The sequence below is a fragment of the bacterium genome (assembly GCA_035307765.1).
Lineage (GTDB): Bacteria > Sysuimicrobiota > Sysuimicrobiia > Sysuimicrobiales > Segetimicrobiaceae > Segetimicrobium.
Genome location: DATGHU010000044.1, coordinates 1 through 115,343 on the forward strand (window position 1 = coordinate 1; position 115,343 = coordinate 115,343).

The window sequence follows — 115,343 nt, forward strand, 5'->3', positions numbered from 1 at the left end:
CTGCTGCCAGCGTTCCTTCAACCGCACGATCGAGGTCGGGCTCAGGGGCGCGGCCTCTCCGAGGAGGCCGCGCAGGGCCGGCTCAAAGTCGCCGGTGGCCAGCCCTTGCAGATACAGCTCCGGCAGCAGGGCGCGGATGGCTGTTAGCGATTGCGGTAAACTGACCCTGATCGATGATTGAAAACTGACCCACCCCCCCAGAGCAGAGGAGGTGGGAGATGTCGAAGGAACCGGTCTCTCCAGTCACCATCACCGACTGGAGAGGTGCCACCGTGCTCCCCTATGCCACTTGGACGCAGATCCGATCCTTGCAGCATCAGGGACAGAGTATCCGGCAGATCGCCCGCGGTCTTGACCTATCCCGGAACACCGTTCGCCAGGCCTTGCGGAGCCCCACCCCGCCGCAGTATGGGCCCCGCGCGCCGCGTCCTTCTTTAGTAGATGCGTATCGAGCGTACCTGGCCGAGCGCGCCCCGGTCGTGGGCTACAATGCCTGGCGGCTGTACCTTGAGTTATGGGATCGCGGCTACGCTGGCCAGTACGAGATGGTGAAGCGCGCCGTCCGTCCCTTACGCACCACCTGGCAGCAGGCGGCGCTGGCCACCGTGCGGTTCGAGACCGCCCCCGGGGTGCAGTGGCAAGCAGATTGGAGCAGCACCCGCGACGTTGTGGCCTCTGGGCCGCCGCGTCTCCAGCTGTTTACGATGGTCTCCAGCTATTCCCGTCGCCTGTATGCCGAGCTCACCCTCGATCAGACTCTCGCTACGCTGTTGATGTGTCATGAACATGCCTTCGACTGGTTCAGCGGCCTCCCGACCGAGATTCTGTACGATAATCCGAAGACCATTGTGCTGCGGCGGGACGCGGCCGGGACCCACATCGAGTGGAATCCGCGCTTCTGGGACTTCGCCCGCTACTACGGCCTCCGGCCGCAGCTCTGCCGGCGTATCGGGCGCGCACGAAAGGCAAAGTGGAAGCCGCCATCAAGTACATCAAACACAGCTTCCTCCTCGGCCGCACGTTTCCGTCGCTCGCGGCCGCCAATGACGCCCTGTGGACCTGGCTGGAGACCGTCGCCAATCAGCGGGTGCCTGGGACGCTTCACGAGCGGCCCTGTGATCGCTGGCCAGCCGATGGGGCGGCCTTGCGGCCCTGGGGGACGCAGCCGCGCTACCTCCTCCCGGCCGCGTGGCGCCGGCGCGTGGCCCTCGATGGCCTGGTCACGGTGGACACGAATCGATACTCGGTCCCGGCCCAGTACATCGGTCAGGAGGTCGATGTCCTCCCGGGGCCCGCCGCCACCGTGCGCATCTATCGGGACGGGCAGCTCATCGCGGCCCATGCCCAGCAGGCTGGCCGACATCAGGTGCGCGTCGACGACGCGCACACGCATGGCCCTGGCCCTCCTCAGCGGCTTGAGCACGCCCGCAGCCTGGCGGCTGGCGCCGCTCCCGGATGTCGAGGTCCGGGATCTGGCCGTGTATGCGCAGCTCGAGGAGGAGGTCCATGCCTGATATCGAGCTCGCCCGGATCGCCGACTCGCTGCGCCGCCTGCGGCTCACGAAGCTCCAGGAGCGCGTCGACACGCTCCTGCAGGAGGCCAGCCAGCAGGATCTCACCTATGCGGCCTTCCTCGACCGCTGCCTGGCGGAAGAAGTCGCCAGCAAGGTCGAGCGCCAAGTGGCGATGCACACGGCGATGGCCCGGTTCCCCTATGTGAAGACGCTCGAGGCCTTCGATTTCAGCTTCCAGCCGTCCATCGACAAGAAAAAGATCCACGAACTCGCGACGGGACGGTTCATCGAGCATGCGGAGAATCTCATCCTGCTCGGCCCCCCGGGCACCGGCAAGACCCACCTGGCCGTGGCCTTGGCGCTCAAAGCCGTCCACCGGGGGATCCGGACCTACTTCGCGGCGGCCACGACCCTCCTCACGGCCCTGACCAAGGCCTATGCGGAGAATCGGCTGGAGGACAAGCTGAAATTCTATGTCATCCCGCGGCTCCTCGTCATTGACGAGATTGGCTATGTCCCCATCGACCGGCATGCCGCCCATCTGTTCTTCCAGCTCATCTCCCGTCGGTACGAACGCGGGGCGATGATTCTCACCAGTAACCGCGGGTTTGGGCAGTGGGGCGAGATCTTCGGCGACCCGATCATCGCCACTGCGAGCCTCGATCGCCTCCTGCACCACAGCATGACGATCAACATCAAGGGTGAATCGTATCGCCTGAAGGAGAAGCAGAAGGCGGGCGTGCTCAAGCAGCCGGTCGCCCCGGCGTAGACAGTACCAAGGGGGGTGGGTCAATTTTCGATCATCGGAGGAGGGTCAGATTTCAGGCATCGTTGACAGATGGCGTCGCTGGACCGCTGGTAGCGTGGTGGTACCCTGGCATCGGCGTACTCCTTTCCCCTCCCCGGTCAGGGAGGTTCCGGTGTGTGATCCCTTGGAAAGGGTACGCCGCTTGAATTTACACACCTTTTGATCCTAGCTCGATGCGAAATCCGGATGACTCAGTTGGGTAGTTGGAAGAGCTCGACGGTGATTCCATCGGGGTCTAACGCGTACACGCTGCAACCACCTCTATTCGGCCCAGCGAAAATCTTGACTGGGGCTGAACGGAAATGAACACCCTTCGAGGCTAGCTCTTTGTACAATGCTGGCAAATCCTTTACCGAAAGAGCAATATGTGCACTACCAGGATTGTTTGTACGCATATCAGCTGATGCACCTCTCGGGGTAACGTATTCGAAGAGCTCCAAGATGTGAGTCGAACCGGGAATGTGTAAGTGAACTGCGATGACTTTGCACTGCGGAAAGCCCACGATGTCACGGAAGTACTCCTCAGTGATCTCCCTACGCCAAAGAACCTCGCACCCCAGGAGCCTTTCATAGAAATCAAGAGAGCGCTCGATATTAGATACAGTGAAGCTCGTGTGGTGGATACCAGTGACTCTCACGGAATTTCCCCCTCGTTGAAGCACCGCAACGTAGCAACGCTCAAATCAGACCATCCGTCGTTTGACCAGATAAGTCAATTGCCTGAGTGCATTCGCTCCCCCCGTCCTGGGAACGAGCCCAATGAGCAACGCTACCACTCTAAGTTGCCCATCAGCCGCCAGAGTCGTCTGGCAGCGATCTCAGCGGACCATTCCGTGCAACCCCTCTAGCGGCCAGGCCCGCTCGATTCCGCCACCTCCGAGCATAGATACGTCTCATTGCATGGGTCTCGCGCGCCCGTTGCCTGAGGGTCATCGCATATCCAATCGGATTACACTGTGTCCCGCGTGGCATCTCCAGCCGTGGGAAGGGGATCCACGTCAACTCTTGGAACGGCAGCAAGCAGGGCTTGAGTGTATGGGTGAAAGGGGGGTGAGAATACTTCCTCCGTCTGTCCAACATCACACAATTCGCCATGGTACAGTACCGCGATGCGGTGGGCTAAGGAACGCACGACTGCCATATCGTGAGAGATGAATAGATACGAAATCCCTCGTTCAGCCTGTAGAGTTCGAAGCAGATCAAGGATGTCCGCTTGCACGGACACATCAAGTGCAGAAAGGACCTCATCGCACAAGAGAACTGTCGGTTCAGCCGCTAGTGCTCTGGCGATAGCCACACGCTGGCGCTCCCCGCCCGATAATTCATCCGGGAACCGTCTCGCGTAGGACGTCGGCAGGCGAACGTCTTCCAGTAAACGCGCTACCCTTTTCCGGTAGGAGCCGCCACGCGATTTAAAATATAACGTTAAGGGGCGGCCAATGATATCCTCTATGCAGCGGCGTGGATTAAGAGATGCATCCGGATTCTGTAGCACTAACTGCATTTTACGGAGTAGCGCCAGAGACCTCCCCGCAACTGTTGCAGGTAACCTCTTCCCTTCGAACTTCAGAATGCCACTCAAGGGGGGGACTAAACCAACGCAAGCGCGGGCTATCGTTGACTTACCACTCCCGGATTCGCCCACCAAGGCCAGCGTCTCACCAGCCCGCAACTCGAAAGACACGTTTCGGACCACAAGACTCATCTCCCGCTGCGCCAACGAGATGATTGGATGCCGGCCATAGCTGCAGTTCAGCCCTGTCACCTCAAGCACCGGATCTGCTTTAGAAACAGTCGACACACACGCGTCAGTATCAACGGTCTTAGGCACACTTACACTGCTGGTTATTACCTTCCAACGACAACACGCGACCCGATGCTCACTGGTGATTCCATCCAAAGCTTGAGCGTCGCTGTAACAGCGTCCTTCGGCATACTCGCAGCGAGGAGCGAACCGGCAACCAACTGGCAACGACTCGCGTTGGAGAATACCACGCAACAGGATTCTTTTCTGCGGTCGAGCACCGTCGATAAGTGGCAGAGAGGCGATCAGGCCTTGTGTATAAGGATGACGAGGATGGCGGAATAGCTCGTCAGTCGATGATTCTTCCACGAGTTCTCCTGCATACATAACGCCCACCCGGTCACAGATCATAGAAAGAACGGCGAGGTTATGGGTGACGTATACCATTGATAACTGATGCTCAGACCGAAGACGGATCAGTAGCTCCACTATCTGTGCTTGCGTGGTTACATCGAGCCCTGTAGTCGGCTCATCAAGCACGACTAGTTGAGGATCACAAGCCAAGGCCATCGCAATCATCACGCGTTGCTGTTGTCCACCGCTAAGTTCGTGTGGAAAGCGTTGCGCAATGCTCTTGGGTTGGGGGAGTCTAGTCTGCGCAAATAGCTCAAGCGCTCGCTCATGCCTCTCTTTCCGGGAAGCCCCACGAGCATGGGCTTTCATGAGCTCGCATATCTGATCGCCCACTCGCAGTCCTGGGCTTAGCGCCGTTGCCGGGTTTTGTGGAACTATGCTAATATCCTTACCTCGTATCCGCTGTAACGCTCGGTCTTGAAGCGACAGGATGTCACGCCCGAGAAATTGCACCTTACCTGCCCGGACTCGGCTACTCGGCCGATGATACCCCAGTAGGCAATAGGCGGTAGTGGACTTCCCGCAACCTGATTCACCTACCAAGCCATAGGCTTCCCCCCGACGCACTACGAACGAGACGTGATTGACGACATTCCACCATACCCTGTCCCGTAGGAAATCTACGGTCAACCCCTCGACGGCTAGAAGTGTCTGCGATCCGTGGGTCGAAATCGCTCCCCCCCTTGACGCCTCAAAGAGGCCCACGTGAGGTATTCCTCCCCAAGATTCGGGCTAGGCCATCAGCTAATGAATTTAGTCCAATCACAAGGAGTGCCAGCGCACACGCTGGAGCCAGCACTACCTCAGGTGCGGCGGCAAACCCTATGCGGTTCTCACTAATCATCAATCCCCATTCTGGGGATGGCGGTTTGGCACCGAATCCAAGGAACCCCAAAGAGCCGATCAAAATCGGTGCATAGCCAGCTCTCACTCCAAATTCGACGAGCAGAATTCCGGACACGTTCGGCGCAAGTTCACGAACGATGATCGACCAAATTGATTCACCACGTGCTCGTGCGACGATCACAAAGTCACGCGTGGCCAAGTCCAGGGCCGACGCACGTATCACTCGCGTCATCCGGGGTACATAGACGAGAACGACGACCCCGACTAGTAGGAGCCCGCTCCCGCCCAGTTCCGGACCCGCGGCAGTTATAATCAGGAGTGCAAATATCAGAACTGGTATACTAATAAGGACGTCAAAGATCCGCATCAACGCTTCGTCGAACCACCCCCCCACGTAGCCACAGAAGAGACCGAGAGGACCGGCAATCAAGACGCTGAAAAGCGTGCTGATTAAAGCAAGGGCTAGATCTACTCGAGCGCCGTACACAACCCGGCTGAGTACATCCCGGCCCAGCAAGTCAGTGCCGAACAGATGCTGGGGTGTGGGATGCGAGAAGGGCGGGTTCAAGCCCGTGAGTGTCGGACTGTACGGAGCCCAAAAAGGACCTGTGAGTGCACCAACCAGGAAAAGCAAGAGGATTGCCACGCCGACCCACAGACTAGATAACAGACGTTGCCGAGTTGTCGCTCGTTCATGAATTGAAGGAGATACAACCAGAGCCGACCTGGACTTTGACACTACAACGCCCCTATTCGCGGGTTTGACAACACAGCGCCGAGATCAGCCACTAAGTTGCCCAGAATGTACACGAGCGACACTAGTAGGATAGCAGCTTCGACCACCGGGACATCGCGCAGCGAAATCGAATCAACAAGCAGGCTCCCGATGCCAGGGATCGCGAAAAGATTTTCTACCACCACGACCCCACCAATGACATAGGCCATATTGAGCGCTGTGATGTTAAGCGCAGGGCCGAGCGCATTGGGTAAGATGTGCCTAAGTAGGATCTTTTGCGCCGGGAGACCATTCAAAACCGCCATACGAACGTACTCTGAGTCCAGTACCTCGATTAAATTATCGCGCAACATTCGGATCGGGTATGCTGCCATTCGCACAGTTAAGGTTATCGCGGGGAGTGCGGCAATCCACAGGAATTCGATCGGGTTCTTAGCTTGGTCGATCAGCGACATGGCGGGAAACCAAGGCACATGGAGGACAAAAATAACAATGAGAAGAGTACCAAACACGAACTCGGGAAGAGAAAAGGCAAGTAAGGTGGCAGTGGACACAAGCAAGTCAATGGTTTGCCCATGGAACACCGCGCCGAGAACTGCGAAGACAATTGTTACGGGCAAATAGAGTGTGAAAGCATAAATAGAGAGCAGCAGAGTTATCCGAAGCCGAGGCATAATGACGCTAGCAACGTCGCGCTGATTTACGAAAGAGCGGCCAAAGTCTCCATGAACCGCACGTTCGAGCCATTCAACATAGCGGATAGGGGCAGGTACGTCGAGGTGAAGACGGTCTCGAAATACCCTACGTTGCTCAGGAGAGCTCATTTGTCCCAAAACACGCACGGCAACGTCTCCGGGTAGGACTTCTACGGTGGCAAAAATCACCGCTGAAACCGCTAGCAACGTTAACGCTGCGGTTCCTACTCGTGTCAAAATTAATTTGAGAATCATAGGTTTTCCAATAGTCGTAGGAATTGGCTAATGCCACAACTACGAGCAAAACACAGGAAGTAGGGGCAACTGCTACCCCGCAATCCGATTTCCCGAACTGTGCATATCAATTGCAATGAATCTTTCGCAAATCCACTCGAATTGCCTGGGCATGGGGGACATAGCCGTCGCACGCCGCGCGCGTCGCCGCGACGACATTGACGAAGACGGGCATGATGACTCCTCCATCTTCAGTGAGCATCCTTGCAGCTTTGCCGTATAATGCGAGCCGCTGGGTGGGATCAGCCGTCTTACTAGCTTGATCAAGGATGGTATCGTACTCTGGTCGCTTCCAATGAGTCTCATTGATCGGCGAAGTAGAACGGTAGGCAAGAGCAAGGGCGTCACCCGGAGGACGAGAGGCCCAGGTGGAGGTAATAAATGGTTGCTTGAGCCATACAGTATCAGCCCACTCGCTAGACGGTCCAACTATAACGTTTACCTCGACCCCCGCCTGCAACGCCATCTCCTTAAACAACTGTGCAAACGCGACGACACCTGGTCGAATCTCCGCAGCAAAGAGATCGATCTTCAACGGCTTCGATGGTCCGTAACCCGCTTCATTTAGCAACTGCTTAGCTCCGTCTATATCCGCTCCAGGTTGTTTCTTCCGCCATGCGGCGGTAGACGTGGGAGGGATCGGATTATCGTCTCCAATGATGCCGTGCCCCAACACGATAGTGTCCAGGATCTTCTTCCGGTTCACGATCATTTTCAAAGCTCGCCGAACACGCACATCGTTGAAGGGTGGAGTGTCTACCCACATCGATAGCGACATCACGTAAGCTGGACCTGAGGACTCCACCAGCTTAATCCGCTTATCGGCTACCAATGCCCCGATAGCGCTGAAGACGACACCTTCTGATACATCGATCTGGCCAGACAGAAGCGCCGCATCCCGAGTAGTGGGATCAGGAATTTCATAGATCTCCAGGCACTGTGCCATTGGTAAGCCGTGCTCCCAATAATTGGGGTTCCTGATCAAGCGGTGAATTTGCTGGCCGGGTGCGAAACCCTCGGGAATGAAGGGACCCGTCCCAACTCCCTTGAGCTTGATGGTCTCTGTCGTCGCGCCCTTCTCAACGATCCACGTATTCTTTGTCGTGATGGCACTGGGAAATTCTACTGCTGGCTGGTCCAATTTAAATCTTACTGTATACTTATCCAGAGCAGTTATGCTGCTATTCTTGAGAAAAGCTAAGCTTGGCGTAGCTTCGGACCCAGTTGCCGGATCTAGGAGGCGCTCGAATGTCCAAACTACGTCGTCGGCAACCAATTCCTTCCCATCGCTAAACTTCACGCCTCTGCGGAGATTGAACGTCCACTCTTTGGCATCGGCGGTTGATCGCCAAGATTCTGCTAACTCAGGGTGAACTCGAAGGCTCGAGTCCATGTCTAAAAGTCGGTTGTAGATCGCATCTACCAAGACAACATTCTCACCACTAAGTTGGTTGGCCGGGTCGAGTGTAACCTTTTCACCTCCCGGGAAGTTGCCGCCAAATTTCACACAGGAAACGGGAGGGCTGGCAGGAGCTGACGAGGAAAAGATCGGAAGGACCAAGAGGGGAACTAGCAGTAACGTCAGGGCGCGCCTCAAAATTGTCATGAATCTCCCTCCCTCTCTCTAATCGCCTACATCAACCGCCTACGTCTTCCGCAATCCATTCAGCAACAACACCGATTAACAGAGCCGTGTTTACTTGGAAAGCCCCTATGTTCGGCTTGTCCCGCCCTCATCGCGCACCAAAGGCCCTACTTGAGTAAATGAAATTCGTTGAGGGTGTGGGAAGCTCTGGCATTATTTCGAAGCTTCGGGTGTGCGCGGTACCAGAAGAAGCGGGGAGACGGAGCTCGATATTAAGTAACGTCGCGCCAACCCGCAGTACCTTAAACATGGGAATGGCCTCCTTCGCACGGCGTTTGCCACTAACTCATCAACCAATAGGGCCGAGTTCGAATGTTGAGTGTACTCCAGAAATCTCCGCGTAGCCCGACCGTAGGTGCGCCAAGGGCAGCGGATCCTCAGTCTGAATAAGTAGATTCGCCAGTTTCTCGATCAGGGCGCTTCGTCGGCGTTCATAATCCGGATGGTCATACAGGTTGTTCAACTCAAGGGGATCGACAGCAATGTGATACAGCTCTCCGTATGACCTCCCCGGATAGAAGATCAGCTTCCAGTGGAAATCGCGCACCATCTTGAGATCCATTACCTCGCTAAAAACAGCGTCCCGCCACGGGACTGCTTCTTGTTTCAGAATAGATCTCAAGCTCCTGCCTTGAACCCCCGTTGGAATTACGATACCTGCGAAATCGAGAAACGTAGGCATAACGTCAGTCACCTGGCACAGGTGCGAAACAACCTTGCCACTTGCTAATTCTTTCGGATAGCGAACTATCATCGGGACGCGGATCAAGTGATCATACAGCATGCGTCCCTTCCAAAGCATCCCTCTGTGGCCGAGAAGATCTCCATGATCGCTAGCGAACACAATCACGGTCTCGTCTAGAAGACCCCGATCCTTGAGAGAATCCATGATCCGGCCAACTTCGCGATCGACTAAGCTGATTGTGCCGTAGTAATAGGCAATGATTTTTCGCATGTGGTCTTCGGTAAGCTGATGGAAAGATCGGCTAGCCGACGCGACACGTTGCTCGGGTATTCGTGAGGTCTGGTTGAAATGAAAATCTTGGGGCAACGGCATCATCTTTGGATCATACATAGTGGCAAATGGCTGAGGCGGATCAAATGGAAAATGCGGGTTCACGAACGAGACCCATACAAAAAATGGCGCGGTTACCTGACTTAGGACGCGTACGGCATTCTGTCCAATGTACGTGTCTATGTAATCATCATCAGACAGCGGGGAAACAGCGGCCCCAAAATCATCGTCGTTGTTCCAACGCTTGACATGCTGGTAGTAGAGTTGACGCTTCCCAATGCGGGAAAGGTGCTGTCGGTATTCATCGTCACCGGTGAAAAGCTTCCCTTCAACAAACACCCTATTCTGAAACCCGTGTGATTCCGTGGTGGGTTCGAAGTGCATCTTCCCGACCGCCCACGTACTATATTCAGACTGACTCAGTAGCGTTTGTAGGGTGACCTCTCGGGCGTCGAGATCATACCAATTCCATCTCACCCCATGAACATGCGGGTATCGTCCAGTGGCTAATGTGGCCCTCGACGGTTGGCAAACGGGACTCTGCGAGAAGTAGTGCTCGAGCAATACCCCCTCAGCTGCCAATCGGTCGATGTTAGGCGTCTTAATGACGGGATTGCCGTAGCAACCCAGTGCGTCAAAACGAAGCTCATCGCACATGATAAGGAGCAAGTTCGGTCGGTCCTGACCCATGAGACCTCCTCTTCGTGCTATTCCTCCCCACTAAAGACTGCGCCTAAAGAGCTCCAAGAGAGTCTTCCGTCCGGCGTGGGGATGTGAGGTGTGTTGGCCGATCGTCGGCATTACACATCGATTTCACTACTACGCCAAACGCTGCATTCAAATCCATTCCGAGCCTTCTTTCCCCGCGCCCCTTCATTTTGAGCAACACCTTACCCCTTGGACAAATGCCCAACTGTCGCTAGCACCCGGTCGACGAACTCTCCAGAGAGACCGCTGTAGGTTGATGGGTCGAGTGCGATTCGGATCCGCTCCAGGGACAGGTGAGCTCTCACTTCCTGATCGTCTCCTAGGATCATCTCGAGGGAACGACCAGACTCTACAGCAGTCATTGCGGCACGGTAGATAATGCCGTGCGCTCGCTGTCGCCCCACAGTAGGCGCAAGGGCCATCAGAACTGCTTCCGAACCGATAAGGCCTTTAGTAAGATTTAGGTTGAGGATCATGCGATCGGACCGCACGATGAGGTTGCGCAGTAGTGCAATCGCTTGATGCAATGCCCCACCAGCAAGGATACAAGCCTCCGGAATAACCTCCCACTCCACATGCCAAGGTCCCGTTGCACGTTCGTGATCGGGGTGCATTGCAGTGTACATGAGCGCTGCATCGTGTGCTACAATCGCACCTAACGCCATCAACACTTCACAGGTAATGGGATTGCGCTTTTGTGGCATGGTGGATGATCCACCTCTGCCTTCCACGTACCCCTCTTCTACTTCACTGACCTCAGTCTTCTGCAGGAGGGCAATTTCCTGACCAATCTTTGCTATCGTCCCGGAGATTAGCGCCAGCAGAGTTACGAACTCCACGAATACGTCTCGTGCTACATGCCAAGCGATACTCGGCACTCCAAGACCGAGTTCCCTCATCATTTCTCTCTGCACTACCAAGCCCTGGGCGCCCAGCGACGCAAGCGTGCCTGCTGCGCCAGCAAATTGCCCGACAAACAGGCGGGCCGCAATTGATTGCAACCGCTCCCGATGCCGAGCCAGTTCTGCGATCCATACCGCGACCTTAAAGCCAAAGGTGATGGGTAACGCGTGCTGCCCATGGGTGCGGCCGGCCATGAGGGTATCTCGGTATCGCTTTGCAAGGTCCGCCGCTATATCGATTAGGAACTGAAGATCGCGGGTAAGAATGCCATGGACACGTCGCAACTGCAACACCACTGCTGTATCCATAATATCTTGCGTGGTGGCCCCCCAATGTACATACTCGCCAGCCCCCTTCTCACACTGCGCGGCGAGAATCCGGATCAGGGGGAGAATCGGATATCCGACCACTTCAGTTTGCCGTCCTAGCGCCTCGAAGTCGATACTCTCGATCCGGGCCTTGCAGGCGATCTCTTCTGCTGCCCACAAGGGGATGACGTCTGCGACAGCTCCCGCGCGCGCCAATGCGACTTCAACGTCAAGCCACGTCTGAACGAGTGACCGGTCCGTAAAGATGTCGCGCATCTCGGTGGTCCCAAACATGTCCCGGTAGATACGCGAATCTAGCAAGTGACTCATCTGATCGCCAGTCAATTCATTACGGCGCGAAGGGCCGCCGCGATGGTAGTAGCGGAGGGGAGCGCTGCGACCTCTAGAGGTCGGCTGAAGGGGAGAGGTACATCGAGACCCGCCACCCGACGGATCGGAGCGTCTAGGTCGAAGAAGGCATGCTCACCGATAAGCGCGGCCAATTCGGACCCAAATCCGCCAGTACGCACCGCCTCGTGAGCAATCACAACGCGCCCAGTTTTCCTCACACTCGCTAGAAGCGTGTCTAGGTCGAGTGGGTTCAGCGTGCGTAGTTCGATTACCTCGGTCTCGATGCCATCTGCCGCAACTTGTTCGGCGGCTTCCAGAGCCGGAATGAAGGTCCGCGAGTAGGTGACCAGGGTTACGTGCCCACCGCCACGAAGGATTCGAGCGTAGCCGAATGGGACGGTATAAACCCCTGCGGAGACCGGGCCCTTAGTAAAATATAGTGCCTTGTGTTCGAGGAACACAACCGGGTCTGCTTCCTGCGCGGCCTGCAATAACAACCCCTTGGCATCGGCTGGAGTCGCGGGCACCACGACCCGCCAGCCAGGCGTGTGGCAGAAAAATGTTTCCAAACATTGCGAATGCTGCGAGCCTTTCCCGCCTCCACTCCCCTGTTGCGTCCGGACGATAATTGGGATATTTGTACGATTACCAGATATATATCGTAGTTTAGGGATTTGATTGAAGAGCATATCGGCCGCGACAAATGCAAAATCGACGAACATCAGTTCCACGATAGGGCGAAAGCCACACTGGGCAAGGCCCAGCGCCGCGCCCAGGAATCCAGCTTCTGATATCGGCGTGTCGCGCACACGCTCTACACCAAACTCTTCAAGAAGCCCTCGGGTTACGGTGTAGACGCCACCGTGGTGGCCTATGTCTTCACCGAGGAGGACGATCATAGGATCGCGGCGCATTGCTTCCCGCAAACCTTCGTTTATGGCTTCGGCGTATGTTATTGTTCGAACCGCCGTATCCGGGGGGTGCGGAGCGCGCGCGCTAGGCGTAGACACCGACCATAACCTCCTCCGGCGCTGGTTCGGGACTCTGTCGTGCGAACATAACGGCATCATCGATTTCCACTTCCACTGCCGCCTCTATAGCATAGATCTCAATCTCCGGCGCGCCTTGCGATAACAGCCGCTGTCGGGCGATCACGAGGGGATCACGTTTCCGCCAGATTTCGAGCTCCCCGATCGGTCGATAGGATCCAGTATCCCCGTACATGTGCCCGCAAAATCGGTAGGTTTGCGCCTCGATAAGGATCGGCCCACCTCCCTGCCGCGTACGAGTTACGGCCTCAGCGGTCACCAGATACACGGCCTCGACGTCATTGCCGTCGACGACGACACCAGGAACGCCGTGGGAGGCGCCCCGCTGCGCAACAGGCACGCGGGTCGTCTTCGTGAACGGCGTCATCTCAGCGTATTGGTTGTTCTCACAGAAGAAGATGCAGGGAACATTCCACACCGTGGCGAGGTTTAGGGCCTCGTGGAAAACGCCCTGATTTGTGGCTCCCTCTCCAAAGAATGTGAGCACAACATGCTTACTCCCCTCGAGGCGGGCCGCGAGAGCTGCGCCCACTGCAATTGGTGGCCCTGCCGCGACGATCGACTTGGCCCCAAGATGGCCCACGCCGACGTCTGTGAAGTGCATCGAGCCTCCGCGGCCTCGACAACAACCTGCTTGCCGACCGTAAAGTTCTGCCATGCACGCCCGGGTTGACACGCCCTTCGCGAGAGCGGCCCCGTGTCCACGGTAGGTGCACACAATGCGATCATCCGCCAGGAGCGCGGCGCAGGCGCCGGCCGCGGTGCCCTCCTGCCCGATGCAAAGATGCAACGACCCGTAGATTTCCCCGCGCGCATACAGCGTCTCGCAGCGTTCCTCGAAGCGACGGACGAGAACCATTGTACGGTACAAGTCGGTCAAAGTTGGTTTGGGCGGCATTCGAACATCCTCGACAAACGTTTGCGTACTTGAATTCCGCATGCTAGCGAAACTTCCTCCTGCCAATCCGCTGGGTGATAAGGAAATTTGAGAAACTAAAGGAGTATGCGAAGTGTAGACCAAATATATAATGATGATGACGACTGTGCAGAACAAGCGTTTGCGTAAATCTACGCTTCGGGACGTTGCCCGATTAGCCCGAGTGGATCCATCGGTTGTATCCCGTGTTTTGAATCAGGACCCAAGGTTGTCAGTCCGGGCTGCGACTCGTACGCGCATCCTTGATGCAGCTCGAGGACTTGACTACCAACCGAACGGGCTGGCTCGCGGGCTCCGCCTGCAACGGACTAAGACCCTTGCCATGCTCATTCCAGATATCACGAATCCCATTTACGCGACGATAATCAGAGGGGCTGAACAAGCAACCCTGGCATATGGGTACAATCTTTTCATCTGCAATACGGGCGATGTCACCGAACGCGAGATCGACGCGATTCGATCTGTGGCGGAAAAACGGGTAGACGGAGTGCTGATAGCCACCGCCCGGCACGAAGACGATCTCACGACCACACTGAAAACACTCAACCTCCCGTGCGTGCTAGTCAATCGTCGAACGCAGGACGCCGCCTTCTCGGTCACAACAGACGACGCCACTGGAGCCCAATTGGGAGTAGAATATCTCATTGCTCTGGGCCATAGGCGGATCGCACATATCACTGGAGCACTCAGGACAGACACAGCACAACGACGCTTAGAAGGTTATCGCCGTGCACTCCACACCACCAGCCAAAACGAGGAGATGGTCGTCGAAGGAGGTTTTCGGTACAATTCCGGTTTCGCGGCCATGCAGCGACTGCTCTGTTCCGACCCCCACCCCACCGCCGTTTTTGTCGCCAACATCGTTGCTGCGTTGGGTGCGCTACGTGCCGTAAAGGGCGCCGGCTTGGCAGTGCCAGCGGATATCTCGATTGTGGGATTCCATGAGATCCTAGCTGCTGAACAGGTGGGTCCGACAATCACAACAGTGCGTATGCCTCTCGAAGCCATGGGCCGGCAGGCAGCTGACCTTCTAATCGGAGTCCTAACAGGCCACGCCCCCCCAACCCGACACATAGTTCTCCAGGGAGCGGAACTACTTGTAGGAGAGTCCACGGCTGCGCTTCCGGTCCCAGAGCCGCAAGTCGCGCATGCCCAATTGGACGGGGGAGGCGGGCGAGACAGACGCGATGCTAGGGACAATAACTATGACTAAAGTGAGCCCAGGTCGCTGGAGCAAGATATGAAGATAACGAAGATCGAAGTTTTTGTACTTGGTGACCCTCCCCCAATCGCAGGCGAGGAGGTCTTTTCCATGCCATCCCCCGGGGCATGGGGAGTCCGAATTCAAGGACTGCCGTTTGTCCGCATCCATACGGACGAAGGCATCACGGGTATCTCAGAAATTTTTTCCGTGCCGCCCGGTGTTGCCAAGTCTGTCCTCGATGGACCGAATTCGTTCCTCGGCCGCCATCTCATGGGTGAGGATCCCATACCCCCCGAGCGTCTCTGGGCTCACTTGTACAACACCGTCTTACACAGCAATCGTCGGGGATGGGAACTCATTTGTATCGGTGCAATCGACGTTGCCATTTGGGATATCTTCGGTAAGGTGCTCAAACGACCGGTGTACCAGTTGTTGGGTGGGGCAGAGCGTGCCAGCCATCAGGTGTTGCGGGATGTGGAAGAAAAGCGTGAAGTTGTTCCGTACTGCACAATCATCTCGCGCGATTGGGACAGAGATAGCGTCTTGACACAGCAGATTGATAAATTGGTTTATCTGCGCGACTTGGGCTTCAGAGGGATAAAGATCGAGCCCATGCGATCGACGCCCGAGACCATTATAGAACTGACCCGCAGAGCGCGCGAAGCATTAGGGCCTCAGGGAATTCTGTGTGTTGATGTTGGATGCCTCTGGAACGATGTCGGCATGGCCCTTGAGGTTATCGATCGTCTCGGGGAGTTCGGGTTGTTTTTCTTTGAAACCCCCTTTCCTCCCGAGTCCCTGAATGCCTACGCACGGCTCACTTCTAAATGCCGAGTTCGAATTGCCGCAGGCGAGCATACAGTCTCTCGTTGGGAGTTCCTCGCGCTAATGGATGTTGGTGGCATTCAGGTGGTTCAACCCTATATCACAACTGTCGGTGGATTCACCGAAGCCAGGCGGGTGCTTGAAATGGCGCTACCGCGAGGAGTGCTCGTTATCCCTGGCGGGTGGGGCACCCAAGTATTGGGCGCTGCAACAGTGCATTTTTCTGCCATGTCTCCCATCACACCTATTTTTGAGTACACGCCTGCTGAGATCTACAGCTCGCCTCTTCGCAAGGCGATTCAGGATTGCGGCTTTACCGTCGTCAACGGCGCCATCGGCTTCCCCACCGCACCAGGTCTGGGCATAGACCTTCCGGAGGATCTCGTTCAACATTTTCGTGTTGCTTGACCTGAGGCATCACGATTCCATCCGGGAAGGCGTCGGGGCCACGAAGCCTTCGCCCCCCGGGCGAAAGCCCTCAAAAATATGAAAACACCTCATAAAGGGACGTCTCGATGGAGGGCGTACTGTACCCGCCCACAAGAGCGACAAGAACGCATGCACAACCGCATAAAGGTGGAGACATCCCATAGAGATCCCCCGGGTCTATGCCCGCTGATACTGGGAGGAATTAAGAACCACGGTGGGGATAGGGGGGAATAGCTACGAGATACGGATCAGGCAAATATACCCCCATAGTACTCTTATGGCAAGGGGACCCAGGTTCAGCGCAAGAACTGCTTCCCCTGACACCCGCGTTGGAGCGGTGGCTGGGAAGGCCGTGAAGGAGCATGGAGGGGTCATCCTCAGGGCGTTGGGCATGGTCGGTCCTGCCGCACCTTGGAGGGTTCTCGACAGAAGGGGACCAGCTTTTGTTGACATCGTGGCCACAGAAACACGGTGGGAGGCATTTTGGCGACTAACCCGGACGCGAGCGTCACGGGCGTCACGCCTGACGCCGAAAACGACGGGCCCTATGCTGCCGATGACGATCAGCAACAAGTCGTGACGATCGGATGACGCCCGGCGCAGTGGTGACGCCCGGGTTCCTACCCCGTTAGCCACCTCGAGCAACTGGGCGCGGTGCGGTTCTGCACCGGCGTCCCAAACGGACTGGAAACGAACACCGGGTCGCCGCCGACCCAAGGAACCAGTTGGAGTTCTTGACAGCAGTCCGTCGAATTAGTCCAGCGGGGGAACGAATTGACTGGCATGTTGCTGTCGAAACGGTCTCTATCTCTCGCTCTAGCCAGTGTGCCGTTTCAAGAATCCCAAAGTCTTCTGATTGAATTCATCCCTCCCTCCCAGGTGAGAAGTCACCTCCGGACTCACGGTTGCGGGAGCATAGGAAGATGACGCAGGCAGCCTTCGAGACGACAAGGGCCGACTGTTGGAGAGTCAGACCCCGGAGCGAGTTCAGCAACGGAAGGACCGCGCGTTTGCAGGCGTTTGCAGAACGGGGATCCGGGAGGGCACCCTCTCGAGACAGTCTCTTCTGTGAGCCGTGTCCTGTGCGGTTTTCCGTGGTGGACCGTGCAGGACTCGAACCCGCGACGCCCGGGTTAAAAGCCCGCACATATGATTGTCGCTCAGTACCGTCATGTGTCGCCGAATACGATCCTGTGCGGCTCTTGACCGTACGGATTGCCACCGAGTGACATTCCGTGATGCCCCGTGTCAAACCGCGCGTTTGCAAGACGTTAGCAAGTGCCGCGCGATCTGTTGCGACCCAGTGGTCGCCCTCATGACTACCCAAAGCCTGCTTTGGTCGCTGAAATATCAGTGCCACTGCCAGCCACCCGAAGCGGGGTCTGTTTGAATATGGCCGCAACATGGTCCGGATCTCTCGACAAAGCCTTCAAATCACCGGACGGTGCCACAATCTCCAGCAATCGGCTGACTCCGCTTCCCTTGGTGTGAAAGGTATGGACACTGCCCTTTGGGATGCAGACGAAGTGCCCCGCCGGTAGCCGCTGGCTCCGATTCCACGAATAGGTTCGGCCTTACCCATCAGCGCCTCGAGTCTAGGTCCGCTCGCGCGGACGATCAACGCGAGAGGAAACCGAAGCAAGTTCGGAGCGGCCCACGCCGTCCGATCGGGCGAGGCAGGACAACGACTCTCGTCATCGAACCGCCCTGCGGCGACACCATGAACGAGGGACGTGGGGATGGCGATGAAGACCACTCGCGTGGCGCCGTGAGCATGAACGGGTGACGCCACCGCGATGATCTTCAGGGGAACAGAGGCAAATCTACTAAGGGAGTTCTAGTGTCTCATTCGGCCTCGGAGGCGCTCCGAGCAGAAATCGTTGCTCAATATCACTGGTTTTCAAAATCTCTTCTCTTATCGAGTGAAGTATTTCGGCTTTCGATGTTACAAACTCCGCTGACGTAATGAGGGACAAACTACGAGGGCGGGGAAGATTTACTTGATAGTCTGCCTTGATTCGGCCCGGGCGAGCGGTCATTAAAACAACCCTGTCGGAGAGGAGCAAAGCCTCGTCAACATCGTGCGTAATGAAGAGGACCGTGGACCTGTCTGCCTCCCATATATGGAGTAAGAGTTCCTGCATAATCAAACGCGTTTGAGCATCGAGAGCCCCAAATGGCTCGTCCATCAAGAGAAGTGTCGGGCGATTTATCAACACACGAGCCAACGCGACTCTGTGCTGCATACCGCCTGACAGCTCGTATACCTTATGGTGCTCGAATCCTTGCAAACCCACAGCCTCTAGGTAGGCTTTCGCAAGTCTTTGGGTCTCGCGTCTGTCTCGACGTTGCATCCTCGGACCGAACGTAACGTTGCCAGTGACATCAAACCATGGGAACAACGCCGGACGTTGAAACACCACTCCGCATGTCTGGCTCGGACCGACCACCGGTATGTCATTTACCCTGATCTGTCCGGACGATGGGGAGTCAAGCCCAGCGACCAGGCGGAGCAACGTTGACTTCCCACAACCGGAAGGGCCTACTAAACTAACAAATTGGCCAGGTCTAATGGACATGGAGACATCGATCAGTGCAGGAAGTTCTTGACCGCGAACACGAAACTGCTTCGCGACAGACTCGATCTCAACAGGAATGCCTTGCCTCAGGCTATTGGTCACCACTGTCCTCTCACATGAGCGCGCCAGCCCCCTGTTAACGCCTCTGACCCTAAAACAATACAGTAATCCATCAGGGCTGCGATGACGGCGATCATGATGACGCCAACAAACACGACATCCGTCCTACTATGTTTGAGTGCGCTCCATATCATCCAACCGAGGCCACTCTCGGCAGCAACTAGTTCTGCGCCCATCATCGCGGTCCACGACACTGCCAGCAGGACACGAGACCCCGCTAGCAGATCAGGAAGCGCCGCGGGAAAACGCACATGGACAAATAGCCCGGCCCCACGAGACCCCAGCATACGCGCAGATTCCTCCAGTTCAATAGGTAGCGCGTTCATCGCAGCGTCAGTGTAGATCGTCATAGCCGGGAAGACCGCGATGAAGAGGAGAGCGATCTTTGATCCCTCGCCCACGCCAAGGGTCAGGAGTAGCAGCGTAATGAATGCAAATGCAGGAATGGGTCGGAGAAAAGAAAACAGAGGATCAACAAGCACATGAACCCGCGGTAGAAATTTCAAGAGAATCCCAAAAAGCAGTCCACACGCTACTCCTAGTCCAAATCCTGCTAAGACACGAAAACATGTGATCGAAGCGTGGCCCAGTAACGTATCCGGGCCATACGGTTGCCCAAGTAACGTGAAGGCGGTGTAGTATACAAGACCAGGAGACGGAAGAGTCTCAGGCGGTACGAGTCCTCGCGAGGTTAAAAACCACCACACCCCCAGGAGAGCAAGCAAGCTTGAGAGCGTTGGTCCAAGAGTAGTGACAAGACGTCTCAGAGTTTGTTCCAAAGTTGTCAGGTGCCTTCGGGTTTGAGCCTTCTGGTCAAAGGAATCAGAAAATTGATCCCCCATTATCGAATTCTCCATGCTGCTACGGGATGTTGCGCAATGGCAAGAAGCCTATCAGTAACACCGCCTATGATTCCTAGCAATATTAATCCCGCCACCGTCTGATCGGTTCTCATGTAGTCTGCAGATTGGAGAACTATGACTCCGATGCCCGCAGACGCCGCGACAAATTCGGCCGCTATTACGCAAGTCCAGGATTGCGCCAATGCGACCCGGGCTCCGTCAAGAATCTGGGGTAGAGCGGCGGGTAGCGTGATGTTGATCAATACTTGCATCCAATTAGCTCCAAGTGCCCGACCGGCGTCGCGATACACAGGAGGTACTCGTAGTACTCCATCCGTTGTGCTGAGCGCTAGAATTGTTGAGGCGCCCACAAACACGATTAGAACTTTCGCGATTTCGCCTATCCCAAACCAAACTATGAGGACTGCGACGTATGCAAACGCAGGCAGCGGTCTCATGAGAGCGATGAAAGGCGTAATTGCGCGTTGCATGACGGGAGAGTAGCCCATGAGGAACCCGAAGGGGACTCCTACTACGAAACCCAAGAGATACCCACTCAATATACGGACCATACTCACCAGTATGTGAGTAGAAAGTGGAGTATTGCTGAAGCCCACAGCGGCTAACTGTACGAGAGCAATCCAAACAGCATAGGGCGATGGGAAAAGAGCTGTGGGCAGTTTCAAAGTCGCGACCAGTATCTGCCACACAGCGATGAAGCCAACAATGATGAGGGAATTGGAAGCAACTCTCGGCCATATTGTCGAGAGCCGGATGCTCCCGCTCACACCAAATTACCTCCTCGGTAGCTCTCGGGCCTGCATGTGTGAAACAGGCGGCTCACTCACCCGTCCCTTTCGTAGCGATGCCAAACGGGCACAGCGAAGAAATCGCACATTCTACTCATGTCGCAAAGGCAAGAGGTCGTGCGAGACTCGGGGTTTGACTAGAACGGCTACGTGAGAGGTGTAAGATCATGACTGAGCGCGGCGGGGTTGGGGTCTTTTAACAATAGGCAAGTTAGCTTGAACACGAGCAAGCACCTTCAAAGTCCGCGATCGGGGGAAAGTCATTTCGCAAAACCACGAATTAGGCTGGCAACCCACTCCCCAGGCACACCTGAAGATCAGCCCAATCCTCCGACACACAATCCTCGTGCCCTCGCCTTCGCTTTTCTTATCATTCTAAACCGGAAGGAGATGGGCTCACCCTATTGCGATCCACCACAAAAAAGTGATGTGGATCGCTGACACATTCGGGCTTTTCTAATCATCGCACCCCTGCAACTTCATTTACAAAAGTAGGGTCACCAACAGCAGCTGGATTCCAATTGGGTGCCAATTGAGCTTTGCTCAGCCTTCCCAATTCCACAGCAAAATCTACTGTTAGTTTCATTGCAGATGTCACGCCAGACTTCCCCACAGTGGATGGGGTACCCAACCAAGCTGCTTTTGACTGTTGCGCTGCTGTTGGATGTGAGCCCAGGGTTGCCTGTATCTTCGCCTGCTCTACAGAAATATTGAGTGCCTTTGCTAAGGCCGCATACGCCGGCTGCGGTTGATCATACAAAAAGTGAGTGGCACGATCCATGCCCTGCACAAATTTCATAGCTGCGTCCTTATGAGTCTTTAGCCAGGAATCTGCGCCAACGCACGAATCAAATGTGCCTAAATGGTAACGCTCAGCTACTTGATCGCTAGTTATTAGAATTTTCGCCCCAGAGTCCTGAACCTGAGTCAGCCAAGGGTTGGAAAGGTAGACACCATCAAGGTCCCCCCGCTTATATGCCGCAGCGATATCCTGTTGGGGACCATCGAGAACTTGAACATCCTTGAGCGCGATCTTGTTGGCTCTGAGGGCGGCCACTAGTGAGAAATACATCGTAGACCCCACTATGGTCCCAATTTTCTTGCCTGGGAGATCCGCGAATGCTTTGATGCGTTGTGGATTTACAGCCAGGGCCTCTGCAGCATTCTCGTTTATCCAGATGATTCTAATGGGAATCCCTTGGGCCGCTGAAAGCGCCGCGGGAGGAGATCCCACTTCACAGGCGAGATCTATGGAATGCGATGCTATGGCCGTAATCATATCGTGACCTGAGGCCATCGGCTTCCAGGTCACCGGCACTTTGCCGAATGCCTGCTCAAGCCAGCCTTCCTCTTTGAGAATTGCAGTGGGGTTAGGATTCTCACCCCAGGCGACCACTAATCGGTTTACGGAGAGTTGGGCGAGAGCGTTGTTTGTCTGTCCCATCATCATGCTAATGGCAAGCGTCGGCATCATGATAAACCATAGCGCAAGAGCTAAAATTCGTGACTTCATCTACCGCCCCCCCCCTTTGTTCCAAGCGACAGTACCCCTGCCGATTCGGAAGACCATCTTTACGGTGCGAGGATTCGTTTCGTGGGAGTTGAGTTCCTCCTAGTCTGCTAACCGTTCAAATCCCAATTTGGATGCTTATGATACCCATGGAACGCCTGCGCTGGGATGCCCTTAGTTCGAGGCACCTTCCCTGATTCTACACATCTGGTAGGCGTTATATTTGGAACTCGGGCATTTACTGAATAGGAGAGAAGCGTCTCCGGCCAAGGGAGATACTGTGATTTTTCAACACTGGTGGAACGCCGGCGCGGTTCGCTTACCACGAAGAACTGCATACTCATTTTGCTGCGGCTCATTGAAAGTCCTCAAAACCTGGTCGAACTTTTCGAGCGATCTCTGCAGCACTTAGACGACCGCTTATATCAAGACTAGCCAAGACCAGGCCTGGCCTTCGGTAGCGTCCACGTGTGCGGGTGCGTTCATTGTTCTCATAAATGATGACGCCAAGCCTGAGGGCGAGTTCGCCCTTCTTCCCGAACGATTTCCCCTCTTGTCTCAAACTCATGCAAGTGTCCAAGAACTGAACGTGCAAATCCAGGAAGGCAGCTTGGAGGCCACGGTCCTAGGGACTCGCGCAGTTCTTCAGAAATACTTAGGAGAGTCCATGGCCCGGACTTCCGCATTATGGCAGTCGCGACGGCTTCCTCCACACGGAGGACGAAGCCTCGGCTGACAGCAAGTAATTCTGCAATTGCTTCTCCCGACAGGATCGGGAGGTGACCGGTTAGAACAACTCGCGGGGACAGTTTTTCAAGTTTGGCTAGAGTCTGTAGGTATTGTGAGGGGGCATAATAGGACGGGGGAATTACGACCCGCCCATCGCGGTTACGCAAACCGTCACCAAGCGCAGCGTCTCCTATCAGTGCAACACCCGACACCGTGTCGTATAGCCCCAAATGGCCGAGCGTATGTCCCGGGAGATGCAAGACATGTAACTGTCGATCTGGTCCCACTCCCAGGGAACAGCCCTCCCCGAGCCACAAAGAAACAGGCACCCGGGCGCCCAATTGTCCACGCAAACGTTGCTCGGTTAGCGAGTCGTAAGAAATATTGTGCGATGGCTTGAGTTGCCCATAGCGCTCTGTAAGTACCCGCTGGGGATCTGAGACCCATGCGGCATCTGGTTCGTGCGCTGCTACTAGCGCGGAGGTTCGCTCGAGTACAGCACTCGTACCACCAAAGTGATCCGTATCAGCATGTGTGATAAATATCAAGCGTATCGTATTAAGGTCAATCCCGCGGGAAGCAAGATAGGGCCAGATTGCCTCCACTGGCGTTCTTGCTTCACCAGCGTCGACTAATACGCAGATATCACCGGATATGAGATAGCAACATAGCAATCGCCCATCTGAGGTAGTGGTTTCGATTCGGTGAATTCCCGCTACCACTTCCACAAGAAACTACTCCTTTCTTGATGGACGAGTGAAATCGCTTTATATGACGTGCATTGGTCTAGAGCTCGCTGATTTGGTTCATCCACCCGCTCGCCCGCCGACCTGCGCGTGGATTCGTAATGTTGGTTATTGGTACTATTCTTACTGCTTTCACTCAAGGTCGACCTGTTGGACATATCGCTTCAAAGGGATATAGTGCTTCGAGGAGCAATCTCACAAATCGCTCGTGGGACGGGAGCCATCTTTAACTTGTCTAGCAGTCATAACGGGGGGTTCTGGATTTCCCTGTCGCGAACGCTGGACCAGCACATGGATGGTCCGATAAAACGCCCTCCTATAGCTTCGTAGTGAATTCGAATGAACTCCTAATCTGCGCTCGCATCGCGAGGAGGGATTTTCCAGGAGGCCTGCCCTAGTGAATTGGGTCGTCACCTTGATCATGTTACATCGAGTGTCAAAGAATTAGTCGGGTATGATTTTATTCCAATCGCGCTGTTCGCGTCAAATAAATGAGGTTTAGGATTCATCTGTGACAACTAAGCTGAAGGAGTTCCGCGCAGCCATTCGGATGGTGTTTACCCGTTGAGCCCCCCGTGCAGCCGAAGGCGCTCAAGGTGACTTCAAGCCTAGTTTCGGATTTCGATTGGGCCGAAAAGAATTGAGCTTGGTCGTTAGGATGGGCAAGCGATTGAATGCTCCAATACTCGTAGCAACTGCAAAAATATTCGATTGTAGCGGCCGCAGGATACTGAGAGAAAGGTGCAGGAATTAATACTTGGAGCGCAAAGCCGAGTTCATAGGCCTGAATATGCGGCGAACCGATTAGGGAGGGAGGTGCATTCAGAAATGCGATTGACAGGAAAGATAGCCGCGCTTACAGGAGCGGCCAGTAATGGTATTGGCCGAGCGATAGCGGTGGCATTCGCTAGAGAGGGGGCGGATGTGGCGGTCCTCGATATCAAACCTGCCAATGAGACTTTGGCCCTCGTTGATGCGGGGGGCCGCCGATCTTTGGGGATACAAGTGGATATTGGTCAGCCGGACCGGGTTGAGGCCGCGTTTGAAAAGGTAACTGCGACACTTGGCCCGATCGATGTGTTAGTTAACGCAGCCGCCATTATCCATCGCAAGCCATTTTTCGGTCTGACGCTTGAAGATTGGGACAGCGTGCACGCCATTAACCTAAGAGCCTACTTCGTAACATGTCAGTGGGTCGCAAAAGACATGGCACGGCGAGGTAAAGGTGGTAGCATCATCAACATCGCCTCTATCGGTGGTTTGATCGCTACTCGTGAGCAGACTCATTACTGCGCTGCGAAGGGCGGCGTGATTATGCTGACACGCTGTATGGCTATTGAGCTGGCCTCATTAGGGATTCGCGTAAATGCCATTTCCCCTGGCACTATAGAAACCGACATAAATCGAAACTTACTTGCTAACATGGAGTTCCGGGCTATGCGAACCGACCCTATTCCCCTGGGTCGGGTGGGACAGCCCAATGAGGTAGCGGGGGCGGCGGTGCTGCTGGCTTCGGAAGAGGGCAGCTTCATGACGGGCACAAATGTAATTGTCGACGGAGGGAAGACAGCATTCTGAGAATCCATCCATAATTTGCTAGGTTCCTTGATCTCCCGCCGAGATCGTTAAATGTGCACTTGAATACACGGTCAGAACGCGATAACGAAGAATCGGGGTTATTCTGAAGGGGGCAACATGCTGTGCCAACCTATTCAGTTGACGTGCTCTGCTTGGGGCGCAGCCACTATCCTACTCGGTCACGACCCTGAGGTTTTGGACCGCTTCCCCTGACGGTCACGCCCTACTGCACAAGGAGCAATAAGTGTCGACCCAGATTTCGTCGGCTGAAGCAATCATCCTGAAAGTCGGTCAGCGTGGCGATTGGCTCATAGTACTGTTACATACGGCGAATGGAATGGTGGGCCTTGGCGAGGCTTCTCAGAGCACCAATGATCAGGCGACGTCTGCTTGCGTCTATGAGTTTGGCCGAGTACTCCAAAATCGCAAAATCGAAAATATCCCCTCAATCGTCGAGGAATTGCGGGCTTCGGCGCACGATCATTTTGCTGCTGTAGCTTTGAGTGGTATCGAGCAAGCCTTATGGGACGTCGCTGGGCAAGTTGCAGGGCTCCCATTGGCGGAGCTCTTGGGCGGTAGCCATCATCCCGAAGTAAGTGTGTATGCTAACATCAACCGTGGGACGGTTGATCGTAGTCCGGACGGATTCGCTGCAAGCGCCAAGCGGGCGGTACATGCGGGCTTTCGGGCAATCAAGTGTAGCCCTTTTGATGGCGTTGAATTCACCAGCTGTCGGGAGCCAGGAGCTTGGGCAAAGATAGCTCTGGGGATTGAACGCGCAAGTGCTGTTCGTGATGCGATCGGAACCGAAGTGGAACTAATGGTAGACTGCCTCTATAGATTTGACGGACTTTTAGCGTTGCAAGTTGCGACTGCTCTGAAACCATTGCGCTTAGCTTGGCTTGAGGATCCCGTCATGTGTGATGACCTCGATGGACTTCGGCTTGTTCGAACTCGTGCGGATATCCCCCTCGCCACAGGCGAGCAATTGCACCAAGCACGCTCATATTGGCCATTGTTGCGCGAACACCTTGTCGATTATTTGTTGCCTGATGTTAAACATTGTGGCGGTGTAGGGTCCATGCTTGAAATTGGACATGCAGCGAGCATAGCGGGGATAGGCATAGCTCCGCACAATCCTAGCGGCCCCATTAGTACGTTAGTAAGCGCGCATATCTTAGCGACAATGTCAAATGCCGTCTGGCTGGAATTTGCTACAGCGGAAGTGTCGTGGCGCGCCGAGCTCCTCGAACCGCAAGAGCGGACAAGTAAGGAAGGTGCCATGCGGATTCCCCATACGCCTGGACTGGGGGCGCGATTGAATGCTGCCGTCGTGGAAGCCCACCGCAAATGAAATCTACACCTATGCGTGGGGAAATCATGGTCCGGCTTGTGGGTTGGTTTCCCTAGTTGGGTATTTTCCCGGGATTCAACACTCGCTCGGGGCAGGGTGGATGCCGGAGGAGACAAGCCCAGACGCGGCATCTCACGCCTAATCTCCGACACACCACATGAAGGTGGAGACATCCCATAAAGATCCCCGGGATCCATGCCCGTCGCGTAGTAGAACCTGACGGCGGGCGTCACGCCGCCAAGGACGCCCGAAGTCGTCTCTTGCCGGTGACGATCGAGCCATACGATGACGATCAAATGACGCCCGGCGCAGAAGGTGACGCCCGGGTTGCCACCCCGTGGATCAATCGAGGGACCGCGCTGGATGCAGGTCCGCGTCGGCATTGCAAACGGGATGCAAACGGACGAGGAAACAGGAGATGGGGGGAGCAGACATGAGACACGATCACGAAAATATACGCCATATAGTACCCCTAATTCTGGGTCCCCTGCCAGGGCGACAAAACGTTCCGGGGTCACCGGGCATATTCTTCCGCGAAGCAGCAGGCGGAATTCTCCAACGGAAGGTGCTGAGGACCCCATGGGGGAATTTCCCGCTGGTCGCCTCACGAACGAACCGCCCGCCGAGGCCGATCGCGGGTTCCTTTGGGGGATCGAACCGTGAGCCCTAACGAGAATCCAATCAAGCACCTCGTTGTCCTGATGATGGAAAATCGGTCGTTTGACCATTATCTTGGTAGCCTCACGCTCGAAGGCCGAACGGATATTGAGGGACTGCCTAACCCCCTGCCGGTCGTAAAGAACCGAGCTGGGCAAGAAGTCCAAAGCTGGCAGATGGATGCGGGGTCCCCTCCAGTGCTCGAAGTTCCCGACCCGCCGCATGGATGGAAGAACGCCCACGCGGATTGGAATGACGGTAAGAATGACGGATTTGTGCTGCAGTACGAGTCACAGTACGAGGGCCACATCCCCGCTGTCGACATCCGAATCCCGATGGGCTTCTATACGAGAAAGACCCTGCCTGTGCTCTACGCGCTGGCGGATCAGTTCACCATCTGTGATCATTGGTTCGGATCCGTCCTGAGCTCCACGTGGCCAAATCGCAAATACCTCCATTCCGGGAAACGTGATCAGGACAACGACACCCAAACAGTCCCGCCGTTTCCAGGCTTCGAGACGGTCCCAGTGTACAATGTGCTGGAGGATCGCCCCAATCCCGATGTACCCGGCGGTCGGCTCACGTGGAAGTGCTACTTTACCGACCTTCCCTTCCTGGCATTCTGGTACAAGTTTGCCGCATACCATGCCGTCACAAACTTCACCCACGTCGCCGAATTCGTGACCGACTGCCGTGAAGACCGCCTCCCCACGGTCAGCATCATCGATCCTGCGTTCAGCCTGGCCGACGATCATCCCGCTCACAACCCCCGGCTTGGGGAAAAATTCATCGGGCTGATCGTGGATGCGCTCACACACAGCGAGAGCTGGCGCACAAGCGCACTCGTCATCCTCTATGATGAAAATGGAGGGTTCTATGACCATATCGCGCCGCCGGCGGCCTTCGAACCGCCACCCACCGACGACACGCCACTGGGCTTCCGTGTCCCTGCCCTCGTCATCAGTCCTTACCCGAAAGGGCCATCGTGCCACACCGTATTTGATCACACGGCCATTATAAAGAGCATTAACACACGCTGGAACGTCCCGTTGGGTGCCGACTTCGGACCGCGATGGAAACTGATGCCGGATATCTGGAGCGAGTGCTTCAACTTTGCGAAGAATCCGCTGCCGATGGGGACCTACACAGGAGACCCGATCACCGATCTGACATGGGGGACCGGCATTCACGATCGGATCACCAAACCGGCTGATATCCTCGAGGGATTCTTCGAGCGAATCTTCGTCCTTCCCGAGCTCAAAGCGCTCGACCGTCGTGCCCAGGTCTTCGATACGCTCACTGCCCTTGAGCAGTCCGTGATCAGCCTCAAGCGAATCATCACAGGCTAGCATTCCCTCGGACAGTCCCTTCTCGACAAGAACCTCAGGGCGCATTGGTGGAGTTGGTGGCGACCTACGCGTTCGATCTCCGCGGGCGCATCAAAGTGGAGCCCAAAGAGAAGTTCAAGGAGAGGCTGCGCCGGTCGCCAGACCGTGCCGATGCCCTCGCGCCCGTCGGCCCAGTGCTACCGGGAGGGGAGTTGCGCATCTCGTGGTTCTGAGGGTAGCAGTAGGAGGCCGCGTTGGGGATCATCCATGGCTTGGATGCAGTGCCTGGAGAGGGGATGGGGAAGTAGACATGAGCTACGAATCAGGCAAATATACCCCTATATTCCTGGGGACCCAACGGGCGATAAAAACGCCATCTAGCGACCGCACTGGAGCGATTTCGCGTCGGCCTTGCAAGCGGGCCACAAACGGACGAGGAAACTGGGAGGTAGGGGGATAGACATGAGATACGAATCGGGCAAATACACCCCATATGGCACCCCTATACTCCTAGGGACCCACGGGGCGACGAAAACGCGGATGTCAAGACAACGACATCATTGCTGACCCGGTTTCGGGACGAGAAGGCGAGTTACCTTCGGACCCTTGGGACTTGTCGAAGGGTTGCACCTTGTCAGGCCCCGAGCGGCTTTTGATGGCTCCGTGATCACAAGTTCTCCGCTCAATGCTGCAGGAGGCGGGTTCTCGCGATGGGTGTTAAGGGCTAGTTTGCAACACATACCCGAGATTCTTAGCGCGTGACCAAATCGGGGTAGCCATGCGATACATTACCATGTCCGGCTTGCTGGTTCTCCTGCTCCTGACCCCCATGCGCATCGCCTCGGGGCAGTCCCCTGTTTCGGATCATAGCGAGTACGCCAGTATCGTCGGCCTCATCCCGTTCGATCGGTCAGGACATGGCAGTTTTCCCGCGACTGGCTTTGTCGTGTCGTCGGAGGGACTTGTCCTCACGGCGGCTCACGCCGTGTACCGGCTCGCTCAGAAACCGACGCATTATCGGCTAGTGGTTATCTGGGTCAACTTTCAGGGAGAGCGGGAGTATTTCCTCGGGACCGTCGTCTGCTCGCAGCCCTTGCCCTACGACCCCGAGAAGGCCGGGCCTATCTCCGCGTATACGAAGGACCTCGCCGTGGTTCAGATTGAACCGGTGCCATTGGAGCCGGTGCCATTTTGGCCGCGCTGGCCGCAGGAGATTTCCCTCCCCCTTCCCGGCGGGCTACAGTACAGTTATGTGGCCCATACGGACGCGCTTCCAGCCTTCGCCCCCATTCGGCTCGCCAACTACAATCCCCACGTGGGGGAACGTATCCACGTACCGGGGTACAGCCATATCTCGCCGATCCCTGGGCTATTTACGGGAAAAGGGAGCGTCGAGCAGACATTTACTGGGGCCGATGGGTCGCCACTGTTCGGGATGTTCTACTCTAACCCTCCCCGGCCAGGGGCGAGTGGCAGCCCGGTTATCGACGATTCAGACGGTACGGTCGTGGGACTCCTCGCGTGGGGGGCCAAGAGCCCCGGCGACGATCAGACTCGCGGTGGGGGAGTGTCGAACGCCGCGCTCCACCATCCGTGCGGAGGTGAGACTTTGTGACCGTCTCGACGCAGATCTCGTGTCTTAAACTAACTCGATTGTCTTGCATAAGGATGGGGAGTGGTTTTCTGCTAACCTCTCCTGCGCGTTTTTGAGCAGCCCAATACACACGGCAGCTGCCGCGGTCCCCTCTCAACCCCAGCAGTTTTCTCATCGGTCTTCTCGCATGGATTCCCAATGCGGCGTAATGAGCTTACAAAACCTTGCGCCTCTGCCTATTTACTGACATGGCGTCCGCCTATATCGCAAAGAAAGATCAATTTCCCATTCGCTTTCTTTGATCCAGCGTGCGCCACCACATCGACGTACTCTTTCAGTTGGGTCGAGTAGACGGCCTCAAGTGCCTTTGTGTCTGCTGTCCCAGTGGCATCGGTCTTAAAGTCGAGAACGGTCACACCGCCGGTGTCTTCCAGGATCATATCGATGGCGCCCTCGATCGTCCCTTTTGGATCGGACTTCGCGAAAGGAACTTCTCGCCACAAACGACCAGAAACGGTGGCACGAACTGTATCCATAGCCAAGGCCGCCTGTACCAATTCAACCGCACGGCGGCGAATAGAGGCACCCAGGTCCTGCTGATCCGCGAAGTACCTGACGAAGCCCTCGACCAAGTCTGCTCGGGAGGCCGGGAGATTCGCCAGGACGGCGTGAACCAGTGTCCCCAGTGCTCGCCCACCGGGTTCGGACTCGAGAGAGGCACCCTTGCGCTGCAGCGCTTTGAGGGCTTTGTGATCCGCTAGACCGGAAGGGTTCCGCACGGGATCTGCAGTGCCCGCTGCCCCGACGGTGACCTCGCGTGCGTGGAGCCAGGCCTGACGTGCCCGAGCCACCGCTTCCCCTTCGGGCGTGGGACCGTCCGCAAGGCTTAGCCGGATTGGTGGCGGGTCAGTTGGAACCTTGGGGATCTGCTCGCCATCGACCAACAACCATCCGTTGTCCGCCCTTCCGAACTTCGGAACTGCGGGGATGAGGAGGCAAAGATCCTCCTGTATGCTGCCCTTCCCAGGCTTTGGAAACACGGGCAGGACGAGGGCGTTCTTCGCTCGAGTCATGGCGACGTACAACACCCGAAGGCGCTCCGCGGCCTCGCGGTTCGCATGATGGACCTTCAGCGTCTCGTACTCGCACGTCCGGATCGGCCACTCCTCAACCTTGCCCACGAGGGCAGCGTATACGCTGCCTGTGTGTTGTACAAGCAGATGCTCGGCGCCGCCCCCAGGGCCGCGCCCCAGGTCAGGAATGACCACGATCGGGAACTCCAGTCCTTTGGCGGCGTGAATCGACATGATCCGCACGACGTTATCGCCCTCTTCGACCGTCGGCGATTCGGCCTCGTCCACCGCCTGTTCTTCCATGTCCTTCAACCAGTGGACGAACGCGCGGAACGTGAGAATCCCGCTCTCCTCGAGTGCCCGGGCCAGCGTCACCACCTTCGTGAGGTTGGCGGCTCGCTGCTCCCCCTGCGGCATGAGCAAGAATGTCGGAAGCGCTTGGGTGCGGGCGATGACCATCTCCACCGTCTGCGGGACGCTCAGCTGCAACCTGGCCTCGTGTAGCTCGCGGAGGGCCGCATATGCGGCCTTGACACTTTCGGGACTCTGGACACTGGGGGACCGGTAGTCAAGAGCACCTCCCTGTCCCACAACAAAGTCATAGATTTCTCGGTCCGAGCAGCCGAAGATGGGCGACCGAAGCGCACCCCACACCGCCACGGGATCGGTCGGGTGCTCTACTGCGTGCAGGACATTGAGCAGCCACCCAACCTCCTCACGCTTGTAGAATGTGCGACTGCTCGTCACTCGGTAGGGAACACCGTAGCGCTTCAAAGCCTCCTCGTAGATAGGTACGTCACTCATCCCGCGAAAGAGCATCGCCACGTCTCCGTACCGGGAGGCTCGGCGGTCGCCTGCGACCCTCCACGTCTGGCCTTCGATGCTGTGGCGTAGGAACGCGGCGAGGACTTCTGCCTCTCTTTGACGGAGGGTGGCGGCGTCCACGTCCTCTCCAGCCGGCGGTCCCGGGTAGAGAAGCGTCAACGTAGATGAATCGTCGAACGATTTCGTTGCTGGGGCGGGGTGCAAGGCGACGTATTCCGGCTGATACGCCCCGTCGTCGGGCGACCGCATCCTCCCCTGGAAGGTTTCATTGACGGCTGTCAGGATCGGCTCGACCGACCGGAAGTTGGTGGTGACGTATAGGAGGACGCCCGAATTCATGAGAACCGCCTTCGCCCGCTGATACGTTTCGATGTCGGCGCGACGAAACGCATAGATGGATTGCTTGGGGTCGCCTACGATGAACAACTTCCCTGGCCGTAGCCGCACCTGATCCCATGACCGTGCCCGAGGGCCATCCTCGGCCAGGAAGAAGACGATCTCGGCCTGAAGCGGGTCCGTATCCTGGAACTCATCGACTAGAATGGCGTCGAAGCGCTTTTGAAAGTACGCTCGCACGTCGGAGCGCGCGCGGAGGAGGTCGCGTGCGATCAACAGGAGGTCGTCGAAATCGAGGAGCCCTTCGCGTGCCTTTAGCGTTTGGTACTCAACGACGTAGCCACGGAGCCAGTTGACCGCCCCGGCAGCCAGGTAATGCGCGTGTGCGGCCTGCAGTTCTTCGAGCTTGTCCTGAAGCGGCTCAAGGCGCCGCCTAACCTCGACCAGCGCTCCTCGAGCCCAGTTCTGCTGATTCCCGCCTACCGTGAGCTTCAAGCCGCTCAGAATTCCACGGCGGACCTCAGCTGGGCCAAGCCGGGCAAGGACATCCAGACGCTGTCCTAGCCGTTCCAGCTGGGCCACCGCTTTGTCGGCATGGTCCAAACAGTCAGTCCCGATCCTCGCGATGCAGGACCGAATCTTGGGCTCTGCCGAGGCGAGCCAGGGTATAGGATCCTGGGGAACCGGCCCACGATCCAGGGCCTCACTCACCACATCCCGGTACCGCAGGACCGCATCCGCGAGGGCGCGCAGGGGCTTCAGCGAAATGCCGAACTCGATTACCTCGCGCAGCGCCCCGTGCTCGTTATCCTTCTGCCGCTCCAGCCAGCGGTCCCAGGCCTGCGTCCGCAGGAGGGACGCGGTCAGTTCGTCTGCAACCGTGAATGCGGGGTCCACTCCGGCTTCGACTGGCCGCTCCCGAAGTAGGTCGGCTGCAAACGCGTGGATCGTTGAGACGGGGGCGATCTCGAGGTCCTCCAGCGCCGTCCGGAACCGGTCGGCCGCGTGGCTGGAGGCGGCCTCCAAGTGCGATTGGATCCGTTGCCGGATCCGGATCCGCAGCTCGGCGGCAGCTTTCTCCGTGAACGTGATCGCGACGATATCGCGCAGGCGAGCTTTCCCGGATTCCACGAGCGCCTCGATGCGATCGACCAGGAGGTGCGTCTTCCCGGTCCCGGCCCCGGCCTCGACGATAAAGGTCTGATCCAGCTCCGTCCGGACCCTCCGACGGGCCTTTGCGTCGGGCAGCATCCGTGCCGTCATTCGATTTCCCACATTCTCGTGATGGCGGCGATGGCTGGGTCGGCCCGTTTCCGTTCGGCGAGCCGGGCCCGCCCATGGCCGCAGGCTGACTGAAAGGAACACCACTTGCAGTTCTCTCCGCTCTTCCCGGGGTGCTGCGGGAACGTGCCTTCAGCAATCCCATCGGACATCGTCTTGAGCATGGTCGCGAACTCCGCAGATCGGCGGTCGAAGGCTTTGCGGGTGAAGCGGACTTGTTTGAACCCGCCCTTCGCAGTCGCATAGTAGTAGAGGGCCTCGGTCGTCCGGGCCGCCACGCCGTTGTGGGCAAGCATCGCATCCGCCGCTTGGAGGTAGATCGGGAGCTGAAGGCTCTGGCCTCCTCGAAATCTGTTGTCCTTCTCCTCGTAGGCGGCTCCGGTCTTGTAGTCGATCACCCGCGCGCTCCCCGCCGGGCTCACGTCGATGCGGTCGACATAACCCGTCAGTCGAAGCGTCCCGCCATCGGTCGGGAGCTCCAGAGGGTGCGGCATCGACCCCGGAGGCGCCGTCGCCCACGAAGGCGTCGGGCCGAACCTGGCTTCGAAGTATGCGGGAACGTACCCAGTTTCATCGGTGCATTCGAATCCCACAAACCCTTCGAGGTCCGTCAGGATCCGGGCCTGTTCCACGTCCCACATGAACGGGTAACCCACGGCACCGCTCTTCTCGAACTCTTGGAATAGCTGAGCCGCGATCGCGTGCAGACGTTCCCGATATTCCTTGATGCATGAAGTGCGCATCGGCACGAGATCATCCTTCACCAGCCCGGAGAGAAACTGGTCGAGGATATCGTGGATGAGCGAGCCGCGGTCGAGTGGGCTGATCGTCTCCACCGCTTCCGGCTCATCGATCTCGAACACGCGGAGGATCCGCTCGCCGAAGAACTTGAACGGACACAGTCCGTAGGTCTCCATCTGGGTCGCCGCCATGGTCTGCGGCAGGAGGACGGGGATCCCCAGTACCCCGTCAAATTCCGTGAACCGGGGGCGCCCCCACCGACTCCCTTCGGCCCGTGTCCCGCGTGCCATAGCCGCGAACCCGGGAAGACCGTTCAGTGAGGCAGTCTCGCTAGAGGTTAGCGCGCGGGAGACCGTGGCCAAGTCCCATTCACTCGAGTTCAGCGGGGCGTCGTCGCGGGCCAGTCGGCCAGCGGGGATCCGGTCGGTCAGGGTACCCAGCTCGTCATAGCCTGTCGGCTGACCCGTCACCGCCTCGGCCACCCGCAGCAGGTAATGGGACGGAACGCGGACTTGGCCGGTCGCTGCATCCAGCCGCGGGAACGTAAACACCACTTGCGCCTCGGCCGCCGCCAGCGCGTGCCGGAAGGAGAATCGCTCTTCGACGGCACGATCCGCCCGGACCGCGAGCGCCCTGCCATGTCGGGTGTTTAGGGCCTCCCGCTCCTGGTCGAGCAAAATGGGATCCTGTTTGGCGACGGGGGGGAACGACCGCTCGACCATCCCGGGGATGAGGACCAGCTTATAGGGCAACCCGGTGGCGCTGCTCAATGACGAGACGACCACCCGTCCGGTTCGGTAAACATCGCTCGGCGGCAGCCGCTCGGCGAGCAGATCCTCAAGCAGTCTAGCAAAGTTGTCAAACGTGACCTCTTCGTCCGCCACGTTCCGGCGCGCCAGGACGGCCAGTGCCTTCACGACGCCGCGATCTTGGCCGGTCAGGGTGGCCACCGAGAGGAGGGCCCGAAGCAGGTCGCCCATCAACTCTCCGATCGCGCCGCGGGGCGGAATTCCCTCCAGTCGTTTGAGCAAGATGTTGATCACGTGCTCGAAGGCGCGGAGCGACTTGGCGTTCCGGTCGAGTTGGGCCAAGCGCGGATCATCCGGCCCTGCGGTCCCGCGTCGCAGGCGACCGACGCGAGACTCGACCCGCCGGCGCATGGCCGAGACCCGGCTCTTCCATTGCTCGCGTCCCCCCACGATTCCGGCCTCCCGGCTGTAGCGGTCCCAATCCGCGGGCGAAGCCTCGGGGGGTCCCCCAAGCAACTGAACTCGCAGAGGGGCGGACCCAAGAAACTCCATCACATCCGCCCGTGGGTAGTCGCCGCGCCGGATCCGGACCAACAGTTGGAGAAGACGCCCCGCCGGCGTATTGTTCATGGGAATCCCGTCGAGAAAGACGTGCGGGATCCCAGCCGCCGCAAACACGTCCCGGAGGGTCCGTTCGTAGACCCCGGGCTGACGGAGTAGGACGGCGACGTCGGAGAACGAGGCGCCGGGCGTCGCAGCATAAGCGAGGACGTGGCGAGCCACTTCCTGGATTTCCGGAGCCGCGCCGGGCGCGGAGACGATCCCGACGTCGCAAGAAACGGGCAAGCCCCCGGATCTGTCGTTGAAGACCTCGTGGGCCAGAGCCTTTGGGCCCGAGACGATCGGGGCACCGGGGCTCGCCGGCGTGGCAAACCCCTTCGACCTCAACCAATCGAGCAGTGGCTGCGTGTATCCACCGACATCCTCTGGGATAAATGCATACCCGGGACGGTCCGCCACACACGCTTCAAAGAGGGTGCGCTCCAGGTGGTTAAGGTCGGAGAATCCGTAAAGACAAACAGCGAGCGCCGAACCTAGCGATGAGCTCGACCGGGCCGCTTGGGAGGCGATGGCCAAGCACTCGCTCGTGTCAAAGTAGCCTGCCTCCGCCTGCAGGCGTTCAACTTCGCGGTAGATCGCCGCGACTTCCTCGAGCTTCTTCGAGCGCATTGCCCCGGAGAACTCCTCGAGCCGATCGGGCGTGACGCCGGCCTTCTTGAGATCGGTCAGGGTGATAAGAACGGCGCGAGGGGTGCCGGGCGATTCCCGAATGGGGGCGAAGTAGCCATCGGACGTCACCTTGGCGTTAATGGCCTTGCGCGCAATCAGGAACGCTCCAAGGGGCGACACAGGAATGCGCCCTGATGCCACAAGGGCCTCGAGTCCAACAGATTCCGCGAAATCCGGAAAGGTCTGGAACCGCACATTGAAGCACACGCCATGACGTTGGGCCAACAGCCGCATGAGGTGCCGACCGAGGACATGCGTGGGCACGAGCACAACGATGGAGCCTAGCGGATCGCGCCGGCGAATGGCGGCGACAGCCTCGGAGAACGCATCCTCGAGGTGGGGCTGGAAGGTACCGACGTAGTAAGTTTGCGTCAATATAGTGAGCCTGTCGCTAGATCTCTGGCGGACTCAGATCTATTCGTAGATTGCTCAGGGCCCGTGCAACTTCGGGTTCGGGCGAGCGAGACGTGAGATAGGCGAGCAAATCTTCCTGCCGCGGCTGGCCGAAGACCATGCGGTAAAGGGTCAGAGCCCGCCGGAGAGCAGCCAAACGGTTGAGATCCCGGCTCATCGCCAAGGCGGGGACGTGTCGTTCGATCTTTGCTCCACCGTCAATCTGGTACACCCAAAATGGCACGAGGTCCGAAACGCCCTCAGCGCGATCGCGGCTGCCCTGCTCAAATGCCGAATCCCAGGGATCGTTGCACCCTGTTGAGAGCGCTGAGGCCCCGTAACGCAAAGCGAGGTTCCTGCGAACAGCATGGCCCTTGTACCGATGGATCCGGCCTTCGCGTTGCTCGAGGTCTACCGGATTGGAAGGGAGATTCCAGTGCACAACTGCGTGGCAGTAGGGGTGGAAATCGAGGCCTTCCTGCCCGATAGATGTGGTGGCGACCACAAAGGGCCAAAAAGGCGAATTAAAGGCAGCTCGGACCTGGTCCTTGCGTGTGACCTCGGCTCCGCCGTCTGCATCGTCATCTCCGAACCGCATGGCAAACCGGGCGCGCATGCCTTGGTCCTCGATCGCGATGGCGTGCGAATCATTGTTCACAACGATTTCGTCAACCCGCGTCGTCGATGCGCGCAGACCGAGCGCGAAGTCCATGGCGCCAGAAACGGCTGCGGACACCTCATCGGGTTTTTTGTCGAAGAGGCCCAGCATCTCTCGCAGCATATGGGCAAACTCGTCGAGCGTCGCTTGAAGGCCGCCGTTCACACAGTAGTCCAGCACTCGGCGCCAGTAGGGCTCCTCGGGGTTCATTCCGCGAATCAACGCCATGACCTCAGGGAGGTTGAACAGGCTTCGGAACGCCCAGGCCACCTGTCCGGCGTGATTCCGTAGCCAGTCTTCCGGAAACCGTGCCGGGCCTCCTGCGATGCGCGCGAGCGCGCGCATCGCGGCGACAGCCGGCCCCGCTAGCGCCATCTCGGCGAGGACGCTCACCAGATCATCAGGAGGGCGCCCTAGTGGCGGGCGGTCCGCAACAAGGTCTCTAGCCCGTTTCACGTGCTCAGCCCAAATCGTATCTTCGCTCTGGTCCCGACGCGATTCCCCGGCGCTCGACCAAATCCAGTCCAGATTGCCTTGCGAAAGCCACCTGCGCGCAGCGGCGGGTTCAGTCAGAACATCGAGCAGAATCGGTGCGGCCCAGTACCACGTTTCGTCCACCGGCCCCGTGCCGCCGAGGGTCGCCCCGATCGCGGGCAATAGCCCCTCCAGGCGGCTCCCGACCCACTTGAGCATCTCCGAAATGAGCGGCGCCGCCCCGTCCGCGCCTCGTTCGCGGAAGAACTCGAGCGGGTCTCCCAACCGACCCAGCGCCATGCTCGGGTAGATGAGCCCCAGCACGGGCATCCCTGTGAGACGCCCTTCGCTGTCGCGCGCGAATCTGAGCAGCGGACTCCGGCGTCGCCGCGCCTCGACGGTGTTCTCCAGCACCGTATCAGCCCCCGAGGTCATCATCAAGCGCTCAGACTCGTAGCTCAGAATCGCCGCGATCACCTTGGGCGCCACCAGCCACGATGAGAACACTAACCGTTTTGTGAAGCGCTCCAGCACCTGATCATCAAACGGCCCACCGAGCCGATAGTAAGGCAAGGAGGGCGGAATCCACAACAAACGCCACGCCCCATTCCTCACCGTCTCGGTCAACATGCCCCTCAGTCTCGCGTTGCCAGGATCGATTTCCCCATAGGCCCGGATGGCGGGCCAGGGCAGCAGGAGCGATCCTGCACCCGAAAGCGCGGCCTCGAGCGCGCTGTGCTCGTTCGGATCTCCGACGGCCTCTTTTAACGCGCGCTTGAGATCATAGTTGTCCATGAAGTTCAAGAGGTAGGGCGCCGACTTCCAATACTCGAGGGTACCGTTCGTCTCGAGCAAGCGGGCGACCCTCTGCAACGCCACGAAGGCCTCGAGGTCCTGAGGCTCGAGGGTAACTCCCAGCATCGGGGCCTCAACGAGCATTCCGTTACGATCCTCGGAGGCGGCGAGCCGCTCGGTCCGTAGCATCACGCTTCGCAGATGGAACTCCAGTTGATGCTTGAGCTCCACGAGCCGGCCAGTCCCACCGCCGTCCAGCCTGAAGAGTTCACGGCGGTACTCCTTGAGGAGCCCCGCTAGCGCAGCTTTCTTGGTTTCGTCGCCAAGCAGAAACCCGAGGGTCCGTACAAAATCGTTATAGTGATCGTCCTCGCTCATCTCGGAGGAGGTTGTGTACATTCGGTAGGGGGTTGCCGACAGTAACAGGACGCGCGCGGTTGAAACGTCATCCGCGTACTCGAACAAACGACGGGCAAGCTGGCTCGCCTCATCGTCCCCGTCGAGCAAGTGCTTGAATCGCTGGAACTCGTCCAGGATGATGAGATCCGGCTGAAGCGCCTGAAGGCAGGTTGCGGCCAGGAGACTCCGCAACTCGCCAATTAGCCGGCTACGGTCGGTGGCGTCCTCTTGCGGGATGTTCTTCTTATCCTTGCTGAACCGGGTGCAGAGGTCATCAAACCGCGACCGCAGGTCGGGTTGGCCCTTCTGCTGATCGGAGGCGATTTGCCGCCCAACCGCGAGAACAAACTCCTCGGCCAGAGATTTATCGATCTCTCGGCTGTCGCGGAAATAGCGCACCCGGTCCCTGAAATTCCCAGTCTGGACGTGGCCCCGTAGGACGTTCAGTGGGCCTGTTCCGCGCAGATCCCAAGCCTCGCTGAGCAGCCAGTACAGCAGCGCGCGCTCTTCGGCCGTTCCCAAGTTCGACTTTAAGCTGAACGACGTGCCCGGCGTGAAGGACACGAAGTTCACCGAGTTGGTCTTCAAGTCTCGTAGGGTGATGGGGAGCAGCGTAATCCGTGAAGCTAAGGGGAGGTCCTCCTGGCCGGTCACGTTTAAGCGGTTAATGTTTTGCCGCGCGATTTCCGCGCTCGAGCAAATGTACACGATATCGATACGGGGAACCCGCCCCCACAGATGGTCGATCGCCTTGGCGATCACGCCGCGCGCGACCAATGTCTTGCCCAGGCCGACCTCATCCGCCAACAGGAAGCGGCGGGGGGAGTCAACGTCGAGGAAGAGCCTGCGGAAGACATACTCGACCGACCGGCGCTGGAAATCCTTGAGGCCGCTGAGGACGGTGGGGACGTCAGGGCGTCGGGCCGGCGTACTCATCCTTCAGCCTCTGCCGCGCAGTCCAGATCGGTTGCCAGACGGAGTTAAACCCGGGGGGGAGGAGGGCCTCCCCCTCGGGCGATTTCCGCAGATCGTCTATGAGGCGAGCGACTTCGTCCAGCTTTGCCGGGTTGCGGTCGAGCGTGCTGACTAGGACCTCGAAAAGTGCCGACCCATCCTCGGGCCCGAACAAGCCCTTAGTCCCCGGACCCTGACCGTTTCCGGAGAACAGCGCGTCTCTCGCCTCAATCTCGTCTTCCGAAAGAAGGAGAAAAAGGAAGCGCAGGACGCGGTCAGGGTCCCGGAGCAGTGAACGGAGGATTCTGTCCCGCCGATCCGCCGGGGCCCCTTCGATGGGCAGGTTCAGGACGAATCGGACGGCTCCCGGCACGCCATCGACCGTCCCGGCGATCTCGAAGGCCAGGAACGACGTTAGAGCTTCAAACGACAGCAGCCCGAAGTCCGCCAGGAGGCCGGTCCCAGCGGACAGCGATAACGCAGCGACGTCCTCCTTGAGCGTGATGGGCCAGCATCGGATGTCAAGGTCAGACGGCAGGTTCACCGCTTCCGCACCCCGGCCGAAGAGTCCGAGCCGGATCTGCTCTGGGCCATCGCCTGGGTCAACCCGAAGATACAGGGGCGCCGAGGCTACGGCCCGCCGCGCCAGCTCGAGGTGGCGTTCAAGTTGTTCCGAGATCGGCTCGGCGCCGGGCGCCTGATTCCCTGGCTCGAAGAGCTGGAGAAGACCGGCAAAGGGTACTGATTCATCCCCTCCGAGTACCGCATCCACGCCGCACCGGCTCTTGGCCCCAACGAGTTCAATGAGAAACTCCACGTTCGCGCCAAAGGCCCGCTCGGTGGCATTGGCCGAACCGACCCACACCCGGGCATCCCATCCCGCGTCGGCGACGTACAACTTCGCGTGAAGACCCGAGAGGGAACGCTCGCCTCCCGCATTGGTCTCTTCGTCGATCTCGTTGGGAGCATCGGCCGAAGGATTCATGAAGAATACGCGCTCGAACTGCCCGAGCGCGGCAGGATCATCCAGCGCCTCCAGGCTCTCCAACCTGGAGACAAGGACGTGCTTGTCACCGTCCTTCGCGAGGCGAGAGAGAAGTCGTGGCGACAAAAAGGGTGAAATCACGAGCATGCGGTCGATGCGGCCCACAAACGGCCAGCGGCGCGCACCATCGATGCCAAGCGGCCAGAAGGTTATGGCCGCGAACCCGTCTGGGAGATCGAAGCGGACGCGACGCACCTCGTCCTGGAGGCGGTCGACATCTCGCTGAATCCTGTCGGGAATGGGCCGACGGATGGCCAAGCCCGGCAACGCCGCAAAGAAATCACCGAGCGGGTGGTTGTCGGCGAACGCGTTCCGCCGTTGTGCGAGTTCGCCGTTCAGGACCAAGATTGTGTCCCATGAGCGATCAAAGGTGAGGTTTCTCGTCAGACATACTAACCGGTAGAATACCCGCCCATCCGGGGCGGTGAAGCGAAGGGCCCAGATTTTTGGATGGAACACACCTTGGGGATTCGGCGGCACGACCTGTACGATGGAATCTTCAAGATACCCGAACAGCGTCTCATGCCGCTTAGGGATCGCGATGCCACCGGCATGGCAGAAGATGCTGACATGCTCCGCGTGACGCCGCAGGGCCTCAAGCATTGCCAGCGGGTCCGCGACCGGGCGTCCCTCCTCATCCCCCAAATCGAAGAGGGTGAACGCCAGAGGTGCGGTCAATGCGGCAAGCAGATCGAGAGAGTAGGTGGTGCCGATAGCGCAGTCGAGCGTGTGGCCTTCCGGAGGGCGTAACGCCTCCAGCAACAGGCGCCGGTCCTGCGGATCAAGCATCCGGCTCCTCGCGCTCCACGGCCCGGAGAATGTCGAGCACCATGGTCTGGGCGATGGGCCAACGATACGAAAGCTGCGCAGTACCAGCTTCGCCATTCCAGAGTTCCCGCGCGCGGAAATTATCCAGCCGAGCCAGCGCTCGCTTCAAGACGACCTCTCGGTCGTGAATCAATTGACGGGCGCGCTGATTCGCCCCGATGCGGGGGGCCTCTGGGGACAATGCCATCCCTAACCACGTGTCGATGAACGATTTCGTCGTGATGGGGATGTGCCCGCTGCCCGAGTGAGCTATCCCCCAGAACCCGCGCTGGTCCCATCTCGTCAGGGCATCCTTACGAGCTTCTAGCAGAGCCGCCCAGGATCGCAACCGCTCTTGGTAATCTGCAATCGTCTCACGATGCCCGCCCAGCTCCGCCAACATGAGGTTATAGAGGAGGGCCGTACCCCAGATCGACTCGGAAAAGTTCCGCGCGTGTGCCAGCTGATCTCGGATGCGGACGGGGAATTCCCCAACCTGGGGGTGCTCCCAAGGAAAGTCCACTGGCTGCCAGATGCGTCCGTGGTCGACGAGAAACGCAAGCAACGTCCCCTGAAGGCACGAGAGAATGCGTTCACGAAGGTACTCCGCCTCCGGCCGTTTGAGGTTAAACGATGCGACTGTCGGAAACCCACCTGGCGCAGATGGAATTCCTAAATGCCAGTTGGGTCGAACCGCACCCTCAGCCCGCTCGCCATCATCATCGCGGGTCCCGTTGGAAGTCGTTCCGGGATACCGCTCGATCAACCGCTGGTACTGTTCCTGAGATCCGGGAAACAGCCGGATGCCCCAGACCCCCAGCCCCTGCCAGTAGATATTGCTCGCTAACCGCTTGAGCGATGACCGCGCCTGAATGCCGATTGTTCCATCGTGGTCGGTAGATTTGGCCAGGACATCGATGAGTGCGGTTTCCTCACGCCGTGCCTTCGCAGCAATCTCGCGCGAGGAGATATGGCGCCGTTCCAAGTCTAAGTACATCCACGGGATGAACAGGAAATACCGGGCTCGACGTTGGAGGGTGCTCGTTCCCGGGAAAAAGATGTCAGCGAACGCATCACGCACGGTCCCAATACCCAATTCGTCGCGGGTATCTCGCTCAGCAAACACACCGATCACGTCGAGCATCTTCCGGCGCTCGTGCTCCGAGTAGTCCAACCAACCTATAAAGGATGCCGCTAAGTCGGACACCAACGTCCCCTAGTCGCTAGGCTTGTTCGTACACCGCCTGCTGCAGAGAAGCCAACGACAGGCGGTTCTATTCGCGGGCGAGTATGCGGCCAAACGTTATCGACCTCTCGGCGGAATCAACATATCTAACTGATGCCTTCTCCTCAAAGGAGCCGGCCAATTTCGGGAACGTTTCGCGAGTGAGTTACCTAGCGGTGACTCCCCGCCATCCCATGGCGCGCGTCCGTCTGTTGCATCGAAGGCTATCTCCTTTAGTGCCCATAGAATGGGAGGCATTAGACATTCCTCAAGCATGTTCGTAGCTAGGCAAATGAAGAATCTGGGACCAAAGCCTCGCGTCCAAGGCCAGGCGCTCGACAAGGAAAGTATAAACTACCAGAAACTTTATTCGATCAAATGAAGATGCGGATGTGATCCAGCGAGGACCCTATTGAGGATCAGTGTGGAGAACGTGCTCAGGACGACTGGCCATCTGAGATCGCGCTGAGTAAGATATGGCACCAATCGGCCAGCGCGAAAGGACAAGTTAGAGAACGTTGTGTCAGGCCCTGTGACGAAGGATGAGTTTGATCCGCCGCTCCTTCCAAAGCTTCTGCGTCAGCTTCCGCGTTTTATCGTAGCACTTCTTGGCGGGCGAACCTTGTGTAGGGATGCCGCATCGAGAAGATTAGCGATTGCCCGAGGGACCGCTGTAGGCCTCCGGGTAGCGAGTCGGCGCCACGTGGTTTCCGCAACTTGGCGAATTTCAGTTCGATCAGCACACGCCCAATTCTCTCGTGACAGACAAAGATATCGTCGCTAGCATAGCGCCCCAGAATTGCTACGTGCTGAAGGCTCTTGGACTTGCCCCAGTTGGGGTTCCCATGATAGTAGAGCACATCATAGAGATCGGCGTCGAGGAGATTCAGCTTCGAACGCACGTAGCGCTGGACATAAGGAACAAGCGCTTTCTCATGGGCCGCTTCGCCCTTGATGCGCTCAGGTAAAGGTGCCCTCTCAATGACGCGAGCGAGGCCGAGGGCCACCGCGTACGCTACGGTCGGAGTTGGGGACCATCGAGAGACCTGGGCGGTAAAATCGCTCGGATTCCGGCTCTGGCTGAGGCGGGGTTACTACCGCGAGTATCAGACGGCACCGGGGAGCCAAGCCATAGTGGACGCTGTGGGCACGCTCGAGGCCCGGGCGTGGGTGGATGGCCCCGAACGCCTCGTGTACACGCGCGTCGGGGAGCACGGCGGCGCCGTTTACGTGGACCTCGTGAACGGAGGGTGGGAGACCGTCGAGATCACATCGACAGACTGGCGCGTCGTTCCCGACCCACCGGTAATGTTCCGCAGGGCACGGGGCATGAGAGCCCTCGCGACCCCCGTCCCCGGCGGCAGTCTGAACGCCTTACGCCAATTCGTCAACGTGGCCGACGATCGCAATTGGATGTTGATCGTGGGGTGGCTCCTGGGGGCGGCGTGGCCAAGCGGCCCGTACCCGATCCTGGTCCTCCACGGGGAGCAGGGGTCAGCCAAATCCACCACCGCCCGCGTGCTGCGCGCCCTCCTCGACCCGAACGCGGTCCCGCTCCGGAGTGAATCCCGCGAGGACCGCGACCTGATGATCGCCGCAACGAACAGTTGGATCGTCAATCTGGACAACCTGTCCCGCCTCTCTGGGCGGATGTCCGACGCGCTGTGCCGCCTGGCTACCGGCGGCGGGTTCGCCACTCGCGAGCTTTACACTGACGCCGAGGAAGCTTTGTTCGAGGCGCAACGGCCGGTCATCCTCAACGGGATCGAAGAGCTGGCGACCCGGAGCGACCTGCTGGACCGCTCGATTATCGTGTACCTCCCTACCATCCCGGACGAACGTCGGAGGGCCGAGACGGAGTTCTGGCGCGAGTTCGAGGCGGCCCGGCCCTCGATCCAGGGGGCGTTGTACGATGCGGTTTCCGCCACCCTGCGGGCACTCCCAGGGGTGGCGCTCGAAGCAATGCCCCGAATGGCCGACTTCGCTTGCCGCGTGGTGGCGGCTGAGCCGGCCCTCGGATGGCCGACAGGTGCGTTCCTCGCCGCGTACGCAGAGAACCGGGAAGCGGCAAACGAGCTCCCGCTCGAGGCGTCCCCGGTGGCGGAGGCGATGCGGACCTTCGCCGAACAGCAGAGCGAGTGGGCGGGGACGGCGACCGAGCTCCTCGAGAGGCTCCAGAAACTCGTCGACGAGGCCGTCACCCGCCAGAAGGGGTGGCCCAAGGCCGCTCACGCCCTCTCCAACACCCTTGGCCGCCTGGCCCCGAACCTCCGCGCGGTCGGCGTGAGCGTGGCGTTCTCCCGGGCAGCCCGCAGGCGGTCGATCACCGTGCGGAAGATCGCGGAAGAGAGCGTCACGAGCGTCACCCCAGCCATGGCGGCCCAAACGCCCGTTGCCCGCGATGACGATCGAAACGGAGCCGTGACGAGGGGGGAGGCGGGCGTGACGCCGCCCACACCTGGACAGTCACCGCCCCGGAAGCCGCGGAGTGACGCTCGTGACGATAATGACGCTTCCTTGCCGCTGTTCACTAATCGGGATATCCCCGAGGCTTCGTGCGAAGATCCGCAGCAGGCGAGGCCCTGCCACTGGTGCAAGGGCACGCGATACTGGCGGTCTCGGAACAGCTCTACGTTGATCTGCGCTATTTGCCATCCGCCCGCGCGTGCCAGCCTCGTGGCGGAGTGGGTCGATGTATCGGTTAAGGGCATGCCGGCTCAGGGTGGATCCGACGTGCCGACGGGAGAGCAAGATGACGAGGGATGCTAGTGAGCCTCTGCTGATCAAGGTCGCGGAGGCCGCAAGGATCATTGGCATATCGCCGCGGCGGCTGTACGATCTCGCGGCGCGAGGAGCTCTCCCTCCCGGTATGGCCATCCGATTCGGTCGGTCGGTGCGCGTGTCCCGGCCCCGACTTCTTGCCTGGCTAGGGAGAGAATCCAAAGACGAAGGCCCCGTGACCAGGGGACCGGAGAGCTAGCCGGCGCGGCCACCTAGGCCCCCCTCCTCTCCACCTCCAAGGCCTGAAACCTGTTGGCAAACTGCCGAAAGGACCGGGGGCCGCAGCGCGGGCATTGGCTGGACCGGGACGATGGACTGGCTACAAAGATCTGCGGTCTTCGGAATGGAGGAATCTTGTGCGAGCCTATCGCGCCGTGGTTTTTTGGGAATGGAAAGGGTGGTTTGGATTGGGGGACACCGTTGACCGCCTTCGCTGCCGGTGACGCGTGAGGGGCCACATCCGCAAACGCGGAAACTCTTGGGCCGTGGTCGTGTACCTCGGCCAGGACCCGGCGACCGGCAGGGCTCGGCGGAAGTGGTACACGTACCCGACCCGGGGGGAGGCGCAGGCCCAGCTCTCCCACATCCTGACCCAGCTCCACGGCGGCGGGGCTTTGCCCTCAACGAAGCTCCGGACCGGGGAGTACCTGGAGAAGTGGCTGCACGACTACGCAGGGGGCGCCGTCGCGCCCACCACGTTCGCGCGGTACCAGGAAATCGTGAGCCTGCACTTGACGTCCGCCCTCGGGTTCATTCCGTTGCAGAAGCTCTCGCCCCAGGCGATCCAGGGCTACTTTACGGCGAAACTTGCGTCCGGTCTCTCGTCGACGACCGTGCGCCACCACGCGACGCTCCTTCACGGGGCGCTGCGACACGCGGTGAAGTGGGGGCTGCTGGCCAGGAACCCCGCGGACATGGTGGACCCGCCGCGCCGATGCCGCTCGGAGATCCGGGTGCTGGACGAGGAGCAGGTGCGATTGTTCCTCGCGGAAGCAAGGAGATCGTCAGTGCACTACCGTCTATACTTGGCCGCCCTCACGACCGGGATGCGGCAAGGCGAACTCCTCGGGTTGCGATGGAGGGATGTGGATCTAAGCCTCGGCGTAGCATCGGTCCAGCAAACGTTCTACCGCCTGGGGAAGCGGATGCTCTTCAAGGAGCCCAAGACCGCGACCGCCCGGCGCACCGTCGCCCTGCTCTCGGTCCTGGTGCAGGAGCTCCTGAGCCTCCGGGGCGAGCAGCGCGTACGTCACGGTGCGCTCGGCGATGCCTACAAGGACCGCGATCTCGTTTTCTGCCAGCCCGACGGACGCCCGCTCCACGCAAACAATATCGCCCGACGAGACCTCAGGCGCGTGCTCAAGAAGGCCAAGTTGCCCACCATTCGGTTCCACGACCTCCGCCACTGCCATGCCACCCTTTTGCTCCGCCAGGGCATCCACCCGAAGGTGGTCCAAGAGCGGCTCGGTCACAGTTCACCCGCGTTTACGCTGCACGTGTACAGTCACGTTCTGCCCGGGATGCAAGAGGAGGTTGTGAGGCGCCTGGATCAGGCACTCCGCGAAAAGCCAGAGTGAGAAGACTGACCAACCACCAGCCTAAGAGCACGAAGTTGGGAGCAGATGATGGGAGGCGATCGAGATGAAGATTGATGCCGCAGAACGGGAAACGGTTATCCAGTGGTCCGATGCCGACCAGGGAATCGCGCACGTCTACAGCTGTCAGGGTCCCATGATGCGGAAGCTGGCGAAGCATCCTCGGGCCAAGCTCGTGGAGACGCACAGGGATGATACCGAGAAGGTCACGGCGATGGAATTCGAGCTGCCCCTTGAGTGCGTTCACATCCGCAGGGGTCGCCGGCGGGTGACGGACACCCAGCGGGAGGCGGCGAGGCAAAACGCTGCCAAGGCGAGATCGAAGCGCGCTTCTCCCGTCGTTTCTCTTGTCTAGAAAGGCCCGAGTACGGAAAGCGAGCGGGGTGCCAAGAGACCGACCCGCCGTTTCATGCCTCCCTGAACTGTCGGGTCCGAGAGGCTGAGAATACCAAAGGGACGAGCCGGGTTAAAAGAGGCATTGTTTAGGAGCCCCTGCTATTTTGGAAGTCCACCAAGGTCCCAAATGGTCTCAAGGATGAGCGAAATCAGCTGCCGGCTGGCTTATGGGCGAGCAGATCCCGCAGAAGCGTTTCGATCTCTGCGAAATTGGCGGCATCGGGAATGTCGATGGCGGCGCACGGCCCATTGTAGAAGTCCTGAACCGGCTGCGAGAGTGATGCGACAGCGTGTATTTTGATCAGATCACGGATGCGTACTTCGGGCAGCATCGCGATGAAGCGCACCTTCTTCTTCCGGATCTTGAGGAACGCCACATTCGTTGGGGCTTTGATGGAAATGTAATATTTCTGCGGATTGAAGATGACGCTTCCGTCGATGAGCGTCGCAGCTTGCTTGATCTTCGCGTAAACGTCTCTGATCGATTGCGGCACGTCTTCAAGATGGAATTGCTCACTGTAGGGGCCCTGCTCCCCGCTTCCTTCGTCATTAGGCGCTTCTTCCGTCTCTGCGTACTGCAATGTCTCGACATCCGGGGAGACGGAGTATGCGACGTCGTTACCACTCATGTACTTTCTGACCTCGAGGCACTTGACCATCTTCCCCCATGTGTCAGTATAAGTCGCCATGATCTCAGGGAGCTCAGCAATGCCGCCATCGGTGACCAAGAGAATATTCTGGCTCGTCTCGATGATGTCGCTCAAGAACTTGTAGATCTCTGTGTGCCCTATGTACTTTCGGAATTCCGACTTCAGCTGGGGGTCGCTGTCGACGACCGAGAAGAGCTTATCCACGAGGCGCTTCTGAAGCCCTGTGTTCTTGAAAAAGGCAAAGAACTTCGTGATCTGTGGGAAAATGTGATCGTAGAATCCATGCCGCGACAACTCGACCTCGACGATGTAAAATTGCGGGTCGGTAGGGTCTTTGAAATCGAAGAAGAAACCATCTGGGACCGTGGCACCTAAGGTTTTGGATTCGATCTTCTTCTTGGCATCGATGTAGATTGTGGCCTTACCGAAGAGGACGCTGGAAGAGTCGCGGATATCCTCTTCGAAGTCCTTCTCGACGCCATACTTGTTCAGGTCGAACCTACGTCCGCTCGCGATAATCGTCATGCGCCCCCCCCCACCTGCGGCCTGCGATGTCGGTGCGTAACGATTATTCTCGATTCTGGATGATGCTATCTGGCCCTTATTATAGCTGCGCCGTACGTCGAGAGTGATGGCCTCGCAGAGGAAAGGAGTCTCGCGTTTGCAGGCGTTTGCAAAACAGGCTGCTCGGAGGACCCCTCTCGGGGGGACAACCTTCTGGAAGCCGCGTCCTGTGCGGTTTTCCGTGGTGGGCCGTGCAGGACTCGAACCCGCGACGCCCGGGTTAAAAGCCCGGCGCTCTACCCACTGAGCTAACGGCCCACACTCGGCATTTTAGCATATGGCACAAGCGGTCGCTCCATACGAGGTCCTTGACGCGATGCCCCGCGTCAACTATTTCGAGCATTTCCAATTAAGACCAATTCCAGCGGCTTCGGAACGAGACGGAAGGAAAAGCAGGTAAGAGGTGTGGTCGATCTAGCTACGCCGGCGAATCCTCGCAACGCGGCGCGCATCCTCCCATAATCGACGGGCCTCGTCCACGAGGCGTCCGTGGATCCAGACCTCCCAAGTGCCAGCGATCTGTGACAACAGAACGATCGCGTTCAATTCTTCGCGGGTGCGAATCTTCTGGCGCTCTCCGCCACCATCGACGAAATACTCGACCTCAGCTTCGTCCCTCCATTCAAGTTGGGCGTAGTTCCAGGGTCCGGCGAATGGAATCCTTCGGACGTGGATTAAACCGGCATGGATAGTAACAGGAAAGAACCGGTCGGGCAGTTTGAACCCGGCAGTAGAATCTCGATCTGAGAAAGTTGGCTGCATTCAAGGCCCCGATGATAGGAGGAAATGTAACTATCATTTACATTACCGCTTGCTAAAAACCAGGACTATCATCCAGATGATGGATTCCTCCCTCATCCCATCGGCTATAACCAGGATCACCAGCCACCAACGTGGGAGCGGCGATACCACTGCGGAGCGCAAGGCATTGGAAGGTGTCCAATGAAGGCCGCCGATCCGGTCCCCAGACCGCGTTGTCTGCTGCAAGGCTTGGCAGGGAATGGTTATTGAGCGATACACTGCTGGGCGGCGGGTCGGCTCACTCCGAACCCCCGCTTCGCACCGGTGATTCCCACCGTTTTGATTTCGGCGCGGCGACTTCTTGGGAAGGCGGGCCCCAGCCATCTTCGGGTTGGCAAGCATAAATTGAAGAACCGGAAGAGAAGCCACCACTTCATCATCCAGAGGTGATGGGGAACTCGTGCCGCCGAGGGGATCTCCGGAGGCAACGCGAACAGTGATGACGCTCCGCTTCGATCGGCGCGCGCAGGCCTCGGGCCGTCCGGTGGCCGTCTATCACGTAGATCGGAGGACGTGATGCCAGAACACGGATGGGCGTTGATCCTAGGAGCCAGCAGCGGCTTCGGGGAAGCGGCGAGCCTGGAGTTCGCTCGAAGCGGCTTTGACATCATCGGCGTCCACCTCGACCGCAAAGCCACGCAGGCCCACGTCGAGCAAGTGATTAACGGCATCCTCACCACGGGCCGTCGAGCACTGTTCTTCAACGTGAATGCCGCTGACCCGGAGCGCCGGGAGGAAGTGCTGTTTCGCGCGGCCGAAGAGATCGGTCCGTCGGGTACGGTGGCAGTGCTCCTCCACTCCCTCGCCTTCGGGAATCTCCGCCCGTACACCGCCGATTCCCCCCAAGAAGCGATCACCCCAGCCCAGATGGACATGACCCTCAGCGTGATGGCGCACAGCCTGGTCTATTGGGTGCAGGACCTCGTTCACCGAAGCCTGATGCGCAAGGGGGGGAAGATCTTTGCCATGACGAGCGCGGGCGGAAGCCGGGTGCTGCCGAACTACGGGGCGGTTTCCGCGGCCAAGGCGGCGCTCGAATCGCACATTCGCCAACTAGCGATGGAGCTGGCCTCCCGCGGGATCACGATCAATGCGGTTCGGGCGGGGGTCACCGACACGCCAGCGCTGCGCAAGATCCCCGGGCACGAGGCGATCGTCGACGCCGCTCTCCGCCGGAACCCCTCCGGGAGGCTCACCACTCCGAGCGATGTGGCGCGCGCGCTCGCCGCCCTCTGTCGCCCTGGAACGGAGTGGATCACCGGGAACGTCATCGGGATCGACGGCGGGGAAGACATCATCGGTTGACCCCCGACGACCTCATCACGTTGTCGCCCCCGGTGGAGGGTTCTGAGCTGGCAGATCGTTCCGGGGGAGACTTCCTCGATGTTGCGGACGGATTTCCGCTCGGGCTAATTTAGGTTCGCTGGTCGATCGGCACAAACGTCCGGTTGGTCGGCCCCACGTATTCCGCGCGCGGGCGGATCAGCCGGTTGTCGGCGTACTGCTCCAGTACGTGGGCCGACCAGCCGCTGATCCGGCTCACCGCGAAAACCGGGGTGAACAGTTCGAGCGGGATGCCCAGCGCGTAATAGGTCGACGCCGAATAGAAGTCGACGTTCGCATGTAGGTGTTTTTCGCGCAGAATGTACTGCTCGATCTCCCGCGACATCTCAAACCATTGGGGCTGGCCGTGCTGGCGGCAGAGGGTCTCGGACATGCGGCGCAGATGCGTGGCGCGGGGGTCCTCGGTTTTGTACACCCGGTGGCCAAACCCGGGAACCTTCTGCTTCGCCGCCAGCATCGCCGCCACGGTGGGAACCGCCTCCGCCGGTCGACCGATCTTCAAGAGGAGCCGCATCACCGCCTCGTTGGCCCCGCCGTGCAGCGGGCCCTTCAGCGTGCCGATGGCGGAGGTGATGGCGGAGTGCATGTCGGCTAGGGTCGCGGCGGTGACCCGGGCTGAAAACGTGCTCGCGTTGAGCTCGTGGTCAGCATGCAGCACGAGCGCGATGTCGACGGCGTGCACGCTCTCCAGGTCCGCCGGCTTCCCGCCAAGCATATAGAGAAAGTTCGCCGCGTGGGTAAGTTGGGGGTCGGGGGGCACCGGAGCGCTCCCCGCGCGGAGGCGTCCGATCGCCGCAACGATCGTGCCGATCTGCGCGGTCAGGCGGATCGACTTCCGCACGTTGGCGTCGGGCGAGTGATCTTTGGAGTCCGGATCGTAGAGCCCGAGGGTTGAGACCGCGCTGCGCAGAACGTCCATCGGGAGCGCGTCGCGCGGAGACGTCCGCAGCATCTCCAGCACGGCACCAGGCAGTGCCCGCGCCTGAGCGAGATCCCGATTGAGCCGGTCGAGCTGAGTGCGGGTGGGGAGCTCTCCGTGCCAGAGGAGGTATGCCACCTCTTCGAAACTCGCGTGCTGGGCGAGATCGTGGATATCGTACCCTTGGTAGATCAGCCGTCCCTGGATGCCGTCCACGAAGCAGATGCGGCTCTCCGAAACGACGATCCCCTCGAGACCCTCCGCGACCTGAACTGAACCTGCCGATCCCTGCTGCACGGACCCCTGCCTCCCTGTTCGACCGATCACGCTCTACCTACACCCTAGGCGCCGATCCCGCCGCTTGTCAATGCCTCGTGTTGCCTCAAAAGTCCTCGTCACCGAAGTAGGGGGTGATGCCTCATACTGGGGGTTACCCCGCGTGCGGCCTTGATGCCCTCGTGGGTCTCTTTTACGGGGTGGCCGCGCGTCCATGCGTCGCTGTCTCGCCCTCAAGAGGCTCATGGGGCGGTCCTCCTGCCGTCCGCGAGGGTCCAGAGGTTATCGAGGCGAGTTTGAAGATCCGCACGCAACCGGAGTGGGTTGAGCTGCTGATACTGAGCGGTGAGCGCGGCGCTGCCTGCTGGGCTGAGGACGCCGCTGGCGAGCACCCGGCGGTAGGGCGTCTGCGCGCGATCGTAGCGTGTGATTACGCGGGCGCCGTGGCGTTCTTTGGACACCAATTTGCGGAGGGATTGAAAGAAGTTCACGTACAGCCGTAGCAATTCGTGCACGGCCTTCAGCGCGGCGAACGCGGCACGGCTGGCGTAGCGCTCGTAGCCGATGTACCGGCGCAGCACGGCGCCGTTGCGTTGCTCGGCATACGCCTGGTCGTTCTTGCGATAGGGTCGGCCGCGGGTGAAGGTGATGCGCTCCCCACGACACCACGGCACGAGGATCTGGTTGAGGCACTCCCCGCCGTTGTCGGTAGGCAGGCTGAGCAGGGGCATGGGCAGGGCCTGACGGGCGAAGTGCACGGCGCTGCCCACGCGCTTGTGGCCCTTGCCCCAGACGGCCTGCCGCTCGGTCCAGCCGGTGGCGACGTCGATGGCGAGGAGCGAGGTGAGATAGAAGCCGGATTCGCTTTCCCCGCAGTGCGCGAGCAGATCGGCCTGCAAGTGGCCGGGGGGCACATGGGTCCACTCCCCGAAGGTCCGGAGCGGGACTTGGGCCCGCAGGGCGGTGAGGCTCGGGCTGGTCGTCGCGAGGCCGTGGCGCCGGTACAGCCGGCGCACGGGGCGCAAGAGCCGATCGATGGTGGCCGGGCTGATCCGCAGCAGGGCGATGCGGTGCTCAGCCGGGAGCGTCACCTCGTCATGCCGCTCCAGGGCCTCGAGCAGTGCCGGCAGAAAGGGCGCCAAGCGCTTGGAGCAGAGATAGTCGCTGGCTTCCCACACCTGTTCCAACGCCGGCCGCAAGGTGCGCTGATACTCTCGGGGGCGGCCGGCCCGGCGGCGCGGGCGTTTGGGGGAGTGTCGCAGCAGACGGATCGCCACCTTGCGGTCCCGTTTGGTGACCCGGCAAAACTCATCCAAGAGACGACTCTTGTCGCGACGTGAGGCGAGGCGATCGCGCGGACGAAGGGATGCGGCGTATTCGCGTACACTGAGAGGACCCACGTTGCCTCCTGGGCGCCGGTGACCCGCATTTTGAGGCAACAGGTCTCTCTTCGGTGTCGATAATTTTGAGGCACTTCGTGCCTCGGCCGGCGGCCGCGCGCCTTGCGATCCCTACCGGCCGGCCTTCCCGTCAGGCAGGCCTTCCCGCACCCGGCGCGAAGGCCGGGGCCACCTCTCGGAGGAAGAGATCGAGCTGACCCCGCTGGTCCCAAGAGGTCATCCGGACCGCGATCTCCTCGACACCGGCAGCGAAGTACGCCTTGAACTGGTCGATGCACTGGGCAGGCGTTCCCACGGCCGTCCATGCTTCCACGAACCCCCGCGAGAAGTTAGCGGTGTAGTACGCGTTGAGGAAACGCCGGCTCTCATCGAGGGCCTGCTCCCGGTCCGGGTTGATATTGATGTTGTGGTAGAGGACGTTGCCCAGGGGGTTCGGGTCGCGCCCCTCCTCTATGGCCATCCGCCGGATGATCGCCCATTGCTCCGCAAAGATCTGCGGGGAAATCTTGTTCGTCATCCAACCATCGGCGAGGCGGGCCACCCGGCGGAACGACCGTTCCACATTCCGCCCACTGACCGGCTGCCCGACTTTGTAGGTGACGGTCGTGGGATTGCTGGCGATCCAGATCGGGAGTGGGTGCTGCACCGGCCGCGGTTCGATCGTTACGCCCTCCGCGTGATAGAACCGTCCCTGGTGGGTGACGCGCTCCTCGGTGAACAACCGACGGAGCAGGACGATCCCCTCCTCCAACCGCCCAATCCGCTCACTCGAGGTGATTCCCATCGTCAGATGCTCCAGCGCCTGCGCCGCGCTCATCTCGTCCGATCCGCCGAGGCAGGCGATGAGCAGTGCCCGCCCGTTGCACAGCACATCAAGGCTCGACCACTGCAGCGCGAGCAAGATGGGATGGCGGTGGGCGAAGGTGGACATGCACGCCACCCCCAGCCGGGCACGATGCGTGCGCCCGGCCAGCCCGCCCAAGAGAACCACCGACTCCAATCGCGGTTTGGCCAGGATGCTGTCGCCGACCCAGAGCGACTGAAACGCGCCCGAGCGGTCGGCCAGCTCTCCGAGGGCCAACAGCTCATCCGGCGTGATCGTGCCGAGCAGCACGCCTCGGTTGGGAAGGGTGAGGCCGAACGCTCCCATCGATAAATTCCTCCCTGAGGGCCGCGCCCGCCCCTACCGAGTGTGCGCGGGGGTCGGGGGGGCGGCGCGGCCCGGCCGACTCCCCGGACCGCTCGATCTCACCCTGCCACCGCAGCCTTGAGTTCCCGCACAAAGGTGCCGACGGCGTCGAGCTTGGCGGGAGCCTCCTCAATCATCTTGACGATGGCACTGCCGACGATCACCCCGTCGGCCACCGCCGCCACTTCGTGCGCCTGAGCCGGGCGGCTGATGCCGAACCCGACGCAGATCGGCGTCTGGGTCTGCTCCCGGATTCGCAGCACCAACTCCCGCACGCCCGCCGGCAGCTCGTCGCGGATGCCGGTGACCCCGGTTCTGGACACGCAGTAAACGAACCCGGTCGACACCGCGGCGACCGCCCGAATGCGCGCCTCGGTGCTCGTGGGGGCCAGGAGGAAAATTGTCGCCATTTTCTGCCGCCGTGCCGCGGCGATGAGCTCCCCGCCCTCTTCGGGCGGGAGGTCGGCGACGATCAGGCCGTCGAGACCCGCCGCCGCCGCGTCCCGGCAGAACGCCTCCAGCCCGTGGCGGAGGATGAGGTTGTAGTAGGTCATGAAGGCGAGCGGCACCTGGGTCCGCTCGCGGAGGCGGGCGACCAGGTCCATCGCCGGACGAACTCCCGCACCGCGGGCCATCGCCCGGAGCCCCGCCCGCTGGTTGATGGGGCCGTCGGCGATCGGATCGCTGAACGGGATCCCCAACTCCACCGCATCGGCCCCCGCGGCCTCCATTATGGCGACGAGCCGTTCGGTCGCGCCGAGATCCGGATCCCCCGCCATGACGTAGGGGATGAGCGCCCGACGGCCCTGCGCCTTCAGCGCGGCCAGAGTGTCGATAAGCCGGTTCGCCGTCACAGAGGGGGCTCCATCGCCTTGGCGATCGTGTCGACATCCTTGTCGCCGCGCCCGCTGAGACCCAGGACAATGATCTTCTCGCGGCCCAGCCGCGGAACGAGCGTGCGCAGGTAGGCCACCGCGTGAGCCGGTTCGAGCGCCGGAATGATCCCTTCCGTCCGCGAAAGGAAGTGGAACGCGTCGCGGGCCTCGGCGTCGGTCACCGACACGTATGCCGCGCGGCCGAGATCTTTGAAGTAGGCGTGCTCGGGGCCGACGCCGGGGTAGTCGAGGCCGGCGGAAATGGAGTGCGTGGGCAGCACCTGGCCGTCCGCGTTCTGCAGCAGGTAGCTCAGCGCGCCGTGGAGCACCCCAGGGCTTCCGGCACACAGGGTCGCGGCGTGCCGTCCGGTGGCGAGGCCGAGTCCCCCCGCCTCGACGCCGATGAACGACACCTGCGGGTCATCCTTAAATGGATGAAACAGGCCCATCGAGTTGCTGCCCCCGCCGACGCACGCGACCAGACAATCGGGCAGCCGCCCCTCCGCCGCCTGCATCTGCGCGCGCGTCTCCCGGCCGATCACGGACTGAAAGTCGCGAACGAGCGTAGGGTACGGATGAGGGCCCACCACCGACCCGATGACGTAGAGCGTCGTCTCGACGTTCGTCACCCAGTCCCGCAGCGCTTCATTGATCGCGTCCTTCAGCGTCCGGGTGCCCGAGTCGACCGGAATGACCCGAGCCCCCAGCAGCTGCATCCGGAAAACGTTGAGGGCCTGCCGCTCCATGTCCTCCGTGCCCATGTAGACGTCGCAGGGGAGCCCGAACGCGGCCGCCGCGGTGGCGGTGGCCACGCCGTGCTGGCCCGCCCCGGTCTCGGCGATAATGCGGCGCTTGCCCATGCGGATCGCCAGCAGCACCTGGCCGATCGTGTTGTTGATCTTGTGGGCCCCGGTGTGGAGGAGATCCTCCCGCTTCAGGTAGATCCGCGCCCCGCCCAGTGCCTCGGTGAGGCGCCGGGCGAAGTACAGTGGGGTCGGCCGACCGCAAAACGTCGCCAGGTACCGGTTGACCTCGGCGGCAAACGCGGGATCGCGGGCCGCCGCCGCGTACGCCGCCTCCAACTGATCGAGCACCGGGATCAGCGTTTCGGGAACGTAGCGTCCCCCGTATGCCCCGAAGCGGCCTCGCGACCGGATCTCGGCGACTGGTCTGGCGGTCATCATCGCACCTCCGCAGCATTCCACGCCTGTACTCGAGTGACAAACGCGCGAATCTTGACGGGGTCCTTCCGCCCGTCGGTCTCCACGCCGCTGGCGACGTCCACGGCGTAGGGGACCGCCGCCCGGATCGCCTCCTCCACGTTCTCCGGGGTGAGCCCGCCGGACAGGATCACCGGCCCGGCCTCCTTCGCCCGGACGGCCAGGGACCAGTCGAACGTCCGCCCCGTCCCCCCCATCTCCCCGGGCACGTGCGCGTCCAGCAGCAGCGCGGCGGCGCCGAAGCGGGCGAGGCCATCCACGCTCTGAGCGCTGCGGACCTTCACCCCCTTGATCACCGGGCGGTCAAACTGCCGGCAGAACTCCGGACTCTCCGATCCGTGAAGCTGCAGGGCGTCCAGGCCGCAGAGGGCGGCGATCGCCCGGATCGTCTCCGGCTCCTCGTCCACGAACACCCCCACCCGTGCCACGAACGGCGGGAGCGCCCGGGCGATCGCTCGGGCGATCTCAGGCGGGACGTATCGGCGCCCCGGCCGCCAGAAATTGAGGCCGATCGCATCCGCCCCGGCGTCCACGGCCGCCAGCGCTTCCTCCAGCCCACGGATCCCGCAGATCTTCACGCGCACCATCGTCGGAACTCCGTTCCGCCTCTCCCGGCCGCCGGAACCTACGCTTCCTGGCGGACCGCCCGGAAATAATCCATCCCCATGCGCTCCAGGCACAGGTGCAGCGTCTCCTGGGCCTCCCGGCGTGCCGTCCGGCTGCCGGCGATGATCATCTCCTCCAGCCGTTTCGGCTCCGCGGCAAACGTGGCGCGCCGGGCTCGGATCGGTTCGAGAAATTCGTTCAGCGCGCGTGCCAGCCGCTTCTTCACCTCGACGTCGCCCACGGTCCCGGCACGGTAGCGCGCCTTGAGATCCTCCACCTCCGCTCGGTCCTTGTTGAACGCGTCGTGATAGATAAACACGGGGTTGCCCTCCACGTGGCCGGGATCGGTCGGGTGGATCCGCGTGGGGTCCGTGAACATCCTGCTCACCTTCCGCTCGACGGTCGCGGCGTCGTCGGAGAGGTAGATCGCGTTGTCGAGGGACTTGCTCATCTTCGCCTGTCCGTCGGTCCCCACCAGCGTCCCGACCCGCCCGGTGAGGGTTTGGGGCTCCGGAAAGACCGGCCCGTACAGCTCGTTGAACCGGCGGGCGATCTCCCGGGTGACCTCCAGGTGGCTCGATTGGTCCTTCCCCACCGGCACGACATCGGCCCGCACCATCAAAATGTCGGCGGCCTGCAGCACCGGATACGACAGCAGGCCCAGGGAGGCGGTCTCGAGCTTCAGATCCCGCATCACCTCCTTGAGGGTCGGGACGCGCTGGAGGCGCGGGACCGCCGTGAGCATGGAAAAAATGAGGTGCAGGACCGCCACTTCGGGCACGAGCGATTGGAGGTAGATGGTGCTCTTCTGCGGGTCGATCCCGACGCTCAGGTAGTCGAGCACGAGCTCCCGGATGTGGCCGGCCACCTCCCGCGTCCGATCCGCGCCGGTCGTCAGCACGTGATAGTCGGCGATCAGGAAGAAGCACTCGTACTCTTCCTGCAGCCGGAGGCGGTTCTCGAGCGAGCCCACGTAGTGACCAACGTGCAGCCGGCCCGTCGGACGGTCTCCGGTTAGAAGGCGGCCTTTCTTGCGGCCGCCGGGCCGCTCGGCGTGTGTGGCTGTGGTCTGGGTGCCAGTCATATCCCCTCCCGCCGGCCGCTCGGGCCGGCCGCGTCATCGCGCGATGCCCAACAACTCCCGCACGCGGGCCGCCGGGTCCGGCGCTCGCATCAACGCGGTGCCGACGAGCACCGCGTGCATTCCGAGCCGCTCCATCTCCTCGACCTGCGCGCGTGTTTCGATCCCGCTTTCGGCGACGACCGTCGCCTCCTCCGTGGTGCGGGGACGCAGCCGCCTCGAGACCTCCAGCGAGGTCTCGAGCGTATCGAGGTTGCGGTTGTTGATTCCAACCAGAGAGGCGCGGACCGCGCTGGCCCGCTCCAGCTCCACCTCGTCGTGCACCTCGACGAGCGCGGCCATCGCCAGTTCCTCCGCCAGGCTCTGCAACTCCGCAAGCTCCTCCAGGGACAGGATCGCCGCGATCAAGAGCACCGCGTCCGCGCCGATCGCCCGGGCTTCGTAGACCTGGTACGGGTCCACGACAAAGTCCTTGCGGAGGACCGGGATCCCGACCGCCCGGCGGGCCTCCGCCAGGTGCGCGTCCGCTCCGTGGAAGTACCGAGCGTCGGTCAGCACCGAGATCGCCGCGGCCCCCGCCGCCTCGTACCCGCGCGCCACCGCGGCCGGATCAAAGCCCGCCCGAATCGTGCCGGCGGACGGCGAAGCCCCTTTCACCTCGGCGATCAGCTGAATCCGCGGCCCCCGGAGCGCCCGGAGGAATCCCCGGGGCGGCTCGGCGTCCGCCGTCCGCCGGCGCAGATCGTCCAGCGGGATGCGGCGCCGGCGATCCGCCAGTTCTCGGCGCTTGTGCTCGACGATCGCGCCCAGGGCGCCCGTCACTCACGCACCCCACGCGCGGGGCGGGGCCGACCGAGTACGCAGAGGAATCTCATGCAAACTTGGTCTTGAGCCGCAGCGCTTCGAGCTTGGCGTACGCGGCGCCCGAATCGATGCTGTGAGCCGCGAGGCCGATCCCGTCCCCGATCGCCTCAGCCAGCCCCGCGGCGACCAGGGCGACGCCGGCGTTCAGGAGGACAACGTCGCGCCGCGGCCCCCCGTCACCGCGCAGGACGCCGACGCAGATCTCGGCGTTCTCCTGAGAGGATCCCCCGAGAAGCGCCTCGAGGGGGGCGCGCCGGAACCCGAACTCCTCGGGGGCGATGGTATAGGTCCGGACGGCGCCGTCCGACACCTCGGACACCTGGGTGGCCGCGCACAGCGAGATCTCGTCCATCCCGTCCTGGCCGTGCACGACGAACGCCCGGTCGACGCCGAGCGCGGCGTGCACCTGGGCCATCAGCTCGGTGTGCACCGCGGTGGGGGCGCCCTGCAGGTAGCGGCGCGCACGGGCGGGATTGGTCAGCGGGCCGAGGATGTTGAACACCGTGCGGATGCCGATCTCGCGGCGCGGGGCGAGCGCGTGCTTGAACGCCGGGTGAAAGTGGGGCGCGAACATGAACCCGAACCCCACCTCCTCCACGCACGCCTGGACCACCTCGGGAGGGACTCCCAGGTTGATGCCGAGGGCCTCGAGCACGTCGGCCGCCCCGCACTTGCTGCTCGCCGCCCGGTTGCCGTGCTTGGCGACGTGTCCGCCCGCCCCCGCGACCACGAACGCCGTGACGGTGGAAATGTTGAACGTATTGAGCCGATCTCCGCCCGTCCCCACGATGTCGACGATGTGGTCGGCCTGGGGAGAGATCATGACGGCGTGTTCGCGCATCGCCCGGGCGAACCCCGTGATCTCCTCTACCGTCTCGCCGCGCACCGCCAGCGCGGTAATGAATGAGGCGATTTGGGCCGGGGTGGCTTCCCCGTCCATGATGATCCCCATCGCCGCATGGGCCTCGGTTTCGGTAAGCGTGTGGTGCGCCGCGACCTTGGCGATCGCCGGTTTGAGCGGCATCCCTATCCCTCCCCCACCCCGGCGGACTGCGCCGGGGCCGCACCGGCCCGGGCGAGCTCCAAAAAGTTCCTCAGCAGCGCGTGGCCGTGCTCGGTCAGGACCGACTCGGGGTGGAACTGCACCCCCTCCAGCGGCGCCGCGCGGTGGCGGACGCCCATGACGACGCCGTCTTCCGTGCGGGCCGACACCTCGAGGCAGTCCGGCAGCCCCGCTTCATCGATGACCAGCGAGTGGTAACGGGTGCCCACCAGCGGGCTCGGCAACCCCCGAAAGATCGTCCGGCCGTCGTGGTGGACCCGCGAAGTCTTCCCGTGCACGGGCGCGCGGCCGCGCACCACCCGGGCGCCGAGCGCGGCGCCGATGCACTGGTGGCCCAAGCACACCCCCAGGATCGGGATGCGGCCGATCAGCCGAGCGACCCCGGGCGTGCTTACCCCGGCCTCCGCCGGCGTGCAGGGGCCCGGCGAGATCACGATCGCCTCGGGGGCCAGGGCGACGATTTCCTCGACGCTGATCGCGTCGTTCCGAAAGACCTGCGGCGTTTCCCCCAGCTCTCCGAGGTACTGCACCAGGTTGTAGGTGAATGAGTCATAGTTGTCGATGACCAGGATCATCGGTTCGCCTCCGGCCCGCCGCTACAGCCCTCGCCCCGCCGTCTCGATCGCTCGGATCAGCACCTTGGCCTTATTGATCGTTTCGTCGTACTCGAAGGCCGGATCAGAGTCGGCGACGATCCCGCCCCCGGCCTGGGCGTAGGCCACGCCGTCCTTGATCGCCAGCGTCCGGATGCCGATGCAGGTGTCGAGCGCGCCGCCGAACCCCACGTACCCGACCGCCCCGGCATACGGCCCGCGGGCGGTCGGCTCCAGTTCGTCCAGGATCTCCATCGCCCGCACCTTGGGCGCCCCGCTGACCGTGCCGTGCGGAAACACGGCCCGGAGCACATCGAAGGCGTCCCGTCCGGGACCGAGCCGCCCCTGCACGTTGCTCACAATGTGCATGACGTGCGAGTAGCGCTCCACGGTCATCAGCTCCGAGACCCGCACCGTGCCGTATCGCGCGATCCGTCCGACGTCGTTCCGGGTGAGGTCCACCAGCATGACGTGCTCCGCCCGCTCCTTCTCATCGCCCAACAGCTCCTCGGCGAGCGCGCGATCCTCGTCCTCGCTGAGACCGCGCCGCCGGGTCCCCGCGATCGGCCGCATCTCCACCAGATCGCCCTCCAGGCGGACGAGCAGCTCGGGAGACGCGCCGACCAGCGTCGCGCCTCGCCCCTCGAGGAAGAACATGAACGGGGACGGATTGATCATCCGCAGCGCCCGGTAGATCGCAAACGGGTCGAGGGCGCCGATCTCCGTCGCGAATCGCTGCGAGAAGACGATCTGGAACGCGTCGCCGGCGTAAATGTATTCTTTGCATCGTCGAACGGCCGCGATGTACTGCTCGCGGGTCATGTTCGAGCGCACCCGGAGCGACGGCACACCGGTGGAAGCCGGCGGGGCGGGTAAAGGCCGGTGCAGCCGTTCGAGCCACTCCTCGATCCGGGCACGCGCCCCCCGGTAGGCGCGCTCCGCCCCGTCATCCACGCAGGCGTTCGCGACAATCCGGATGCGGTGGCGAAGGTGGTCGAAGATCATCACGGTGTCGGCCAGGGCCAGGCTCATGATCGGGAAGTTGCGGTCGTCGGGGGGGCGGTGCGGGAGATGCTCGATCGTCCGGATCAGATCATAGCCGAACGAGCCCACGAGCCCGCCGTAAAATCGCGGGAGCGAGGGATCCACGACCGGCCGGTAGCGCGCCAGCACCGCTCGCGCCGCAACCAGCGGATCCTCCGCCACTCGGCGCGAGCTCCCCCCTTCGACGATCTCCACCCCGGAAGGGTCCGCGGTGAGGGTCAACCGCGGCTGAGCGCCGAGGAAGGAGTATCGTGCGACCTTGGCTCCCCCCTCGACGCTCTCGAGGAGGAACGGGTGCGGGAGATCGCGCAGGCGCAGGTACGCGGAGATCGGCGTCTCCAGATCCGCGATCACCTCGCAGGAGACCGGCACGAGATTGCCCTCGCGCGCCCTGCGGTCGAACTCTTGGGTCCCGGGTTCCAACACCAGCGCCTTCGCCATCCGCTATCCTCTCTCCGGGTCCCCGGCGCTTCCCCCCAACCTGAGCCGCGTCTCCCGGGCGGCCTCGAGGAGGGTGTCCAGGCGGCGTTCGTCGGCGAGCGCGGCCTCCAGGCGGTCGAGCTCCTGCCGAAAAACGCGCAGCGCTTCCTGGATCGGCGCACGGTTCAGCCGGCAGATCTGGGCCCACATCGCGACCGGACTCGCCGCCACCCGCGTGGCCCCCCGCAGCGAGGGGCCCGCGGCGGGACCGGCCCCGCCCACGGCGCCCATCAGGGCGGCGGCAACTAGATAAGGAAGGTGGCTCACCCGCGCCACGGTCCGGTCGTGCTCCTCCGGGCTCATCTCCATCGGGACCGCACCCAGCGCCCTGGCCAACTGAGCCAAGCGCTCCACGCCCGCGCGCGGCGTCCGCGATGTGGGTGTCAGGAGATAGGCGGTGCCGGCGAACAGCCCGGGCTCCGCCGCGTCGACCCCCCGCCCCTCGTTGCCGGCCATCGGATGGCCGCCGACAAACGCCACCTCGCCGCGGGTTCCGACGCCCGCCTCGATCCCGGAGACGATCGCCGCCTTGACGCTCGCCACGTCAGTGAGCAGAGCGCCCGCCGGGAGGTGCGGCGCCACCCGCCGCGCCATCGGGACGATCTGGTCAGGCGGAACGGCCAGGACGACCAGATCGGCGCCGTCCACCCCTTCCGCCGGATCGATCGTGCCCCGATCGATCGCCCCGCGCCGGCACGCCTGGCCGATCGTCGCCAGCGACCGGGGCACCCCCACGACCTCGCGGGCCAGCCCGCGGGCCCGCAGCGCCATCCCGAGCGACCCCCCGATCAGGCCAACCCCGACGATCGCGACCCGGCGGAACGTCTCCATCCGGCGCTCACACGCGGCGTCCCACGGCGAGGGCGACCGCGTCCAGCTCCTGCATCATCAGGGCGAAGTTCACGGGGGTCAGCTGCTGCGGCCCGTCGCTGAGCGCCCGGCCTGGATCGGGATGGACCTCTACCAGAAGCCCGTCGGCGCCGGCGGCCACCGACGCCCGCGCCATCGGGGTGACGAGCTCCCACTTCCCCGTCCCGTGGCAGGGATCGACGATCACGGGAAGATGCGTGAGGTGCTTGAGGACCGGGACCGCGTTGAGGTCGAGCGTGAACCGCGTGTAGTTCTCGAACGTGCGGATGCCGCGTTCGCACAGAACCACGTTGACGTTCCCCTCGGCCATGATGTACTCGGCGGCGAGCAACAGCTCCTCAATCGTCGCGCTGGGCCCGCGTTTGAGCATCACGGGATGGCTCACCCGTCCGACCTCCCGCAGCAGCGGGTAGTTCTGCATGTTCCGCGCGCCGATCTGAATCATGTCCGCGTACCGCATGACCATCTCGAGCTGTCGGGGGTCCATCGCCTCCGTCACCACCGGCAGCCCGGTGATCTCGCGGGCCTCCGCCAGAATCTTGAGCGCCTCCTCCTCGAGGCCCTGGAACGAGTAGGGGGAGGTCCGCGGCTTGAAGGCTCCGCCGCGAAGCAGTTGGGCGCCGGCCTCCTTCACCGCATGGGCGGTCTCGAGCGCCTGCTCCCTCGTCTCCACCGAGCAGGGGCCGGCGATGACGATCACCCGGCCGCCCCCGATGGCCACATCCTTCACCCACACCGTCGTGTCGCGGCCGCCGTGAAACTCGCGGCTGACGAGTTTGTACGGCTGGAGGATGCGGACGACGTTCTCGACGCCGGCCATGGCCCCAATGTTCTCGCGCAGGAGCTCCTTTGTGTGGCTGTCGCCCACCACGCCGATCACGATTCGCTCCACCCCTTCGTTGATCTGCACGCGCAGACCGGCCTCCTCGATCTTCTGGATGACCGCGTCCATCTGCGGGCGGGTGTGACCGGGACCCATCACGACGATCATTCCGCTGTCCTCCTCACCCCTGCAAAAACATAAGAGCCCCCCGTCCGCTCGGGACGGGAGGCTTGATGCGCCACCCGCGGTACCACCCCATTTTCCCGGCCGTACGGCCGGGACGCTCGCCAGGGAACGAAGCCGTTGCTCTGCTCCGTCCCACCTCCGCCCACGGTGGAGGAACCCGGCGGGGACTACTCAGCGCACGTGCGCCGTTCGTCCCGCCCCTCGCGGGTCCATTCCGCCCCGGCGGCCTCCCGTGCTCGCACCCTGCGCACGGGTCGCTCTGTAGATCCGCCGGAGGTACTCGTCCCGGTCATCGGGTTTGGTACCCTCCACTATAGCACACTCCGTCAAGACGCTAGGCACGAAGGGCCTTTTCGGCCACACGGCGGATAGTGAAGACACGTCGCGCGTCCCACCGAGGAGCATCCTCATGTTCACGAAATCCGTCGAATTCTACGACGCGATCTACGAGTGGAAGGATTACCGCGCGGAGGCGGAGCGGCTGCGCACCGTGATCCAGACCCACGCCCGGCGGCCCGTCGAGACCCTGCTCGACGTCGCCTGCGGAACCGGCCAGCATCTCGTCCACCTCAAGCCGCACTTCGCGGTGGAGGGGCTCGACCTCAACCCGGAGATCCTGGCCACCGCTCGCCGGCGACACCCGGATGTCGTATTTCATCACGCGGACATGGTGCGGTTCGACCTCCCCCGCCGGTTCGATGTCGTGACCTGCCTGTTTGCCTCGATCGCGTACGCCGGGACGGTTGCGAAGCTTCACGAAGCCGTGGGCAGCATGCGCCGGCACGTCCGCGCGGGGGGGCTGGTCATCGTCGAGCCGTTCGTCCGCCCGGAGGACTTCCAGCCCGGCCGGCTGGGCGCGATCTTCGTCGACCGGCCCGACCTGAAGATCGCCCGGCTGCACATCAGCGCGGCCGATCGAGGCCTCGCGGTCCTGCCGTTCCACTATCTCGTCGCGACGCCGAGCGGGGTGGAGCACTTCGTGGAGCGCCACGAACTCGCCCTGTTCTCCCACGACGAATATCTGGCGGCGTTCCGTGCGGCCGATCTGACGGTCCGCTACGAGCACGACGGGCTGATGGGCCGGGGCCTCTACATCGGCCTGCGGGGGAACGAGCCGGCAGGGTGATGGGCGATGGGATCGCGAAGCTCTAGAGCGATGATCTCCCCCGCGAAGCGCCTTTTTCTCCGAGGGTCCGATGGTACCGCCTCCGACCCTCTCCGTCTGGCCCGGACGCCGGCCGTCGCGGCCGCGCTCGATCGCGCCCTGGGCCGCGGCGCGGCGGGGGGCGAGGACGCCGCGCTCCTGATGGCGTGCCCGGAGGCGGACCTCCCGGCCGTCTGCGCCGCCGCGCGCGCGCTGCGCACCCTGGGCAAGGGGCGGACGGTCAGCTTTTCGCCCAAGGTGTTCATCCCCCTGACGCGGCTGTGCCGCGACACGTGTGGATACTGCACCTTCCGCACCGACCCCGAGAACGATCCCGGGCTCTACATGACCCCCGAGGACGTCCTGGCGGTAGCCCGCGGGGGAGAGCGGCTGGGGTGCACCGAGGCGCTGTTCACCCTGGGCGAGCGACCCGAGCAGCGTTTTCCGGAGGCGCGGCGGTGGCTCGCCCACCGCGGCCACCGCAGCACGCTCTCCTACCTTGGCGAAGTGGCCGCGCTCGTGCTGCGCGAGACCGGGCTGGGGCCCCACCTCAATCCCGGCACGATGACCCGCACGGAGATGGCCGGGCTGCGGGAGGTCAGCGCCTCCATGGGGCTGATGCTGGAGAGCGTGAGCGAGCGCCTGTGCCGGCCCGGAGGCCCGCACGCGAACGCACCCAGCAAGCGCCCGCGGGCGCGCCTGGCCACGCTGGAGGCGGCCGGAGCGCTCCGTGTGCCGTTTACGACCGGGATCTTGATCGGGATTGGGGAGACTCCCCAGGAGCGCGTGGACGCCCTCCTGGCCATCCGCGAGTCGCATGCCCGGTGGGGGCACGTCCAGGAAGTGATCGTGCAAAACTTCCGCGCCAAACCGCACACGGCCATGGCGGGCGCGGCGGAACCGGGGATCCTGGACGTCGTCCGCACGGCCGCGGTGGCGCGGCTCGTGCTCGGGCCCGAGGCAAACATCCAAGTCCCCCCCAACCTCAGCGCGGTCGACTTCCCCATCTACCTCGAGGCGGGCATCAACGACTGGGGGGGGATCTCGCCCCTCACGATCGACTACGTCAACCCCGAGGCGCCGTGGCCGCAGATCGACGCCTTGGCTGCGGCCACGACGGCGGCGGGACTGGACCTCAGGCCCCGGCTCCCCGCCTACCCCGAATATCTGCTCCACCACCAGGAGTTCTTCGCCCCGGCCCCGCGGGACCGGCTGTTCGCCGCCGCGGATGCCGAAGGGTACGCCAAAGGAGGTCTGGCTCGCCATGGAGGCACATGAGGCTGGACCCGGGGCCGCACTCAACCGCCTGCTCCGGGAGATCGATCCGCCGGTCGCCCGCGCCCTCGATCGCGCGCTGTCCGGGGGGGATGTGACGGCGGAGGAGGCGGAGATGCTGCTCGGCGCTTCGGGGCGCGAGCTGACCGCGACCCTCGCCGCCGCCGACCAGCTGCGCAGGGAGTCCGTGGGCGACATCGTCACCTATGTGGTCAACCGGAACATCAATTTCACCAACGTGTGCATCAAAGGGTGCGGGTTCTGCGCGTTCAGCCGCGACTTCAGGGAAGAGGAAGGGTACTTCCTCCCGGAGGATGAGATCGTGCGGCGGGCACGCGAGGCGTGGGACCTGGGCGCCACCGAGGTGTGCGTTCAGGCTGGGCTGCCGCCCAAGATGGACGGCGACCTCTACATTCGGCTCACCCACACCCTCAAGCGCGCGATTCCGGACATCCACATCCACGGGTTCTCGCCGGAAGAGGTGCTCTACGGCTCGGTCCGGTCGGGGCGGACGATCCGGGAGTACCTCGCCGAGCTCAAGGCCGCCGGGGTGGGGAGCCTCCCGGGGACCGCCGCGGAAATCCTCGACGACGAGCTCCGTGACCGCATCGCGCCCGGACGGATCCGGACGGCGCAGTGGATCGACGTGATCACGACGGCGCACGAGCTGGGGATCCCGACGACCTCCACGATGATGTTTGGCCACGCGGAGACGCGGGGACACCAGGCCCGTCACCTCGTCCTGCTCCGCGACTTGCAGCGCCGCTCCGGAGGGTTTACCGAGTTCGTCCCGCTGAGCTTCGTCCACACCGAGGCGCCGATGTGGCGGCGCTCCCTCGTGCCCGGCCTGCGACCGGGGCCGACGGGTTTGGAGGTGGTTCGGGTGCACGCCACCGCACGCATCGTCCTCAACCGGACGATCCCGAACCTCCAGGTTTCCTGGGTCAAGGAAGGCCAGCGGCTCGCCCAGCTCCTGCTCACGGCCGGCGCCAACGACCTTGGCGGGACGCTGATCAACGAGAGCATCTCGACGGCGGCCGGCGCGGGCTACGGGCAGCTGGTGCCGCCGATCGAACTGCGGCGGCTGGTCAGGGACGCGGGGCGGGTTCCGGCGGAGCGGTCGACGCTGTACGCGCTGCGCCGCGTCTTCGACCGCGAGGACGAGGATCACCCCGAGGCCCTCGATCGCGCCGCGGCGGACCCGGGGCGGTTTGGCAGTTACCAGCAGCTCATCAAGCTGGACCGGTACCGGTACCGCCATCCCCACCGGACCGCCGCCGTGTCATCGGAACAGCCCTCGGAACAGCAGGTTGAGTGAGGCGAGGAAGACGACGCCGAGCACCACCCGCTCAAACACGGCGGGCGACAACCGGTCCTGCAGGAGCAGCCCGCCCCAGGTCCCTACGGCCATCGGCAGACAGGCCAGGAGCGCCGCGTGCAGGACCGGGCCGGCGTAGAGCCCCAGCCGGAAATAGCTCGAGACCTGAACCAGGTTGCCGACAAAAAACAGCAGCGTGATCCCGAACACGAACTCCCGCTTCGACAGTTGGAGAAAGTGCATGTAGCTCGCGAGCACCGGGGCGAAAATCCCGGTCGATCCGCCCATCAGGCCGGCGAACACGCCGACGATCGAGGCCACCCGCTGCTCGGCGCCGATTGGAATCTTGAGCGTCAACCGGAACGCCGTCGCGGCCACGTACAGCACCGCCACCGCGCCGACCAGCGCGGCCAGCACGTGGGGGTCGAGGGACGTGATCAGCAGGGCCCCGATCCCCGTCCCCACGATCAGGCCCGCCAGCAACAGAACGAGCGGCCGGACAAACCCGCTCCGTCCGGTCCGGCTGACGACGATGAGATTGCTGAGCAGCGTGGGGATGGCGATGACCGGGATGGCCACCCGCGGGCCGAAGATCGTGGACAACAGGGGCACCGCAACCAGCGGGAACCCAAATCCGATCGCGCCCTTGATCATGGAAGCGGCGCACACGACCAGCGCGGCGACGGCGAGCTGAAGGGGGCTATAGGTCATCCGCCGGTGGCCCGGCGGAGGGTCGCGGCGAAGCCCGGGAACGATGTTTCGATGCAGTCGGGATCATCGATCGTGACGGGGCCGTCGGCGCACAAGCCGGCCACGGCCAGGCTCATCGCGATGCGGTGATCCCCGCCGCTCGCGACGTGGCCCCCCCGCAGCCGCCGGGTGCCCACCACCGCCAGCCCGTCCGATTGGGACTCGATCTGGGCGCCGAGGCGCCCCAGCTCTCTCGTCAGGGCGTCGATGCGGTTGGACTCCTTCACCCTGAGCTCGGCCGCGTCCCGGATCAGCGTTTCGCCTTCGGCGAGGCACGCCGCCACCGCGACGACGGGGAGCTCGTCGATCGCCCGGGGCACGAGGTCTCCGCCGATCGTCACCCCGTGGAGTTGGCTCGCCCGAACGGCGATCGTCCCGACGGGCTCCCCGCCCTCCTCCCGCCGATCGCGCACCTCCACCGCCGCCCCCATCATCTTCAGGATGTCGAGGATCCCGGTTCGCGTGGGATTCAGCCCGACATCGGCGACCGCGACCTCGGATCCCGGCACCAGCGCCGCCGCCACCAGCAAGTAGGCGGCCGAGGAGAGATCTCCCGGCACCCGCACCCGCGCGCCCCGCAACGCCACGGGTCCCCACAGGCGGGTGAGCAGATCTTCGCGTTCCACGCCCGCCCCGAACGCCTCCAGCATGCGCTCGGTATGGTCCCGGCTCTGAGCGGGTTCGCGAACCGACGTGGCGCCGTCGGCGAACACCCCGGCGAGCAACACCGCCGACTTCACCTGCGCGCTGGCGACCGGTGTCGTGTACGCGATCCCGCGCAGCCCCCCCCCTTCGATTGTCAGCGGGGCCAGCCGGCCGCTTTGGCGTCCGGTGATCCGGGCCCCCATTCGCCGCAGCGGGTCGGTGACGCGATCCATCGGGCGGCGGCGGATCGAGGCGTCCCCCGTCAGCACGGCGTGAAACCCCTGGCCCGCCAGCACCCCCGCGAGGAGCCGGATCGTCGTGCCGGAGTTGCCGACATCCAGCACGTCGTCCGGCTCACGAAGCGATCCGCCGCGGATCTCGAGCTCCCCATCACGTTCCTCGATCGCCGCGCCGAGGGCGCGCAGGCACCGCAGCGTCGACCGGCAATCCTCGGCCTCAAGGAACCCCGACACGCGCGTGGTCCCCCGCGCCATCGCGCCGAGAATGGCCGCGCGGTGGGAGATCGACTTGTCTCCGGGCACGCGCATAACGCCCCGGAGCGGAGGCCCCGGGGAAACGACCAACGGGGTCACGAGCGGGGCGTCAGGTCCGGCCGCAGCCGCTCCGCGCCGTGGAGGTAGACGTGGCGAACCTCGGTTGCGGTCCGGGTGGTGTTCACGAGCATGAGGATCCGCACGCACCGCGACAGGGCGCCGGGCACGGGCACCTCCTGCGCGCACATCAACGGGACGTGCGTCCACCCCGGCAGCCGACGGCCGGCTTCCGCGGGAAAGGCCGCGTTCAAGTCGGGGGTCACCGTGAACATCACGCCCGCGATGTCGTCGGCGTCCACCTCGTTCGCGCGCACCATTTCCTTCAACAGCTCGTACGTCGCATCGAGGATCGCCTGCTCGGTGTTCGCCTCGACGGTGATCGCTCCCCGAACCCCGCGGAACCGCATCGTCTCCTCCTGCCGGCCCGAGGCGCAGGTCGTGGTCTGCGGCGCTGAGGCTGGCTGTTGCTTCGACGGGGGGTTAGGGCTTCCTCCGCGCTCGTCTCGCCCCGTCCGCCGCGATCGCCAGCGCGGCCCGGAGCCCGAGCAGGTAGCTGTGCGCGCCGAACCCCGCGATCTGCCCCCGGGCGACCGGGGCGATCACCGAGATCCGAAACGGTTCGCGGGCATGGATATTCGAGAGGTGGACTTCGACCACCGGCACCGAGATTGAGGCGATCGCGTCGCGGATGGCGTAGCTGTAGTGGGTCAAGGCGCCGGCGTTCAACACGATCGCCCCGTAACGCCCCTGCGCCCCGTGCAGCCGGTCGATGATCGCCCCTTCGTGGTTGGTCTGGAATGTTTCGACGGCGGCCCCCTCCGCGCGGGCGAGCGCATGGAGCTGCCGGTCGATCTCGGCGAGGGTCGTCGTGCCGTAGATCTCCGGTTGGCGCTGCCCGAGGAGATTCAAGTTGGGTCCGTGCACCACGAGCACCTTAATCATCGACGAGCACCTCCTCGATGAGCGCGGGGGACACATCGTCCCGGATCGCCGTTCGCCCCAACGCCTCGGGGAGCACGAAGCGCAACCGCCCCGCCGCGGCCTTTTTGTCGTGGCCCATCGCCGCCTGTATCTCCCGGCCCGCGGGCGCCCCGCCGCGGCGCAGGGCCCGGAGCCGGACGGGGAGGCCCAGCGCCTCGAGCAGCCGGGTCTGGCGATTAAGGAGCGCCTCGTCGCACACACCCATCCGCACCGCGATCCGCGCCTCCAGCGTCATTCCGACGGCGATCGCCTCGCCGTGGGTGAGCCCGCGGTACCTCGCCGCCGCCTCGATCCCGTGGCCGATGGTGTGCCCGTAATTGAGCACCATCCGCGGCCCGGCCTCCAGTTCATCCCCCGCGACGACCCCGGCCTTGTAGGCGGCGCAGCGAGCCACGATCCAGGCGAGCAGAGCGGGATCGCGGCGGCGCCATGCGGCGAGGTGTCCCTCGACGTACTCGAAGAGATCGGGGGCGCCGATCACGCCGGTCTTGACCACCTCGGCCATGCCCGATCGCAGCTCCCGCCGCGGCAGCGAGCCGAGCGTCTCGATGTCCGAGAGCACGAGCGCGGGCTGATGCACGACGCCGATCAAGTTTTTCGCGCGGAAATTGATCCCCGTTTTCCCCCCCAGGCTGGCATCCACCTGCGCGAGCAGGGTCGTCGGCACCGACACCCAGGGAATTCCCCGCAGGAAGGTCGCCGCGACGAACCCCCCGAGGTCACCGGCCACCCCGCCGCCCAGCGCGAGCAGGGCGCTGCGCCGGTCGCACCGAGCGTCAACGAGGGCGTCGAAGACCCGGGTCGCGACACGCAGGCTCTTGCTGGACTCGGAAGGGGGCACGATCACCGTCACGACGTCGTACCCGGCGCGGCGGAGCGCCTCGGCGAGCGCGCGTCCGTACAGCGCGTCGATCCGGGGATGCGTCAGCAGCGCCAGCCGGCCGGCCGGGACGGCTCGGCCGATATAGGCGGCGGCATCCGCCAGGATCCCCCGGCCGATGCAGACGTCGTACCCCCGAGAACCGAGATCCACGCGAACCACCTGCGGGGAACCGGCGGCGGAGCGTGGGGACGCCTCCGCGGCGGCGACGATGGCCGCGACACGGTCCACCACCGCGTCGAGCGGCAGCGCCGAGGTCTCCACGGTGAAATCGGCCTGCGCGTAGAGCGTACTCCGCTCGTCGAGGAGCCGGCGGATGCCCTGCTCGGGATCGCCGCCCAAGAGCGGGCGGTCACCGCCGCCCCCGACCCGAGCCAGGATCGCCTTCGGATCGGCGTGGAGCGCAACGACGATGCCGGTGCGTCGAAGCCGGTCCATGTTCGCGGGGCTGAGGACGACCCCGCCCCCCGTCGCGATGACGGCGCCGCTCTGATCGGCTGCATCCGCGACCGCCTGGGCTTCCAGCCGCCTGAACGCCTCCTCGCCGTCCTCGGCGAAGATCCGCGGGATGGGACGGCCGGCGCGTGTCTCGATCAGCGCGTCGGTATCCACAAAGGGCCGGCCGAGCCGGGCCGCGACCGCCCGCCCGACCGCGGTCTTGCCCGTGCCCATGAAGCCGATGAGGATGACGCTCGCCGGCACGCGGGCCCTACACCCCAGGGCCGGAGCGAACCCAGCGCTGGTGTGCCTCGTAGGCGACGCGCATCTGATCCAGGCTGTCCCCACCGAACTTTTCGATCAGCGCGTCGGCGAGGACGAACGCGACCATCGCTTCCCCGATCACGCCGGCCGCGGGCACCGCCGTGACGTCGCTTCGGACCACCGCGGCCTCCACGCGCTCCTTGGTCACGATGTCGACCGAGGCGAGGGGGCTGCGCAGCGTGCTGAGCGGCTTCATCGCCACGCGGATGACCAATGGATCCCCGGTCGTCATGCCGCCCTCGGTGCCCCCGGCGCGATTCGTTCCACGGTAGAAGCCGCGCCCCGCATCATAGAAGATCTCGTCGTGCGCGGAGGACCCGGGCAGGCGCGCTTCCTGAAATCCCTCGCCGACCTCGACGCCCTTGATCGCGTTGATCGACATGACCGCCTGCGCCAGCCGGCCGTCCAGGCGCCGGTCCCAGTGGACGTAGGATCCCAATCCCACCGGGAGGCCGGTCGCGACCACCTCGAACACCCCGCCGAGGGTGTCGCCCGCCTCCTTGGCCCGGTCGATCGCGGCGATCATCCGTGCCTCCGCCTCCGGATCGACGCAGCGCAGCGGCGACTCCTCGGCGAGTTGGGGGATCTCCTCGTAACGCGCGGGCCGGCGACCGATCGCGATCCCGCCGAGCTCCACGACGTGACTGGCCAGGCTGATCCCGAACTGCCTCAGGAGCGTCCGGCAGACCGCGCCCACGGCGACCCGGGACACCGTCTCGCGCGCGCTCGACCGCTCCAGCACCCGGCGCACGTCATCGAAATGATATTTCAGCGCACCCGCGAGGTCGGCGTGTCCCGGACGAGGCCGGGTGAGCGGGGGCTCGCTCTTGCGCCAGTCTTTGTTGCCGATGTGCATCCCAATCGGCGCGCCAATCGTCAGGCCCCCCATCACGCCGGCGTAGATCTCCACCCGGTCCTGCTCGATCTGCATCCGGCCGCCGCGGCCGTAGCCGCGCTGCCGACGGGCCAGCTGGGCGTTGATATCATCCTCGCCAAGCGGGAGGGCGGCCGGGATGCCCTCGATGACCACCAATAATCCCCGCCCGTGAGATTCGCCTGAGGTCAGAAATCGCAACACGGGCGCACCACCGTTTCCCTAGGATTTGGGAGCCGCTTCCCGCGGCAACCCCACGGCATCGCGCATCACCTGCAGGGGGGCGTCGCGACCGGTCCAGATCTCGAAAGCCCGCGCCCCCTGGTACACGAGCATGGCGAGCCCACCGAGGGTGCGGCACCCCAGCGCGCGTGCCTCTCGCAGCAACACCGTCTCCTGCGGTTCGTAGATCATGTCCATTACGAAGAGACCGGGGTGCAGCAGCCCGCCCGGCACCGCCGACTCCCGCCGGCCGCCGCCCCCCACCGTCGTCGCCTGTACGAGCAGAGTGGCTTCGCCGAGCGTCGATGCCAACCCGTGTCCGTCGAGCGGGACCGCGTCACACGCGCACGTGAACATGCGCCGGACGGCGGCGCTCAACGCGGCGGCGCGATCCCAGTTGCGGTTAACGATGGTCACGCTGGCGGCCCCCGCCCCGGCAAGCGCGAACGCGGCGGCCCGAGCCGCCCCCCCCGCCCCGACCACGACTGCCCGCTGCCCCTCCAGCGACACTCCCCCGTCGCGTCGGAGCGCGTCCACCAGTCCGACCGTATCGGTGTTGTGGCCGACCGACCGGTCGCCGGCCACTTCGATGGTGTTGACCGCACCGATGATGCGCGCATCTTCGGTCGCGTCATCGAGGTAGGCGAGGACGGCTTCCTTGTGCGGGACGGTCACGTTTGCCCCGGTGATCCCAAGCGCCGGCAGCCCGCGTATCGCAGCGCCGAGACGGTCCCGCGTGACCGGGAAGGCGACGTAACACCAGTTGAGCTCCAACGCCGCGAACGCGGCGTTGTGGAGCCGTGGGGAGAGGCTTCCCCGAATCGCATCCCCGATGATGCCGACCACTCTTGTCGTCCCGTCGATCCCCGTCGGTTGACCTCCGAACCTGTTCCTCGCATGCAAGACTCAGGTCCCCCGACAAGCCTTATTTATCAAGGCTCCACGCCGGTTGTCACCCGCTTTATCCTAAATGATTTTCCGCGATTTTGAAAGACTAGGGGTGAAAAGGAACACGTCACGCTCCGCCACCCCCGAGAGGCTCCCCACCGGCGGTGCGGCACGACCCGACCGGCGCCGCGGTGCTCCTGGACAGACCGCGGACCCTCGTGCCAGAATGGCAGGTGGCTCGGAGGCAGCACCCGGGGGGGCGCGAATGCGATACGACGGGCGGGAGTTTTATGAGATCGAAGTCGCGGGGCTGCGCCGCAAATTGCCCGTCGTCTCCGTGAGTGACTCGCTGTGGATCGCCGCGTTCGTTCTGTGGGGGGACGTCGAGCTCACCAACGCCTGCGCCCGGGCGATCTCTGCGCGGCTGCAACCCATGGAATTCGACTGCCTGGTCTCGATCGAAGCCAAGGCGCTTCCTCTTGTCCACATGGTGGCGACCTATCTGTCCGATCCGATCGCGGGGCGGTTCTTCCCCTATATCGTCTTTCGAAAGAGCGTCAAAAGCTACATGAAGCGCCCCCGCACCGTCCAAGTCAAATCAATCACCACGGCCGCGGTGCAGGCACTGGTCCTCGACGGGCCCGAAGCGGAGCGGCTGCAGGGAAGCCGGGTCGCGATCGTCGATGACGTCGTGAGCACGGGCGGAAGCCTCCGGGCGGTGGAACAACTGCTCGACCAAGTGGGGGCAACCGTTGTGGCCCGGGCGACGGTCTTGCTCGAAGAGGGCGGCTACGAGAACAGCAATCTGATCGCGCTGGGGAAATTGCCGATCTTTACCAAATAGTCGTCGCTACTGCGCGACTTGACCGCCGTCGATGATCAGGTTGGCCCCGACCATGAAGCTTGCTCTCCTCGCACGCCAGCAGGACAGCGGCCCCCGCGACCTCGCGGGGCTGGCCGATCCGTCCCAACGGTACGGGATCGCTCCGCAACTTTCGGAACGCCGGGTCAGCCATCAGCGCTCGGTTGATGTCGGTTTCAAACGCCCCCGGCGAGATCGCGTTCACCCGAATGCCGTACGGGGCGAGTTCAACACCCATACACCGAGTCAGCATGATCACCCCGCCCTTGGCGGCGCAGTAGTGGGCGAGGTTCCGGGTCGCATTGGTGCCGCTGATCGATGCGATGTTAATGATGCTTCCCCCCGCCCCGCGGCGGATCATGTCCTTGGCCACCCACTGGCTCGTCACGAAGTAGCCGCGTAAGTTGACGCGGTAGACGCGGTCCCAAGCCTCAAGGGTCAGCTCGAGCACGGATCCGCGGGTGACAATCACCGCGGCGTTCACCAGCACGTCGATCGGCCCAAGCACCGCGGTCACCTGCTCGAGCGCGGTGACCGTCCGACCGGCATCGGCAATGTCCACGCGAATCCCCAGCGCGCGCCGACCGAGATCTTCGATCGGACCCACCGTCCCCTCGGCAGAGCGGATGTCGAGCACCGCGACGTCCGCCCCCTCCCGGGCGAACGCCAGCGAAATCGCCCGTCCCAAGCCGTCGCCCGCGGCTCCCGTGATGGCGGCGACCTTGCCCTCCAATCGCATGCCGTCCCTCCTCTCCCCCCTGGCCGGTGTGGCGCCCGGTGGGATCACCCGCGACTATTCCGCCTGATGTCGCTCGGAAGGGGTCTCGCTCAGATGAAGCGTTTCGTTGATCACCCTGACCCGAGGCTGGTCCCCGCCGAGATCCAGGATGTTCATCGCCGCGTTCTCCTGGCGGATCCGCCAGTAGGACGTCAGCGGCGCATCGAGGGCGGTCAAGATCACCGTCTTGATCACGGCACCGTGCGCCACGACCGCCACGGTCGTGCCCGCATGCCGCGCGGCGATGGCCAGCATCGCGTGCATGGAGCGGGCGCGGACGTCGGCGAGCGTCTCGCCTCCCTGCGGCGCGATCCACTCTGGATTCCTCCGCCGCGGTTCGAGCACGGGACCGAAGCGCTGAGTGATTTCCGCCGCGGTCAACCCTTCCCACACACCCATCCCGATCTCGCGCAGGTCCGCGACCTCCACCACCGGCAGACGATGGGCGTTCGCGATGACTTCCGCGGTCAGCCGCGCTCGGGAGAGCGGACTGCTATAGATCGCCGAAAAAGGCACCCGGGCGAGGACGATCGCGAGCCGAGACGCTTGGCGGTGGCCGAGGTCGCTGAGGGCACTATCGGTTTGTCCCTGAAAGCGCCCTTCCGCGTTCCACACGGTCTGGCCGTGGCGAATGAGGTAGATACGGGTGCCACCGCTCACGATGCGGGCCACCCCAGCGCGGTCCGGGCGGGCCGCGGCGTCACTCTTTCCGCGGGAGGAGTTCCTGGACGGCCCGGGCGGAAGGTTCTGAGGCTAAGGAGTCACGCTCCTCGTCCTCGGAGAGAGGGTCGTGGGCATTCGCGTCCGACGCCGCGGCGGGCATGGGCGTCTCGGGGAATATCACCGACGGAACGGCAGGATCGGGCGCCGGCAGGGCGGGAGCCGTGGGGTCGTCCTCAGGCTTGCTTGCCTCGTCCATGGCATCTCGGAATGAGTCCTGGGCATCCCTGATCGAACCGCGAAAGTCCCGGATCGCTTTGCCCAGCGATCCGCCCAGACCCATCAGTTTCTGTGGGCCAAGAACCAGGAGCGCGATCACCAAGATGATGAAGAGCTTCTCTGGGTTGTCGAACACGCAACCACCTCGGCCGGGGCGACACCGCGCCGCTCACGGGGACCCATAGGGTATTCTACACTACGATCCGGGGCGCGCAAAAGCCCGGGGGGGAACGTGCTGCTCGGAAAACTCCGCTACCTACCGGTGAGAGGCGCGGCGCGGACGTCGCCGCAGCCTGCGCGTGTGCGCCGCGGCCGACGGCCGCGGCGGCGCAACCGTCGGGACATCTCTCCCCGCGAGCGCCCGCCCGTCCCCCACCAACGTTGCTCGACGAACGCCACCACGGCGGTGTTCCAGGAACCGGCGGTAAAATTGTTCGACGGTCCGCCGCGTAATCCGAAACGTCGGAGTGCGGTGCGGCCTGATAGCGCCACTGAACGTTCGTGGGATATGCAGCAGCTCATGGATCAACACGCGATCCTGCTCGTCCTGAGGTAACCGACTGAACTCCGGCTCAATGATCTCCAGCACGTATGCCGGACCGGTGTGCAGCACCTGCTGCCACAGCGTCGGCAGCCCCCAAATCCTCGCCCACGCTTCCGACGTCGAGCCATACCCTCGAACGCAAAAGATCCGGGTGGGGTCGACGTGGCTAAACCCCAGCACCCGTGCAATCCGCTCCACGCGGGTATGGGTCTTGCGACAGAGCTCCCAGCGCATCGACTCAGCGAGCCCGTGCTTCGCGAGGGGTCGCGCGCGCGAGCTTGAGGAGGAGCAGCGCCTGCCCGCGATGATACCCCAAGTGATCGAGGTAGTGAAGCAGTGCCCACAGCTTGGTCGGCCGCCTTGGCGGCTTTCCCCAGGTGACCTCCGGGGTAGTCTCCGCGTGCAGGTCCTGCATCGTCACCGCGCCGATCGCCTGGCGCGTGATCCGCCTCGCTTCCGCCACGGCCCGCAGCACATCTTCGCGACGCGGCCGATCGTGGGTAAACTCCGCATCGCGCACACGATGACTCGGGACCCCACCGATCGCCTCACCAATCCACCAGCGCTCGCTTCCCGCGAGATGCCGGAGAAGGATCGCGACGGAATTGAACTCCGGACCGGGGGTCCAATAGAACGCCTCGTCGTCCGCCCCTTCCACCGCCTTGAGCAGCCCGTCCCAGGTCTCCTCTAGATGCGCCAGCATTCCCCGCAGACCGTCTTCCATCGAGCTCTGCCTCCTTGCTCGAACAGCGAATGCGAATTCGCCTTCCGCTGTCCTCACACGAATTCTGCCCGGTGAGCACGCGGCCCTCCCTGACCATTCGCCGGGTGGCAATGCCCCTCCCTGCCGCCGCCGGAGATGCCGGGCGCGGTGGCGCAGGGAGCCTGCGAGATCACGGTCGGCGGGGCAAAAGTCGATCGCAGCCGGAACGGACCCTACTCTTCGGCAACTTCATCAGGGGCGGCGATCGGCGCGATCGCCGTGACGCGGTCGCCCTCGTCAAGCCGCTGGAGCCGAACTCCTTGCGCCTCACGCCCTTGCTCGGAGATCTCCTTGACGAGCAACCGGCTCACGATTCCCTGCGCGGTGATGACCAAGACTTCGTCTTCATCGTCCACCGCGCGGATCGCGGCCACCTTGCCGGTCCGGGGCGTCAAACGAATATTACGCACCCCCGATCCCCCGCGACGCTGGAGGCGGTATTGCCCGAGCGGAGTGCGCTTCCCCATTCCGAGTTCGGTCGCGACGAGGAGATCGGTGCCCTCGCCGCTCTTCGCCATCCCCACCACCACGTCGTCTTTGCGCAGCGTGATGCCGATCACACCGTGGGCCGACCGTCCCATCTCGCGCACGTTGGCTTCCTTGAACCGGATCGCCTGGCCGTTCCGGGTCGCGAGGATGATCTCTTGCTTGCCGTCCGTGAAGCGCACCGCGTCCAACTCGTCGTCTTTGTCCAGGGAGATCGCCACGATGCCTGCCCGCTTGGCGTTGATGAATTCCATGAGCCCGGTCTTCTTCACGAAACCGTGTCTGGTGGCGAAGAGCAAGTAGCCCGCGTCCTCGAACGAGCGGATCGGGATAATCGCGTTGACCTGCTCCCCCTGGGCAACGTTGATCAGGTTTACCAGGCTCGTCCCCTTGGCCGTACGGCCGGCCTCCGGCACCTCATAGGCCTTGACCCGGTACACCTTCCCCCGATTGCTGAAGAACAAGACGAACGCATGATTGGTGGTCACGGTGGCGACTTCGACGTAGTCCTCCTCCTTAGTCCCCATCCCCATGACCCCGCGGCCGCCACGATTCTGACGGCGGTACGTTTCGAGCGGAAGCCGCTTGATGTAGCCGTTGTGGGTCAGAGTAATCACGACCTCGAGGTCGGGAATCAAGTCCTCCTCTTCCAGCTCCGCGTCCTTGCCGATAATCCGGGTCCGGCGCGGGTCTCCAAATCGCTGCTTGACGTCGAGCAGTTCGGTCTCGATAATCCCGAAGATCTTGCGCTCGTTCGCCAGGATGTCCTCGAAGTATGCAATCGCCTTGATCAGTTCTTTGTACTCTTGATCGAGCTTCTCACGCTCGAGTTGAGTCAGCCGCTGCAGCCGCAGCTCGAGGATCGCGTCGGCCTGCGCCTGGCTGAGCTTGAACTGCTTCATCAATCCCGCCTGCGCCGCCGGCACATCCTTGGACCGGCGGATCAGGGCGATCACCTCATCGAGCGACTTCACGGCGATCTTCAGCCCTTCCAGGATATGCGCACGCGCCTTGGCCTTGCGCAGTTCGAACTCAGTGCGGCGGGTGACAACGGCCTTGCGGTGCTCCAGGTAGTACACGAGCATCTGCTTGAGGTTAAGGACCCGCGGCACGCCTTCGACGAGCGACAGCATAATGGCGCCAAAGGTCGTCTGCATCTGCGTGTGCTTGTACAACTGATTCTGCAGGATCTGGGGATTCACGTCGCGGCGCAGCTCGATGACGACGCGCATCCCTTGTCGGTCGCTTTCGTCCCGGAGGTCGGAGACCCCGTTCAGTTTCTTCTCCCGCACCAACTGGGCGATCCGCTCGATCAGGGCCGCCTTGTTCACCATGTACGGCAGCTCGGTGACGATGATGGCGACCCGCCCGCCCCGCAACTCCTCGATGGTGGTCTTGGCACGGACGGTAATGCTCCCCCGCCCCTCCAGGTAGGCCTGGCGTATCCCGTCCCGGCCGAGGATCAGGCCGCCGGTGGGGAAATCCGGTCCCTTGACGATCTTGAGGAGCTCCTCCATCTCGAGCTTCGGGTTCCCGATCAGGGTGATCAGCGCATCAACCAATTCGCCGAGATTGTGCGGGGGAATGTTGGTCGCCATTCCCACGGCGATTCCGGCCGCGCCGTTCATCAGGAGGTTGGGCACGCGGCTTGGGAGGACGACCGGCTGCTCGAGCGACTGGTCGAAGTTCGGCACGAAGGCGACGGTCTCTTTGTCGATGTCCGCCAGCAGCTCCATCGCCATCCGGGAGAGCCGGGCCTCGGTGTAGCGCATCGCCCCGGGCGGATCGCCGTCCACGCTGCCGAAGTTACCTTGCCCGTCGATCAGCGGATAGCGGAAGCTGAAGTCCTGCGCCATCCGCACCAGGGCCTCGTAGACCGGGACGTCGCCGTGCGGGTGGTACCGGCCCATCACGTCGCCAACGACCCGGGCACACTTCTTGTGCGGCCTGTCGGGGCTCAGGCTCATCTCGGAGGCGCCGTAGAGGATGCGGCGTTGGACCGGCTTGAGCCCGTCCCGGACGTCCGGCAACGCGCGGCTGACGATGACGGACATCGCGTAGTCCAGATACGACGTCCGCATCTCCCGATCGATCGGTTGGGTAATAATGCTCTCTTCGGCGGCCATGCCTCTCCTCAGGTTGGACGTCTGTCCGATGCCCCGCCGCTATCGGCCCGCATGCATGTCCCGAAAGCGGGGGTCCCGGACGACAAGGAGTTAGATATCCAGGTTGCGGACTTCCTTTGCGTACTTCTGAATGAACTGCCGGCGAGGCTCCACCTCATCACCCATCAGCGTCTTGAACAGTTCGTCAACTTCGTCTACGCCGTTGGACTCACTGCGCACAAGCTCGACCTGGAGCAGCGTACGCTTCGCCGGGTTCATGGTCGTCTCCCACAGCTGTTCCGGGTTCATCTCCGCCAGGCCTTTGTACCGTTGAATCTCAAAAGTGGTGTTGTGCTTGGTCAAATCGGCGGTGATTTCGTCGCGCTCGGCGTCAGCGTAGGCGTAGAAGTGCTTCTTCCCCGCCTTGATCAGGTACAGCGGGGGTTGGGCGATGAACACCTTCCCGCGCTCAATCATCTGCGGCATGTACCGGTAAAGGAACGTCAGCAGCAACGTCCGGATGTGCGCGCCGTCGACATCGGCGTCCGCCATCAGGATCACACGGTCGTATCGTCGCTTATCGATGTTGAACTCGTTGGAGATCCCCGTACCGAGCGCCGTGATCAACGCTCGGATCTCCTCGTGCCCCAGCATTTTGTCCTGCCGCGCCTTTTCGACGTTCAGGATCTTGCCTTGGATCGGCAGGATCGCCTGGAACTGCCGGTCCCGGCCCGCCTTGGCACTGCCGCCCGCCGATTCCCCCTCGACCACAAAGATCTCACACTTCGTCGGATCCTTTTCCGCGCAGTCCGCAAGCTTGCCCGGCAGCGTGCTGATATCGAGCGCATTCTTTCGCCGCACCAGATCACGCGCCTGGCGGGCCGCCTCCCTGGCGCGAGCCGCCTGGAGGGCCTTGGCGACCACCTTCTTCGCATCGCCCGGATGCGCCTCAAAGTACTCCGCGAGTTCCTCCCCCACGACCGACTCGACCAACCCCTTGATCTCGGGGTTGCCGAGTTTGGTTTTCGTTTGCCCCTCGAACTGCGGCTCGGGGAGCTTGATCGAGATCACGGCCGTCAGCCCCTCACGGACGTCCTCGCCCTGCAGGCTCGGATCACCGTTCTTGAGGAGCCCCTGCCGACGGGCGTAATCGTTAATGCTCCGGGTGAGGGCGGACCGGAAACCCACTAGGTGGGTGCCCCCCTCTATGGTGTTGATCGTGTTGACGTATGTGAACACATGCTCCAAATACCCGGTGTTGTACTGAACGGCGGCGTCGACCTCTACCCCGTCGCGCACCCGGTGCACGGTGATCGGATCACCCAGCGCACCCTTGTTTTTGTTCTGGTGGCGGACGAGCTCCGTGATCCCGCCCTTGTGCGTAAACTCCTCACGCCCGCCGGTGCGCTCATCCAGCAGCGTCAACATCAACCCAGCGTTGAGGTAGGCCAACTCGTCCAACCGCTCGGCGATGATTTTCGCGTCGTACTCCGTTTCGACGAAGATCTTGCGGTCCGGAGAAAAGGTCACCGTCGTTCCCGTGCGATCGGTTTTCCCGATCGTCCGCAGCGCGTTCGCCCGCTGCCCGCGCTCGAAGCGCTGCGCGTAGCGCTTGCCATCCCGATGCACCTCGACCTCGAGCCACTCGGAGAGCGCGTTCACGACCGACACACCAACACCGTGCAGACCGCCGGAAATCTTGTACCCGCCCCCCCCAAACTTTCCCCCGGCATGCAGCATGGTCATGACAACCTCGACGCCGGGTTTCCCAACCTTGGGGACGACATCGACAGGAATCCCTCGCCCGTCGTCGGTGACGGTGACACTGTTGTCTTGGTGGATGATGACGTCGATTCGTTTGCAGTATCCGGCGAGCGCCTCGTCGACGCTGTTGTCGACGACCTCAAAAACCAGGTGATGCAAACCCCGACTTCCGGTACTGCCAACGTACATCCCGGGCCGCTTGCGGACGCCCTCCAGCCCCTCGAGAACCTGAATCTGTTGTGCGTCGTAAATGGCGTCACTCATGCGGCAACCTATCCTCCGATGTAGGCTTCAAACTGTCTCAAATGGGCATGGGGACAGGGCGTGGATTGAGCCACGCCCATAAAAGTTCCTTCAATATACATTACCAAAAATTGCCCGCTAGGTCAAACCCCCACTGACTCCATCCTGGAGACCCCACTGCACGTGGGTAACACGCTTTTGGAGGGTCAGGGACGAGATGGCCGATGTGTAGACTCCGCTCGTCGTGACCACCACCGCTTTGCGCCCCTCCGGGGGAACCTCGGATCGAATCCGCCCCTGCGTGCGCGCGATCTCCACGAACCGCTGATTGTCCTCGTTACCCTCCAGCAGCCGCGAGTCGAAGATCCCGATGATCTCCCGGATCGGGACCACGACGTCCCCACCCAAATGCAAATACACGCCGCCTCACCCCGCTTCGCCGTGACCGTCTCCCGGCGGCGCCCCCAAGGGGCGCATCACAATGTGAATTTCCTCAATCACCCGCTCCCCCACCCGCTCGTTCAGCGTGTCAACCAAGTCCCCGCGACGCAGACCAAGCTCGTACGAAAGCGCCGGCAGATCGGTGACCACCACCAACACGTTGCCCCGGATGCCCGCCGCGTGCGCGTGGCGGGCATGCATCTCACCCACCACCTCCGGCCACGCATCCAGCACGGCGGCCTGCCGCGCCCGCCGCGGCCCCATCAGCGCGCTGAGCGCGTCAGTCAGAAGATCCTTGAGCGGAAACACGAGACTCCTCGACCACCACGCCGGCGCGAACCCGCAGCTCGCGCAGCCCGACAGCCTCTGCCGGTGGGAACTCCGTGTGCGTCAACAACACCTGCGGCCCCTCCACCTCCCGCAGCAATAGCGCCTGCCGCGACGCGTCCAGATGCGCGAGCACGTCATCCAGCAGCACCACGGGCCATTCTCCCAGCTCTTCGCGCAACAGATCCACCTCTGCCAACCGCAGGCTCAAAGCGGCCGTATGGTGCTGCCCGCGCGATCCGTATGTCCGAACATCCACACCATTGATCTCGAGCCGCAGATCATCCCGGTGCGGCCCAACCAGGCTCGTGCCGCGCCGGATCTCCTCGGCACGGCGCGCGACCAGCGCCCGCGCCAGCGCTGACCGTTCGTCTCCCGCGTCCACGGCCCCCAGGTAGGTAATCCCCAGCCGCTCCGCGCCTCCTGCCAGCCGGGCGTGCCGCACCGCAGCCCGCTCGCCCAATCGTTCCACGAACCGCCGACGCCGCTCGATCAACACCGCTCCCAGCTCAACAACTTGGTCGTCCCACGAACCCAGCGCAGCTCCTGCCGACGCCTCGCGCAGGAGCTGATTTCGCTGCTTCACCACGCGAATGTACCGCGTCAACGCAAAAAAATACGACGGGCTGACCTGGCTCAACGCCGCATCCATCACCCGCCGTCGGTGTGCCGGGGCCCCGCGGATCACTTCATCGTCCAGCGGGCCCGCCAGAACCACCACCAACCGACCGAGCAACTGCCCGCGGCCCACCGCCACGCCGTTTACCTTGTTTCGCCGACCCCCCGTCGCCCGATCAATCGCCACCTCCAGGACGTCGGTCCGCGCCCCCTGGGCGACGGCGCGCGCGTAGGCCCGATCGCAGCCAAACCGGATAACCTCAACGTCTCGACCGGCCCGCGGGCTTCGCCCGAGCGCCGCCGTATAAATCGCTTCCAGCAGGTTGGTCTTTCCCTGAGCGTTCGGACCCACGAGCAACACGGTCCCCGGCTCAAACGACAGGTCGACCGTTTGATAATTTCGAAAATCCCGCAGTCGCAGATCAGCCAGCCACAACCCGGTACCCCTGTCCGCCCACCACGATGCAGTCTCCGACCAACAACTGCCGACCGCGTCTCCGCTCGACCGCCCCGTTTACCAGAACACGTCCCCCGCGAATGAGCAGCTTAGCCTGCCCGCCGGTCGCCGCAATTCCCGCCCACTTCAGCGCCTCTCCCAGCGTAATCGTCGGTGTCGAGATCTTCAGCGAAACCGGCGCGCGAACCTGTCCCACAAGACGCGGCTATCCGTAAACCCTCACCGGAGCCAACACGTAGACGTACTCCGCATGATCGACGGGCCGCAACACCCCAGGGCTCAGTGATCCCGTCAGTTCGAACATCACTTCAGGAACGTCCATATTGATCAAAGCATCGAGGAGAAACTTGGCGTTAAACGCCACCTGCATCGTCTCTCCCTCCGCTTGCACATCAATTTCTTCTTGTGCTTTCCCAACCTCCGGAGTGTTGGAACTGACGGTCAATGTGCGCTCCGCAGCGCTCAACCGAACGACGTTGGCGGAATCGCGAGCCGTAATGCTCGCGCGGCGCACCGCACGCAACAATCGCTCGGTCCCCACCTTAATCCGCTGCTTAAACTCGGACGGAATCACCTTCTCGTAGGGCGGAAACTGCCCGGCGATCAACCGAGAGATAAACCGCATTCCCCCCACTGTAAACAACAACTGGTTTTCGTGCGACGCGATGGTAACTTGATCCTCGGCGCCCCCCAAAACGCGCACGAGCTCCGCCATGGTTTTGCTGGGGACGATCGCCGAGATCTTGCCTTTGACCTTTCCCGGAAGTTTCATTTTCCTCAACGCCAACCGTCCTCCGTCCGTTGCCACCAACCGGCCATCGCCGTCCTCCAACACCAAGTACACCCCGGTGAGAAACGGCCGGGTCTCGTCGGTCGATACAGCAAAACTCGTCTGCCGAATCATCGTCCGCATCAACCCGGCATCAATTTGCGCGATAATTTCTCCCCCATCTTGGGGCATCACCGGGAAGTCAGCAGCGGGAAGTCCCAAAATCTCAAATTTGATATTCTCGCAGCTGATACGGGCCCGTGTGTCCCCCTCACCCACATCGATGTTCACCGAAGCCACGGGAAGGTTGGAAACTATATCCCCAAAGATCCTTGCCGGAAGCGTAATACTCCCGTTCTCTGTAACATCAGCACTGATTTGTGACTCGATCCCCAATTCCAAATCAGTGGCGCTGACCTTTAATTTTCCCCCGCCCGCATCTAGTAGGATATTACTAAGTATAGGCATACTAGCTCGATTAGATATTGCTCTACTCACCACTTGGACTTCTCTGAGGAGGTGATCCTGAAGACACTGGACCCGCATTCTAAACTCTCCTAGGGAGTACTATGTATATAATATTTCGTCATAATGGTAGTAGAACCTGTGGATTATGTGCATATCCCCATAAAACCCTGCTCCAGCACGTATTTGCTGGTGTGGACAATTGGTTTATACCGAAGCAGAGTTGTTCGTGATATCCATAGGCAGGGCCGACTGCGCGGATTGGGCGAGCAATTCCTGTCATTTGTCCACGGGGTTTTGACGCTCAAGGCGGAAGTTATCAACAAGACCCTTGATGCCAGCCGCGAGGTGCGTATCCTGGAGGATCGCGCTCTTGACCCGGTCACAGGCGTGCATCACGGTGGTGTGATCTCGACCGCCGAACTCTTCGCCAATTCGTGGAAGGGAGGCGTCGGTGAGCTCGCGCGACAGGTACATGGCGACCTGTCTTGGAAACGCGATCCCTTTCGTGCGCCGCTTGGCTTTCATTTCTTCAACCCGCATGCCAAAGAACTCGGCCACGGCCCGCTGGATCGCGGGGATGGTCACCGGCCGGATTCGTGCCTGTGGGAGGAGGTCGCGCAGGACTTCGGTGGCGAGTTCGATGGACAATGAAGTTCCCGTCATTTGTGCGTGCGCGCGAAGGCGGCTCAGCGCTCCTTCGAGCTCGCGGATGTTCGAGGAGATGCGCTGGGCAATGAACTGGGCGACTTCATCCGGGAGGGTAATGGCGTCCAGATCGGCTTTTTTCCTGAGGATCGCGATCCGCGTTTCGTAGTCCGGTGGGTGGATATCGGCGATCAGCCCCCATTCGAACCTTGAGCGCAGGCGATCTTCGAGCGTCGGGATCTCCCGTGGCGGCCGGTCGCTGCTGATGATGAGCTGCCGGCTGGATTCGTGGAGGGCGTTGAAGGTGTGGAAGAACTCTTCTTGTGTCCGTTCTTTCCCCGCCAGGAATTGAATGTCGTCGATAAGCAGCACGTCGGCGGTGCGGTACTTGTTGCGGAACTGGACTGTTTTGTCGTCTCTGATGGAATTGATGAGGTCGTTGGTAAATTTTTCGGACGACACGTACATGACCTTCGCTAATTGCTTGTGGGTGAGGACATAGTTGCCGATCGCTTGGAGGAGATGGGTTTTTCCCAGTCCGACTCCTCCGTAGATGAACAAGGGGTTGTAAGCTTTGGCGGGGGCTTCGGCAACCGCGAGCGCGGCAGCGTGCGCGAAGCGGTTGCCGCTGCCGATAACGAATGTATCGAACGTATATTTGGGGTTAATGGCTAGGGCGTCTACGGGAGTCGACCGGGTCGAAACCGGAGGTGGGGTCGGGACAAGCGGAGGGGAAGCTTGTGCGTCGGCCTCGGCGATGATAAATTGCACATCCACGCCGTGCCTGAGTACTTCCTGGAGGGTGTCCGAGATCAGCCGCCGGTATCGGCCCTCCACCCATTCCTTCGCGAACAAGCTCGGGACCGAGAAAACGAAGACGCCCTGGTCCAGCATCATGGGCTGCATAGCCTTTAGGAACGCTTCGAAGCTCGGTCTGTTGAGCTGTCGTTCGATTCTTGGCAGTGCTTGCTGCCAGACTTGACTGGCAGCGAGGTTCTGGGATTCCATGTGGTTCCTCCGTCATGATTGGGGCTCGGTGCCCCTGGGTGTTATGGCTTGAACACGTTATCCAAGTACGCGATGCCTTGTTCGGTAAGGGTGCGTTTCCCGAGACCGCGCATCGCCACCAATTGGAGCGTTTGGAGAGCGTCGAGTTCGCGGTAGGCGGTGCTGGCACTAATGCCCAATTCCTTGGCGATGGTTGAGGGGCCGGCCGACCCCAGTTCGTTGATCAGGAGGAGTACTTTACGTTGGCGGTCGCTGGTTCTGGGCGGGATCGGGTCGGGCTTGGTCGCGGGGCGCGAAGGTTCGGTCTGGGCGGCGGCCTGTGGGGGTCCGACGTGAAGGGTGACCACGGTGCCCTGTTCGAGATTATCCTCGATCGAGATGGCGCCGCCGAGAAACGCGAGTTGTTCACGCGCCACAGGAAATCCGGATCCTACACCCTTGATGAACTGCCGCATCTCCCTGGTCGCGGTGGTGAACCCCGGTAAGAGTGCGCGTTCCTTTTCTTTGATGCCTGGGCCGTGATCGGAGATGCGGATCGTGTTGCCGTTGTCCATCACGGTGACGACGGCATCCTCGAAGAAAGCATGGATCAGGTTTTCCATAATCTCTCTGATGACGACAAACGGGATCCGCCCCCCGCGTTCGCGGGCGAAGTTATAGGTCCGTGCTGCAAGCTCTCCCACAAGCTCGTTGAAATCCTCCGCGGAGAGAGAGATGATCTGGGGCGGCGAGAGCAGCGTGTCGTAAACCGCCAGGCGCACCTCTGGCGCTTGGCTTATATCCTCCGGCGTCCCCTTGTGCTTCGCAATGAGCCGCAGGAAGAAATCCTGCATGGAGTATCTCCGAATGTGTAGCGTGAGTATTGGCGGTGAGGGAGTGGCCTCCTCCCCGCGCAATTGCAGGTGTAGAGTTTTCCTATCTGCCGCTGACGTATCGGTGGTCGGTCATCTTTGTGGAGAGAAGCCCGGCATCCTCCTCCGATTTCGGAGGCATCTGTCCCCATCTCGACGATGGTCATTCATCCGAAAAGTAGCAGAATACATGCCCCGGCCGCATTATCCACAGGTGTGGAAAAGATTGTGGATATCTGGAGAAATCTCCTTCAGTTGGATTACGATTTTATTACAATCGCGAAGTTCGGCGGAATCCCAGTTTTCTGGATTTGTGGGGGTCGGAAAAATCTGGATAACCCCTGGAGTTACCACCAGGTTATCCACAAAACATGCCATAATAACAGCCCCGCCAGAACAACTTCTTAAGTGGGCGGTCAACCGCTCGGTGCAACCCTGGTTAACCTCGCAGGGCGATGAGGGGCGGCACTGCCGCGGGGCTTTTCTGCGGGTCGACCGCTAGGGCCATGCCTCGCGTTGAATGGGTTGTCGCGCGTGTGCTATAGTGGGAAAAGGTGTCGGTCCGCCCCATGGGTAGGGGTGTACGGGCAGGTTTGGGATAGGGGGGCGGCCAGGTGAAGCGGACATTTCAGCCGAATAGACGTCATCGGAGTAAAACGCATGGGTTTCGGGCCAGGATGCGCACCCCGGGCGGGAGAAACGTACTCCGGCGCCGTCGAGCGAAGGGGCGGCATCGGTTGGCGCCGTCGTAGGATCCGCACATTCGGATCGGCTGAAAGGCCCAGGGGCGCCGTTTCAAGCATCCCGTCCGGTGGAGTTCTCCAGGGTTTTCCGGGAGGGTCGGCGGTTTTCCGGTCTGCGACTCGTGCTTTATGTTCGTCTCGCGGAAGGGGGCCGCAGGGTCGGGATTACCACCGGCCGGCGGTTTGGTGGGGCGGTCGCACGAAATCGGGCCAAGCGTCGGTTGCGGGAGGCTTTCCGGCGGCTGGAAGGGCGCCTCTGTGATCAGGGGGAATTTGTGCTGGTGGCCCGCCCGCCGGTCCTCACGTCGCCTTTTTTAGAGATTGTAGGAGAGCTCGAAGCACTGTGCGCCGCCGGGCGGGTCCTTGCGGGGGAGTCGGGTGAAGCGGGTCGCTGAAGCGGCGTGGATCAGCGCGATCCGCTTCTATCGGCGGTGGATCTCTCCGTACACCCCCCCTGCGTGCCGATTTTACCCATCCTGCTCCGAATACGCTCTGGAAGCGGTACAGCGGTACGGCTTGTTTCGGGGCGGCTGGTTGGCCCTCCGACGGCTCTGTCGCTGTCACCCGTTCCACCCGGGCGGGTACGATCCGGTGCCGAGGGAATAGAGGAGGCTTGGTGAGTGAACCAGGTATTCGGCCCGCTTTTTAGTGCGATCACCGAGGCGCTTCACCGCATCCTGCAGGTGTTCTATGGATTCTCCCACGACTACACGATTGCCATCATCCTCCTGACCCTGGCGGTCAAGTTGGTGCTGCACCCCCTCACCCGAACACAGTTGCGCTCGATGAAGCGCATGCAGATCGTCGCCCCCCACATCGAAGTGCTGCGGCGAAAGCACAAAGATGATCCGAAGGCCCTCAACCAGGAAATCATGGGGCTCTACCGCGCACACAACGTCAACCCTATGATGGGCTGTCTGCCCATGCTCGTCCAGATGCCGGTCTTCATCGCGCTGTGGCGAATGCTCTACGTGCGTGGCCTCTTTGGTGGGAACGCGGCGGTTTTTGGCATCCCCTGGATTCGGTTGGACGAAGTCCCGAACCTTGGGAAGATCCTCACCGCCGCGGCGGCGGGGCATCCCGAGCAGTTCGTGCTGCTGATTTTTCCGGTGCTCGTGGGAGTCACGATGTTCTTTCAGCAGCGGATGAGCATTACCGATCCGCAGCAGGCTCGAATGTTCATCTTCATGCCGATCATGATGGCCTACTTCGCCACCATTTACCCGATCGGCGTGTCGGTATACATGATCACGTCGACCACTGCATATATTGGGGAGTACCTTCTGGTGGTGGGCGCTCCGCCGGCATCTTCGACGGCCCCACCGAAGTCCCAGGCGGTGGCGCAGACCGCCAAGGGGGATGGGCGCCGGGTTTCCGGACCTGAGCCGCGGGGGAAGAAGGGGGCAAAGGGCGCGTGAAATCGGCCGAGGGCTCGGGGCGGACCGTCGAAGAGGCGATCAGGGACGCGCTTCGGGTGCTCGGAGCGCGGCGGGAAGACGTCGATCTGATGGTGCTCGACGAGGGGAGCCGTGGGGTGCTGGGGTTGGGATCGCGCAGCGCCCGCGTTCGGCTCACGCTGCTGTCGGCGGTGGAGGAGGGTGACGATGAGGTCCCCGTGGCGCCCCCGACGCCGACGGCTCCTCCCGGGGAACGCGGGGAGCTTGCCGAGCGCATCGTCTCCTCGCTGATGGAGGCGATGGGCTTCCGGGCGACGCTCGAGGCGCGTGAGGAAAGCGAGGTCGTCCACGTTTCGATCACCGGTCCGGATCTCGCCCCGCTGATCGGCCGGCGCGGACAAACCTTGGAGGCCCTGGATCTCCTCGTCAACCTGATCGTGGCCCACCGCTACGGCAGACGGGTGCCGGTGATCGTCGATGTCGAGCGGTATCGGGAGCGGCGGCGGGAAGTGCTGCAGGACATAGCGTGGCGCTTTGCCGAGCGCGTGCGCCGGACCAGCCGCCCGGTGACACTGAAGCCGATGTCGGCAGCCGAGCGGAGGATAATCCACACCACGCTCTCCGAAGATGGGAGCGTCACCACGCACAGCGAAGGGGAAGAGCCGGATCGCTGCGTGGTGATCACGCCACGCGGATCCTCCTCGCCGGTCCAACCGGGTCGGTCCCGGGCCCACCCCGCCGACGACGCCAGGCAGTAGGCCACGTGTCCGTCGGCCGGATCCTCCAGTCCGGCGGGGCTTCCGTGGGGATCACGCTTTCCTCCCAGCAGTCGGACATCCTCGCTCGATATGTCGAGTTGGTTCTGGATTGGCGGGCCCGCGCGAACCTCACCGGAGTTCGAACCCAGGAGGAGGGAGCGCGCGTGCTCGTCCTCGACGCGTTCGGCTGTCTCGTCGCGCTCCCGCAGCGGGGCTCGATCGTGGATCTTGGGAGCGGAGCCGGAACACCTGGGATTCCGATAGCCGTGGCGCGCCCAGATGTCTGCGTCGTGCTCGTCGAGGCGTCCAGGAAGAAGGCGGGGTTTCTCGAGGTCGTCCTCCGCGAGCTCGAGCTGGCAAACGCGGAGGTGCTTCAGACACGCGCTGAAACCTTGGGCCGCTCTCCCGCCCACCGGGGGCGTCACGACGCCGTCACCGCGCGTGCGCTCGCCAGTATCCCGGTGCTGGCGGAGTATGCGCTCCCCCTGCTTCGGATCGGCGGCGTGGCGGTTTTTCTCAAAGGGAGCGGTGCCGCAGTCCAGGCGCGACGCGCCGCGGGGGCGGTGGCGATTTTGGGGGGAGAGGTCCAGGCCGAAGACCCGGTGCTCGCTCCTCGTCCTCTCGTGGTTCTACGGAAGGTCGCGCCCACCCCAGAGCGCTATCCTCGCCGTCCCGGGGTGCCGGCCAGGCGTCCGCTGGCGGTTGATCCTCCCGGCCTGTAGAATCGGTGGGCCGGGTGACTTCCGCTCCAAATTCCTCTGCGTCCAACGCAACTGAAGCTGAAAGGCCTGGCTTGCCCGCGCCGACAGTCACATTCGAGTCTTCACGCACGGTTCATGGCGAATAGTTCGGCGCCGCTATATGATAGATAAGTATCATTACATTGTAATGTAATTAATGTTCGTTCGGCATCGAGGGGGTCCGCGCGGAGGGAGTTCCGGTGGAGGATTTCCTCTTCGGCATAGGGAACTGGTGCTCGATTGCGGTCGGCCCCTCTCGCATTTTACCGGATCGGAGTCGCAGCCCACGGGGAAGACGTTCGCGATCGTCAATCAAAAGGGCGGAGTGGGGAAGACCACCACTGCCGTCAATCTTTCAGCCGCCCTTGCCTCGCTCGGATACGTAATTCTCCTGGTCGATTTTGACCCGCAGGGCAATTCCACGAGCGGCGTCGGCATCTCCAAAGGGGATCTGGCGATGTCGGTTTACGACGTCATCATATCTGGGGACCCTGCCGATCACGTCATCAGGCGGACGTCCACATCCGGTCTCGACATTTTGCCGTCCGACGTTCGTCTAGCCGGCGCCGAGGTGGAGTTGGTCGCCGCGATCGCACGGGAGGCCAAGCTCAAAACCGCGCTCAGGAAGGCCAAAGAGCACTACGACGCCGTGATCATTGACTGTCCGCCGTCTTTGGGTCTGCTGACGATTAATGCCCTGACGGCCGCCGACGCCTGCCTGATCCCCATGCAGTGCGAATACTACGCCCTGGAGGGCCTGTCGTCGCTCCTTACCACGGTCAATTTGATTCTCCGCCACCTGAATTCGGAGTTGAAGGTGGGCGGGGTTCTCCTGACCATGGTCGACTCGAGGATCAAGCTTTCCGATCAGGTCGCCACCGAGGTGCGGCAGCACTTTGGCGACCAGGTTTTTCAGACGGTCATTCCCAGGAGCGTGCGCCTGGCCGAAGCGCCGAGCTATGGGCAGCCTATTTTGACGTACGCGCCTGGATCACGTGGGGCAGTGGCCTATCTCGACCTCGCCAGGGAGTTCGCCGGTAGGGCCGGTCTCCCAACGGCTCAGATGAGGTCGACCGTGGAGCGGATCGAGGCGGCAGTGGTCACAAGCGATCAAGGAGGTGACGACGGCGATGAGCACAGCTAGGCGCGGGCTAGGCCGAGGGCTCGGAGCTCTAATTCCAGGGGCATCGACCGAACAGCCGGCCGGTCTTGTTCAGGAGATCGAGATTGGCTTGCTGGAGGCGAGTCCGTTCCAGCCGAGGCGAGAGATCGGCGGAGCCGAATTCGACGAACTCGTCGCATCTGTGCGGAAACACGGCATCATCCAGCCGATCGTGGCCAGGCCATCTGACGGAGGCTACCAAGTGGTTGCAGGGGAGCGGCGGTGGCGGGCTGCGAAGGCCGCCGGGCTGCCGACCGTTCCGGCTGTGATACGGGAGATTTCCGATCGGGAGGCATTGGAAGTTGCCCTCATCGAGAACCTTCGACGTGAGGACCTCAACCCAATTGAGCGGGCCCGAGCCTATCGGAGGCTAGCGAGCGAGTTCGGAATGACCCAGGAGGACGTTGCGGAGGCCATTGGCGGGAGCCGTTCTGCCGTGGCGAATACGCTTAGGCTCCTAGAGCTCCCTCAGGAGGTTCAGCAGTCCATCGATCATGGGAGGCTTACGGAGGGACACGGGCGGGCGCTGTTGGCGGTCGCCGATCCGAGCCGGCTGCTCAAACTCTGGCAGCACGTGGAGAAGCGTGGGCTATCGGTGAGGGAGACCGAGACCCTAGTCAGGGCCTCGGCGAGAAATGTTTCACGTGAAACAATTGTCAGACGGAACGGCAGTAGGGACCCCGTCCTGGTCGATCTTTCGGCCAGGCTTCACGGCCGATACGGCACGAACGTCAGCATCCTCTCCAAGGGGAAGGCCGGAACGATTCAACTTCACTATTACACTCAGGATGATCTTGAGCGGCTGATCGACATGCTTCTCAGGTGACGCTCACCACTGGATTCTGTCGGCCGCGCACAGATAGTATTACAATACTCGACTAGTTAGATTACACGGACGTAACGAACTCACCGGCATCATGTTCGTCTCGGACGGCCGTGGAAAGAAGCCGGGTAATTGCCCTCGCAAGCCGTCTGATACCCTCTCCGGCCACCTCTTCTGGATTATCCGCAAACGAGATGCGAAGTCCCGCTGGCGGCGGGACGTGCGGCAGGAATAGGTCGCCCATGGCACAGGCTACCCCCTCCTTGAGGCCTTCCTCGAAGGCATCGGATGCAGATACCCCATCGGGAAGATGGATCCAGACGTTAAACCCCGCCGTGGGGTGGGTCCAACCCACCCCCTCCGGCATCGCGTGCTCCAGTGCCCTTAGCAGTGCATCCCGCCTCCGCCGATACGTATCCCGTGCCACCGCTAGGTCCTTTGCGTACTGGGGTGCACAGAGGTACCGCCACAGGGTTCGCTGGATCAGCGGGGACGTGAACCGGTCTGCGACGGACTTGGACTCGATGAGCCGAGCCAAGAGCGGACCTTGGGCCACGACGCACCCGACCCTAAGGCCGGGTATCACGGTTTTGGAGAAGCTCACGACAAGAGCCACATGCCCTCCGGCGTCAAAGGCTTTGATCGCCGCTGGGACCTCCCCCTCGTAGGTGAACTCGCTGCAGCTGTCGTCTTCCAAGATCAGCAAGTTGTGACGGCGCGCGAGGGCGGCCAGCTGGCGGCGCCGCCCCTCACTCATGGTTACGCCCGTTGGATTGTGCGCCGTCGGGATCGTGTACATCAGCCGGGGCCGGTACCGCTCGATCAGGGAGGCGGCGACATCGATCTGCGGGCCCTCCGCGTCTATCGGGACCCCCAGGAGCTTGGCCCCGCGGCCTTCTAGGATGTCCAGCGCGGTGATAAAAGTCGGGCTCTCGACGAGGACATAGTCTCCGGGTCCGACCAGCGTACGCGCGATGAGATCGATGGCCTGCTGCGACCCGGACGTGATCAGGATGTCCTCCGGCCGCGCCGCGATGCCCATGGCGGAGCAATGTTCAGCGATCCAGGTCCGCAGGTGGTAGTCGCCTTGGGGCGTCCCGTACTGCAGAAACCTCGGATCGTCGAGGGCCATCACCCGACTCCAGAGGCGGCCCAGGGCCCGCAACGGAAAGAGCTTGGGATCGGGCGTGCCCGCGGCAAGGGAGATCATGCCGGGCCGACGGCCGGGCCGAAGCAGCGACTGCATTGCGGCGATCCTGGGAGCCCGCAAGTACACCGGCATTGAGGACTGCCATTCGTCGTCCCGCTGCGCCGCTAAGGCGGAAGATTCGTGATGGCGGCCCTCTGATTGAAAAACCGCCTCTGCGGGGGCAACTCTAACGAAGGTTCCCCGTCCGGCGGAAGCGTGGATGAGGCCGTCCGCGGCCAGGGCGTTGTAGGCCTGCACGACCGTAATCGGGCTGACCCCGAGCACTTTTGCCAGGCCTCGAACCGATGGGAGGCGAAATCCCGGGGCGAGATCCCCCGTCCCGATGCGATCGGCGAGGGCCCCGTGGAGTTGTCGGTAGAGAGGGGTGTCCGAACCGCGGTTCAGGCTTATATCCACCTGGCTTCCTTTCTGATGTGGACTCCCTGTATCTATCAGTATCTAGATACTATACGCGTATATTGACAAATAGCTGGGCGAACGTATAATCACATTACCCATAATGCGGCTATAAGTCAACGGATGTTACTAAATACTATAGATAGAAGTCGGTGATTACGGTCTCGAAGAGGTCGAAGTGATGACGCGGGATGAAGCTTTGGGGATCCTGAACGAGCACACAAAGAGCCCGAACCTGCTGAAGCACATGATGGCCGTCGAAGCCGTGATGCGTGCCTACGCGCTCAGGTTTGGGGAGGACGTGGAGACCTGGGGTCTTGTCGGGCTGCTGCACGACATCGACTATGAGGAACACCCGTCCCAGGAGGCGGGACATCCGTTTGTTGGGGCGGGCTGGCTGCGGGAGCGGGGACTCGACGAGTCGTTGTGCCGGGCGATCCTCTCCCATGCCGGGTACAGCGGGGTTCCGCGCGAGACCCGGATGGAGCGGACGCTGTTCGCCGCCGACGAGTTAAGCGGCTTTGTCATCGCCGTGGCGCTGGTCAAGCCGACCAAGTCGTTGGCGGAGGTGGATGTCGCGTCGGTGCGGAGGAAGATGAAAGACAAGGCGTTCGCAAGGGGCGTCCGGCGTGAGGATATCGTCGGGGGCGCTGAGGAACTGGGGGTGCCGCTCGAGCAGCACATTGCCGCCGTGATCACGGCTCTGCAGGGCATCGCCCCCGAGCTGGACCTGGACGGCGGGGGTCGGTAGGTGAACGGTTGCTGAGCGGACCTGGCGGTGCGACGCTCGCACCAAACGGGCAGGATCTGGGTATGGGAGATTTGAGATGGGAGGCGCGGAGATGGCGGATGTCGGTACGATCAAGCTAAAGCGCGGGTTGGCTCAGATGCTAAAAGGCGGCGTGATCATGGACGTCACGACCGCGGAGCAGGCAAAGATCGCAGAAGACGCGGGGGCGTGTGCGGTGATGGCGCTGGAACGGGTGCCCGCCGACATCCGCGCCGAAGGCGGCGTCGCCCGGATGGCGGATCCCCTCAAGATCAAGGAGATCATGGAGACCGTCACGATCCCCGTGATGGCCAAGGTGCGGATCGGGCACTTCGTGGAGGCCCGTGTGCTGGAGGCCCTCGGCGTGGACTTCATTGACGAGAGCGAAGTTCTCACCCCCGCGGACGAGCGGTATCACGTCAACAAGCACCTGTTCAAGGTGCCGTTTGTCTGCGGCTGCCGGGACTTGGGGGAGGCGCTGCGCAGGATCGGCGAGGGGGCGGCGATGATCCGCACCAAGGGCGAGGCGGGGACCGGCAACGTGGTGGAGGCAGTGCGTCACATGCGCGCGGTGATGGACGGCATTCGCCAGCTGCAGGCCACTCCGGAAGAGGAGTTGATGACGGTGGCAAAGGAGTTGGGCGCCCCGTACGATCTGATCCTGGAAACCCGGGCGCTCGGTCGGCTGCCGGTGGTGAACTTCTCTGCGGGAGGGATCGCCACGCCGGCGGACGCCGCGCTGATGATGCAACTCGGGTGCGACGGGAACTTTGTCGGGTCGGGCATCTACAAGTCGAAGGAACCGGCCAAGCGGGCCAAGGCGATCGTCGAGGCGACGACGCATTTTAACGACCCGGACGTGATTGCGCGCGTGTCGGAGGGCATTGGCGAGGCGATGCATGGGCTGGATATCCGTAAGCTCCCCGAAGGAGAGTTGCTGCAGACGCGCGGGTGGTAGTAGTCGGCGGGCGATGACGATGAGGATCGGCGTGCTGGCAATTCAAGGGGACGTGGTTGAGCACCGGGTCATCCTCCGGCGCCTCGCGGTGGAGGAGGTGGAGGTTCGGGTTCCGGGGGATCTCGATGGGGTGGACGGGCTTATCCTGCCCGGGGGGGAGTCCACGACAATCGGGAAGCTGATGGTTCGCTACGGGTTGGACCGGGCGATCCCGGAGCGGGTCGAGCGCGGGATGGGCGTCTACGGAACGTGTGCGGGGATGATCCTTCTGGCGCGGCGCGCCGCAGGGGGAGAGCCGGCCCTTTTGCGGCTGATGGATATTACCGTCACCCGCAACGCTTACGGGCGGCAGGTCGACTCGTTCGAGGCGCCTCTTGAGATCCCGGTGCTCGGGCCGCCTCCGCTCCGGGGGGTCTTTATTCGGGCCCCCGTCATCGATCGGGTGGGGGCGGGGGTGGAGGTTCTTGCCCGGTACGGGAGCCGGCCGGTGCTCGTCCGCGAAGGCCGACTGCTGGTGTCCTCGTTTCATCCCGAGTTGGCCCCCGACGACCGGGTGCATCGGTACTTCATCGAGACGATTCGCGCGGCGGCGTGAGCATCGCAGCGACCACCGCACACGCGGCGCGTTCTCCGCGGTAGGGGCATGCACGCCACCCTCGTCAACGCCGTGGTGGTGCTGATCGGCGGAGGACTCGGGGCCTCCATCGGCAATCGCATCCCGCGGGCGATGCGCGAGACCGTCATGCAGGCGGTGGGGCTGGCGAGCCTGGTCATCGGGGTGAGCATGGCGCTTGGGACGCGCAATATCCTCCTGATGATCCTTACCCTCACCGCCGGCGCGGTGATCGGGGAAGCGCTGCGGCTCGAGGCGGGACTAGAGGCGGTCGGGCGGTGGGCCCAAGGGCGGCTGGGGGTGAAGGCCGGGGGGAGCACCGTCGCCAGGGCGTTCATGACCGGTTCGTTGCTCTTCTGCGTAGGACCGCTCACGATTCTCGGGAGCATCCAGGCCGGGCTGGGACAGCCCCCGGTGCTGCTGTACACCAAGACGTTGATGGACGGCGTATCGTCAATCGCGATCGGGGCAGGACTCGGCGCCGGCGTGATGCTGGCGGGAGGGGTGATCCTTGTCTACCAGGGGGCACTGACGCTCCTCGCCTCGGCCGCGCACACCCTGATGACCGCGGACGTCACCCGGGAGTTCACGGCCACCGGGGGGGTGCTGGTGGTCGGGATCGGGCTGAACATCCTGCGCCTCCAGATGATCAGGGTGGGCAACATGCTCCCGGCCTTGGTGATCGCACCTCTGCTGACCGCGCTCATCCCGCACCTCGCCCCTTTTGTCAGGAGTGTCTGGCCGTTTCACTGAAGGGAGGTCGCCCGTGACTCAGGAGACCAGGACGAAACATCCGTTCCACATGTACGAGGCGATGCAGCGACAACCCGAGACGTTTGCCCGGGTCGTCGCCCGAGGCGGCGCCGCGGCGGGACGCTTTGCCGCTGCCGCGGGTGACTGCGACCGCCTCTTCGTGGTAGGAATTGGGACCTCGCATCATGCCGCGCTTGTCGGGGAGCATCTCGTACGGGCCTACGGTGGGGACCTGCCGGTGTCTGCCCACCACTCGTTTGATTTTGCGCTGTACGGGCCGCGCCTCACGGTGAAGGATGCGGTGATCGGGATCAGCCACCGCGGTAACAAAGATTACACCGCCCGGTCGCTGGCGCGCGCGCGGGAGGCGGGATGCCGCACGGCCCTGGTGACGGGCGAGGGAAACGTGGATCAGCGGCCCGCGACCGACGTCGTCTTCGAGACAGTTCCCCAGGAGCAGTCGTCGACCCACACGGTGAGTTATGTGGGCTCGATCGGCACGCTCGCCCTCATTGCGGCCCATCTCGGGCGTCACCGCACGGGGGCGCGCCCGCTGCCGGACCCCGAGCTGTCCGAACGGATCCCGGGGGTGCTTGGTGTCGCACTGGTGACCGAAGCCCAGATGGCCGAGTGGGCGCGCGCGCACGCCGGGCGCCGCCGGATCTGGGTGGTCGGCGGTGGGCCGGGGGCGATCACCGCGACCGAGATCGCGCTGAAGATCAAAGAGGCCGCCTACCTGCAGGCCGAGGGTCTGGCGATCGAAGCGATGCTCCACGGGCCGTTTCAGTGCACGGAGCCGGAGGATCTCTTCGTCTTGATCGCACCGGCCGGTGCGGCGCAGCCGCGTCTCTTGGAATTCGCCGGCATGGTGACGGACATCGGAGCGGCCTACGTGGTGGTGAGCGACGGGACGCCGACCGCCCTGCAGGCGGGGGCGGCCGGATGGTGTGTCGTGCCGGCGGTCCCGGAGCCCTTTACCGCGTTGACCTGCCTCGTGCCGCTGCAGCTCTTCAGTTACGCCCTGGCGCTCGTGCGGGGCACGAACCCCGATGTGTTCCGCCTCGACGATCCCCGGTTCGCCCACGCCCGCGCCCGGGTGCGGCTGTAGATCGGCGCGGGGGCGCCGTCCTCCCGCGCCTCGCTGTGGCGAGGGGCCGGGCCCCGTCCCCCCGAAGTGGAACTGGGAGGACGCAGCGGAGAGGAGCGTGGGCCCATGCGCGCCGGCCGGTTTGGGTTGCGGATCTGCACCTTCGTGGCGGGGGCGGCCCTGCTGCTGTTCGGGATGGGCGATCGGGTGCACGGCGCCGGCCCGGTCCGCGGGGGCGTGCTCCACATCGCCACGAACGCGGAGCCGGGGACCCTCGATTGGACAGCCTCGACGGCGACGGCGACCCGCCTCGTCGCCTGGCACATCTACGAGACCTTGTTCGCTCTGGACAAGAACTATGAAGTGAGGCCGATGCTGGCTGAGGGCTACTCGGTCAGCGCCGACGGCCTCCACTACACCGTCCGCCTGCGCAAGGGCGTCACCTTTCACACCGGGCAGCCGATGACCGCCGACGATGTCGTCGCATCGCTTGAGCGCTGGGGCAAGATGAGCGGTGGCGGCCGCGAGACGTTCCGATTCGTCAAGCAGGTCACCAAGGTGGATCCGGCCACCATCGAGATCGAGTTGAGCCGGATCTTCACCCCACTGATCGCCAACATCGCGGATCCGAAAGAGGCCGCGATCATCATGCCGGCGAGCCTGGCCGAGTCGAGCGGGCTCAAGCCGGTCAAAGAGTACATCGGGACGGGTCCCTACATGTTCAAGCGGTGGGATCCAGGCCACGAAATCGTCCTGGTGCGCAACCCCAACTATGCCTCGCGCACCGAGGAGTGGGGCGGGTTAACGGGCAAGAAGGTCGCGTACGCGGATGAGATCGACTTCCTCCCCGTGCGGGACGACCAGGTGAGGTTCGACGGGGTCTCCACCGGACAGTACGATCTGGCCTTGGAGCTGCAGCCCGATTTCTTCTCGCAGGTCAAAGCCAATCCACACCTGACGGCCTCTATCGTCAAGGTCTTTACCTGGCGCGCCATCGTGTTCAACAAGGCGCGGGCACCGTTCGGCGACGTACGGATGCGCCAGGCGGTGATGGACGCGATCAAGCCGGCCGATCTCATGGCGGCCGAAGGCCCACACGAATTCTGGACGCTGGATCCCGGACTGTTTTTCCCCGAACAGAGGGCGCTCTACTCGGTTGTCGGGAAGGACGTCTACAACCGACAAAACCTCGAGAAGGCGAAAGGGTTGTTGAAAGAGGCCGGCTACGCGGGCCAGAAGATCGCCGTCATGATGACGAAAGACTACACGTGGAACTACAACCTGACGCAGGTGCTCGTTCCCGAACTCCAGGCCGTCGGCCTGAACGTCGACGAGCAGGTCTACGACTGGCCGACGCTCTTGAGTCGGCGGGCGAAGCCGGAAGGGTGGGACATCTTCATGACGGGGTTCTCGCCGTCGTTCGATCCCACGGCGGTGATCTTCTTCTCCAGCACCTGGCCGGGGTTCTACAAGAGCCCGGCGATGGAGGAGCTGCTGGGCAAGTGGGGCGAGACCCCGCTCACCGACGCGGCCGCGCGCAAGGCGCTGATGGACCAGATCCAGGCCACGTTCTACAAGGAAGTGCCCGTGGCGAAGATCGGGAACGAGTACGGCCTGGAGGTGTACGGCGATCGTCTCCACGGGTACTCGGGCTACTTCGACGTCCGGTTCTGGAACACGTGGGTGACGCGGTAGCCGGGGGCAGCCTGCCGGGGGCGGGGGCGTGTCGCAGTACATAGCCGTTCGCCTCGCCGCGCTCGTGCCGGTGCTGCTGGTGGTTGGCGTCACGGCGTTTCTGCTCCTCCACCTGATCCCCGGCGATCCGGCTTCGGTGATCCTGGGGCCGGATGCCGGCGCGGCCCAGGTGGAACAGCTCCGGCACGCGCTGGGGCTCGACCGGCCGCTCTACGTCCAACTCGTGCTGTGGTTCGGCCGACTGCTGCACGGCAACCTGGGAGAATCGATCTTCCTCCGCGAGGCCGTCACCCGATCTATTTGGGAGCACCTCGGCCCGACGGTCGGCTTGACGGTCCTGGCGGAGACCCTCGCCATCGCTGTGGCCATCCCATCGGGCGTCCTCGCGGCGTGGAAGCGCAACAGCCGGTTCGATCAGATGTTCATGACCGTGGTGCTGCTCGGCGTGTCCATTCCGTCGTTCTGGATGGGGTTGAACCTCATCGCGGTGTTCGCCGTGGCGGCCCGTTGGCTGCCCGTCGCCGGGTATGAACCGCTCCTGAGCGGCGTCGGGCCGTGGCTCCGGCACCTCGTCCTCCCGGCGGTGGCGCTGGCCTTCACCCAGGCCGGATTGATCGCCCGCATGGCGCGCGATTCCACCATCGACGTGCTCGACGAGGACTACATCCGCACGGCGCGGGGCAAAGGGGTGGGCGAGGCGCCGATCTTGGTGAAGCATGCGCTGCGCAACGCCCTGATCCCCACCGTGACGGTGGTGGGCACGAGCCTGGCCAACCTGCTGTCGGGTGCCGTGGTGGTGGAGTCGGTGTTCGTCATGCCGGGGATCGGCAACCTCGTCATCCAGTCCATCAGCCGGCGCGACTACCCGGTTATCGAAGGCGTGATCCTGCTCGTGGCGGTTGTGTACGTGCTGGTCAACCTGACGGTCGATTTGCTCTACGCAGTCATCGACCCGCGGATTCGCTACTAGCCGCATGTGCGCCTCCGGTCCAGCGCACCGCACGGCGGGATCGCGCGCCGCGCTCCGGTGCGCCGATTTGCGCCGGGGGGGGCGAATCGGAATGGCGCGATTCCTGAGGCTGCTCGCCCGCCGCCGCCCGATCGCGCTCGTCGCGTGCATCGTGCTGGGGGGAATCACCCTCGCCGCCCTGATCGCTCCCTGGCTCGGGCTGCCCGCCCCCGACCGGATCGACATGGCCCACCGGCTGCTCGCGCCCGCTCCGGGCCACCCGCTGGGGACCGACAACTTCGGGCGCGACGTGCTCGCCCGGGTCGTCTACAGCGGGCGGGTCTCGCTGCCCATCGGGCTCGCGGTCATGGCACTGAGCACGGCGGCCGGGACGGGGGTCGGCCTGATCGTGGGGTACTACAGGAGGCTGGACGACGTGCTGACCCGGATCCTCGACGGGCTGATGGCCTTTCCCGCGATCCTGCTCGCGATCGCCCTGGTCGCGGCGCTCGGCGTCGGCGCGCGCAACGAAGTGCTGGCGATCGCTCTCGTGTACTTTCCGCGGACGGCCCGGATCGTGCGCGCGTCCACCCTGCAGTTGAAGGGGCGCACCTTCGTCGAGGCGGCGGTGGCGCTCGGCGAGGGAGACGCGAGGATCCTGGCCGGCCACATCCTGAGGAACGCGCTTCCCCCGCTGATCGTGCAGTCGACGTTCGTCTTCGCGGAAGCGATCCTCGCGGACGCCGCGCTGTCCTTCCTGGGGTTGGGGGTCAAGCCGCCGACACCGACCTGGGGGAACATGCTGGACGAAGCGCATGTCTTCGTGGCCCTCGCGCCATGGTTCATCGTCTTTCCGGGCATCGCCATCGTGGTGACCGTGCTCTCGCTTAACCTGATCGGCGACGCCGTGCGGGATCTCGCCGATCCGCACGCGGTGGCCGGGCGGGGACTCGGATAGGGAGGTGCGGAGGTGGTCCGTCCACTGACGATTGCCGCGACCGGGGACTCACTGATGACGATGCGAGTCGCCCCGACGCGGCATCCGGGGTCGCAGGCGCTGATGGAGCTCCTTCGGCCGGCGGACGTGCGATTCACGAACCTGGAGGGGACGCTGCACGAGTTTCGGGGGACGCCCCAGGCGGTGAGCGGGGGAACCTACGTCTGCGGGCATCCTCGATGCATCGATGACCTCAAAGCGATGGGCTTCAACCTCTACGCGGCCGCCAACAACCACATGGGGGACTGGGGGGAGGGGGGTCTCTTCGCCACGATGGAGACCCTGGATCGGGCGGGGGTCGTGTACGCCGGGATCGGGCAGCACCTCCAGGACGCGCGTGCTCCCCGCTACCTCGAGACCGGCGCCGGCCGGGTCGCCCTCCTGGCGACGACGAGCACCTTCCCTCCCCACTCGCCGGCGGGGGAGCAGCGCCCGGACTGCCGGGGGCGCCCGGGGGTCAACCCCCTGAGGTTCCTGGAGACCGTCAACGTCGATGCCGCGACGCTTGCCCAGCTGGCGGACCTCCACCGCCGCCTGGGCCTGGGGGCCACCCGCGACCTGCGCATTCGGTTGGGCTTCGAGCGGCCCGATCCCCCCGGCATCGCGACGTACTTCGACCGGAGATTCCGCCTGGGGGACCCACCCGGGGTCCGGACCGAGCCGCACCCCGCCGACCTGGCGGGAAACCTCACGTGGATCCGGGACGCCCGGAGACAGGCGGATTGGGTGATCGTCAGCGTCCACGCGCACGAGATGCGCAGCGGCAACCGCGAGGAGCCGGCGGAGTTCGTCCCGATCTTCTGCCGCCAGGCCGTGGAGGCGGGGGCGGACGTGGTCTTCGGCCACGGGCCTCATCTGCTTCGGGGAATGGAAGTGTACCGCGGGAAGCCGATCTTCTACAGCCTCGGCAATTATATCTTTCAGAACGAAACCGTCGAGCGCCAGCCCGCCGACTTCTACGAGCGGTTGGGGTTGGGGCCCGAGGCGACGCCGGCGGACGCGTTCGACGCCCGGGGGGCCCGGGGGGGGTTCGCCGCCGATCCGCTCTACTGGGAGTCGATCCTCCCAATCTGTCGGTTCGGACGGGAGGAGCTCGAGGAGGTGCGGCTATACCCGATCACCCTCGGCCACGGGCTTCCCCGGCCGCAGCGGGGGATCCCGGTTCGGGCCGCGGAGCCGGCGGGCAGGGCGATCATCGAACGGGTGGGTCGACTCTCGCCCGCGGTCCGGATCGCGTGGACGGGCGAAGGGTTTGGCCAGGTCCGGTGGTAGGCGGCAGGGGGGAAGCGGCCGCTACGGGATTCCCCACTTCGCGGCGACGTCGGGGTTGGTTGCGTACAGGCCGATCACCTCGCCCTGCGCCACGATGTGGCCCGTCATCGCCTTGAGCGCCTCGGGCCCGGTAAACTTTCCCGGCAGGTCGAGCTTGGCGACGTCGAGGGCGTAGACGGCGAAGTGATAGTGGTGCACGATCTCATCGTTCCACGGTGGGCACGGGCCGTCGTAGCCGCCGTAGTCCCCCTCCATCTTTGGATCTCCGGCGAAGCCCTTGGTGTAGTCGTTGATGCCGCGGACGCCGAACTTGGCCGGCCCGGCCTTCTTGCCGCGAGGGGTGATCCCGTTGGAATCGGCCCCCGCGGGCAGGGCGGTGGTGCCCGAAGCGATGTCCACCAGCACCCAGTGATAGAAGTCCATGCGCTTCAGTGTGGCGGGGAGGACCTTGCCTTCGACGTTGGCGTCGGTGAAGACCGACGGAACGTCGGGGTCAACGACAATGATGGCGTAGGACTTCGTGCCCGCAGGGGCCCCCGACCAGCTGATCGCGGGATTCCTGTTGCCGGCGAAGGTCACGTGGCCTTGCCTGGCTCGGGCGCAGAACGCAAACTCGCGGGGGATCGGGCCGTCAGGTTTGACGCCGCCGACGGAGACCGTGAGCGTCCCGGCCCCCGCTGCCGGAGCGGCGAGCCCGGCACAGACCGCCAGGAGTGCGATTCCCCGGATCCCGTGCCTGATGTGGGCCATTCCCCGTCTCCCTCATCCCCGTGTGCTCACCGTCTTCGCCGGCGAGACCGCGGCCGGCCCCGGCCGGTGCCTCCAGGCGTCGCGCAGGAATCTCAGCCAGTTGCCGTGCATGATCGCTTCGATGTCGCGCGGGGGGTATCCCTGTCGCTCGAGCAGCCCCACGAGCCGCTGAAGGTCCGCGATCGTGTCCAGGTCGTGGGGGGAGCCCTCGCGGCCGAACCCGCCGTCGAGATCGGTGCCGATCGCCGCGTGGGCGCAGCTGCCGGCCAGCTGGCAGATGTGATCGATGTGGTGCACGACGTCGGCCAGCGTGACGCGGCGGTTGTCGTCGCCGTGGCGCCATCCGGGGACGATCATCCAGCAGTCCATGGCGACGCCGATCACGCCCCCGCGCTTGACGATCGCGCTGATCTGCTCGTCCGAAAACTGCCGCTGATGCGGCACCAGGGCGCGGCAGTTGTTGTGGCTGGCGTGGACCGGCCCGGAATACCGCTCCAGTGCCGCCCAGAACGCCTGGTCGGAACAGTGCGTGAGGTCGAGGATCACCCCGCACCGCGCCATCTCCGCCAGGAGCGGCGCTCCGAGCTCCGTGAGGCCCTCTTCCGTGCCGGTCCCCCCCGCGTACCGGCCCGGGCCGTAGTGGGTGGGGCCGAGGAGGCGCAGGCCCCCTCGCTCCCATTCCTCGAGTTGCGCCGGCTCCAGGATGGGGTCCGCCCCCTCCATCGCGATGACGAATCCCAGCGGCGGCGTCGGCTCGGGGGCGTCGCCGGGGTGCGCGGCGTCCCACGCCGCCCACTCCGCGATGTGCGCCTCGAGCCGTGCGGCATCGTCGATGATGCGGATGTGCCCCTGGCGTTCGAGCGCGCGGTAGAAGGCGAGCTGCCCCTTGGCGATCCCGTAGGCCTGCGCCGGGGTCGGGTAGTCGATGTGCGGCACCGGGCGGCCGGTTGATCGGGCGATGAGCGTGGCGAAGGCGAGCGCGATCCGCCCCCGGCGCATCTCGGGGAACGCGACCGTTCCCACGCCGCGCCCCTTGCCCGGGGTGTAGTTTTCCTGCGCGCGAATCGTATAGGCGGAGGCGAGCAGGTCACGGTTCCACTGCAGCGCGTTCATCGAGAGGTCGAGATGGCTGTCGACGATCAGCATGGCGTGCTCCCCCCTGCGCTTTGACGGTGGAGCGGGCACCCTCGACCGCGAGGGACGCGGTCATTCCTCCGGGATGCGCTTCGGCACCGTCCCGCTGGACCGGGGCCCGGACACGGGTCCACGGTCCGCTGCGCCCTGCCGTTCATTCCCGCTCCGGGTTTCCGTGGCGCTGCGCCGCGGCCCACTCCGCGATCTCCCCCACCGTGGCCCACCAGACCCCCGGCGTGCCCCGGATGTGGCGGATGAGTTGCTCCAATCCCCTGAGCCGCCCGGCCCGCCCCGAGATCCAGGGATGCATGGTGAGCACGAAGCAGCCGTTTTCGTCGACCAGACCGTCGAACTCTTGTGCCCACAGGCGGATGACGCGATCGGGATCGGCGATGCCATTGCTCGAGCCATAGACGTGCCGGTAGAAGGGCGCATCGTCGAGCAGCCACTGGACGGGAACCTCCACCAGCGGGCCGGCGGGGGTCTCCAGGTCGTAGGGAATGTCGTCCCCCATCAGAGAACTGTCATAGGTGAATCCGTGCTGCTTGAGGAGCATCGGCGTCCCGACGTTCAGCTCCCACGACGGCGACCGATACCCCGTCGGTCGGATGCTGAGCTGCGATTGCCAGATCTCGAGTTGGTCCTCCAGCACCCGTTTTTCTTGAGCGGCATCCAGGGTGTCCAGGGTCTCGTGCACGTTGCCGTGAGCGCCGAGTTCGTGGCCCGCGTCGCGAATCGACCGGATCGCTTCCGGGTGGTGCACGATGGTGTATCCGGGGACATAGAAGGTCCCCCGCAGTCCGTACCGATCCAGGAGGCGCAGAATCCGGGGAATCCCCGTCCGGGGTCCGAATCGGCGCTCCTCCATGTCTGCGAGTTGGCGTTGCGCCTTCTCCGGGTTCCGGAACACGTGCGCCGCTTCGGCATCGGCGTCAAAGCACAGCGCGACGGCGCAGCGGTGTCCGTCGGGCCAGCGATAGCGCGTCGTCCATCCCTCCTTTATCGCCGGTCCCCCTCCGGACGGCGCGGGAGTTCGCCCGCGCCTCGTGGGACGCGCATCAGCGGAACGCCCCCCGGGCGGCCCCCCACAACAGCAGGACCCCCAGCAGGATCCGGTACCAGACGAAAACCCAGGTCGTGTGCGCTTTCAGATAGCGCACCAGCGCCCACAGGGCGAAGTACGCGGAGGCGCTGCCGGACGCCAGGCCAAGTGCCAGCAGCGCCCACCCATGCGCGTGGAGCCCCGCCTTCCGGAGGGCCATCAATTCGACCAGGCCGGCCAGCACGATGGCGGGCAGCCCCAACAGGAATGAGAACCACGCGGCCGTGGCGCGCTCCATCCCCAGCGCCAGCCCGGTGGTCAAGGTGGAGCCCGACCGAGACACCCCGGGCACGAGGGCGAACGCCTGGGCGATCCCGACCGAGAGGCAGTCCCGGAGGGTCAGATCGGCCCACACCCGTTTGGCTTGACCGGTTTTGCGCTGCCCGTAACGCTCCGCGAGCGCCAAGAGGATGCCCATAATCACGCATGCCCATCCGATCACGACGAGGCCCCTCAGGGGGGAGGCGCACCCCTCAAGTGTCTTCTTCAGGGCGAGCCCGGCGATGGCGATCGGCAGCGTCCCGATCAGGATCCCCACCGTCATCTGGAGCGAATGATCCCGCCAGTCCCCGCGCTTCGCGGCGGTCGCCGCCCGGCCCGCAATGCGGAGGGCGTCGCCCCCGAGGAAGATCGCGACGGCGAGCAGGCTGGCCAGCTGCATCGCCGCGGAGAAGGCCGACCCGGGGTCCGGCCACCCCAGCAGGCTGGGAATGACACGGAGGTGCGCCGTGCTGCTGATGGGGAGCAGTTCGGTGATCCCCTGCACGATGCCCAGCACGATGATTCGCACCGGCCCGAGCTGGGTGAAGCTCGTATTGACCTGGGCCGTTTCGCTGCAGGGGATGGGCGGGAGCGGCGTCATTGGGGATCTCCTTGAAGCATCCGCCAAACCCGGTCGGGGCTCAGCGGCAGATTGAGCGCACCGCTGCGGCGCGGCCGCAGCGCGTCCTCGACCGCGTTCGCGAACGCCGGGGGCGCCCCGATCGTCCCCGACTCGCCAATCCCCTTGGCGCCCAAGGGGTTGAGCGGGGAGGGCGACTCGACGGATTCCGAAACGAACTCCGGCAGGTCGGCCGCGCTGGGCACAGCGTAGTCGAGGAGCGATGCTGTGAGGATCTGGCCGTCGTCACCGTAGACGACATGCTCGAACTGCGCCTGGGCCAGGCCCTGCGCGAGGCTGCCGTGGACCTGGCCTTCGACCAGCAGGGGGTTGACCACCCGCCCGCAGTCATCCACGGCGGCGTACCGGAGTACCTCGACCTGGCCGGTGTCCCGATCGACCTCGACGACGGCGACGTGCGCGCCCGACGGGACCGTCGGGCGTGCGAGCGCAAACCGGGTCGCGCTCTCGATACCCCGCGCCTCCGCCCCGGGAGGGTGCAGGCTTCCCGTCCGGGCGACTTCGGCGAGGGTGATCGCCCGCGTGGGGGCACCCCGGACCGCGGCGGTTCCATCGGAGAGGACGACGTCGTGTGGGGCGGCTTCGAGGAGGGCCGCGGCGGCCGCGAGGATCTTCCCCCGTAGTTCGGCGGCCGCCACGGCCACGGCAGACCCCCCGATCGAGAGCGAGCGGCTGCCGTAGGTGCCGACCCCCGCGGGGATCGCGTCCGTGTCCCCGTGCACGACCGCCACACGCTCGGGGGAGACCCCGAGCGCATCCGCAGCAATCTGGCTGAACGCGGTTTCGAGCCCCTGCCCGTGCGGAGAGGAACCCGTGAGCACGGTGATGCCGCCGCTGGGATCCAGTTGGACCACGCCGCTCTCCCACAGTTCGCCGCCGCCGGCGACCTCGACCCACGTGCTGAGGCCGACCCCGATGGGGCGTCCCCCCAGGCGGCGCCGCCGCGCCTGCTCGGCTCGCCAGTGTTCGTACCCTGCGAGTGCAAGGGCTCGGTCGAGCAGGGCGGGGTAGTTCCCAGAGTCGTGGACAAGGCCGGCCGCACTCGTGTGGGGGAAGGCGGTGATGAAGTTCCGGCGGCGCAGCTCGGCCGGGTCGAGCCCCACCCGCTCCGCCACGAGATCCATGATCCGCTCGATGTAGTAGGCTGCTTCGGGACGCCCCGCTCCCCGGTAGGGACCGGTGGGAGCCTTCGTCGTCGCGACCCCGCGCACGCGGTAGCGGACGTGCGCGATTCGATAGGCGCCGAGCCCGACCAGTGGTGTCTGGGCCGGGATCGAGGCGGTGACCGATAAGCAGTAGGCGCCCAGGTCGGCGAGGACATCGGCGTCCACCGCCATCACCGTGCCGTCCCCGGCGGCCGCGGCGCGGATGCGCGCGCGCTGCCCGCGTCCCTGGGTCATCGTCCGGAGGTTCTCCAGGCGATCCTCCGCCCACTTCACCGGGCGGGTGTGGCAGCGGGCCAGGAGGGCCGCCAGAACCTCTTCCGGATAGACGCTGCCCTTCGCGCCGAAGCCGCCTCCGACCTCGGGCGCGACCACGCGGACGCGGTCCCGGGGGAGGTTGAGGATCGCCGCGATGGTGGCGCGGGCGCCGTGCGGTATTTGGGTGGAGAGCCAGATCTCGACGCGATCGGCGCCCGGATCGTAAGCGGCCACGACGCCCCGGCATTCCATGGGGACCGCGGCCAACCGGGGCTGCTCCAGCGTCGCCTCGACCACGACCGCCGCACCGCGGAACGCTTCGTCCGGATCGCCGCCGGACACCGTGGAGGTGAAGACCAGGTTCGACGCGCGGCCGTGGTGCAACACGGGAGCTTCCGGAGCGAGGGCGTCTGCCGGATCCATGACCGCGGGAAGCACCTCGTAGGCGACGCGCACGTGTTCCGCGGCGTCTTCGGCGGTGTACCGGTCCTCGGCCAGGACGGCCGCCACCGGCTCGCCGACGTAGCGCACCGTCCCATCGGCCAGCAGCGGGTGCGCGACGCTTTCCAGTCCCAGAAACGCGCGCACGGCTGGGATTCGCGGGACGGGGGCGGGCAGGTCGGCCGCGGTGATGATCGCGACAACGCCCGGCCCCCCGCGCGCCCCGCGGACGTCTACCTCCACGAGACGGGCGTGGGCGTGGGGCGATCGGACGAACGCGAGGTGGAGCATTCCCTCCAGGCGGATGTCGTCCACGAACCGGCCGGCGCCTTTGAGCAAGGAACGGTCCTCGCGCCGGCGCAGGGGGGAACCCACGTACGGCATCCGGCAAGCCTCCCAGCGGGGGTGGCGGCGACTCCCTGCTGCGGAAGGTTCGCCTCCGGGTCCGTCGAAGCCTCCGCAGAGCTCTCTTGGGGAGAAGGAGGGGCCAATGCGGCGACGGCGGACGGCACAGGCCCTCGGGGCCGACCCCGAGACGCACAATGTCGTTCAGGCGGTCTACCTCCGCCAGGTGCGGGAGGTCGGCCAGGCGATCCATAACGTCGTCTTCGACACCCTCGGCGTCTTCAAGGATCCCGCGACCTAGGTCGCCGCGGTGGCCGAAGCGGCGCCCGGCGGCGCGACGTTCTAGCCGCGGCATCCGCTATCGATCCGGCGGGGCCGCGTGCAGGTCCGCAATCTGCGCCGCCGCGGCCTCGCTCGCGCGCGCCAAGTCCGCGCGCTCCGCTCCCGGGACGGCGATGGGGGTACCGATGCGCACCGCGATGGGCCGGAGGCGCGGGAGTGTCCGGCCGAGGGGGAGCGCGTCCGCCGTTCCCACGAGCGCGACCGGGACGAGCGGCACCTGAGTGCGGGCGGCGAGCAGCGCCGCACCCTGGTGAAACGGGCGAAGCCGACCGTCGGGGCTGATGCCCCCTTCGGGGAAGACGATCAACAGCGCTCCACTCCTCAATGCCAGCAGGGAGCGCTTGAGCGCCGTTGCGTCAACCGCGCCGCGGCGCAGCGGGATGGCCAGCGGACCGTACGCCCGCATCACCACCCCCACCCCCGGCATTCGCCACAGCTCTTCCATGGCGAGGAACGCCGGCTTGCGGGGAAGCGAGAGGGGCAGAATGATGGGGTCGAGCCAGCTCTCGTGGTTGGCGACGAGCACCGCCCCTCCGCGTGGAAGCCGCTCCACGCCGGTGACCTTGAGGCGGAACAGGGCGGCCGCCAGCGCCCGGACCGCGGCGCGAAGCCCGCGATACACGATCCCGTCGATTGGGCTCCTCACCGGGCCGGCCCCGGTCCTACGATGTCACCACCGGGTCCCCTGGCTGGATCAGCCCGCCGGTGAGGATCTGGGCCCGGAGTCCCCCCCGATGAACGAGCCCGGCCCGTGCCCCTTCACCCGAGAGGTGGTCGAGATGCCCGCGCGGCTGGCACAGACGGATCCCCCGCAGGCTGATGGGACCGATGGTGAACTCGCGGCCGACGAGATGGGCGAGCGCGACGCCGGCGTGCGGCCTGATGTGGACGGAAACGACGGCGCCTGTGGACACGAATCGGGCTCCCTTCGCCGGGGGGCATGAGGCGGCCGGTCGGATGCGCCCCGTAGCTTATTTTTGCAATGGCGATCCAGATCCTCCGAGACCGGCGGCGCGGTGAGAGTCGGGGAACGCGCATGTCTGTGGTTGCGGATCCCGCCCGGGACCGGCGCGCCGGCGAGGCACGGAAGGAGGCCCGATGACGATCACGGGCGCACGGCAGCACGAACGTAGGGTGCCCGCGCAGCGGACCGTTCGACGCGGTGCGCGGACGAACGAGGGTTTCCGCCGTCCTCCCGCCGTCTTGCGCCGTAAGGCCGCCCGTCTCGATCGGATCCTCGAGGCCCACTACGGACGGCCAAAGCCCCGGGCGCGGCGGGATGCGGTCTCCACGCTCGTCCACACGATCCTTTCCCAAAATACCAGCGACGTCAACAGCCGACGGGCGTTCGAGCGGCTGCGTGCGAAGTTCCCCTCGTGGGAGGCGGTGTGCGACGCGCCGGTGGAAACCGTCATCGAGGCCATCCGTGTCGCGGGATTGAGCACCCTCAAAGGGCCGCGCATCCAAGGTGTCCTGCGGCGCATGCTCGCAGAGCGCGGCAGGCTTTCGCTGGATTTTCTCCGGCGGTGGCCCATCGATCGCGCCAAGGCCTGGCTGCAGGGTTTCGATGGCGTGGGCCCCAAAACCGCCGCGATCGTGCTGATCTTCGGGCTGGGGAGGCCGGCCTTCGCGGTCGACACCCACGTCTACCGCGTCGGACGGCGCGTCGGGCTCATCCCTGCAGGTCTCTCCGTGGCGGCCGCGCACGACTGGCTCGAGGGGGTTATCCGGCGCGAGCGGTACGGGCCGTTTCACCTCTTGCTCGTTCGCCACGGCCGGGAGATCTGCGGGGCCCGCCGGCCCCGCTGCGGGGTGTGCCCGGCCCGCCGAGCGTGCGATTTCTATGCGCGGTGGGCTGATCCGCGCTCTGACTCGGTACCCTGAACACGTCCGGGGCGCTTCCACGGGGGCCCACGCGCCGTTTCGGCGAAGGCATATCGATTGACAAAGTCAACTAACTAGTTAACAATGTCAAGTATAGTAGTGCGGGTCCGAGGGGGACGGCGATGGCCGAGGCGGACTTCGACCGGCGCGTGGAAGCCGTGCGGCGCTTCAACCGGTTCTACACCGGGCAGATCGGCGTGTTGAACGACGGATATCTGGAGAGCCCGTTTTCCCTGACCGAGGTGCGCGTGCTGTATGAGCTTGCTCACCGCGACGAGGCCACGGCGAGCGAGTTGGCCAGGGAGCTGGGCCTGGATGCCGGATATCTGAGCCGCATCCTGCGGAGCTTCCAAAAGCGCGGCCTGATCGACAAGGAACTCTCAGAGGTTGATGGCCGGCAGAGCCTCCTCGGGCTGACCAAGCGCGGGCGCGACGTTTTCACCCCCCTCCACGCCCGGGCTCACGCCCAGATCGGCGCGATGTTGAGTCGCCTGCATCAGGGCGACCAACGTCGTCTGGTCGAGGCGATGCGCGCGATTGAGGAGGTTCTCGGAGGCCGCCCCGCGTCGAAGGCTGCGTACCTCCTCCGCCCCCACCAGCCCGGCGACATGGGCTGGGTCATCCACCGGCACGGCGTGCTGTACGCTCAGGAATACAAATGGGATGAGCAGTTCGAGGCGTTGGTCGCGGGCATCGCGTCAAAGTTCATCCAGCACTATGATCCCAAGCGCGAGCGCTGCTGGATTGCCGAGAAAGACGGGGAAATCGTCGGCTCGGTGTTCCTGGTCAAACACTCGAAGACGGTCGGACAGCTTCGCCTGCTCCTGGTCGAGCCGAAGGCACGCGGGCTGGGCATCGGCGTCCGCTTGGTTGACGAATGCCTGCGATTCGCCCGACGGGTGGGGTACCGAAAGGTCATGCTGTGGACCAACAGCGTGTTGAAGGCCGCCCGTCACATTTATGAAAAGGCCGGGTTCCGTCTGGTCCACGAGGAGCCGCACCACAGTTTCGGCCATGATCTGATCGGCGAGACGTGGGAGGTGGAGTTGTGACCGGTGTGCAGACCGCCTGCGCACCCCGCGCGGTCGATGCCTGTCCCCCCCGGCCACATCGCTGACGGCGCTGCTCCCGCGCCGCGCCCCTCGCTGACGCGGGTGCCGGCGGCGGCGGCGGCCGCCACCGGCATCCTGGTCGGTTCCGGGATCGTCGCCACGCGGTTCGTCATCGGCCAATCGAGCCCGGCCTCCCTGGCCCTGTTGCGGTATCTCATCGGGTTCTGCTGCCTGCTGCCCGTCGTGCTCGTGTCCCCCCGCGCACGCTTCGAACGACGCGATCTGCTGCCGATCGCGCTGCTCGGGATCACGCAGTTCGGGATCTTAGTCACGCTGTTGAATTACGCGTTGC

General features: G+C 63.3%; 99 protein-coding genes, 1 tRNA gene and 1 pseudogene (1 of these 101 running past the window's edge). 38 read left to right on the forward strand and 63 right to left on the reverse strand.

What is annotated here, in order from left to right; translation table 11 throughout:
• Positions 1-141: pseudogene (locus VKV57_14740) on the reverse strand (IS256 family transposase).
• Between the two features lie 1,250 nt (positions 142-1,391).
• Between VKV57_14740 and VKV57_14745 the strand changes: the two are divergent.
• Together VKV57_14745 and istB are read left to right on the forward strand one after the other, a co-directional pair.
• A complete protein-coding gene (locus VKV57_14745; GenBank protein ID HLW61158.1) occupies positions 1,392-1,514 on the forward strand; it encodes a hypothetical protein in 123 nt (40 codons plus the stop codon).
• On the forward strand, positions 1,507-2,283 hold the full coding sequence (gene istB, locus VKV57_14750) for an IS21-like element helper ATPase IstB (GenBank protein HLW61159.1): 777 nt from the start codon (positions 1,507-1,509) through the stop codon (positions 2,281-2,283). The genes VKV57_14745 and istB overlap by 8 nt, the downstream gene beginning before the upstream one ends.
• 230 nt (positions 2,284-2,513) lie before the next feature.
• Here istB and VKV57_14755 read toward each other — a convergent pair whose 3' ends face one another.
• The 9 genes from VKV57_14755 to VKV57_14795 form a co-directional block, all read right to left on the reverse strand.
• Positions 2,514-2,960: a VOC family protein gene (locus tag VKV57_14755; protein ID HLW61160.1), complete on the reverse strand. Its 447-nt coding sequence runs from the start codon at positions 2,958-2,960 to the stop codon at positions 2,514-2,516.
• Between the two features lie 311 nt (positions 2,961-3,271).
• Complete coding sequence (locus VKV57_14760) at positions 3,272-5,185, reverse strand: ABC transporter ATP-binding protein (GenBank protein HLW61161.1); 1,914 nt, start codon at positions 5,183-5,185, stop codon at positions 3,272-3,274.
• Positions 5,172-5,972, reverse strand: coding sequence for an ABC transporter permease (locus VKV57_14765; GenBank protein HLW61162.1), 801 nt, complete (start codon positions 5,970-5,972; stop codon positions 5,172-5,174). The genes VKV57_14760 and VKV57_14765 overlap by 14 nt, the downstream gene beginning before the upstream one ends.
• Positions 5,973-6,064: 92 nt before the next feature.
• The gene (locus VKV57_14770) at positions 6,065-7,012 is read right to left on the reverse strand and encodes an ABC transporter permease (protein HLW61163.1); all 948 of its coding nucleotides are present in this window, start codon (positions 7,010-7,012) and stop codon (positions 6,065-6,067) included.
• A gap of 106 nt (positions 7,013-7,118) precedes the next feature.
• Positions 7,119-8,657 (reverse strand): ABC transporter substrate-binding protein, encoded by a 1,539-nt coding sequence (locus VKV57_14775; GenBank protein ID HLW61164.1) that lies wholly within the window; start codon positions 8,655-8,657, stop codon positions 7,119-7,121.
• A 328-nt stretch (positions 8,658-8,985) separates the two neighbouring features.
• Positions 8,986-10,401 (reverse strand): sulfatase-like hydrolase/transferase, encoded by a 1,416-nt coding sequence (locus VKV57_14780; protein ID HLW61165.1) that lies wholly within the window; start codon positions 10,399-10,401, stop codon positions 8,986-8,988.
• A gap of 200 nt (positions 10,402-10,601) precedes the next feature.
• Positions 10,602-11,960 (reverse strand): adenylosuccinate lyase family protein, encoded by a 1,359-nt coding sequence (locus VKV57_14785; protein HLW61166.1) that lies wholly within the window; start codon positions 11,958-11,960, stop codon positions 10,602-10,604.
• Between the two features lie 11 nt (positions 11,961-11,971).
• Entirely contained in the window at positions 11,972-12,895 is a 924-nt protein-coding gene (locus VKV57_14790; protein ID HLW61167.1) for an alpha-ketoacid dehydrogenase subunit beta, read from the reverse strand.
• 82 nt (positions 12,896-12,977) lie between these two features.
• Complete coding sequence (locus VKV57_14795; protein HLW61168.1) at positions 12,978-13,970, reverse strand: thiamine pyrophosphate-dependent dehydrogenase E1 component subunit alpha; 993 nt, start codon at positions 13,968-13,970, stop codon at positions 12,978-12,980.
• A gap of 1,237 nt (positions 13,971-15,207) precedes the next feature.
• Here VKV57_14795 and VKV57_14800 point away from each other — a divergent pair.
• Entirely contained in the window at positions 15,208-16,404 is a 1,197-nt protein-coding gene (locus VKV57_14800) for a mandelate racemase/muconate lactonizing enzyme family protein (GenBank protein ID HLW61169.1), read from the forward strand.
• Positions 16,405-18,251: 1,847 nt separating this feature from the next.
• Here VKV57_14800 and VKV57_14805 read toward each other — a convergent pair.
• The 4 genes from VKV57_14805 to VKV57_14820 form a co-directional block, all read right to left on the reverse strand.
• A complete protein-coding gene (locus tag VKV57_14805; protein ID HLW61170.1) occupies positions 18,252-19,004 on the reverse strand; it encodes an ABC transporter ATP-binding protein in 753 nt (250 codons plus the stop codon).
• 98 nt (positions 19,005-19,102) lie between these two features.
• Complete coding sequence (locus VKV57_14810) at positions 19,103-19,981, reverse strand: ABC transporter permease (protein HLW61171.1); 879 nt, start codon at positions 19,979-19,981, stop codon at positions 19,103-19,105.
• Positions 19,966-20,754: an ABC transporter permease gene (locus tag VKV57_14815; GenBank protein ID HLW61172.1), complete on the reverse strand. Its 789-nt coding sequence runs from the start codon at positions 20,752-20,754 to the stop codon at positions 19,966-19,968. The genes VKV57_14810 and VKV57_14815 overlap by 16 nt, the downstream gene beginning before the upstream one ends.
• A gap of 481 nt (positions 20,755-21,235) precedes the next feature.
• The gene (locus VKV57_14820) at positions 21,236-22,288 is read right to left on the reverse strand and encodes an ABC transporter substrate-binding protein (GenBank protein ID HLW61173.1); all 1,053 of its coding nucleotides are present in this window, start codon (positions 22,286-22,288) and stop codon (positions 21,236-21,238) included.
• Between the two features lie 2,288 nt (positions 22,289-24,576).
• Between VKV57_14820 and VKV57_14825 the strand changes: the two genes are divergently transcribed.
• From VKV57_14825 to VKV57_14845, 5 genes are all read left to right on the forward strand, one after another.
• Positions 24,577-25,338: an SDR family NAD(P)-dependent oxidoreductase gene (locus VKV57_14825; GenBank protein HLW61174.1), complete on the forward strand. Its 762-nt coding sequence runs from the start codon at positions 24,577-24,579 to the stop codon at positions 25,336-25,338.
• A gap of 244 nt (positions 25,339-25,582) precedes the next feature.
• Complete coding sequence (locus tag VKV57_14830; protein HLW61175.1) at positions 25,583-26,692, forward strand: mandelate racemase/muconate lactonizing enzyme family protein; 1,110 nt, start codon at positions 25,583-25,585, stop codon at positions 26,690-26,692.
• A gap of 659 nt (positions 26,693-27,351) precedes the next feature.
• A complete protein-coding gene (locus tag VKV57_14835) occupies positions 27,352-28,698 on the forward strand; it encodes an alkaline phosphatase family protein (protein HLW61176.1) in 1,347 nt (448 codons plus the stop codon).
• A 47-nt stretch (positions 28,699-28,745) separates the two neighbouring features.
• The gene (locus tag VKV57_14840; GenBank protein ID HLW61177.1) at positions 28,746-28,910 is read left to right on the forward strand and encodes a hypothetical protein; all 165 of its coding nucleotides are present in this window, start codon (positions 28,746-28,748) and stop codon (positions 28,908-28,910) included.
• Between the two features lie 545 nt (positions 28,911-29,455).
• On the forward strand, positions 29,456-30,292 hold the full coding sequence (locus VKV57_14845; protein HLW61178.1) for a serine protease: 837 nt from the start codon (positions 29,456-29,458) through the stop codon (positions 30,290-30,292).
• 215 nt (positions 30,293-30,507) lie between these two features.
• On the opposite strand, the gene VKV57_14850 is transcribed toward VKV57_14845, so the two are convergent.
• From VKV57_14850 to VKV57_14870, 5 genes are all read right to left on the reverse strand, one after another.
• Positions 30,508-33,768: a UvrD-helicase domain-containing protein gene (locus tag VKV57_14850; protein ID HLW61179.1), complete on the reverse strand. Its 3,261-nt coding sequence runs from the start codon at positions 33,766-33,768 to the stop codon at positions 30,508-30,510.
• Entirely contained in the window at positions 33,765-36,941 is a 3,177-nt protein-coding gene (locus VKV57_14855) for a PD-(D/E)XK nuclease family protein (GenBank protein ID HLW61180.1), read from the reverse strand. Before VKV57_14855 ends, VKV57_14850 begins: the two co-directional genes overlap by 4 nt.
• Positions 36,942-36,957: 16 nt before the next feature.
• Positions 36,958-40,092: a helicase-related protein gene (locus VKV57_14860; protein HLW61181.1), complete on the reverse strand. Its 3,135-nt coding sequence runs from the start codon at positions 40,090-40,092 to the stop codon at positions 36,958-36,960.
• A 103-nt stretch (positions 40,093-40,195) separates the two neighbouring features.
• Entirely contained in the window at positions 40,196-41,629 is a 1,434-nt protein-coding gene (locus tag VKV57_14865) for a phospholipase D family protein (protein HLW61182.1), read from the reverse strand.
• Positions 41,630-42,065: 436 nt separating this feature from the next.
• Positions 42,066-43,298, reverse strand: coding sequence for a DUF6361 family protein (locus tag VKV57_14870; GenBank protein HLW61183.1), 1,233 nt, complete (start codon positions 43,296-43,298; stop codon positions 42,066-42,068).
• Between the two features lie 824 nt (positions 43,299-44,122).
• On the opposite strand from VKV57_14870, the gene VKV57_14875 reads away from it, so the two are divergent.
• From VKV57_14875 to VKV57_14895, 5 genes are all read left to right on the forward strand, one after another.
• The gene (locus VKV57_14875) at positions 44,123-44,284 is read left to right on the forward strand and encodes a hypothetical protein (protein HLW61184.1); all 162 of its coding nucleotides are present in this window, start codon (positions 44,123-44,125) and stop codon (positions 44,282-44,284) included.
• A 166-nt stretch (positions 44,285-44,450) separates the two neighbouring features.
• Positions 44,451-46,085 carry a hypothetical protein gene (locus VKV57_14880; GenBank protein HLW61185.1) on the forward strand — a complete coding sequence of 545 codons (1,635 nt, stop codon included), beginning with the start codon at positions 44,451-44,453 and terminating at the stop codon, positions 46,083-46,085.
• Positions 46,069-46,296 (forward strand): helix-turn-helix domain-containing protein, encoded by a 228-nt coding sequence (locus VKV57_14885; GenBank protein ID HLW61186.1) that lies wholly within the window; start codon positions 46,069-46,071, stop codon positions 46,294-46,296. Before VKV57_14880 ends, VKV57_14885 begins: the two co-directional genes overlap by 17 nt.
• Positions 46,297-46,543: 247 nt before the next feature.
• On the forward strand, positions 46,544-47,674 hold the full coding sequence (locus tag VKV57_14890; GenBank protein ID HLW61187.1) for a site-specific integrase: 1,131 nt from the start codon (positions 46,544-46,546) through the stop codon (positions 47,672-47,674).
• 64 nt (positions 47,675-47,738) lie between these two features.
• The gene (locus tag VKV57_14895) at positions 47,739-48,047 is read left to right on the forward strand and encodes a hypothetical protein (GenBank protein HLW61188.1); all 309 of its coding nucleotides are present in this window, start codon (positions 47,739-47,741) and stop codon (positions 48,045-48,047) included.
• 190 nt (positions 48,048-48,237) lie between these two features.
• Here the strand turns inward: VKV57_14895 and VKV57_14900 are convergent, their stop codons facing one another.
• Together VKV57_14900 and VKV57_14905 are read right to left on the reverse strand one after the other, a co-directional pair.
• Positions 48,238-49,263: a hypothetical protein gene (locus VKV57_14900; protein ID HLW61189.1), complete on the reverse strand. Its 1,026-nt coding sequence runs from the start codon at positions 49,261-49,263 to the stop codon at positions 48,238-48,240.
• Positions 49,264-49,484: 221 nt separating this feature from the next.
• A tRNA-Lys gene (locus tag VKV57_14905) sits at positions 49,485-49,560 on the reverse strand.
• A 1,059-nt stretch (positions 49,561-50,619) separates the two neighbouring features.
• Between VKV57_14905 and VKV57_14910 the strand changes: the two genes are divergently transcribed.
• Positions 50,620-51,408 (forward strand): SDR family oxidoreductase, encoded by a 789-nt coding sequence (locus tag VKV57_14910; GenBank protein ID HLW61190.1) that lies wholly within the window; start codon positions 50,620-50,622, stop codon positions 51,406-51,408.
• A 109-nt stretch (positions 51,409-51,517) separates the two neighbouring features.
• Here the strand turns inward: VKV57_14910 and VKV57_14915 are convergent, their stop codons facing one another.
• The 13 genes from VKV57_14915 to aroF all read right to left on the reverse strand — a co-directional run bounded on the left by VKV57_14915 (position 51,518) and on the right by aroF (position 64,918).
• The gene (locus VKV57_14915) at positions 51,518-52,663 is read right to left on the reverse strand and encodes a citrate synthase (protein HLW61191.1); all 1,146 of its coding nucleotides are present in this window, start codon (positions 52,661-52,663) and stop codon (positions 51,518-51,520) included.
• A gap of 221 nt (positions 52,664-52,884) precedes the next feature.
• Complete coding sequence (locus tag VKV57_14920) at positions 52,885-53,958, reverse strand: transposase (GenBank protein ID HLW61192.1); 1,074 nt, start codon at positions 53,956-53,958, stop codon at positions 52,885-52,887.
• A 214-nt stretch (positions 53,959-54,172) separates the two neighbouring features.
• Positions 54,173-55,192, reverse strand: a complete 1,020-nt coding sequence (locus VKV57_14925; GenBank protein ID HLW61193.1) for an LLM class flavin-dependent oxidoreductase — start codon at positions 55,190-55,192, stop codon at positions 54,173-54,175.
• A 98-nt stretch (positions 55,193-55,290) separates the two neighbouring features.
• Complete coding sequence (gene trpA / locus VKV57_14930; protein HLW61194.1) at positions 55,291-56,085, reverse strand: tryptophan synthase subunit alpha; 795 nt, start codon at positions 56,083-56,085, stop codon at positions 55,291-55,293.
• The gene (trpB, locus tag VKV57_14935; GenBank protein ID HLW61195.1) at positions 56,082-57,287 is read right to left on the reverse strand and encodes a tryptophan synthase subunit beta; all 1,206 of its coding nucleotides are present in this window, start codon (positions 57,285-57,287) and stop codon (positions 56,082-56,084) included. Before trpB ends, trpA begins: the two co-directional genes overlap by 4 nt.
• Positions 57,287-57,913, reverse strand: a complete 627-nt coding sequence (locus tag VKV57_14940) for a phosphoribosylanthranilate isomerase (GenBank protein ID HLW61196.1) — start codon at positions 57,911-57,913, stop codon at positions 57,287-57,289. The genes trpB and VKV57_14940 overlap by 1 nt, the downstream gene beginning before the upstream one ends.
• Before the next feature lie 38 nt (positions 57,914-57,951).
• A complete protein-coding gene (gene trpS, locus VKV57_14945; protein ID HLW61197.1) occupies positions 57,952-59,016 on the reverse strand; it encodes a tryptophan--tRNA ligase in 1,065 nt (354 codons plus the stop codon).
• Positions 59,017-59,049: 33 nt separating this feature from the next.
• Complete coding sequence (gene trpC, locus VKV57_14950; protein HLW61198.1) at positions 59,050-59,835, reverse strand: indole-3-glycerol phosphate synthase TrpC; 786 nt, start codon at positions 59,833-59,835, stop codon at positions 59,050-59,052.
• 49 nt (positions 59,836-59,884) lie between these two features.
• Positions 59,885-60,901, reverse strand: a complete 1,017-nt coding sequence (gene trpD / locus VKV57_14955; GenBank protein HLW61199.1) for an anthranilate phosphoribosyltransferase — start codon at positions 60,899-60,901, stop codon at positions 59,885-59,887.
• A 2-nt stretch (positions 60,902-60,903) separates the two neighbouring features.
• Positions 60,904-61,515 (reverse strand): aminodeoxychorismate/anthranilate synthase component II, encoded by a 612-nt coding sequence (locus VKV57_14960; protein HLW61200.1) that lies wholly within the window; start codon positions 61,513-61,515, stop codon positions 60,904-60,906.
• Positions 61,516-61,536: 21 nt separating this feature from the next.
• Positions 61,537-63,018: an anthranilate synthase component I gene (gene trpE, locus VKV57_14965; protein HLW61201.1), complete on the reverse strand. Its 1,482-nt coding sequence runs from the start codon at positions 63,016-63,018 to the stop codon at positions 61,537-61,539.
• Positions 63,019-63,021: 3 nt separating this feature from the next.
• The gene (locus VKV57_14970) at positions 63,022-63,888 is read right to left on the reverse strand and encodes a prephenate dehydrogenase (protein HLW61202.1); all 867 of its coding nucleotides are present in this window, start codon (positions 63,886-63,888) and stop codon (positions 63,022-63,024) included.
• 7 nt (positions 63,889-63,895) lie between these two features.
• Positions 63,896-64,918 carry a 3-deoxy-7-phosphoheptulonate synthase gene (aroF, locus tag VKV57_14975; protein HLW61203.1) on the reverse strand — a complete coding sequence of 341 codons (1,023 nt, stop codon included), beginning with the start codon at positions 64,916-64,918 and terminating at the stop codon, positions 63,896-63,898.
• Between the two features lie 427 nt (positions 64,919-65,345).
• Here aroF and VKV57_14980 point away from each other — a divergent pair, with 427 nt between their 5' ends.
• Genes VKV57_14980 through cofH form a run of 3 tightly spaced genes read left to right on the forward strand, consistent with a single transcriptional unit; the run spans position 65,346 to position 68,673 of the window.
• A complete protein-coding gene (locus VKV57_14980) occupies positions 65,346-66,062 on the forward strand; it encodes a class I SAM-dependent methyltransferase (protein ID HLW61204.1) in 717 nt (238 codons plus the stop codon).
• 6 nt (positions 66,063-66,068) lie between these two features.
• Positions 66,069-67,358, forward strand: a complete 1,290-nt coding sequence (cofG, locus tag VKV57_14985) for a 7,8-didemethyl-8-hydroxy-5-deazariboflavin synthase CofG (GenBank protein ID HLW61205.1) — start codon at positions 66,069-66,071, stop codon at positions 67,356-67,358.
• Entirely contained in the window at positions 67,345-68,673 is a 1,329-nt protein-coding gene (cofH, locus tag VKV57_14990) for a 5-amino-6-(D-ribitylamino)uracil--L-tyrosine 4-hydroxyphenyl transferase CofH (protein ID HLW61206.1), read from the forward strand. Before cofG ends, cofH begins: the two co-directional genes overlap by 14 nt.
• On the opposite strand, the gene VKV57_14995 is transcribed toward cofH, so the two are convergent.
• The 7 genes from VKV57_14995 to VKV57_15025 all read right to left on the reverse strand — a co-directional run bounded on the left by VKV57_14995 (position 68,638) and on the right by VKV57_15025 (position 75,244).
• Positions 68,638-69,384 (reverse strand): sulfite exporter TauE/SafE family protein, encoded by a 747-nt coding sequence (locus tag VKV57_14995; protein HLW61207.1) that lies wholly within the window; start codon positions 69,382-69,384, stop codon positions 68,638-68,640. The two genes, cofH and VKV57_14995, sit on opposite strands and share 36 nt — an antisense overlap.
• Entirely contained in the window at positions 69,381-70,652 is a 1,272-nt protein-coding gene (gene aroA, locus VKV57_15000) for a 3-phosphoshikimate 1-carboxyvinyltransferase (protein ID HLW61208.1), read from the reverse strand. The genes VKV57_14995 and aroA overlap by 4 nt, the downstream gene beginning before the upstream one ends.
• 5 nt (positions 70,653-70,657) lie before the next feature.
• On the reverse strand, positions 70,658-71,029 hold the full coding sequence (gene aroH, locus VKV57_15005; protein ID HLW61209.1) for a chorismate mutase: 372 nt from the start codon (positions 71,027-71,029) through the stop codon (positions 70,658-70,660).
• Positions 71,030-71,102: 73 nt separating this feature from the next.
• The gene (gene aroQ / locus VKV57_15010; GenBank protein ID HLW61210.1) at positions 71,103-71,564 is read right to left on the reverse strand and encodes a type II 3-dehydroquinate dehydratase; all 462 of its coding nucleotides are present in this window, start codon (positions 71,562-71,564) and stop codon (positions 71,103-71,105) included.
• Positions 71,557-73,185 carry a 3-dehydroquinate synthase gene (gene aroB, locus VKV57_15015; GenBank protein ID HLW61211.1) on the reverse strand — a complete coding sequence of 543 codons (1,629 nt, stop codon included), beginning with the start codon at positions 73,183-73,185 and terminating at the stop codon, positions 71,557-71,559. Before aroB ends, aroQ begins: the two co-directional genes overlap by 8 nt.
• A 7-nt stretch (positions 73,186-73,192) precedes the next feature.
• The gene (gene aroC / locus VKV57_15020) at positions 73,193-74,323 is read right to left on the reverse strand and encodes a chorismate synthase (GenBank protein ID HLW61212.1); all 1,131 of its coding nucleotides are present in this window, start codon (positions 74,321-74,323) and stop codon (positions 73,193-73,195) included.
• 18 nt (positions 74,324-74,341) lie between these two features.
• Positions 74,342-75,244 carry a shikimate dehydrogenase gene (locus tag VKV57_15025; protein ID HLW61213.1) on the reverse strand — a complete coding sequence of 301 codons (903 nt, stop codon included), beginning with the start codon at positions 75,242-75,244 and terminating at the stop codon, positions 74,342-74,344.
• 250 nt (positions 75,245-75,494) lie between these two features.
• Between VKV57_15025 and VKV57_15030 the strand changes: the two genes are divergently transcribed.
• Positions 75,495-76,073 (forward strand): phosphoribosyltransferase family protein, encoded by a 579-nt coding sequence (locus VKV57_15030; GenBank protein ID HLW61214.1) that lies wholly within the window; start codon positions 75,495-75,497, stop codon positions 76,071-76,073.
• On the opposite strand, the gene VKV57_15035 is transcribed toward VKV57_15030, so the two are convergent.
• From VKV57_15035 to VKV57_15100, 14 genes are all read right to left on the reverse strand, one after another.
• Positions 76,063-76,830, reverse strand: a complete 768-nt coding sequence (locus VKV57_15035; protein HLW61215.1) for an SDR family NAD(P)-dependent oxidoreductase — start codon at positions 76,828-76,830, stop codon at positions 76,063-76,065. The genes VKV57_15030 and VKV57_15035 overlap by 11 nt on opposite strands.
• Before the next feature lie 54 nt (positions 76,831-76,884).
• On the reverse strand, positions 76,885-77,529 hold the full coding sequence (locus VKV57_15040) for a histidine phosphatase family protein (GenBank protein ID HLW61216.1): 645 nt from the start codon (positions 77,527-77,529) through the stop codon (positions 76,885-76,887).
• Between the two features lie 40 nt (positions 77,530-77,569).
• Positions 77,570-77,944, reverse strand: a complete 375-nt coding sequence (locus VKV57_15045) for a twin-arginine translocase TatA/TatE family subunit (protein ID HLW61217.1) — start codon at positions 77,942-77,944, stop codon at positions 77,570-77,572.
• A gap of 120 nt (positions 77,945-78,064) precedes the next feature.
• Positions 78,065-78,586 carry a putative metallopeptidase gene (locus VKV57_15050; GenBank protein ID HLW61218.1) on the reverse strand — a complete coding sequence of 174 codons (522 nt, stop codon included), beginning with the start codon at positions 78,584-78,586 and terminating at the stop codon, positions 78,065-78,067.
• A 4-nt stretch (positions 78,587-78,590) separates the two neighbouring features.
• The gene (locus tag VKV57_15055) at positions 78,591-79,076 is read right to left on the reverse strand and encodes a DinB family protein (GenBank protein HLW61219.1); all 486 of its coding nucleotides are present in this window, start codon (positions 79,074-79,076) and stop codon (positions 78,591-78,593) included.
• A 212-nt stretch (positions 79,077-79,288) separates the two neighbouring features.
• Positions 79,289-81,727 (reverse strand): DNA gyrase subunit A, encoded by a 2,439-nt coding sequence (gene gyrA, locus VKV57_15060; protein HLW61220.1) that lies wholly within the window; start codon positions 81,725-81,727, stop codon positions 79,289-79,291.
• A 90-nt stretch (positions 81,728-81,817) separates the two neighbouring features.
• Positions 81,818-83,734, reverse strand: a complete 1,917-nt coding sequence (gene gyrB / locus VKV57_15065) for a DNA topoisomerase (ATP-hydrolyzing) subunit B (protein HLW61221.1) — start codon at positions 83,732-83,734, stop codon at positions 81,818-81,820.
• 117 nt (positions 83,735-83,851) lie between these two features.
• Positions 83,852-84,133 (reverse strand): DUF370 domain-containing protein, encoded by a 282-nt coding sequence (locus VKV57_15070; protein HLW61222.1) that lies wholly within the window; start codon positions 84,131-84,133, stop codon positions 83,852-83,854.
• Between the two features lie 6 nt (positions 84,134-84,139).
• A complete protein-coding gene (locus VKV57_15075) occupies positions 84,140-84,463 on the reverse strand; it encodes a DUF721 domain-containing protein (GenBank protein HLW61223.1) in 324 nt (107 codons plus the stop codon).
• Positions 84,435-85,535: a DNA replication/repair protein RecF gene (recF, locus tag VKV57_15080; GenBank protein ID HLW61224.1), complete on the reverse strand. Its 1,101-nt coding sequence runs from the start codon at positions 85,533-85,535 to the stop codon at positions 84,435-84,437. The genes VKV57_15075 and recF overlap by 29 nt, the downstream gene beginning before the upstream one ends.
• Positions 85,522-85,752, reverse strand: coding sequence for an RNA-binding S4 domain-containing protein (locus VKV57_15085; protein ID HLW61225.1), 231 nt, complete (start codon positions 85,750-85,752; stop codon positions 85,522-85,524). Before VKV57_15085 ends, recF begins: the two co-directional genes overlap by 14 nt.
• Before the next feature lie 9 nt (positions 85,753-85,761).
• The gene (gene dnaN / locus VKV57_15090) at positions 85,762-86,871 is read right to left on the reverse strand and encodes a DNA polymerase III subunit beta (GenBank protein HLW61226.1); all 1,110 of its coding nucleotides are present in this window, start codon (positions 86,869-86,871) and stop codon (positions 85,762-85,764) included.
• Positions 86,872-87,069: 198 nt separating this feature from the next.
• Positions 87,070-88,446 carry a chromosomal replication initiator protein DnaA gene (gene dnaA / locus VKV57_15095; GenBank protein ID HLW61227.1) on the reverse strand — a complete coding sequence of 459 codons (1,377 nt, stop codon included), beginning with the start codon at positions 88,444-88,446 and terminating at the stop codon, positions 87,070-87,072.
• 41 nt (positions 88,447-88,487) lie between these two features.
• Entirely contained in the window at positions 88,488-89,279 is a 792-nt protein-coding gene (locus VKV57_15100) for an ATP-binding protein (protein HLW61228.1), read from the reverse strand.
• 632 nt (positions 89,280-89,911) lie between these two features.
• On the opposite strand from VKV57_15100, the gene rpmH reads away from it, so the two are divergent.
• The 7 genes from rpmH (at position 89,912) to VKV57_15135 (ending at position 94,923) form a co-directional block, all read left to right on the forward strand.
• Positions 89,912-90,049, forward strand: coding sequence for a 50S ribosomal protein L34 (gene rpmH / locus VKV57_15105; GenBank protein ID HLW61229.1), 138 nt, complete (start codon positions 89,912-89,914; stop codon positions 90,047-90,049).
• 396 nt (positions 90,050-90,445) lie between these two features.
• Positions 90,446-90,646: a membrane protein insertion efficiency factor YidD gene (yidD, locus tag VKV57_15110; GenBank protein ID HLW61230.1), complete on the forward strand. Its 201-nt coding sequence runs from the start codon at positions 90,446-90,448 to the stop codon at positions 90,644-90,646.
• Between the two features lie 14 nt (positions 90,647-90,660).
• A complete protein-coding gene (locus tag VKV57_15115) occupies positions 90,661-91,458 on the forward strand; it encodes a YidC/Oxa1 family membrane protein insertase (GenBank protein HLW61231.1) in 798 nt (265 codons plus the stop codon).
• Positions 91,455-92,195 carry an RNA-binding cell elongation regulator Jag/EloR gene (gene jag, locus VKV57_15120; protein ID HLW61232.1) on the forward strand — a complete coding sequence of 247 codons (741 nt, stop codon included), beginning with the start codon at positions 91,455-91,457 and terminating at the stop codon, positions 92,193-92,195. Before VKV57_15115 ends, jag begins: the two co-directional genes overlap by 4 nt.
• 5 nt (positions 92,196-92,200) lie before the next feature.
• Entirely contained in the window at positions 92,201-92,917 is a 717-nt protein-coding gene (gene rsmG / locus VKV57_15125) for a 16S rRNA (guanine(527)-N(7))-methyltransferase RsmG (GenBank protein ID HLW61233.1), read from the forward strand.
• Between the two features lie 250 nt (positions 92,918-93,167).
• Positions 93,168-94,079 carry an AAA family ATPase gene (locus VKV57_15130; GenBank protein ID HLW61234.1) on the forward strand — a complete coding sequence of 304 codons (912 nt, stop codon included), beginning with the start codon at positions 93,168-93,170 and terminating at the stop codon, positions 94,077-94,079.
• Positions 94,054-94,923, forward strand: coding sequence for a ParB/RepB/Spo0J family partition protein (locus VKV57_15135; GenBank protein HLW61235.1), 870 nt, complete (start codon positions 94,054-94,056; stop codon positions 94,921-94,923). The genes VKV57_15130 and VKV57_15135 overlap by 26 nt, the downstream gene beginning before the upstream one ends.
• A 61-nt stretch (positions 94,924-94,984) precedes the next feature.
• Here the strand turns inward: VKV57_15135 and VKV57_15140 are convergent, their stop codons facing one another.
• A complete protein-coding gene (locus VKV57_15140; GenBank protein ID HLW61236.1) occupies positions 94,985-96,526 on the reverse strand; it encodes a PLP-dependent aminotransferase family protein in 1,542 nt (513 codons plus the stop codon).
• Between the two features lie 181 nt (positions 96,527-96,707).
• Between VKV57_15140 and VKV57_15145 the strand changes: the two genes are divergently transcribed.
• The 9 genes from VKV57_15145 to VKV57_15185 all read left to right on the forward strand — a co-directional run bounded on the left by VKV57_15145 (position 96,708) and on the right by VKV57_15185 (position 105,619).
• Positions 96,708-97,277 carry an HDIG domain-containing protein gene (locus VKV57_15145; protein ID HLW61237.1) on the forward strand — a complete coding sequence of 190 codons (570 nt, stop codon included), beginning with the start codon at positions 96,708-96,710 and terminating at the stop codon, positions 97,275-97,277.
• A 91-nt stretch (positions 97,278-97,368) separates the two neighbouring features.
• Positions 97,369-98,253 carry a pyridoxal 5'-phosphate synthase lyase subunit PdxS gene (gene pdxS / locus VKV57_15150; protein HLW61238.1) on the forward strand — a complete coding sequence of 295 codons (885 nt, stop codon included), beginning with the start codon at positions 97,369-97,371 and terminating at the stop codon, positions 98,251-98,253.
• A gap of 13 nt (positions 98,254-98,266) precedes the next feature.
• Positions 98,267-98,848, forward strand: a complete 582-nt coding sequence (pdxT, locus tag VKV57_15155; GenBank protein ID HLW61239.1) for a pyridoxal 5'-phosphate synthase glutaminase subunit PdxT — start codon at positions 98,267-98,269, stop codon at positions 98,846-98,848.
• A gap of 48 nt (positions 98,849-98,896) precedes the next feature.
• Positions 98,897-99,619: a DUF554 domain-containing protein gene (locus VKV57_15160; GenBank protein ID HLW61240.1), complete on the forward strand. Its 723-nt coding sequence runs from the start codon at positions 98,897-98,899 to the stop codon at positions 99,617-99,619.
• A gap of 13 nt (positions 99,620-99,632) precedes the next feature.
• Entirely contained in the window at positions 99,633-100,727 is a 1,095-nt protein-coding gene (locus tag VKV57_15165; protein HLW61241.1) for an SIS domain-containing protein, read from the forward strand.
• A 105-nt stretch (positions 100,728-100,832) separates the two neighbouring features.
• The gene (locus tag VKV57_15170) at positions 100,833-102,401 is read left to right on the forward strand and encodes an ABC transporter substrate-binding protein (protein ID HLW61242.1); all 1,569 of its coding nucleotides are present in this window, start codon (positions 100,833-100,835) and stop codon (positions 102,399-102,401) included.
• 28 nt (positions 102,402-102,429) lie between these two features.
• Entirely contained in the window at positions 102,430-103,371 is a 942-nt protein-coding gene (locus VKV57_15175) for an ABC transporter permease (protein HLW61243.1), read from the forward strand.
• 91 nt (positions 103,372-103,462) lie between these two features.
• Positions 103,463-104,308: an ABC transporter permease gene (locus tag VKV57_15180; protein HLW61244.1), complete on the forward strand. Its 846-nt coding sequence runs from the start codon at positions 103,463-103,465 to the stop codon at positions 104,306-104,308.
• A gap of 12 nt (positions 104,309-104,320) precedes the next feature.
• Entirely contained in the window at positions 104,321-105,619 is a 1,299-nt protein-coding gene (locus tag VKV57_15185) for a CapA family protein (GenBank protein ID HLW61245.1), read from the forward strand.
• Between the two features lie 21 nt (positions 105,620-105,640).
• Here VKV57_15185 and VKV57_15190 read toward each other — a convergent pair whose 3' ends face one another.
• From VKV57_15190 to VKV57_15210, 5 genes are all read right to left on the reverse strand, one after another.
• Positions 105,641-106,369 (reverse strand): YbhB/YbcL family Raf kinase inhibitor-like protein, encoded by a 729-nt coding sequence (locus VKV57_15190; protein HLW61246.1) that lies wholly within the window; start codon positions 106,367-106,369, stop codon positions 105,641-105,643.
• A gap of 12 nt (positions 106,370-106,381) precedes the next feature.
• Positions 106,382-107,515, reverse strand: a complete 1,134-nt coding sequence (locus VKV57_15195) for a membrane dipeptidase (protein ID HLW61247.1) — start codon at positions 107,513-107,515, stop codon at positions 106,382-106,384.
• Positions 107,516-107,657: 142 nt separating this feature from the next.
• Entirely contained in the window at positions 107,658-108,413 is a 756-nt protein-coding gene (locus tag VKV57_15200) for a polysaccharide deacetylase (GenBank protein ID HLW61248.1), read from the reverse strand.
• Positions 108,414-108,561: 148 nt separating this feature from the next.
• Positions 108,562-109,467 carry an undecaprenyl-diphosphate phosphatase gene (locus VKV57_15205; protein ID HLW61249.1) on the reverse strand — a complete coding sequence of 302 codons (906 nt, stop codon included), beginning with the start codon at positions 109,465-109,467 and terminating at the stop codon, positions 108,562-108,564.
• On the reverse strand, positions 109,464-111,752 hold the full coding sequence (locus tag VKV57_15210; protein HLW61250.1) for a xanthine dehydrogenase family protein molybdopterin-binding subunit: 2,289 nt from the start codon (positions 111,750-111,752) through the stop codon (positions 109,464-109,466). Before VKV57_15210 ends, VKV57_15205 begins: the two co-directional genes overlap by 4 nt.
• Before the next feature lie 106 nt (positions 111,753-111,858).
• Between VKV57_15210 and VKV57_15215 the strand changes: the two genes are divergently transcribed.
• Positions 111,859-112,014, forward strand: a complete 156-nt coding sequence (locus VKV57_15215) for a hypothetical protein (GenBank protein ID HLW61251.1) — start codon at positions 111,859-111,861, stop codon at positions 112,012-112,014.
• A gap of 57 nt (positions 112,015-112,071) precedes the next feature.
• Here the strand turns inward: VKV57_15215 and VKV57_15220 are convergent, their stop codons facing one another.
• Positions 112,072-112,701 (reverse strand): lysophospholipid acyltransferase family protein, encoded by a 630-nt coding sequence (locus tag VKV57_15220; GenBank protein HLW61252.1) that lies wholly within the window; start codon positions 112,699-112,701, stop codon positions 112,072-112,074.
• Positions 112,702-112,717: 16 nt separating this feature from the next.
• Entirely contained in the window at positions 112,718-112,969 is a 252-nt protein-coding gene (locus VKV57_15225) for a hypothetical protein (protein HLW61253.1), read from the reverse strand.
• A 184-nt stretch (positions 112,970-113,153) separates the two neighbouring features.
• Here VKV57_15225 and nth point away from each other — a divergent pair, with 184 nt between their 5' ends.
• The 3 genes from nth to VKV57_15240 all read left to right on the forward strand — a co-directional run.
• On the forward strand, positions 113,154-113,939 hold the full coding sequence (gene nth, locus VKV57_15230) for an endonuclease III (protein HLW61254.1): 786 nt from the start codon (positions 113,154-113,156) through the stop codon (positions 113,937-113,939).
• 122 nt (positions 113,940-114,061) lie between these two features.
• Positions 114,062-114,991 (forward strand): helix-turn-helix domain-containing GNAT family N-acetyltransferase, encoded by a 930-nt coding sequence (locus tag VKV57_15235; GenBank protein HLW61255.1) that lies wholly within the window; start codon positions 114,062-114,064, stop codon positions 114,989-114,991.
• A 3-nt stretch (positions 114,992-114,994) separates the two neighbouring features.
• Positions 114,995-115,343, forward strand: partial view of a DMT family transporter gene (locus VKV57_15240; protein HLW61256.1) — the 5' portion only. It continues 641 nt past the right edge of the window; the window shows 349 of its 990 coding nt (coding positions 1-349); its start codon is at positions 114,995-114,997; the stop codon falls past the right edge of the window.

Coding starts and splice junctions, on each gene's coding strand:
- VKV57_14745 (HLW61158.1), top strand. CDS start 1,392: ATGGCCCTGGCCCTCCTCAGCGGCTTGAGCACGCCCGCAGCCTGGCGG.
- istB (HLW61159.1), top strand. CDS start 1,507: ATGCCTGATATCGAGCTCGCCCGGATCGCCGACTCGCTGCGCCGCCTG.
- VKV57_14770 (HLW61163.1), bottom strand. CDS start 7,012: ATGATTCTCAAATTAATTTTGACACGAGTAGGAACCGCAGCGTTAACG.
- VKV57_14775 (HLW61164.1), bottom strand. CDS start 8,657: ATGACAATTTTGAGGCGCGCCCTGACGTTACTGCTAGTTCCCCTCTTG.
- VKV57_14780 (HLW61165.1), bottom strand. CDS start 10,401: ATGGGTCAGGACCGACCGAACTTGCTCCTTATCATGTGCGATGAGCTT.
- VKV57_14785 (HLW61166.1), bottom strand. CDS start 11,960: ATGAGTCACTTGCTAGATTCGCGTATCTACCGGGACATGTTTGGGACC.
- VKV57_14790 (HLW61167.1), bottom strand. CDS start 12,895: ATGCGCCGCGATCCTATGATCGTCCTCCTCGGTGAAGACATAGGCCAC.
- VKV57_14795 (HLW61168.1), bottom strand. CDS start 13,970: ATGCGGAATTCAAGTACGCAAACGTTTGTCGAGGATGTTCGAATGCCG.
- VKV57_14800 (HLW61169.1), top strand. CDS start 15,208: ATGAAGATAACGAAGATCGAAGTTTTTGTACTTGGTGACCCTCCCCCA.
- VKV57_14805 (HLW61170.1), bottom strand. CDS start 19,004: ATGTCCATTAGACCTGGCCAATTTGTTAGTTTAGTAGGCCCTTCCGGT.
- VKV57_14810 (HLW61171.1), bottom strand. CDS start 19,981: ATGGAGAATTCGATAATGGGGGATCAATTTTCTGATTCCTTTGACCAG.
- VKV57_14820 (HLW61173.1), bottom strand. CDS start 22,288: ATGAAGTCACGAATTTTAGCTCTTGCGCTATGGTTTATCATGATGCCG.
- VKV57_14845 (HLW61178.1), top strand. CDS start 29,456: ATGCGATACATTACCATGTCCGGCTTGCTGGTTCTCCTGCTCCTGACC.
- VKV57_14850 (HLW61179.1), bottom strand. CDS start 33,768: ATGACGGCACGGATGCTGCCCGACGCAAAGGCCCGTCGGAGGGTCCGG.
- VKV57_14885 (HLW61186.1), top strand. CDS start 46,069: ATGACGAGGGATGCTAGTGAGCCTCTGCTGATCAAGGTCGCGGAGGCC.
- VKV57_14895 (HLW61188.1), top strand. CDS start 47,739: ATGAAGATTGATGCCGCAGAACGGGAAACGGTTATCCAGTGGTCCGAT.
- VKV57_14900 (HLW61189.1), bottom strand. CDS start 49,263: ATGACGATTATCGCGAGCGGACGTAGGTTCGACCTGAACAAGTATGGC.
- VKV57_14910 (HLW61190.1), top strand. CDS start 50,620: ATGCCAGAACACGGATGGGCGTTGATCCTAGGAGCCAGCAGCGGCTTC.
- VKV57_14925 (HLW61193.1), bottom strand. CDS start 55,192: ATGGGAGCGTTCGGCCTCACCCTTCCCAACCGAGGCGTGCTGCTCGGC.
- trpB (HLW61195.1), bottom strand. CDS start 57,287: ATGACCGCCAGACCAGTCGCCGAGATCCGGTCGCGAGGCCGCTTCGGG.
- VKV57_14940 (HLW61196.1), bottom strand. CDS start 57,913: ATGGTGCGCGTGAAGATCTGCGGGATCCGTGGGCTGGAGGAAGCGCTG.
- trpS (HLW61197.1), bottom strand. CDS start 59,016: ATGACTGGCACCCAGACCACAGCCACACACGCCGAGCGGCCCGGCGGC.
- trpD (HLW61199.1), bottom strand. CDS start 60,901: ATGCCGCTCAAACCGGCGATCGCCAAGGTCGCGGCGCACCACACGCTT.
- VKV57_14960 (HLW61200.1), bottom strand. CDS start 61,515: ATGATCCTGGTCATCGACAACTATGACTCATTCACCTACAACCTGGTG.
- trpE (HLW61201.1), bottom strand. CDS start 63,018: ATGGCGAAGGCGCTGGTGTTGGAACCCGGGACCCAAGAGTTCGACCGC.
- VKV57_14970 (HLW61202.1), bottom strand. CDS start 63,888: ATGGAGACGTTCCGCCGGGTCGCGATCGTCGGGGTTGGCCTGATCGGG.
- aroF (HLW61203.1), bottom strand. CDS start 64,918: ATGATCGTCGTGATGGGTCCCGGTCACACCCGCCCGCAGATGGACGCG.
- VKV57_14980 (HLW61204.1), top strand. CDS start 65,346: ATGTTCACGAAATCCGTCGAATTCTACGACGCGATCTACGAGTGGAAG.
- cofG (HLW61205.1), top strand. CDS start 66,069: ATGGGATCGCGAAGCTCTAGAGCGATGATCTCCCCCGCGAAGCGCCTT.
- cofH (HLW61206.1), top strand. CDS start 67,345: ATGGAGGCACATGAGGCTGGACCCGGGGCCGCACTCAACCGCCTGCTC.
- VKV57_14995 (HLW61207.1), bottom strand. CDS start 69,384: ATGACCTATAGCCCCCTTCAGCTCGCCGTCGCCGCGCTGGTCGTGTGC.
- aroH (HLW61209.1), bottom strand. CDS start 71,029: ATGCGGTTCCGCGGGGTTCGGGGAGCGATCACCGTCGAGGCGAACACC.
- aroQ (HLW61210.1), bottom strand. CDS start 71,564: ATGATTAAGGTGCTCGTGGTGCACGGACCCAACTTGAATCTCCTCGGG.
- VKV57_15030 (HLW61214.1), top strand. CDS start 75,495: ATGCGATACGACGGGCGGGAGTTTTATGAGATCGAAGTCGCGGGGCTG.
- VKV57_15035 (HLW61215.1), bottom strand. CDS start 76,830: ATGCGATTGGAGGGCAAGGTCGCCGCCATCACGGGAGCCGCGGGCGAC.
- VKV57_15050 (HLW61218.1), bottom strand. CDS start 78,586: ATGCGCTGGGAGCTCTGTCGCAAGACCCATACCCGCGTGGAGCGGATT.
- VKV57_15055 (HLW61219.1), bottom strand. CDS start 79,076: ATGGAAGACGGTCTGCGGGGAATGCTGGCGCATCTAGAGGAGACCTGG.
- gyrA (HLW61220.1), bottom strand. CDS start 81,727: ATGGCCGCCGAAGAGAGCATTATTACCCAACCGATCGATCGGGAGATG.
- gyrB (HLW61221.1), bottom strand. CDS start 83,734: ATGAGTGACGCCATTTACGACGCACAACAGATTCAGGTTCTCGAGGGG.
- dnaN (HLW61226.1), bottom strand. CDS start 86,871: ATGCGGGTCCAGTGTCTTCAGGATCACCTCCTCAGAGAAGTCCAAGTG.
- dnaA (HLW61227.1), bottom strand. CDS start 88,446: ATGGAATCCCAGAACCTCGCTGCCAGTCAAGTCTGGCAGCAAGCACTG.
- VKV57_15100 (HLW61228.1), bottom strand. CDS start 89,279: ATGCAGGATTTCTTCCTGCGGCTCATTGCGAAGCACAAGGGGACGCCG.
- VKV57_15145 (HLW61237.1), top strand. CDS start 96,708: ATGACGCGGGATGAAGCTTTGGGGATCCTGAACGAGCACACAAAGAGC.
- pdxS (HLW61238.1), top strand. CDS start 97,369: ATGGCGGATGTCGGTACGATCAAGCTAAAGCGCGGGTTGGCTCAGATG.
- pdxT (HLW61239.1), top strand. CDS start 98,267: ATGACGATGAGGATCGGCGTGCTGGCAATTCAAGGGGACGTGGTTGAG.
- VKV57_15160 (HLW61240.1), top strand. CDS start 98,897: ATGCACGCCACCCTCGTCAACGCCGTGGTGGTGCTGATCGGCGGAGGA.
- VKV57_15170 (HLW61242.1), top strand. CDS start 100,833: ATGCGCGCCGGCCGGTTTGGGTTGCGGATCTGCACCTTCGTGGCGGGG.
- VKV57_15180 (HLW61244.1), top strand. CDS start 103,463: ATGGCGCGATTCCTGAGGCTGCTCGCCCGCCGCCGCCCGATCGCGCTC.
- VKV57_15190 (HLW61246.1), bottom strand. CDS start 106,369: ATGGCCCACATCAGGCACGGGATCCGGGGAATCGCACTCCTGGCGGTC.
- VKV57_15195 (HLW61247.1), bottom strand. CDS start 107,515: ATGCTGATCGTCGACAGCCATCTCGACCTCTCGATGAACGCGCTGCAG.
- VKV57_15205 (HLW61249.1), bottom strand. CDS start 109,467: ATGACGCCGCTCCCGCCCATCCCCTGCAGCGAAACGGCCCAGGTCAAT.
- VKV57_15210 (HLW61250.1), bottom strand. CDS start 111,752: ATGCCGTACGTGGGTTCCCCCCTGCGCCGGCGCGAGGACCGTTCCTTG.
- VKV57_15215 (HLW61251.1), top strand. CDS start 111,859: ATGCGGCGACGGCGGACGGCACAGGCCCTCGGGGCCGACCCCGAGACG.
- nth (HLW61254.1), top strand. CDS start 113,154: ATGACGATCACGGGCGCACGGCAGCACGAACGTAGGGTGCCCGCGCAG.
- VKV57_15235 (HLW61255.1), top strand. CDS start 114,062: ATGGCCGAGGCGGACTTCGACCGGCGCGTGGAAGCCGTGCGGCGCTTC.